The 113825-nt window shown below is 63.6% G+C and carries 100 protein-coding genes, 2 pseudogenes and 1 riboswitch (2 of these 103 cut by a window edge); of the genes and pseudogenes, 40 read left to right on the top strand and 62 right to left on the bottom strand.

Annotated features, from left to right (window positions below):
• Together ACYG9Y_RS22745 and ACYG9Y_RS22750 are read right to left on the bottom strand one after the other, a co-directional pair.
• Window positions 1-807, bottom strand: the 5' portion of a protein-coding gene (locus ACYG9Y_RS22745) for an ABC transporter substrate-binding protein (protein ID WP_023711281.1). Its footprint begins 453 nt before the window's first position; the window shows 807 of its 1260 coding nt (coding positions 1-807); it begins with the start codon at window positions 805-807; the stop codon falls past the left edge of the window.
• Window position 808: 1 nt separating this feature from the next.
• Window positions 809-1765, bottom strand: a complete 957-nt coding sequence (locus tag ACYG9Y_RS22750; protein WP_023696935.1) for an N-acetylmuramic acid 6-phosphate etherase — start codon at window positions 1763-1765, stop codon at window positions 809-811.
• Window positions 1766-1962: 197 nt separating this feature from the next.
• Between ACYG9Y_RS22750 and ACYG9Y_RS22755 the strand changes: the two genes are divergently transcribed.
• The 6 genes from ACYG9Y_RS22755 to ACYG9Y_RS22780 all read left to right on the top strand — a co-directional run bounded on the left by ACYG9Y_RS22755 (window position 1963) and on the right by ACYG9Y_RS22780 (window position 9066).
• Window positions 1963-2841 (top strand): glucosamine kinase nucleotide-binding domain-containing protein, encoded by an 879-nt coding sequence (locus ACYG9Y_RS22755; RefSeq protein WP_023668846.1) that lies wholly within the window; start codon window positions 1963-1965, stop codon window positions 2839-2841.
• Window positions 2838-3620 (top strand): GntR family transcriptional regulator, encoded by a 783-nt coding sequence (locus ACYG9Y_RS22760; protein WP_023668847.1) that lies wholly within the window; start codon window positions 2838-2840, stop codon window positions 3618-3620. The genes ACYG9Y_RS22755 and ACYG9Y_RS22760 overlap by 4 nt, the downstream gene beginning before the upstream one ends.
• A complete protein-coding gene (locus tag ACYG9Y_RS22765; RefSeq protein ID WP_023684262.1) occupies window positions 3617-4648 on the top strand; it encodes an SIS domain-containing protein in 1032 nt (343 codons plus the stop codon). Before ACYG9Y_RS22760 ends, ACYG9Y_RS22765 begins: the two co-directional genes overlap by 4 nt.
• On the top strand, window positions 4645-5820 hold the full coding sequence (nagA, locus tag ACYG9Y_RS22770) for an N-acetylglucosamine-6-phosphate deacetylase (protein WP_023684263.1): 1176 nt from the start codon (window positions 4645-4647) through the stop codon (window positions 5818-5820). Before ACYG9Y_RS22765 ends, nagA begins: the two co-directional genes overlap by 4 nt.
• 9 nt (window positions 5821-5829) lie before the next feature.
• On the top strand, window positions 5830-6942 hold the full coding sequence (locus ACYG9Y_RS22775) for an NAD(P)/FAD-dependent oxidoreductase (protein WP_352609095.1): 1113 nt from the start codon (window positions 5830-5832) through the stop codon (window positions 6940-6942).
• Between the two features lie 72 nt (window positions 6943-7014).
• A complete protein-coding gene (locus ACYG9Y_RS22780; RefSeq protein WP_023738063.1) occupies window positions 7015-9066 on the top strand; it encodes an ABC transporter ATP-binding protein/permease in 2052 nt (683 codons plus the stop codon).
• Window positions 9067-9140: 74 nt separating this feature from the next.
• Here ACYG9Y_RS22780 and ACYG9Y_RS22785 read toward each other — a convergent pair whose 3' ends face one another.
• From ACYG9Y_RS22785 to ACYG9Y_RS22805, 5 genes are all read right to left on the bottom strand, one after another.
• The gene (locus ACYG9Y_RS22785; protein WP_031204152.1) at window positions 9141-10652 is read right to left on the bottom strand and encodes a malonate--CoA ligase; all 1512 of its coding nucleotides are present in this window, start codon (window positions 10650-10652) and stop codon (window positions 9141-9143) included.
• Window positions 10653-10882: 230 nt separating this feature from the next.
• Complete coding sequence (locus tag ACYG9Y_RS22790; protein ID WP_023668851.1) at window positions 10883-11620, bottom strand: GntR family transcriptional regulator; 738 nt, start codon at window positions 11618-11620, stop codon at window positions 10883-10885.
• A gap of 494 nt (window positions 11621-12114) precedes the next feature.
• Entirely contained in the window at window positions 12115-12792 is a 678-nt protein-coding gene (gene rpe, locus ACYG9Y_RS22795; protein ID WP_023684266.1) for a ribulose-phosphate 3-epimerase, read from the bottom strand.
• 375 nt (window positions 12793-13167) lie between these two features.
• On the bottom strand, window positions 13168-17040 hold the full coding sequence (locus ACYG9Y_RS22800; protein WP_023738062.1) for a DUF7929 domain-containing protein: 3873 nt from the start codon (window positions 17038-17040) through the stop codon (window positions 13168-13170).
• A 10-nt stretch (window positions 17041-17050) separates the two neighbouring features.
• A complete protein-coding gene (locus tag ACYG9Y_RS22805) occupies window positions 17051-19003 on the bottom strand; it encodes an NHL repeat-containing protein (RefSeq protein WP_245260403.1) in 1953 nt (650 codons plus the stop codon).
• 501 nt (window positions 19004-19504) lie between these two features.
• On the opposite strand from ACYG9Y_RS22805, the gene ACYG9Y_RS22810 reads away from it, so the two are divergent.
• Together ACYG9Y_RS22810 and ACYG9Y_RS22815 are read left to right on the top strand one after the other, a co-directional pair.
• Window positions 19505-21097 carry an ABC transporter substrate-binding protein gene (locus tag ACYG9Y_RS22810; RefSeq protein ID WP_023738060.1) on the top strand — a complete coding sequence of 531 codons (1593 nt, stop codon included), beginning with the start codon at window positions 19505-19507 and terminating at the stop codon, window positions 21095-21097.
• Window positions 21098-21103: 6 nt separating this feature from the next.
• Window positions 21104-21967: a hypothetical protein gene (locus ACYG9Y_RS22815; RefSeq protein WP_023696925.1), complete on the top strand. Its 864-nt coding sequence runs from the start codon at window positions 21104-21106 to the stop codon at window positions 21965-21967.
• Window positions 21968-21973: 6 nt separating this feature from the next.
• On the opposite strand, the gene ACYG9Y_RS22820 is transcribed toward ACYG9Y_RS22815, so the two are convergent.
• The 7 genes from ACYG9Y_RS22820 to ACYG9Y_RS22850 all read right to left on the bottom strand — a co-directional run bounded on the left by ACYG9Y_RS22820 (window position 21974) and on the right by ACYG9Y_RS22850 (window position 29717).
• On the bottom strand, window positions 21974-22909 hold the full coding sequence (locus tag ACYG9Y_RS22820; RefSeq protein ID WP_023668857.1) for an alpha/beta hydrolase: 936 nt from the start codon (window positions 22907-22909) through the stop codon (window positions 21974-21976).
• A 123-nt stretch (window positions 22910-23032) separates the two neighbouring features.
• Window positions 23033-23815, bottom strand: coding sequence for a carnitinyl-CoA dehydratase (locus ACYG9Y_RS22825; protein ID WP_023696923.1), 783 nt, complete (start codon window positions 23813-23815; stop codon window positions 23033-23035).
• Entirely contained in the window at window positions 23808-25886 is a 2079-nt protein-coding gene (locus ACYG9Y_RS22830) for an acetate--CoA ligase family protein (protein ID WP_023738059.1), read from the bottom strand. Before ACYG9Y_RS22830 ends, ACYG9Y_RS22825 begins: the two co-directional genes overlap by 8 nt.
• A gap of 3 nt (window positions 25887-25889) precedes the next feature.
• Window positions 25890-27053 (bottom strand): acyl-CoA dehydrogenase family protein, encoded by a 1164-nt coding sequence (locus ACYG9Y_RS22835; protein WP_023668860.1) that lies wholly within the window; start codon window positions 27051-27053, stop codon window positions 25890-25892.
• A 5-nt stretch (window positions 27054-27058) separates the two neighbouring features.
• Complete coding sequence (locus ACYG9Y_RS22840; RefSeq protein ID WP_023738058.1) at window positions 27059-28153, bottom strand: carnitine 3-dehydrogenase; 1095 nt, start codon at window positions 28151-28153, stop codon at window positions 27059-27061.
• Between the two features lie 2 nt (window positions 28154-28155).
• Window positions 28156-28779 carry an HD domain-containing protein gene (locus ACYG9Y_RS22845; protein ID WP_023738057.1) on the bottom strand — a complete coding sequence of 208 codons (624 nt, stop codon included), beginning with the start codon at window positions 28777-28779 and terminating at the stop codon, window positions 28156-28158.
• Between the two features lie 14 nt (window positions 28780-28793).
• Window positions 28794-29717: a beta-keto acid cleavage family enzyme gene (locus ACYG9Y_RS22850; RefSeq protein WP_023738056.1), complete on the bottom strand. Its 924-nt coding sequence runs from the start codon at window positions 29715-29717 to the stop codon at window positions 28794-28796.
• A 76-nt stretch (window positions 29718-29793) separates the two neighbouring features.
• On the opposite strand from ACYG9Y_RS22850, the gene ACYG9Y_RS22855 reads away from it, so the two are divergent.
• Window positions 29794-30774 (top strand): GlxA family transcriptional regulator, encoded by a 981-nt coding sequence (locus tag ACYG9Y_RS22855; RefSeq protein WP_023736239.1) that lies wholly within the window; start codon window positions 29794-29796, stop codon window positions 30772-30774.
• Window positions 30775-30835: 61 nt separating this feature from the next.
• Here ACYG9Y_RS22855 and ACYG9Y_RS22860 read toward each other — a convergent pair whose 3' ends face one another.
• Window positions 30836-31039, bottom strand: coding sequence for a hypothetical protein (locus tag ACYG9Y_RS22860; RefSeq protein ID WP_023668865.1), 204 nt, complete (start codon window positions 31037-31039; stop codon window positions 30836-30838).
• A gap of 205 nt (window positions 31040-31244) precedes the next feature.
• Window positions 31245-32570 (bottom strand): xylose isomerase, encoded by a 1326-nt coding sequence (xylA, locus tag ACYG9Y_RS22865; protein WP_023738055.1) that lies wholly within the window; start codon window positions 32568-32570, stop codon window positions 31245-31247.
• Window positions 32571-32683: 113 nt separating this feature from the next.
• On the opposite strand from xylA, the gene ACYG9Y_RS22870 reads away from it, so the two are divergent.
• Window positions 32684-33046: a nuclear transport factor 2 family protein gene (locus ACYG9Y_RS22870; protein WP_023689938.1), complete on the top strand. Its 363-nt coding sequence runs from the start codon at window positions 32684-32686 to the stop codon at window positions 33044-33046.
• A gap of 191 nt (window positions 33047-33237) precedes the next feature.
• On the opposite strand, the gene xylB is transcribed toward ACYG9Y_RS22870, so the two are convergent.
• The 3 genes from xylB to ACYG9Y_RS22885 all read right to left on the bottom strand — a co-directional run bounded on the left by xylB (window position 33238) and on the right by ACYG9Y_RS22885 (window position 36747).
• Complete coding sequence (gene xylB, locus ACYG9Y_RS22875) at window positions 33238-34692, bottom strand: xylulokinase (protein ID WP_023738054.1); 1455 nt, start codon at window positions 34690-34692, stop codon at window positions 33238-33240.
• 81 nt (window positions 34693-34773) lie between these two features.
• Window positions 34774-36099: a tetratricopeptide repeat protein gene (locus ACYG9Y_RS22880; RefSeq protein WP_023738053.1), complete on the bottom strand. Its 1326-nt coding sequence runs from the start codon at window positions 36097-36099 to the stop codon at window positions 34774-34776.
• A gap of 24 nt (window positions 36100-36123) precedes the next feature.
• Window positions 36124-36747, bottom strand: a complete 624-nt coding sequence (locus ACYG9Y_RS22885) for a LysE family translocator (RefSeq protein WP_023738052.1) — start codon at window positions 36745-36747, stop codon at window positions 36124-36126.
• A 227-nt stretch (window positions 36748-36974) separates the two neighbouring features.
• Between ACYG9Y_RS22885 and ACYG9Y_RS22890 the strand changes: the two genes are divergently transcribed.
• From ACYG9Y_RS22890 to ACYG9Y_RS22915, 6 genes and pseudogenes are all read left to right on the top strand, one after another.
• Window positions 36975-37742, top strand: a complete 768-nt coding sequence (locus ACYG9Y_RS22890) for a L,D-transpeptidase (RefSeq protein ID WP_023738051.1) — start codon at window positions 36975-36977, stop codon at window positions 37740-37742.
• 99 nt (window positions 37743-37841) lie between these two features.
• Window positions 37842-39008, top strand: a complete 1167-nt coding sequence (locus ACYG9Y_RS22895; protein ID WP_023738050.1) for a diphosphate--fructose-6-phosphate 1-phosphotransferase — start codon at window positions 37842-37844, stop codon at window positions 39006-39008.
• On the top strand, window positions 39008-39772 hold the full coding sequence (locus ACYG9Y_RS22900; RefSeq protein WP_050593106.1) for an MBL fold metallo-hydrolase: 765 nt from the start codon (window positions 39008-39010) through the stop codon (window positions 39770-39772). Before ACYG9Y_RS22895 ends, ACYG9Y_RS22900 begins: the two co-directional genes overlap by 1 nt.
• Before the next feature lie 24 nt (window positions 39773-39796).
• Window positions 39797-40018: pseudogene (locus tag ACYG9Y_RS22905) on the top strand (PDZ domain-containing protein); the annotation flags it as partial.
• Between the two features lie 134 nt (window positions 40019-40152).
• Window positions 40153-40764: a sulfite oxidase-like oxidoreductase gene (locus ACYG9Y_RS22910; protein ID WP_023684287.1), complete on the top strand. Its 612-nt coding sequence runs from the start codon at window positions 40153-40155 to the stop codon at window positions 40762-40764.
• On the top strand, window positions 40761-41501 hold the full coding sequence (locus ACYG9Y_RS22915; protein WP_023738047.1) for an FAD-binding oxidoreductase: 741 nt from the start codon (window positions 40761-40763) through the stop codon (window positions 41499-41501). Before ACYG9Y_RS22910 ends, ACYG9Y_RS22915 begins: the two co-directional genes overlap by 4 nt.
• A gap of 45 nt (window positions 41502-41546) precedes the next feature.
• On the opposite strand, the gene ACYG9Y_RS22920 is transcribed toward ACYG9Y_RS22915, so the two are convergent.
• The 8 genes from ACYG9Y_RS22920 to ACYG9Y_RS22955 form a co-directional block, all read right to left on the bottom strand.
• Window positions 41547-43016, bottom strand: coding sequence for a nucleotidyltransferase family protein (locus ACYG9Y_RS22920; protein ID WP_023738046.1), 1470 nt, complete (start codon window positions 43014-43016; stop codon window positions 41547-41549).
• Window positions 43016-43708, bottom strand: a complete 693-nt coding sequence (locus tag ACYG9Y_RS22925) for a glycosyltransferase family 2 protein (RefSeq protein WP_245260381.1) — start codon at window positions 43706-43708, stop codon at window positions 43016-43018. Before ACYG9Y_RS22925 ends, ACYG9Y_RS22920 begins: the two co-directional genes overlap by 1 nt.
• Entirely contained in the window at window positions 43693-44445 is a 753-nt protein-coding gene (locus tag ACYG9Y_RS22930; RefSeq protein ID WP_023684291.1) for a glycosyltransferase family 2 protein, read from the bottom strand. Before ACYG9Y_RS22930 ends, ACYG9Y_RS22925 begins: the two co-directional genes overlap by 16 nt.
• 33 nt (window positions 44446-44478) lie before the next feature.
• Window positions 44479-45222, bottom strand: a complete 744-nt coding sequence (locus tag ACYG9Y_RS22935) for a glycosyltransferase family 2 protein (RefSeq protein WP_023738044.1) — start codon at window positions 45220-45222, stop codon at window positions 44479-44481.
• The gene (locus tag ACYG9Y_RS22940; protein WP_023738043.1) at window positions 45219-46268 is read right to left on the bottom strand and encodes a hypothetical protein; all 1050 of its coding nucleotides are present in this window, start codon (window positions 46266-46268) and stop codon (window positions 45219-45221) included. The genes ACYG9Y_RS22935 and ACYG9Y_RS22940 overlap by 4 nt, the downstream gene beginning before the upstream one ends.
• Before the next feature lie 151 nt (window positions 46269-46419).
• Window positions 46420-46842, bottom strand: coding sequence for a PqqD family protein (locus tag ACYG9Y_RS22945; protein ID WP_023668882.1), 423 nt, complete (start codon window positions 46840-46842; stop codon window positions 46420-46422).
• Between the two features lie 162 nt (window positions 46843-47004).
• Window positions 47005-48105, bottom strand: a complete 1101-nt coding sequence (locus tag ACYG9Y_RS22950; RefSeq protein WP_023738042.1) for an FAD-binding oxidoreductase — start codon at window positions 48103-48105, stop codon at window positions 47005-47007.
• A 37-nt stretch (window positions 48106-48142) separates the two neighbouring features.
• A complete protein-coding gene (locus tag ACYG9Y_RS22955) occupies window positions 48143-49390 on the bottom strand; it encodes an aromatic ring-hydroxylating oxygenase subunit alpha (RefSeq protein ID WP_023738041.1) in 1248 nt (415 codons plus the stop codon).
• A gap of 117 nt (window positions 49391-49507) precedes the next feature.
• Window positions 49508-49709, bottom strand: a riboswitch (cobalamin riboswitch).
• A 499-nt stretch (window positions 49710-50208) separates the two neighbouring features.
• Between ACYG9Y_RS22955 and ACYG9Y_RS22960 the strand changes: the two genes are divergently transcribed.
• The 3 genes from ACYG9Y_RS22960 to ACYG9Y_RS22970 all read left to right on the top strand — a co-directional run bounded on the left by ACYG9Y_RS22960 (window position 50209) and on the right by ACYG9Y_RS22970 (window position 50990).
• On the top strand, window positions 50209-50415 hold the full coding sequence (locus ACYG9Y_RS22960) for a DUF680 domain-containing protein (protein ID WP_023668885.1): 207 nt from the start codon (window positions 50209-50211) through the stop codon (window positions 50413-50415).
• 66 nt (window positions 50416-50481) lie between these two features.
• Window positions 50482-50685, top strand: a complete 204-nt coding sequence (locus tag ACYG9Y_RS22965; protein WP_023668886.1) for a DUF680 domain-containing protein — start codon at window positions 50482-50484, stop codon at window positions 50683-50685.
• A gap of 71 nt (window positions 50686-50756) precedes the next feature.
• Window positions 50757-50990, top strand: coding sequence for a DUF680 domain-containing protein (locus ACYG9Y_RS22970; RefSeq protein WP_023738040.1), 234 nt, complete (start codon window positions 50757-50759; stop codon window positions 50988-50990).
• Between the two features lie 73 nt (window positions 50991-51063).
• Here ACYG9Y_RS22970 and ACYG9Y_RS22975 read toward each other — a convergent pair whose 3' ends face one another.
• From ACYG9Y_RS22975 to ACYG9Y_RS22995, 5 genes are all read right to left on the bottom strand, one after another.
• Window positions 51064-52176 (bottom strand): ABC transporter ATP-binding protein, encoded by a 1113-nt coding sequence (locus tag ACYG9Y_RS22975; RefSeq protein ID WP_023668888.1) that lies wholly within the window; start codon window positions 52174-52176, stop codon window positions 51064-51066.
• 66 nt (window positions 52177-52242) lie between these two features.
• Window positions 52243-53907, bottom strand: coding sequence for a beta-galactosidase BglA (gene bglA, locus ACYG9Y_RS22980; RefSeq protein ID WP_031242456.1), 1665 nt, complete (start codon window positions 53905-53907; stop codon window positions 52243-52245).
• A gap of 5 nt (window positions 53908-53912) precedes the next feature.
• Entirely contained in the window at window positions 53913-55067 is a 1155-nt protein-coding gene (locus tag ACYG9Y_RS22985) for a carbohydrate ABC transporter permease (RefSeq protein WP_023738038.1), read from the bottom strand.
• A gap of 1 nt (window position 55068) precedes the next feature.
• Window positions 55069-56082: a carbohydrate ABC transporter permease gene (locus ACYG9Y_RS22990; protein WP_023668891.1), complete on the bottom strand. Its 1014-nt coding sequence runs from the start codon at window positions 56080-56082 to the stop codon at window positions 55069-55071.
• Window positions 56083-56317: 235 nt separating this feature from the next.
• Window positions 56318-57673 carry an ABC transporter substrate-binding protein gene (locus tag ACYG9Y_RS22995; protein ID WP_023738037.1) on the bottom strand — a complete coding sequence of 452 codons (1356 nt, stop codon included), beginning with the start codon at window positions 57671-57673 and terminating at the stop codon, window positions 56318-56320.
• Window positions 57674-58036: 363 nt separating this feature from the next.
• On the opposite strand from ACYG9Y_RS22995, the gene ACYG9Y_RS23000 reads away from it, so the two are divergent.
• Both ACYG9Y_RS23000 and ACYG9Y_RS23005 read left to right on the top strand, forming a co-directional pair.
• Entirely contained in the window at window positions 58037-59059 is a 1023-nt protein-coding gene (locus ACYG9Y_RS23000; RefSeq protein ID WP_023738036.1) for a substrate-binding domain-containing protein, read from the top strand.
• A gap of 166 nt (window positions 59060-59225) precedes the next feature.
• Window positions 59226-60572, top strand: coding sequence for an NAD(P)/FAD-dependent oxidoreductase (locus ACYG9Y_RS23005; RefSeq protein WP_023738035.1), 1347 nt, complete (start codon window positions 59226-59228; stop codon window positions 60570-60572).
• 26 nt (window positions 60573-60598) lie between these two features.
• On the opposite strand, the gene ACYG9Y_RS23010 is transcribed toward ACYG9Y_RS23005, so the two are convergent.
• The 10 genes from ACYG9Y_RS23010 to ACYG9Y_RS23055 all read right to left on the bottom strand — a co-directional run bounded on the left by ACYG9Y_RS23010 (window position 60599) and on the right by ACYG9Y_RS23055 (window position 72966).
• Window positions 60599-62011: a S8 family serine peptidase gene (locus ACYG9Y_RS23010; RefSeq protein ID WP_023738034.1), complete on the bottom strand. Its 1413-nt coding sequence runs from the start codon at window positions 62009-62011 to the stop codon at window positions 60599-60601.
• Complete coding sequence (locus tag ACYG9Y_RS23015; protein ID WP_023738033.1) at window positions 62001-62669, bottom strand: hypothetical protein; 669 nt, start codon at window positions 62667-62669, stop codon at window positions 62001-62003. Before ACYG9Y_RS23015 ends, ACYG9Y_RS23010 begins: the two co-directional genes overlap by 11 nt.
• A gap of 14 nt (window positions 62670-62683) precedes the next feature.
• Window positions 62684-63250: a sigma-70 family RNA polymerase sigma factor gene (locus ACYG9Y_RS23020; protein WP_023683483.1), complete on the bottom strand. Its 567-nt coding sequence runs from the start codon at window positions 63248-63250 to the stop codon at window positions 62684-62686.
• A gap of 179 nt (window positions 63251-63429) precedes the next feature.
• Entirely contained in the window at window positions 63430-64620 is a 1191-nt protein-coding gene (locus ACYG9Y_RS23025; RefSeq protein ID WP_023826017.1) for an integrase core domain-containing protein, read from the bottom strand.
• A 250-nt stretch (window positions 64621-64870) separates the two neighbouring features.
• Complete coding sequence (locus ACYG9Y_RS23030) at window positions 64871-65710, bottom strand: alkaline phosphatase family protein (protein WP_023739637.1); 840 nt, start codon at window positions 65708-65710, stop codon at window positions 64871-64873.
• Between the two features lie 64 nt (window positions 65711-65774).
• Complete coding sequence (locus tag ACYG9Y_RS23035) at window positions 65775-67430, bottom strand: ABC transporter ATP-binding protein (RefSeq protein WP_023739638.1); 1656 nt, start codon at window positions 67428-67430, stop codon at window positions 65775-65777.
• Window positions 67430-68257: an ABC transporter permease gene (locus tag ACYG9Y_RS23040; RefSeq protein WP_023703637.1), complete on the bottom strand. Its 828-nt coding sequence runs from the start codon at window positions 68255-68257 to the stop codon at window positions 67430-67432. The genes ACYG9Y_RS23035 and ACYG9Y_RS23040 overlap by 1 nt, the downstream gene beginning before the upstream one ends.
• A gap of 9 nt (window positions 68258-68266) precedes the next feature.
• Window positions 68267-69226, bottom strand: coding sequence for an ABC transporter permease (locus tag ACYG9Y_RS23045; RefSeq protein ID WP_023739639.1), 960 nt, complete (start codon window positions 69224-69226; stop codon window positions 68267-68269).
• A gap of 16 nt (window positions 69227-69242) precedes the next feature.
• Window positions 69243-70829: an ABC transporter substrate-binding protein gene (locus ACYG9Y_RS23050; RefSeq protein WP_023739640.1), complete on the bottom strand. Its 1587-nt coding sequence runs from the start codon at window positions 70827-70829 to the stop codon at window positions 69243-69245.
• Window positions 70830-70983: 154 nt separating this feature from the next.
• Window positions 70984-72966 (bottom strand): CocE/NonD family hydrolase, encoded by a 1983-nt coding sequence (locus ACYG9Y_RS23055; RefSeq protein WP_023739641.1) that lies wholly within the window; start codon window positions 72964-72966, stop codon window positions 70984-70986.
• Window positions 72967-73146: 180 nt separating this feature from the next.
• Between ACYG9Y_RS23055 and ACYG9Y_RS23060 the strand changes: the two are divergent.
• Both ACYG9Y_RS23060 and ACYG9Y_RS23065 read left to right on the top strand, forming a co-directional pair.
• Window positions 73147-73400 (top strand): annotated as a pseudogene (locus tag ACYG9Y_RS23060) (BrnT family toxin).
• Window positions 73387-73698, top strand: a complete 312-nt coding sequence (locus ACYG9Y_RS23065) for a BrnA antitoxin family protein (RefSeq protein ID WP_023671384.1) — start codon at window positions 73387-73389, stop codon at window positions 73696-73698. Before ACYG9Y_RS23060 ends, ACYG9Y_RS23065 begins: the two are co-directional and overlap by 14 nt.
• A 10-nt stretch (window positions 73699-73708) precedes the next feature.
• Here ACYG9Y_RS23065 and ACYG9Y_RS23070 read toward each other — a convergent pair whose 3' ends face one another.
• Genes ACYG9Y_RS23070 through puuE form a run of 4 tightly spaced genes read right to left on the bottom strand, consistent with a single transcriptional unit; the run spans window position 73709 to window position 77111 of the window.
• On the bottom strand, window positions 73709-74302 hold the full coding sequence (locus ACYG9Y_RS23070; protein ID WP_023671383.1) for a nucleoside deaminase: 594 nt from the start codon (window positions 74300-74302) through the stop codon (window positions 73709-73711).
• Between the two features lie 3 nt (window positions 74303-74305).
• Complete coding sequence (locus tag ACYG9Y_RS23075) at window positions 74306-74806, bottom strand: ureidoglycolate lyase (RefSeq protein ID WP_023694737.1); 501 nt, start codon at window positions 74804-74806, stop codon at window positions 74306-74308.
• Entirely contained in the window at window positions 74803-75660 is an 858-nt protein-coding gene (locus ACYG9Y_RS23080) for a bifunctional allantoicase/(S)-ureidoglycine aminohydrolase (protein WP_444849050.1), read from the bottom strand. Before ACYG9Y_RS23080 ends, ACYG9Y_RS23075 begins: the two co-directional genes overlap by 4 nt.
• 32 nt (window positions 75661-75692) lie before the next feature.
• Window positions 75693-77111 carry an allantoinase PuuE gene (gene puuE, locus ACYG9Y_RS23085; protein WP_023739642.1) on the bottom strand — a complete coding sequence of 473 codons (1419 nt, stop codon included), beginning with the start codon at window positions 77109-77111 and terminating at the stop codon, window positions 75693-75695.
• A gap of 184 nt (window positions 77112-77295) precedes the next feature.
• Here puuE and uraH point away from each other — a divergent pair, with 184 nt between their 5' ends.
• The 4 genes from uraH to xdhC all read left to right on the top strand — a co-directional run bounded on the left by uraH (window position 77296) and on the right by xdhC (window position 82615).
• Window positions 77296-77670, top strand: a complete 375-nt coding sequence (uraH, locus tag ACYG9Y_RS23090) for a hydroxyisourate hydrolase (protein WP_023694734.1) — start codon at window positions 77296-77298, stop codon at window positions 77668-77670.
• Between the two features lie 3 nt (window positions 77671-77673).
• A complete protein-coding gene (gene xdhA / locus ACYG9Y_RS23095) occupies window positions 77674-79155 on the top strand; it encodes a xanthine dehydrogenase small subunit (protein WP_023694733.1) in 1482 nt (493 codons plus the stop codon).
• A complete protein-coding gene (gene xdhB / locus ACYG9Y_RS23100; protein WP_023700409.1) occupies window positions 79155-81521 on the top strand; it encodes a xanthine dehydrogenase molybdopterin binding subunit in 2367 nt (788 codons plus the stop codon). Before xdhA ends, xdhB begins: the two co-directional genes overlap by 1 nt.
• 74 nt (window positions 81522-81595) lie before the next feature.
• The gene (gene xdhC, locus ACYG9Y_RS23105; RefSeq protein WP_352609094.1) at window positions 81596-82615 is read left to right on the top strand and encodes a xanthine dehydrogenase accessory protein XdhC; all 1020 of its coding nucleotides are present in this window, start codon (window positions 81596-81598) and stop codon (window positions 82613-82615) included.
• A 12-nt stretch (window positions 82616-82627) separates the two neighbouring features.
• On the opposite strand, the gene ACYG9Y_RS23110 is transcribed toward xdhC, so the two are convergent.
• The 3 genes from ACYG9Y_RS23110 to ACYG9Y_RS23120 form a co-directional block, all read right to left on the bottom strand.
• Entirely contained in the window at window positions 82628-83878 is a 1251-nt protein-coding gene (locus ACYG9Y_RS23110) for an LLM class flavin-dependent oxidoreductase (protein ID WP_023739644.1), read from the bottom strand.
• Window positions 83875-84816 (bottom strand): LLM class flavin-dependent oxidoreductase, encoded by a 942-nt coding sequence (locus ACYG9Y_RS23115; protein WP_023739645.1) that lies wholly within the window; start codon window positions 84814-84816, stop codon window positions 83875-83877. The genes ACYG9Y_RS23110 and ACYG9Y_RS23115 overlap by 4 nt, the downstream gene beginning before the upstream one ends.
• 107 nt (window positions 84817-84923) lie before the next feature.
• Entirely contained in the window at window positions 84924-85844 is a 921-nt protein-coding gene (locus ACYG9Y_RS23120) for a LysR family transcriptional regulator (protein WP_023671373.1), read from the bottom strand.
• A gap of 134 nt (window positions 85845-85978) precedes the next feature.
• Between ACYG9Y_RS23120 and ACYG9Y_RS23125 the strand changes: the two genes are divergently transcribed.
• The 4 genes from ACYG9Y_RS23125 to ACYG9Y_RS23140 all read left to right on the top strand — a co-directional run bounded on the left by ACYG9Y_RS23125 (window position 85979) and on the right by ACYG9Y_RS23140 (window position 90790).
• A complete protein-coding gene (locus ACYG9Y_RS23125) occupies window positions 85979-87196 on the top strand; it encodes a urate hydroxylase PuuD (protein WP_023683499.1) in 1218 nt (405 codons plus the stop codon).
• A gap of 2 nt (window positions 87197-87198) precedes the next feature.
• Window positions 87199-88515, top strand: a complete 1317-nt coding sequence (gene guaD, locus ACYG9Y_RS23130) for a guanine deaminase (protein WP_023683500.1) — start codon at window positions 87199-87201, stop codon at window positions 88513-88515.
• Between the two features lie 312 nt (window positions 88516-88827).
• Entirely contained in the window at window positions 88828-89334 is a 507-nt protein-coding gene (locus ACYG9Y_RS23135) for a heme-degrading domain-containing protein (protein ID WP_023683501.1), read from the top strand.
• 175 nt (window positions 89335-89509) lie between these two features.
• Complete coding sequence (locus ACYG9Y_RS23140) at window positions 89510-90790, top strand: glycerate kinase type-2 family protein (RefSeq protein ID WP_023714575.1); 1281 nt, start codon at window positions 89510-89512, stop codon at window positions 90788-90790.
• A gap of 276 nt (window positions 90791-91066) precedes the next feature.
• On the opposite strand, the gene ACYG9Y_RS23145 is transcribed toward ACYG9Y_RS23140, so the two are convergent.
• From ACYG9Y_RS23145 to ACYG9Y_RS23160, 4 genes are all read right to left on the bottom strand, one after another.
• Window positions 91067-92536: a UdgX family uracil-DNA binding protein gene (locus ACYG9Y_RS23145; RefSeq protein WP_023714573.1), complete on the bottom strand. Its 1470-nt coding sequence runs from the start codon at window positions 92534-92536 to the stop codon at window positions 91067-91069.
• A gap of 2 nt (window positions 92537-92538) precedes the next feature.
• A complete protein-coding gene (locus ACYG9Y_RS23150) occupies window positions 92539-93774 on the bottom strand; it encodes a putative DNA modification/repair radical SAM protein (protein WP_023714572.1) in 1236 nt (411 codons plus the stop codon).
• A gap of 119 nt (window positions 93775-93893) precedes the next feature.
• Window positions 93894-95279: a glutamine synthetase family protein gene (locus ACYG9Y_RS23155; RefSeq protein WP_023714571.1), complete on the bottom strand. Its 1386-nt coding sequence runs from the start codon at window positions 95277-95279 to the stop codon at window positions 93894-93896.
• 35 nt (window positions 95280-95314) lie between these two features.
• Window positions 95315-96682, bottom strand: a complete 1368-nt coding sequence (locus ACYG9Y_RS23160; protein ID WP_023739646.1) for an aspartate aminotransferase family protein — start codon at window positions 96680-96682, stop codon at window positions 95315-95317.
• 155 nt (window positions 96683-96837) lie between these two features.
• On the opposite strand from ACYG9Y_RS23160, the gene ACYG9Y_RS23165 reads away from it, so the two are divergent.
• The gene (locus ACYG9Y_RS23165; protein ID WP_023714569.1) at window positions 96838-97290 is read left to right on the top strand and encodes a hypothetical protein; all 453 of its coding nucleotides are present in this window, start codon (window positions 96838-96840) and stop codon (window positions 97288-97290) included.
• A 1-nt stretch (window position 97291) separates the two neighbouring features.
• Here ACYG9Y_RS23165 and ACYG9Y_RS23170 read toward each other — a convergent pair whose 3' ends face one another.
• Together ACYG9Y_RS23170 and ACYG9Y_RS23175 are read right to left on the bottom strand one after the other, a co-directional pair.
• A complete protein-coding gene (locus ACYG9Y_RS23170; protein WP_023714568.1) occupies window positions 97292-98266 on the bottom strand; it encodes a WD40 repeat domain-containing protein in 975 nt (324 codons plus the stop codon).
• A 125-nt stretch (window positions 98267-98391) separates the two neighbouring features.
• Window positions 98392-99447, bottom strand: a complete 1056-nt coding sequence (locus tag ACYG9Y_RS23175) for a CobW family GTP-binding protein (protein WP_023739647.1) — start codon at window positions 99445-99447, stop codon at window positions 98392-98394.
• Between the two features lie 421 nt (window positions 99448-99868).
• Here ACYG9Y_RS23175 and ACYG9Y_RS23180 point away from each other — a divergent pair, with 421 nt between their 5' ends.
• The gene (locus tag ACYG9Y_RS23180) at window positions 99869-100339 is read left to right on the top strand and encodes a MarR family winged helix-turn-helix transcriptional regulator (protein ID WP_023671361.1); all 471 of its coding nucleotides are present in this window, start codon (window positions 99869-99871) and stop codon (window positions 100337-100339) included.
• A 10-nt stretch (window positions 100340-100349) separates the two neighbouring features.
• Here the strand turns inward: ACYG9Y_RS23180 and ACYG9Y_RS23185 are convergent, their stop codons facing one another.
• Entirely contained in the window at window positions 100350-101213 is an 864-nt protein-coding gene (locus ACYG9Y_RS23185; RefSeq protein WP_023711333.1) for an AraC family transcriptional regulator, read from the bottom strand.
• 46 nt (window positions 101214-101259) lie between these two features.
• Between ACYG9Y_RS23185 and ACYG9Y_RS23190 the strand changes: the two genes are divergently transcribed.
• The gene (locus ACYG9Y_RS23190) at window positions 101260-101667 is read left to right on the top strand and encodes a DUF2000 family protein (protein ID WP_023739648.1); all 408 of its coding nucleotides are present in this window, start codon (window positions 101260-101262) and stop codon (window positions 101665-101667) included.
• Here ACYG9Y_RS23190 and ACYG9Y_RS23195 read toward each other — a convergent pair.
• On the bottom strand, window positions 101664-102452 hold the full coding sequence (locus ACYG9Y_RS23195; protein WP_023739649.1) for an alpha/beta fold hydrolase: 789 nt from the start codon (window positions 102450-102452) through the stop codon (window positions 101664-101666). The two genes, ACYG9Y_RS23190 and ACYG9Y_RS23195, sit on opposite strands and share 4 nt — an antisense overlap.
• A gap of 128 nt (window positions 102453-102580) precedes the next feature.
• On the opposite strand from ACYG9Y_RS23195, the gene ACYG9Y_RS23200 reads away from it, so the two are divergent.
• From ACYG9Y_RS23200 to ACYG9Y_RS23220, 5 genes are all read left to right on the top strand, one after another.
• Window positions 102581-103522 (top strand): LysR family transcriptional regulator, encoded by a 942-nt coding sequence (locus tag ACYG9Y_RS23200; protein WP_023739650.1) that lies wholly within the window; start codon window positions 102581-102583, stop codon window positions 103520-103522.
• A 193-nt stretch (window positions 103523-103715) separates the two neighbouring features.
• Window positions 103716-104600 (top strand): DMT family transporter, encoded by an 885-nt coding sequence (locus ACYG9Y_RS23205; RefSeq protein WP_032923956.1) that lies wholly within the window; start codon window positions 103716-103718, stop codon window positions 104598-104600.
• 64 nt (window positions 104601-104664) lie between these two features.
• Window positions 104665-105687 (top strand): LacI family DNA-binding transcriptional regulator, encoded by a 1023-nt coding sequence (locus tag ACYG9Y_RS23210; protein ID WP_023671355.1) that lies wholly within the window; start codon window positions 104665-104667, stop codon window positions 105685-105687.
• Entirely contained in the window at window positions 105684-106664 is a 981-nt protein-coding gene (locus ACYG9Y_RS23215; protein WP_023739652.1) for a 2-hydroxyacid dehydrogenase, read from the top strand. Before ACYG9Y_RS23210 ends, ACYG9Y_RS23215 begins: the two co-directional genes overlap by 4 nt.
• A gap of 82 nt (window positions 106665-106746) precedes the next feature.
• On the top strand, window positions 106747-107157 hold the full coding sequence (locus ACYG9Y_RS23220; protein ID WP_023739653.1) for a hypothetical protein: 411 nt from the start codon (window positions 106747-106749) through the stop codon (window positions 107155-107157).
• Between the two features lie 10 nt (window positions 107158-107167).
• On the opposite strand, the gene ACYG9Y_RS23225 is transcribed toward ACYG9Y_RS23220, so the two are convergent.
• Window positions 107168-107941 carry a gamma-glutamyl-gamma-aminobutyrate hydrolase family protein gene (locus tag ACYG9Y_RS23225; RefSeq protein WP_023739654.1) on the bottom strand — a complete coding sequence of 258 codons (774 nt, stop codon included), beginning with the start codon at window positions 107939-107941 and terminating at the stop codon, window positions 107168-107170.
• A gap of 295 nt (window positions 107942-108236) precedes the next feature.
• On the opposite strand from ACYG9Y_RS23225, the gene ACYG9Y_RS23230 reads away from it, so the two are divergent.
• The gene (locus ACYG9Y_RS23230; RefSeq protein ID WP_023725935.1) at window positions 108237-109346 is read left to right on the top strand and encodes a TRAP transporter substrate-binding protein; all 1110 of its coding nucleotides are present in this window, start codon (window positions 108237-108239) and stop codon (window positions 109344-109346) included.
• A gap of 251 nt (window positions 109347-109597) precedes the next feature.
• Here the strand turns inward: ACYG9Y_RS23230 and ACYG9Y_RS23235 are convergent, their stop codons facing one another.
• The 4 genes from ACYG9Y_RS23235 to ACYG9Y_RS23250 all read right to left on the bottom strand — a co-directional run.
• Window positions 109598-110626, bottom strand: coding sequence for a zinc-dependent alcohol dehydrogenase family protein (locus tag ACYG9Y_RS23235; RefSeq protein WP_023739655.1), 1029 nt, complete (start codon window positions 110624-110626; stop codon window positions 109598-109600).
• A gap of 33 nt (window positions 110627-110659) precedes the next feature.
• The gene (locus ACYG9Y_RS23240) at window positions 110660-112438 is read right to left on the bottom strand and encodes a TRAP transporter large permease (RefSeq protein ID WP_023739656.1); all 1779 of its coding nucleotides are present in this window, start codon (window positions 112436-112438) and stop codon (window positions 110660-110662) included.
• The gene (locus ACYG9Y_RS23245) at window positions 112435-113040 is read right to left on the bottom strand and encodes a TRAP transporter small permease subunit (protein WP_023683517.1); all 606 of its coding nucleotides are present in this window, start codon (window positions 113038-113040) and stop codon (window positions 112435-112437) included. The genes ACYG9Y_RS23240 and ACYG9Y_RS23245 overlap by 4 nt, the downstream gene beginning before the upstream one ends.
• 197 nt (window positions 113041-113237) lie before the next feature.
• A protein-coding gene (locus ACYG9Y_RS23250) for a branched-chain amino acid ABC transporter permease (protein ID WP_023671347.1) crosses the window boundary here: on the bottom strand, window positions 113238-113825 show its 3' portion. Its footprint extends 318 nt past the window's final position; 588 of the gene's 906 nt are visible here — the last part of the coding sequence; its start codon lies beyond the right edge, outside the window; the stop codon is at window positions 113238-113240.

Genomic DNA, 113825 nt, shown 5'->3' on the forward strand with positions numbered 1-113825 from the left:
GATCTCCCACGATCCCGCCGGGTAGATGGCGGCGCGGCCAAGCGTGAACAGGTTCTGGCTGTCCGGATAGGTCTGGGCCTCGAAGCCGTCGCCGAGATAAGGCTTCCACTTGGCCAGTTCCTCATAGGGAGCAACCCAGTCCTTGTCGGTCAGCTTCTGGTCGCCCTTGATCAGCGCTGCGCGGCCCTCTTCGCCCTTCCAGTAGTTCGGACCGATGTTCTGATAGCCCATGGTCGCGGCTTCCCATAGGTCCTTGGTGCCCATGGCCATCGGGATGTAGGTGCCGTCGGCCTTGATCTTGTCGAGCGCGGCGAAGAACTCGTCACGCGTCGTCGGCACCTTGAGGCCGAGCTTGTCGAAGGCGTCCTTGTTGTAGATGAAGCCGTGAATGACCGAGGCCATCGGGACGCAGAAGCTCGCCTTGCCGTCGTCGGTCTGCCATGCCGCCTTGGCGACCGGTGAGAAGTTCTCCATGCCGGGCAGCGAAGACAGATCGGCAAGGTTGCCCTTCTTGAACAGTTCGAGCGATTTGTCGAACGGGCGGCAGGTGATCAGGTCGCCAGCCGAGCCGGCGGCGAGCTTGGCGCCGAGTGCGGCGTCATACTCGGTCGGCGCCGACGGTGCGAACACCACTTTGATGCCCGGGTTCTTGGCCTCAAAAGCCGGGATCAGCTTGTCCTTCCAGATGGCAAGGTCGTCGCCGCGCCAGCTTTCGATATTGAGCGTTACGTCATCGGCGTGAGCCAACCCGGCGGTGCCGAGAATGCTGGTGCCGAGAAGCAGTGCCGTCAGTAATTTCGTTGTCATGCTAGTCTCCCTGTTGACCTTTTTCAGGTTCGGTTTTGAGAACAGGGGCCTTCGCGCCCTTGTTCCCCTCGATCGCGGAAAGGGCCGGCCGCAGCTTCTGGCCGGTCCCTTCCAGTATCTTCTCGGCCGCAACGGCGTTGGCAGCGCCGGCGGCGAGCAGAATGGCTGTCTTGACGACGCCGCCGCTCGCTTCGAGCAGCCGCACGGCGTCTTGCCGGTCGCGGCCGCTGATAGCGGCGACGATGCGAGCCGCGCGGTCGCGCAGCTTGATGTTGTCGGCGGTGAGATTGACCATGTAGCCGTCATGGACATGGCCGAGATGAATGGCGGTAAGCGTCGACAGCATGTTGAGCGCGATCTTCTGGGCAGTGCCGGCGCCCATGCGCGTCGAGCCGGCAATCACCTCCGGTGGCGTCTCGAGCAGGATGGCGACGTCGGCCAGCCTGAGCAGGGGCGTGTCCTTGTTGTTGGCAATGGCGATGGTTGCCGCGCCCCGGCTGCGCGCATCCTTCAGCGCCTGCACCGCATAGGGCGTCGAGCCGCTGGCCGAAATCGCGATCAGGCAGTCGCCCTTGCCGATGCCGGCGCCGGCAATTGCCGTCGAGGCTTCGTCGGTGTCGTCTTCCGGTCCGCCGGCCAGGGTCTTGAAAGCGTCGTCGCCACCGGCGATGAGGATGGCGATGCGTTCGCGCTTGATGCCGAAGGTGCCGGGCAACTCCAGCGCGTCGGCCAGCGCCATCAGGCCGGAGCTGCCGGCCGCAGCATAGGCGAGCTTGCCGCCGCCGTTCAGCCGCCCGGCGATGATTTCGGCTGCGGCGGCGATGGCGGGAATGGCGTCGCGCACAGCCTTGGCGGCCTCGATCTGCGCATTGACCAAAGAAGAAAGGATGGCGTCCGGGGCCTGGATGTCCAGTCCCTCGGCATTGCTGTGAAGCGCTTCGGTGCGCGGTTCGGCCATCCCTGTCCCTCCGATGGACGAACAATACCAAAAAAATACCACTTGTCCACACGCATTAACGAAATTGCGAACTGGAAAGCGTTGAGCCGGCGAAATTCCGGGTTTTTCAACCTGATACGCCTTAATCTTTTTGAAACGGAAATTAATCCCTTGGCTATTGGTATTTTATTGGTATTATCGCCCGGAGGAGACATCGCGTGAAATTCGTGCTCGGTATCGACGGCGGCGGCACCAGCTGCAGGGCAGCCCTTGCGACAGGCGATGGCGTTGTCATTGGCCGTGCCAAAAGCGGCGCCGCCAACATCCGCACCGATCTCACCGGCGCTCGCACCCACATCGTCGAGGCTGCTCGTCAGGCCTTCATCGCCGCCGGGCAAGATCCGGACCTGATCCCGCAGACACCAGCCATTCTCGGCCTTGCCGGCGCCAATGTCGGCACCTACCGCCAGCAGCTTGAAGCAATCCTGCCGTTCAGCATCAGCCGCGTCGAGACGGACGCCGAGATCGCGCTCGAAGGGGCAGTCGGCTCTGGTGACGGCGCCATGGCCATCCTCGGCACCGGCACCGCCTATATGGCGCGCAAGGGCGGCACGTCGCGCGCCATCGGCGGCTGGGGCTTTCAGGTCGGTGATCAAGGCAGCGGCGCCCGGATCGGCCGCGACCTGCTGGAGCAGACGCTGCTCGCCCATGACGGCGTCCGGCCGCGCTCAGCCCTGACCGACAGCATGATGGCCATTTTCCGCAACAATCCCGAAGACGTGGTCGAGTTCACCACCAATGCCAAGCCCGGCGATTTCGGCGGCTTCGCGCCCAAGGTTTTCGAGCATGCCGAGAAGGGCGACAGCGTCGCCAACTGGATCGTGGACAAGTCGGTTGCCGATGTCGAGGCGTCGCTCCACGCGCTCGACCTCTCTGATGACGCCCCGCTCTGCCTGCTCGGCGGGCTGGCGCCGCTCTATGGGCCGCGCCTTTCCCAGCGCTACCAGGCGCTGCTGAAAGCGCCGCTCGACGATGCGCTGGGCGGCGCCGTGCAGATGGCGGCCCGCATCTTCGTCAAAGCGGAGGCGACGCGATGAGCGATGCCGCCGACCAGATCTTCGCCACGCTGAGGCAGTCGTCGCAGAGCGGCGCCCCGCTCTACCTGCAGCTCAGGAAAAGCATCGAGGACGCCGTCAATCGCGGCCTGATCGGGCCGGGCGATGCGCTGCCTTCCGAGCGCGACATCGCCACCAAGGCCGACATTTCGCGCGTCACCGTCCGCAAGGCGGTGCAGGACCTAGTCAAGGGCGGCATCCTCGTGCAGCGCCACGGCTCCGGCACCTTCGTGGCGCCGCGCATGGAGCGCGTCGAGCAGTCGCTGTCCAGGCTCACTTCATTCACCGAGGACATGGCAAGGCGCGGCATGGCGGTGCGTTCAGCCTGGCTCGACCGCGACCTCTACCCGCCCTCGCCCGACGAGATGATGGTGCTCGGCCTGTCCTCGAACGAGCTGGTGGCGCGCGTGGCGCGCCTGCGCATCGCAAACGACACGCCGCTGGCCATCGAGCGCGCCTCGTTGTCGGCCAGCGTGCTGCCGGATCCGGCCGGGATAGGCTCGTCACTCTATGCGGCGCTGCAACTGACCGGCAACCGGCCGGTGCGGGCGGTGCAGCGCATTTCCGCCGCCAATCTCGGCGACGCCGATGCGCGTCTGCTCGAAGTGCCATCCGGCATTGCCGGCCTGCACATCGAACGCATTTCCTATCTCGCGAGCGGCAAGGTGATCGAGTTCACCCGCTCCATCTACCGCGGCGACGCCTATGATTTCGTCGCCGAACTGCGCCTGACAGGGCCGAGCGAAGAGGGCCGACCATGATCCCCAAGACCACCCATATGCGGCGCGAGATCGACGAAATTCCGCAAGCCGTCGCGCGTCTGCTCGATGGCTCGGCGGCGGTGCTGACCGAGGCCGGACGCGGCATTCGCGAGCGCGATCCGAGCTTCGTCGTTACCGTCGCGCGCGGTTCGTCCGACCATGCCGCCACCTTCATGAAATATGCCGTCGAACTGACCGCCGGCCTGGCCGTCGCTTCGGTCGGTCCATCGGTCGCCTCGATCTACGGCGCCAAGCTCAAGCTCGCCGGTTCGGCTTGCCTCGCCATCTCGCAATCCGGCAAAAGCCCTGATATCGTCGCCATGGCCGAGACGGCACGAGCCGGCGGTGCGCTCACCGTCGCCATCACCAACACCGCCGATTCGCCGCTGGCGCGGGCTTCGGATTTTGCCATCGACATTCTGGCCGGCCCCGAGCGCAGCGTCGCGGCGACCAAGACATTCGTCAATTCGGCGGTCGCCGGCCTGGCGCTGATGGCGCATTGCACCGGCGACGACAGACTGCTGGCCGCCCTCGCCCGCCTGCCCGAGCATTTCAGCAAGGCGATCGCCTGCGACTGGATGGCGCTGGCCGGCGCATTGGAGACGCCGCAATCGCTGTTCATCCTGGGACGTGGCCCGTCGGCGGCGATGGCCAACGAGGCGGCGCTGAAATTCAAGGAGACCTGCGGCATGCATGCAGAGGCCTATAGCGCCGCCGAAGTCATGCACGGCCCGCTGGCCCTGGTCGGGCCAGGCTTCCCGGTGCTGGCGCTCGCCGCCCGCGATGCCTCCGAGCCGTCCGTGGCAGAGGCTGCCGACAACCTTGCCGGCAAGGGTGCAGCCGTTTTTGTAACCTCGGACAAAGCCAAGAGCGCGGCGCGGCTGCCGCATGTCGCCACCGGTCATCCCTTGACCGACCCGCTGACGCTGATCGTCTCCTTCTACGGCTTCGTCGAAGCCTTCGCCCGCCATCGCGGCCTCGATCCGGATGTACCGCGCAATCTGCGCAAGGTGACGGAAACCGTATGAGCGACCGTTTTGCCCTGACTGGCGCCCGAATTTTCGATGGCGACGACTGGCATGACAACGCCGCCCTTGTCGTGCACGGCGATGTGGTCGAAGGCATTCATCCCGTCGGCGCCATTCCGTCGGGCGTTGCCCGCATCGACGCCGGGGGCGGCATGCTGGTGCCGGGTTTTGTCGACCTGCAGGTCAATGGCGGCGGCGGCGTCATGCTCAACGACCATCCCGATGTCGCCTCGCTGGCAACAATCTGCCGGGCGCATGCGCCGTTCGGCACGACCGCACTGCTGCCGACGCTGATCACAGATACGCCTGACATCACCGCCGCGGCCATTGCCGCCGGCACCGGGGCGGCACGGCAAAAACTGCCGGGATTTCTCGGCCTGCATCTCGAAGGGCCGCATCTCTCCGTCGCCCGCAAGGGCGCGCATGAACCGGCGCTGATCCGGCCGATGACGGATGCGGATGAAGCGGCGCTGGTCGCGGCACGCAAAAACCTGCCGGTGCTGCTGACGACGATAGCGCCTGAATCCGTCGAGCCTGCCCGCGTTGCGGCCTTGGCCAAGGCCGGTGTGATTGTCAGCCTCGGCCATTCCGACACCGGCTACGCCACGGCCAGAGCCTTTGCCGATGCCGGCGCCAGCGTGGTCACACATCTGTTCAACGCCATGAGCCAGATCGGCAACCGTGAGCCGGGGCTGGCGGGTGCGGCCATCGACATAGGCAGTCTGTCGGCCGGGATCATCGCCGACGGCATCCATGTCGATCCCGCCACCATGGCAATCGCGCTGCGCGCCAAGCAGGGGCCGGGCAGGATCGTGCTGGTCACCGACGCCATGGCGACGATCGGCACCGCCATGACGTCGTTCACCCTCAACGGCCGCATCATCTATCGCAAGGATGGCAGTCTGCGGCTGGCCGACGGCACGCTGGCCGGCGCCGATCTCGATATGATCTCGGCCGTCCGCTACATGCACAGGATCGTCGGGCTGGACCTGTCGGAAGCGTTGCGCATGGCCTCGCTCTATCCGGCGCAGGCGGTCGGCCAGGCCCACCGGCTCGGCCGCTTCGCCAATGGCACGGCTGCCGATATCGTCGCTCTGTCGGACGCCCTCGACGTCAACGGCGTCTGGATCGGCGGCGACAAGGTTTTTGCAGGCGCGGACAGTCCGCGCTAAAGTCCACCCATGCATGATGTCGACTGCGTTGTCGCCGGAGCCGGTGTTGTCGGCCTCGCCATTGCCCGCGCGCTGGCGCTGTCGGGCCGCGAGGTGCTGGTGGTCGAGAAGGCCGCAGCCATCGGCACGGGCACCAGTTCGCGCAATTCGGAAGTCATCCATGCCGGGCTTCATTATACGCCGGGCAGCCTGAAGGCCCGTCTCTGCGTCAACGGCCGCGAGCGTCTCTATGCCTATTGCCGCGAGCACGACGTCGCCCATCATCGCACCGGCAAACTGATCGTTGCCGTCGAACCCGACCAGTTGGACAAACTGCAGGCGATCCAGATCGACGCGGCGCAATGCGGAGTCGGTGACCTCAAGCTTTTGACGCGCGCAGAGGCCGAAAGCCTGGAACCGGCGCTGAGCTGCGCCGGCGCGCTGCTGTCGCCGTCAACCGGCATCGTCGACAGCCAGGCGCTGATGCTGTCATTGCGTGGAGACGCGGAAGCGGCCGGCGCATCTTTCGCCTTGCTCACCGTTGTCTCAGGCGCGAGCATCGAAGCCGACGGCATCCGGATCGACACGCGCGACGCCGATGGCGAGGGTTTCACCTTGAAGACCGGCGCCTTCATCAACGCCGCCGGCCTCGACGCGCAGGCGCTCGCCGGCCGCATCGAAGGCCTCCCGCAAGACCGTGTTCCGCCGCTGTGGCTGGCGCGCGGCAATTATTTCGCGCTTTCCGGCCGCTCGCCCTTTTCGCGGCTGATCTATCCGGTGCCGGTCCATGGCGGCCTCGGCGTGCATCTGACCCTCGACATGTCGGGGAGCGCGCGCTTTGGCCCGGATGTCGAATGGATCGATCGCGTCGACTATACCGTCGATCCCGCACGAGGCGCTGCCTTCTACGACGAAATCAGGCGCTACTGGTCCGGCCTGGCGGACGGCGCCCTGCAACCGGCCTATGCCGGCGTCAGGCCGAAACTGTCGGGTCCGGGACAGCCGGCCGCCGACTTCGTCATCCAGGGACCGGCTGACCACGGGGGCGGTCAGATCGTCAATCTGTTCGGCATCGAGAGCCCTGGCCTTACCGCCAGCCTCGCCATCGCAGAACATGTCGTTGGGCTTTTATATCCGCAATGACGGGCGTTTCCTGAAACGTCGGGCAGGCGCATACCATGAAACCTTTTGATATGGAGGTCGTTGTCGGGGCATATGTCCGAGGCAAAACCCAAATCGAAACCGGCCGACGGCATCGAAGCGCGCGATGCCACGAAGTCGCGTCGGGAAAAGCCGTCACGGCAAACGCGCGGAGATGGACCGCGCGAGGACACGCCGCGCGAGAAAAAAGCATCGGCCGCCGAAGCCGCGTCCGAGCCCGTTGGCGAGGCTGCGCCGCCGCCGGATGCCGTCGAACCCGATCCCAAGCTGACGCCCGAGCAGGCCGAGCAGGCGCGCAAGAAATATCTGCTGCGGCGTTTCTGGATCAGCGGGCGCGGCTATTGGGGGAGGCATGGCGACAAGCTCGCCTGGCCTTTGACGATCGGAGTGCTGCTGCTGATCTGCATCAACATCGGTTTCCAGTATGGCATCAACGTCTGGAACCGCTCGATGTTCGATGCCCTCGAGCAGCGCAACGCCCGCACGGTCTATCTCCTCAGCGCCGTATTCGTGCCGCTGGTGATCTGCAGCGGCAGCCTTGTCGTCGCGCAGGTCTATCTGCGCATGACGATCCAGCGCCGCTGGCGTTCCTGGCTGACCACCGGGGTCGTCGCGCGCTGGCTGGCAAACGGCCGCTACTACCAGCTGAACCTCGTGGGCGGCGACCACCAGAACCCCGAGGCCCGCATGACCGAGGATCTGCGCATCGCCACCGAGTCGCCGGTCGATTTCACCGCCGGCGTCCTCAACGCGTTCCTGTCGGCCTCGACCTTTATCGTCGTGCTGTGGACCATCGGCGGCGCGCTCACCCTGCCGATCGGCGGCGAGAGCATCACCATTCCCGGCTTTCTGGTCATCACCGCGATCATCTATGCCGCCATCACCTCGACCTCGATGGTGGTCATCGGCCGCGACTTCGTCCAGCTCTCCGAGCGGAAGAACCAGGCGGAGGCCGAACTGCGCTACACGCTGACGCGCGTGCGCGAAAACGGCGAGAGCATCGCCTTGCTGGGAGGCGAGGACGAGGAGCGCAGCGGGATCGACAGGAATTTCGGCCATGTGCTGAGGCAATGGGCGCTGCTGACCGGACAGCACATGCGCACGGCCGCGGTGTCGCAGGGATCGAGCCTGTTTGCGCCGGTCGTGCCGATCCTTTTGTGCGCGCCAAAATTCCTCGAAGGCTCGATGACGCTTGGCGAGGTGATGCAGGCGGCGTCTGCCTTTGGCATCGTGCAAGGCGCGTTCGGCTGGCTGGTCGACAACTATCCGCGCCTCGCCGACTGGAACGCCTCCGCGCGGCGCATTGCCTCGCTGATGATGTCGCTCGATGGGCTCGAGCGCGCCGAGCAGAGCGATGCGCTCGGACGCATCAACCGGGGCGAAGCGGAAGACGGCGCCATCCTCAGCCTCGACAATCTTTCCGTGACACTCGACGACGGCACCTCCGTAGTCAAGGAAACCGAGGTCGTGATCGAGCCGGGCGAGCGGGTGCTGGTTTCAGGCGAATCCGGTTCAGGCAAGTCGACGCTGGTGCGGGCCGTCGCGGGCCTGTGGCCATGGGGCGGCGGCAGCGTCAATTTCCACACCGACAGGCGCCTGTTCATGCTGCCGCAACGCCCCTACATCCCTTCCGGAACGCTTCGCCGCGCGGTCGCCTATCCCGCGGCGGCGGACAAGTGGACCATCAAGCAAATCAAGGCTGCCCTCGACAAGGTGGGGCTTGGCTATCTCACCGGCAGGATCAAGGAAGAGGCGCCATGGGACCAGACGCTGTCGGGCGGCGAAAAGCAACGCCTCGCCTTCGCGCGCCTGCTGCTGCATCGCCCCGATATCGTGGTGCTGGATGAAGCGACTTCGGCGCTCGACGAGAAGAGCCAGGACACGATGATGTTGACGGTGATCCGCGAACTGCCTGACGTCACCATCGTCAGCGTGGCGCATCGTGCGGAGCTCGAAGCCTTCCACAGCCGCAAGATCACCCTGGAGCGGCGGGAGGGCGGCGCCAAGCTCGTCAGCGACGTCGACCTCATCCCGCGCAAGCGCAAACGCAGCCTGCTGAACCGCGCTTTGTGGGGTTCCAGCACTCGGGTGAAAAAGCCCAGGTAAAAGGCGCCACTGCCGAACCGCGAACAGAGATGTCCAGGCGAAGCGCTTGGGCAAAGACATTAGCCGGCTATGGATTAGCCGTAGAGACCCTTGTAGGTCTCGCGCAGCAGGTTCTTCTGCACCTTGCCCATCGTGTTGCGCGGCAGCTCATCGACGAAGATCACCTGCTTCGGGTGCTTGTATTTGGCCAGCTGGCCGGCAATGGCGCCAACGATCTCGGCCCCGGTGATCCGCGATGCCGGCGCCCGCACCACGACAGCGGTGACGCCTTCGCCGAAATCGGGATGGGCAATTCCGATGACGGCACTTTCCAAGACGCCGGCAACGGCGTCGATCTCGCTCTCGATCTCCTTGGGATAGATGTTGTAGCCGCCGGAGATAATGAGATCCTTGCCGCGGCCGACGATGTGGACGTAGCCGTCCGCGTCGATGATGCCGAGGTCGCCGGTGATGAAGAAGCCGTCCTTGCGAAACTCCGCCTTGGTTTTTTCCGGCATGCGCCAATAGCCGGAAAAGACATTCGGACCTTTGACCTCGATCATGCCGACTTCACCCTGGCCAAGCGCATCGCCGCTGTCAGGGTCGGCGATGCGCAGCGAAACGCCGGGCAGCGGGAAGCCGACCGTGCCGGCCCGACGCTCGCCCTCATAGGGGTTCGACGTGTTCATGTTGGTCTCGGTCATGCCGTAGCGCTCGAGAATGGCGTGGCCGGTGCGCTCGCGCCAGGCCTTGTGCGTTTCGGCGAGCAGCGGCGCCGAGCCGGAAACGAACAGGCGGATGTTCTTCGCCGCCTGGGCATCCAGCCCGTCCTGCTGCAGGAGCCTGGTATAGAAGGTCGGCACCCCCATCATCACTGTCGCGCGGGGCAAGAGCGAGACGATGCGGCCGGCGTCGAATTTCCGCTCGAACAGCATCGAGGCGCCGGCCATCAGGGTGACGTTGGTGGCGACGAACAAGCCGTGCGTATGGAAGATCGGCAACGCGTGGATCAGCACGTCATCCCCGGTGAAACGCCATTGCTCGACCAGCACGCGCGCATTGGAGGCCAGGTTTTCATGGCTGAGCATGGCGCCCTTGGAGCGTCCGGTGGTGCCGGATGTGTAAAGGATTGCGGCCAGATCGTCCGGCCCGCGCGCCACGGCGTCGAAATCCGTGGGCTGTTGTGCCGCCAGTGCGGTCAGCGAGCCCTCACCATTGCTGCCAAGCGTGACGGTGGCAGCACCCGACGCCTGCGCCAACGGCGCGATAGCGCCGGCGCGGGCCGGGTCGCAGACGACCAGCCGCGGCTCGGCATCCCCGAAGAAATAGCCGAGTTCGGCCAGCGTGTAGGCGGTGTTGAGCGGCAGGAAGACCGCGCCGGCGCGCAGGCAGGCGAGGTAGAGGAAAATGCATTCGGGGCTTTTTTCGACCTGCACGGCAACGCGGTCGCCCGGCTCGACGCCAAAATGCCTCAGCGCATGTGCCAGCTGTGCCGATTGCGCCAACATGTCGCCATAGGCGATCGCGCGTCCGTCATCGGTCGCCATCAGGATGCGCTCGGAGGCTGAAATCCGGCCGCGGAACGCGTCGAACAGGTGATTGGTCATGCGCATTCCCTAGAGATGATGCCGAAAAGTGTGAAGCGGTTTTCGGAGGACATCATGCTCTATCCCTTTGATTTAGAGCCGGATGGCCTTGGAACAAAGGAAACGATTTCGCCTCCGTCCGGCAAAAACGTGAAATCGGGTTTGCCGCCGATCAGATGAAGGCAAGCGGACTTGGATAACGGGCGATTTTGGATAGCGGGCGGATTTTGGATAGCGGACCGGAAGCGCTTCTATCTGCGGCTGCGCAGCGCCTTGGTGGCGCTCACGCGTGGATCGCCGCTGTCGTTGAAGCGCTCCATGCACATGGCTGCCGTCAGACGGTAGTGGCTGAGGAGGGCTTCAACGGCGCCATCGGCATCGCCATCCACCGTGCGCTCCGCAATCAGCCGATGTTCACTGATTTCGTCGCGCTCGCTGCCGTCCTGGGAGATCAGCCGGTAACGGGAGGCCTGATCCGAAAGCTGGTCGCAAAAGCCGGTCAGCCAATGCGAGCGGCAGCCTGCGATCAGTGCCCGATGGAAGGCGCGGTGCAGCTTTTCCCATTCCGGATTGTTCGAGGACGGATCCTCCGGCAAGCGGCGCGGGGCACGCGCCAGGCGATGCAAGGCCAGCACGAGCTGCTCTTCCCATTCGCCGGTGCGGTTGGCAATGGATTCACGCAGCGCCCGCTCTTCCAGCCAGCAGCGGGTGCGCGTCAATTCCTCGAGTTCCGGGGCACTGACCGGCATGATGAAGAAACCGCGCTGGTCGTGGCGGCCGAGCAGGCCTTCCGAAGCAAGTCGGTTGAGGGCCTCGCGAACCGGTGAGGCGCCGGCGCCGTAACGGGAAACCACCCATTCGACACGAAGCTTGCTTTCACTTTCAAACACGCCGCGCAGGAGATCGTCGCGAAGCTGTTGATAGACCGTACTAGCGAGTGTGCTCTTGGGTCCCGCGCCTTCGCTCACATCGGCAGATCCGTAGGTCAATACGACTCCTGTAGCTCTCCCATGCTCCGCTAGCCCGTTCGCGAAGCAAACGATTTCCCGTGTGAATCTACTGTAGCTCCTAAGGCATCCGCCCCTCAAGCGAAAGATCACGATATTCGACTTAAAGAGGAAGGTTGACCGCATCTTATCCGCCGGAAGTAACTAAAATCGTGAAAAACTTGTTGTTCTGAAGAAAGTTTGTCTCCCAGCATGGCAGGTGCCCTCGAGAAACAGCTTCGAGATCCCGAATACGGATAATTTTGTCTTAACGCGCGTCATGCCGCCGGATTGACCTCTCCCCGCATGCAGATCCCTTCGGCAGTTATCCACTAGGTTTATGGGCCAAAACTAGTGCCGGATGCCGCGATCCTGTCGCTTGCCGCGATGCCCTTGCGGCTGCCACCCGTTGACGGCTTCTTGGGAGATTGAAGGATCAGGCAGGGAGATCAGGCCGAGGAGAACCGACCAGCCGGGAACTTGCCCTGGAACTGATGTCAGCCGGCAGCCCGGTCGGCCGCGGTTCGGATGGCTTCTATATTGGCCCGGTAGGCTTCGACGCTGCCGCCCTTGAAGATGGCGGCGCCTGCCACCAGCACATCGGCGCCGGCTGATGTGACAAGGGGGGCGGTTTCCGGCGACACGCCGCCGTCGATCTCGATGCGAATCGGCCGGTTTCCGATCAGCGCTTTCACCCGCTTGACCTTGTCGACCATGGCCGGGATGAAGGCCTGCCCGCCAAAGCCCGGATTGACGGTCATGATCAGGATCAGGTCAAGCCGGTCGAGCACATATTCGATCGCACTTTCCGGCGTCGCCGGATTAAGCGATACGCCGGCCTTCTTGCCGAGACCCTTGATGGTCTGAAGCGAGCGGTCGAGATGCGGTCCGGCCTCGGCATGCACGGTCATGCCGTCGCAGCCGGCATCGGCAAAGGCGGCCAGATAAGGATCGGCCGGCGCAATCATCAGATGGCAGTCGAAGAAGGCCTTGGTGCGGTTGCGGATGGCCTTGATCACCGGCGGGCCGAAGGTGATGTTGGGCACGAAATGCCCGTCCATCACGTCGAGATGGATCCAGTCGGCGCCGGCCGCCGCCACCGCCTCGACCTCGTCGCCGAGCTTCGAGAAATCCGACGCCAGCACCGATGGCGCGATCAGGGTCTTCCTGCTCATGATGCGGCCCCTTTGGGCGCCCTGTTTGCGGGCGCGATCCAAACGTCTGCCTAGACCATGATCCCGAAAAGGGAAAGTCGGTATTTGTTGTGCTAGGAGCGGCCCGGCTGATGCCTTACCTGCTCGGCCTCGCTTCCGGTTATGGCCCAATTGGCGAAAACAGAAAGGAGAGCTCAGAGGGAAAGACCGTCTCTTCCATGCTGACGTCGCTGGACGGCTTTATCGAGGGACCGTCGGGCGACAGCGGCTTGCTGGCGTCCGAGGAAGATTGCACCGGCATTTCAACGACGAGATGCGGCGGACCCCGATCGCGCTGACGAAAAAAACCCGCCGAATCGCTCCGGCGGGGTTCTGAATTTTGACTCGTGTCAGATCCTATGGCTTGAAGTTGGCCGCCGGATCCCTTTGCGGCTGTACCTGCGTCTGCGGCGTGCGCTTCGGTATGAACTGCTGAAGGACACCTGGATTGAGCAACAGGGTCGGGTCGAGCGACGGCTGCTGCCGGATGGCTCTGCAGTTCGGGAACCGACCAACGGTGCCTTCGGGGCAGCGCCGCCTGATGATCGGCACGCACTGGCCGCCGACCATCTGCGAGCCCGGGGCGCAGTCTCCCACCTGCGGCCTCGGCTTGCGGCATGCGCCGTCGATCACCTGGGTGCCGCGCGGGCAAACACACTCGCCGCGCTTGTTGTGCACCTGGCCGCGTATGTCGCACTGTTCCAGCACAGGCTTCTTCTGCCGGCAGGCATTGCCTTGCACCTCGGTACCCCGCGGGCAGACACAATTGCCATTGGCGTCGTGGACCTGGCCGCGGATCGAGCACTGCTCGGGCTTCGGCCGGATCGGCCGGCAGACCTTGCCCCTGACTTCTGTGCCGTCCGGGCAGACGCAATCGCCATTGGCGTTTTGGATCTGACCACGGATCGAGCACTGTTCAGGCTTTGGCCGGATCGGCCGGCAGGCTCCATTGCGCACCTCTGTCCCACGCGGGCAGACACAATCGCCATCGGCATCATGAACCTGGCCGCGTATGCTGCACTCCTGAGGCTTCTGCTTGTCGCGCACGCAGGCATTTGCCTGTCGGTCGAGATGCGTACCTTCCGGGCAGTAGCAGCCATTGCCGTCCGACGTCGGGACCGAACCGGGGATGGCGCAGCCAGGCTTGTCGGTCTTGACGCAAGCGCCGTTCTCAAGCTCGGTTCCGCGCGGGCAGACACAGCGTCCATCCTCGGTGCGAATCTGGCCCTTGAGCAGCACGCAGGGCCTCGGATCCTTCGGCTGGATGATGACGCCGCCGTCGGGCGAGCACTGGCCGTTGCGGAACGTCGTGCCTTCCGGACACACGCACCGGCCGGCATCGTTCATGACGAAGCCTGGCGAGCATTCCTTCTTCACCTCGCGCTTGATGGTGAAGGGATGGCAGGCATAGGCCCTGCCGCGATCGCCCTGGACGTTGGTCAGGTCGCCGGGCAGTACGTCGCCGCCGCCTTGCACCCTGGTGTCGGGAGACAAGACGCCGACGCAGTTCTGGCCGCTGACGTTGCCCCGCAGATTGACCAGGGGAGCGTCGGGAAGGACCACGGTGACCTTGTGCACATGGCTTTCCCCGGCGCCGAGCGTCAGGTTGGCAATGCAGGTCAACGGCAAGGTCGTCGGTTCGGGCGAGCAGCCAAAGGGCGGTTCGATCGAGGTGATCGCGACGCCTTGCAGCCGCCCCAGCCCGTCCACCCCGATCGCATCGCCGATGCGGACCGGACCGGAGAAGGCGGTCTGGCCATCATTGGTGATGGTGATCTCGAACGAGCAGGGTTGCCCCGGCTGGCACTCGGCATCGCCGGTCTTCTTGACGCTAATGGTGGACGTGCCGCCGCCCTTGGCGCAGGCCTGGCCGATCGGGTAGACGACGTCGTCTCCAGGGGCCGGGCCGTATGAGCCGCGTGCGCAGTTCTCGAACGCGCCATTGGCCAAGACCGTCACGTCGAAGTGCCTGGAGGTTCCGGGCGTCATCGCGGCGCCGGGTATCTGGCATGACAGCGCATTGGCCGGAACCGCTCCGCAGGCCCATTCCCCGCCGTCGGGTGTGACGGTCTGGATCTGGACCGGCGCGCCACCCGATATCAGCGTGGCAGCATCGTTGACCCGCACCGGACCGGTGGGGGCAGAGGTGCCAAGGCTGATGACGGTGATGCGGCAGGAAACCACCGCCGCACCGGCGAGCGAGCCATTGCAGACCTTGGTGATGCGTAGGGTCGGCTTGCCGCCATTGGGATGACGGAAGCGTTCCTTGGCGCAGGCCTTGTTGTTGGTGAGGTCGACCTCACCGGGGACGGGCTTCAGCGCCGCGCAGTTCTCGACCGAATCCGACTGGTAGCCGGCCGGCATGACCGCCCTGACGACGATCGGCGTCGAGGCGCCCGGCATCAGCACGATGCCTGCATTGTCGCAGCGGAACTGGCCGGGACCGTTCGGTCCGCATGTCCAGGGCGGAGACGGGCCGAAGGTCCAAGAGGCCGGCGCGCCGCCCGGGTAGTTATCGATAACCGTCAGCGGCCCATTATAGGGGACGCTGCCATTGTTGATGATGTCGATCACGAAGTAGCAGATGCCGTCGGGCGTGCAGACCGGGATGCGGGCACGCTTCTTCAGGATCAGGTCGACCTTCTTGTCGACCGGGGGCCGGCAATCGCGGTCGCGGTCGCCACGCCGGCAGATCGGGATCGAGGCACAGCCGCGATCGTTCTGCTGGCTGCCGAACAGCGGCTTGCCGCTGGCGCCGTAATTATAGGTGGCGCAGTTGCGCAACGCGCTGCCTTGCCAACCACCCGCCGGCTTGAAGCCGAGCTTGAGGTTGATGGAGGCCCCCGGATTGAGCGTGGTCACCGGATAGGTGCACGTCATCGGGGTCACGCCGGGCATGCATACCCAGGGCGGATTAGGCCCTGAATCCAGAGTCGAGCCGGCCGGCAGCGTCACCTCGTCGAGCACGATCTTGCCGTGATACGGCCCGTCGCCGACATTGGTGACCTTGATGGTGAAGTCGCAGCCGCCGCCCATCGTGCAACGCGTCACGTCGGCGCGTTTCTCGACCTTGAGGTCCGGTTCCTTGTCCTTGGGCGGACATCTCAAGTCACGCGGGATGACGATGTCGATGGTCTGCGTGCAGCATAGTCCCCAGCCCTCCTTCGGGCCGGCATAGGTCTCGATGCCGGTGACGATGAGGTGGATGACGTCGCCGGGCGACGCACCGACGATCTTCCAGTTCAGCACACCGCCGCCCGCCGGCACCAATTGCGTGTCGGGGATGATGGTGATGCCTGGGGTCGTCGTCGATACCTGCACCCATTTGCCGCCCATCTCCGGGCCGACAGGCATGTGGTAGATGAACGCGCCGCCGCCTTGCACGCAATCGACCGTGCCGCGCTCCACCTTGAAACATTCCCGGTCGGGAGGCGGAGGCCGCTTGTCACAGTTGGTGAGGTCGATCTTGATCGAGGTCTTGGCCCCGGTCTTGTAGTCGCCGTCGTCGGGCTTGCCCGGATCCTGCGACGGGATGATGGCCCCCGTGCCGACGCCCGGCGTCACCTTGATCATGCCCTGGTTGTCGACGATGGTCGGCGAAGGAAACGCCGCATGGTCGATCTTGGCGGTGATCTTGAAATTGATGACGCGTTCATTGCCAGCCCCAGCGCCGTCGAGATCGGTGGTGGAAATCCGGAAATCGGAAACCGTTGCCGTATCGTTCGGATTAGCCGAGGTGCTGATTGTCGCACCCGGCAGCGGTCCGCCAGACGCATCCGTGCCGTCGCCGGACACGTTGACGTTGACGATCGCAAGACCGTGCGGAAGCTGATCCTTGAAGTCGAGTTGGAGTTTCTTCAGCCTGGCCGAAAAGCTTGGGTCGGCAAAGCCTTGCGAGTCGCCGCGCAGGCCAAAGCTCAGGGAGTAGACGACGTAGTCGCAGCTCCTCTGTGTGCCTGTTTTGGTGAAGAACGGCACGATCCGTTCCGGCCTCGGATTGACGATTTTTGAATTGTCGAGGTCGAGCCGCAGTTCCGGAGTGATCGGGACTGCATCTTCGGCGTGGCTTGCGACAGGTGTGAACATGGCGACCGCGATACCGGCCGCCATCAGCCAGCGCGCGCCGCGCCTGGCATATGACAGGGGTTTCATGATGGTCTCCATGACGGTTGGCTGCTTGCCGGTGGATTGACTGCTGTTCGCGGTCGGGGAAAGTGCGAGATTTTTCATCTTCCCCTCCTCAACGTTCGCAGCTGACGGCTGGGGTTCTGAGCGGCAAAGTCATCTTGCAGCAAGGGTAGTAGCCACCCTTGTCCTTGTCGGACTGCCTGTAGAAGCAAAGTCCAACATCGACTCTGTCGCCCGGAGAATGGCCGGTGATGTCGACCGTGTAAGGCTTACCGGGAGCATGCGACTGGGGTGATGTCACCCCGACGCCTGGTGTCATGGACTGGACCTTGATCGAATCGCCGCCAAAGCCGGCATGGTCATGGAGATAGAGGTCGGCCTGGAGGCCGCGAGGCGTGCAGTAGAACTGAACATCCTCGACATCGATGCACGGAGGCAGATCGCCGGGCGGTGGGAAGCCCGGCGGATAGAACGGCGGCAGATAACCGCCTGGGATCTCTTCATAATAGCCGGCACGGCCGTCGCAGGGGTGCCAGACCTCGACGTCGCCGACATGGCCTTCCACTTCTGGGTCTTCGAAATAGCCGTCGAAGTCGACGAACCACGAGCCGAAAGGCGGCACGTTGGCCGGCTTGACCAACGGCGTCGGCGTGATCTGCACGCCGTGCACGGCAAGCGGCCCGCCGGCGGCGAGCTGGTCGGCAAGTGTCGGGTTGTCGCGCAGCTTGTCGCCGGTGTTGACCAGCGTGTCGGTGCACACGCCGGTGTCGAGATTGCCGTCGGCGTCATAGCCATATTGCAGGTCGAGCCCACCGGCCGACTGCCGGTTGCCTTGCGGGAAGCCGACCGCATATTCCTGCGGCTCTTCCACCCAGACCGATTCCGTCGCCGGATCGTCCGGGTTTTCGCGCCAGTAGCGGATGACCTCGCCCTTGCCGGAATCGGCGAACTGGCTGTAATCGTAGCGATTCTCGACCGGGCCGCGCTGCGCCAGATACATGAAGCCCTGGTTGTCGAAGGCGATGTCGGTGACGGCGTAGTCCTTGTCGGCCTTGACCGTCAGCTCCCAGCGCGGATCACCGGCAAAGCTGCCATCGCGGGCAATGCCAACCGACCAGATCTCGGCCTTTTCGCCGACCGAATAATAGATCCGGCCGCCATGATAGGCGACGGACCAGACGCGGCGTTCGTCCTGCGTGTAGCCCCATGTGTCGGGGTCTTCCGAGTCGAAGGCAGCACCCTGTATGTCCATCACCGCACCGTCATCGGCGACGGGAGCCAGCCCATGCGCCGGCCGCCCGGCAACGCCGTGATCGAATGTGTCGATCAGCGTGCCGTTGGCGTCGAGGCGGTGGATGAAGCCGGTGTCGAGGTCGCTGGCGAAGAACTCGCGGTGATTGCTGTCGAAGCTGATGTCGCCGATGCCGGAACCGCTGTTGGTGTCAATGTCGGCGAATTTGGAGACCGCGCCGGTGATGCCGTCGATCTTCCAGATCGTGCCCGGACCGCCACCGCTTTCGGTGCCGAACTGGCCGTCCATGAAGACGGCGCCCGCGGTTCCGCGGCGCTGTCGCTCGGGCCGACCGTCGGCATCTTCGTCCGGGGTGACGATACGGATGCCGTGCAGCGAGGTCGCGCCGGCATAGAGGTTGGGGACGCCCGTGGGAACGCCGTCGCGCACACCGTCATCATAGGTAATGGCGAACACCTGGCCGATCTGTTCGGCCGTCACCTCGAAAGGCGGCGGCGTGTAGACGAGCTGGCCGGAAGCCGGTCCGCCGAGCGCCGAAACGTCGAAGACGCGCAAGGTGGCGCGCGTCGTGTCGATGAAGGTTTCGTCGACCGGGTCGACGCCGGGCGGCAGCCCCCCCCTTTCGGAATCGGCAGAGTCGAAATTGGGAATGACGGTGCCGGAAAATCCGGTGACCGCCATCCAGCCGGGATAGACGATCTGGGTTTCCTGCGCTTGGGCGGCTGTGCCCAACCAGAGCGTGGCGCTCAGCGCCAGGGCAAGCAAACCGCCGCCCAGATCGAGCGAACGGCGGAAACCGCTTGGAAACGACATGGACGCGCCGCGATCGCAGGACATAAAACTCCCCCCGAAGTTTTCGGGAGGAACATCCGGTGCGGCCGCGCGAAACAGGGCAAGGCGCGGCGTTCCGGCACGTTCGTCCCTGATCGAATTGTCTGCTTTCCTCATCTTCACGATACGCCTGCTCCTGCGCAGGGTCAACGGAATCAGCCGAAAGCCCAGCGCATCGACTCCATCCCGAAGGCGGTGGTCGCGCTGAGCTTGCGTTGGTCCCGGAGACCGTGGAGCCTCTGGGGTCCTGGTCATGGGGCATCCTTTCCGGCCCGCACCATGCGGCGCCTGGTCGTCAGTCGCAGGCTGGAGCAGAAAGGTTCATGCAAAACGGCGGCCGGGTCTGTCCGCCATTTCACAGAGGCGCGGCCAATTCCTTGTGTCAACTCAAGGTGGAAAACAGTCTTGGCGCGCGAAAGACCGGCCGGCTTACTTACCGTCAGTGCCGGCTTCTGCTAGCGTCTTCCCAACCCTGGGGGGATCATGACACGCAGGCACTTCGTTCTCTTGCTGGCGGCGCTTTTTCCATGTGCGTTGCCGGTCCATCAATCCGTAGCCAAGACCTTGGTCTACTGCACCGAGGTTAGCCCCGATACGTTCGATCCCGCACTCGCCTCCGGATCCCGCGACGCCTCGGCCACCGCTCTCTACAACCGCATGGTCGAGTTCGAGCCCGGCACCACCAAGGTGCGCCCCGGCCTTGCCGAAAGCTGGGAGATTTCCGACGACGGCCTCACCTACACATTCCACCTGCGGCACGGCGTGAAGTTCCACAGCCTCGAGGGTTTTACGCCGAGCCGCGACTTCAACGCCGATGATGTGCTGTTTACCTTCGACCGGCAGGCCAACGCGCAGAACCCGTTCAACAATTACGCCAGACGCCAGTACATTTACTTCGACGGCATCGGCATGCCGGATCTTGTCGCCGGTTGGCGCAAGCTTGACGACCATACTGTGGTGATGACGCTGAAGGCGCCGCATTCGCCGATGCTTGCCGACCTGGCGATGGATTTCGCTTCGCTCGTTTCCAAGGAATATGCCGACAAGCTCGTCGCAGAGAAGCGGCTTCTCGATCTGGCGCTGAAGCCGGTCGGGACGGGTCCGTTCCAGCTTGTCGACTACCAGCAGGATGCAGTCATCCGCTACAAGGCCAATCCGGACTACTGGCGCGGCAAGCCGAAGATCGACGATCTCGTCTTCGCCATTGCCACCGATGCCAGCATTCGCATGGAAAAGCTGCGCGCCGGCGAATGCGATCTCATGCCCTATCCAAATCCGGCCGACCTGGAGGCGATCAAGGCGACGCCCGGAATCAAGGTCATGCGGCAGGAGGGCCTCAATACGGGATACCTCGCCTTCAACACCTTGCAGAAGCCCTTCGACGATCCAAGGGTGAGGAAGGCGATCGCCATTGCCATCGACACGCAGGCGCTGGTCGACGTCGTGTTCCGCGGCACCGGCGAAGTCGCACGCAATCCGCTGCCGCCAACCTCCTGGGCCTATGACAAGACGAGCCCCGATCATGTCTTCGACCCCGCTGCCGCCAGGCAGGGGCTCGCCGATGCCGGCGTAAAAGACCTGCACATGAAGATCTGGGCGATGCCGGTGCAGCGTCCGTATAACCCGAATGCGCAGCGTATGGCCGAAATGATCCAGTCCGACCTGGCAAAGATCGGTGTCACCGTGGAAGTCGTGACGTATGAGTGGACTGAATACCTTGCCCGCTCAAAGTCACGCGACCGCGACGGCGCCATGCTGTTCGGCTTCACCGGCGACAATGGCGACCCCGACAACTTCCTGTCGGTGCCGCTTGGCTGTGCCGGCGTCGGCACCACCAATCGTGCCAACTGGTGTTTTCCGGCCTTCGACGATCTGCTCAAGCAGGCAGCCGGGATCGTCGATCCCGCTGCCCGCGCAAAACTCTATTCGCAGGCGCAAACGATCTTCAGGGAGCAGATGCCGTGGGTCGCTATCGCCCACTCCGTGGTCTCGATCCCGATGCGCGAACAGGTGACGGGCTATGTCATGGACCCCTTTGATCACCACGATTTCTCGGGCGTCGATATCAAGGAATAGCGTTCGGTGTCTGCCGCAGATCTCGATGTCTATGTAGAGAGCCTGCGCAATTTCCGACTGGTGCGGAGCTATTGCATCGCGCAGTTGCTGCCTTACCTGGAACAGGCTGGATTGAAAGTGCGCCTGCTCGACCGGCCGGCCGGCCGAGATCGGGCGCCGGTGGCCTTTCTGCATGTCGACCTGACAATCGTGCCGCCAACGTACCGCGGTCTCGGCCACCTCTACGACCGCACCATCAATGGCCGCGCGCTGTCCATCCACCGGCACCTTTATTCGACACTGAAGCTGGAGGCCGGCGACAGCCACAAGGGGCCGGTTGTCGTCAAGACGGTCCTCAACTCCAGGGGCCGACCAGAGCAGCGCTGGTGGCAGCATCGCAACGGCCTGACCAGGAGCGCGCATGCCATCCGCAAGCTCTTCGAACCCGGCTACAAGGACCGCCTGTGCCCGCCCTATAAGGTCTACCAGACGATCGGCGAGGTTCCGCGGGATGTATGGCGCAACAATCGCCTGATGGTGGAAAAGTTCGCTTTCGATACGCTCGACCTGCCCATCGTCAAGCACCGCTACATGTTCCTGCTCGGTGCCGAGGTCAACATGCGGCAGGTCTACGACGATGTGTTGTGCGCCGGCTCAAAAATCCTGAGCAATGAGGTGGGCGGCGCCGTGCCACCGGAAGTGCTGGCGGTGCGGCAGCGGCTCAACCTGGACTTCGGCGCCATCGACTATTTCATTGTCGATGGCAAAGGCGTTGTCGTGGATGCCAACAAGACCGTCGGCTCAAACCCTGAATGGCTGAAGAAAAACCGCTTTCGTCGGGAATTCAACGATCGCATGGCTGAGGAACTGATCGCCTTTGTCCGCGGTTGAGCCGGATCACCAGATCCAGTCGCCCTTGCCCAGCACCGACACCGCTTCGACGATACGGTTGAAGCTGGCGCGGGCCCGGCCGACCGTGTGCCTGGCCCGGAGATAGCCGTGCACCAGTCCCGGCTCCTCGAACCAGGCGGCATGGCCGCCGGCAGCGAGGACGCGATCGCGATAGGCCTCGCCGTCCGACGACAGCGGGTCGCATTGCGCGGTGATCAGCACTGTCGGTGGCAGGCCGATGAAATCTGCGTCGGCCAGTGGATACAAAGTGATGTCGCCGGTCCCATCGAGGCCGCCGGTGCGGACATCCCTGTAGAAGTCGAGATCGCGCACCGTCAGCATCGGCGCTTCCGCATGCGTCAAATAGGAGCCTTGCGAACGGTCGCCGCCGAGGCCGGGATAGATCAGCACCTGGCCGATCGACTTTTTGGCATGGCTGCGCGTCGCGTGGGCGAGAGCCGCGCAGAGATTGCCGCCGGCGCTGTCGCCGCAGAGCAAAATAGGGCAGTCGTAGTTTGAGGCCGCCCATTCGAAGGCATGCAGCGCATCGTCGAAGGCGGCCGGGTGCAGATGCTCCGGCGCCAGCCGGTAGTCGATGGAGACCACTTCGAAGCCGGTCCGGGCGCACAGCTCGGCGCAGACATCGTCATGGCTGTCCAGCCCACCGAGGATGAAGCCGCCGCCATGGATGTAAAGCACCATCGCGGCATGGCCCGGTGTCGTGCTGCGATAAATGCGGATCGGGATGTCGTGGGCGGCAATGATTGTCGTTTCCGCCGTCACGCCATCGGGATAGCCGGCAAAAAACTCGCGGCACATCCTGTCATAGATCGCACGCTGCTGGGCGATGGTGTAGTCGATCGTGTCGGGAGGATAGTAGGAGTTGGTCTTCTCGATGAAGGCCCAGGTTTCCGCGTCGATGAGGGTTTTGTAGTCGGTCATGCAGCTCCTTTACCTCCCCCTTGATGGGGGAGGTCGCCGCGAAGCGGCGGGTGGGGGTGGTGGCGCATCACCCCACCCCGGACCTTCGGTCCGACCCTCCCCATCGAGGGGAGGGTAAAGAGGCTACTTCCCCTTCCACACCGGGTCGCGCTTCTCCGCAAACGCCCGGAACCCTTCCATACCGTCCTCGGAGCCATAAAGCGCATCGACCGTCGCCAGTTGCCGGCGCGTCACGCGGTTCATGGCATCCTGGAAGGTCAGCGCCTCGGCCACCCGCGCCGTCTCCTTGATCGCGGCAAACACCAGCGGCGGGCCGCTGGCCAGTAGCCTTGCGACCTCCCAGACGCGGTCTTCAAGCTTTTCCTTGGGCAACACTTCGTTGACCAGGCCCCAGCGATGCGCTTCCGCTACATCCATCCAGCGGCCGGTGAGCAAGAGGTCCATGGCGACGTGATAGGGAATGCGCTTCGGCAACTTGATCGTCGCGGCATCCGCCAGCGTGCCGGCGCGGATTTCGGGCAGCGCGAAGGAGGAATGATCCGAGGCGAAGATGAGGTCGCAGGACAGCGCCAGCTCGAAGCCGCCGCCCACCGCCATGCCGTTGACGCAGGCGATCACCGGCTTGTTCATGTCGCGCAGCTCCTGCAGGCCGGCAAAGCCGCCGACGCCATAGTCGCCGTCGACCGCATCGCCACCGGCTGCTGCCTTCAAATCCCAGCCGGCGCAGAAGAACTTGTCGCCGGCGGTCTTGACGATGGCGACGCGCAGTTCCGGATCGTCGCGGAACGCCTTGAAGGTCTCGCCCATCAGCCGCGACGTTTTCAGGTCGATGGCGTTGGCCTTGGGCCGGTCGAGCGTGACCTCGAGGATGGTGCCCTCGCGGCGAGTCGAAATGACGTCAGACATTCTTCTTGTCTCCCAGCACCAGCAGCGCGTCGGCGATCCAGGCGCCCTTGCCCTCGGCGCAGACGATCAGCGGGTTGATGTCGAGTTCCTCGATCTCTCCGGCATTCGTCTGCACGAAGCCGGCAATGCCCGCGATGGCGTCGATGGCAGCGCCGATATCGGCCTTGGGCCGGCCACGATAGCCGTCGAGCAGCGGAAACAGTTTGAGGCCACGCAGGGCGGCCTCGATGTCGTCGCGCGTCGCCGGCAGCATGAGCGTAACGCTGTCGCGCAACAGTTCGACCAACACGCCGCCGGTGCCCAGTGTCATGACCGCGCCGAACATCGGATCGCGGGTGAAGCCGACGATCAACTCGGCAACGCCGTCGCGCACCATGCGTTCGACATAGAGGCCGGTGCCGAGCGGCAGCAGATCATGCGCGGCCGTGCTGACCGATTCGGCGTCTTTCAGATTGAGCCGCACCGCGCCGACTTCCGACTTATGGGTGACGCCGAGCGCCTTCAGCGCCACCGGGAAGCCGAGCGCCATGGATGAGATGACGGCCTCGACAGCGTTAGCGGCACGTTCTGCCTTCGGCACCGGCAAGCCGGCCTTGATCAGCCGCGCCTTGGCTTCGGCCTCGTCAGGGGTGGCATGATCGCCACCGGCAGCACCGGCAGCCGATGTGTCGATCGGCTGCGCCTGCGGCTCGGCCCAGGCCCAGCCGATGAAGGCCGCCGCGCCTGCGGCATCCATGGCCTCGGAAATACCGAACAACGGCACCATGCCGCGCGCCATCAGCTCGGCGGTGTATTCCTCCGGCAGGTTCTCCGGCAGCGAGGAGACGATCGCACCATGCGCCTTGTTGGTCTTCAGCGCCGATTCGAAGGCGCGCAGCGTCGCCCACCAGTCGGTGACCGAGCAGCGGTCGGGGCGCGGGAAATCGAGCACCAGCATGTTGAGGTCGAAACCACCCGACACCATGGCGGTGAAGGTGGCGGTCATCGCCGGCTCGTTGTTCCAGATGAAGGTGTGATAGTCCAACGGGTTGGCGACGGCGACCAGCGGCCCGAGCGTCGATTTGACATGGGCGCGGTGCTTGCTGGTGAGCTCCGGGAAATTGACCCAGCGCCCTTCGGCGCTGTCGGCCATGACGGAGGCTTCGCCGCCGGAGCAGCTCATCGAGGACAGGCGGTAGCCGGGCAGCGGCCCGGTGACATGTAGAAGCTTCAACGCCTCGATGAAGGCGGGGATAGAATCGACGCGCGCAATGCCGAGCCGCCGCAGGAAGGCGCCCGAGGCAGCGTCCGAACCGGCCAGCGATGCCGTGTGCGAGACCGTCGCCTGCCGCGCCTGTTCGGAGCGACCGACCTTCATGGCGATGATCGGCTTCTTCAATTCGCGCGCGCGCGCCGCCAGCTTCTCGAAGCCGGCTACCGAATCGAAGGCTTCGATGTGCAGGCCGAGCGAGGTGACGCGCTCATCCTCGATCAGGCCGAGCGCCATTTCCGACAGGCCGGTCTGCGCCTGGTTGCCGGCGGTCATCAGGAAGGCGATCGGCAGGCCGCGCTTCTGCATCGTCATGTTGATGGCGATGTTGGAGGACTGGGTGATGATGGCGACGCCCTTGGCGCCTTCGGGCAGCCTGATGCCGCCATGCTGGTCGGGCCATAGCAGCGCGCCATCGGCATAGTTGATCAGGCCGTAGCAGTTCGGGCCGATGATCGGCATCTGGCCCGCGGCAGCCACCAGTTCGGCCTGCAGCCGCTCGCCGTCATCGTCATAGGCCTCGGTCTCGAGAAAGCCCGCGGCAAAACAGACGGCGCCGCCGGCGCCGCGCTCAGCCAGCGCCTTGATTACCTCGATGGTGAGATGCCGGTTGACGCCGACAAAGGCAGCGTCCGGCGCGTCGGGAAGGTCGGCGACCGAGCGATAGGCCTTGCGGCCGGCGACCTCGTCCTTGTTCGGATGCACCGGCCAGATTTCGCCGGCAAAGCCCATCTTGATCGATTGCGCGACGACGGCAGCGGCCTGCGCCCCGCCGAACACGGCGATGGATTTTGGACGCAGGAGACGTTCAAGCTTATGCATGGTTTATGCCCCGAACGGGCGCAGCAGCGCCCGCGAAATGATGTGGCGCTGGATTTCCGACGTCCCTTCCCAGATGCGCTCGACGCGGGCGTCGCGCCAGATGCGTTCCAGCGGCAGGTCGTCCATCAGCCCCATGCCACCATGGATCTGGATGGCTTCGTCGGCAACGAAGGCGAGCATTTCGGTAGCCTTCAGCTTCGCCATGGCCATGTCCTGGTCGGTGACGGTGCCCTGATCGTACTTCCAGCCGGCTTCGAACACCATCAGGTCCGCCGCCTTCAGTTCCGTCGCCATGTCGGCGAGCTTGAACGACACGCCCTGGAACTTGCCGATCTGCTGGCCGAACTGCTGGCGTTGCGCCGAATATTCGATGGCGTGGCCGAGTGCCCGCTCGGCGCGGCCGAGACAGGTGGCGCCGACCTGCAGGCGCGTGGCGCCGAGCCAGGAATTGGCGACGTCGAAGCCCTTGTGGACCTCACCCAGCACCTGGCTTGCCGGCAGGCGGCAATCGTCGAATTCGAGGATGGCGTTGGTGTAGCCGCGATGCGAGACGTTGCGGTAGCCGTCGCGCACGGTGAACCCCTTGGTGCCCTTGTCGACGAAGAAGGCGGTGATCTTCTTGCGCTTGCCGCGCGGCGTTTCTTCCTCGCCCGAAGCCATGAAACTAATTGCGAAATCGGCAAGATCGGCGTGGCTGATGAAATGCTTGGTGCCATTGAGCACCCAGTCGTCGCCGTCCTGCACGGCTGACGCCTTCATGCCGCGCAAATCGGAGCCGGCGCCGGGCTCGGTCATCGCCAGGCAGTCCCACTTCTCGCCGCGGATGCACGGGAACAGGTACTTTTCGCGCTGCTCGGGCGTGCCGGCGAGCAGGATGTTGGAGGGGCGCGCGACGCAGGTCCAGTGCAGCGCATAGTTGGCGCGGCCGAGTTCCTTCTCGTAGAGCAGCCAAGTCACCGTATCGAGGCCGGCGCCACCGACATCGGCCGGCATGTTGGCCGCATAGAGCCCGGCTTCGATTGCCTTGACCTTGATCTCCTCGATCAACTCGCGGCGCAGCACGCCGGTGCGCTCGACCTCGCGTTCATGCGGGTAAAGCTCATTCTCGACGAAAGCGCGCGTCGTCTCGACAATGAGCTTCTGTTCCTCCGACAGCCCGAAATCCATGGTCTTCAGCCCTTCTTCTTTTTCTTCGGTTTTTCCGCCTTCTTCACCGGCTTGGATGCCTTGGACTTCTCGGCGGCCCTGGATGCGGCCGGCTTCTTCGCCGCCAGGTTGGCCAATTGCCTGGTATAGTCCTTGTGCAAGGCGCCGGCGCCCCAGCCCTTGCCTTTGTTCTGTTTCGACAGAGCATCCATGATCGCGACCAGATTGTCGTCGCGGATCTTTTCCAGTTCGCGGATCGACAGGCCGTGCGCCTGGTCGTCCGACTGGGTGGCAATAAGATCGACCAGCTCGTCGTTGAACTCCGGCACGTCCATAAGCTTGGTCCACGGCCATTTCAGGCACGGCCCGAACTGCGCCATGAAGTGGCGCATGCCGGCTTCGCCGCCGGCGACGCGATAGACCTGGAACATGCCCATCTGCGCCCAGCGCAGGCCGAAGCCATAGCGCATGATGTCGTCGAGTTCCTCAACGGTGCAGATACCGTCCTTGATCAGCCACAGCGCCTCGCGCCAGGCCGCTTCGAGCAGGCGGTCGCCGACAAAGGCCTCGATCTCCTTGCGGATCACCACCGGCTTCATGCCGATCGAGGCATAGATTTCCTTGGCAACCTCGATCGCTTCGGGGAACGTCTGCTCGCCGCCGACGATCTCGACCAGCGGCAGCAGGTAGACCGGGTTGAAGGGATGTCCGACAACCAGCCGCTCAGGATGCTTCTTCATCGCGACCTGCATGTCGGTCGGCTTGATGCCGGAGGTAGACGAGCCGACTATGGCGTTCGCCGGCGCATAAAGGTCGATCTCGGCCAGCACGCGGTGTTTGAGGTCGAGCCGCTCCGGCACGCTCTCCTGGATGAAATCGGCATCGGCCACCGCCTCGGCGATGGTCTTGGCAAAGGTCAGTCTGCCTTCCCTGGGCAGGCCGCCGGGAACCATCTGCCTGTAGGCGCGGCGCGCGCCCTTCATCACTTCCGAGACCTTGCGCGACGCTTCCGGGTCCGGATCGAAGATCGACACATCGATGCCGTTGAGCAGCAACCGCGCCACCCAACCGGCGCCGATGACACCGCCGCCAATGGCGGCTGCCTTGTTGATGATGCTCATGGTCAGGCTCCGGTTCTTGTCGTGGCGGTTTCGGGGTCGATGAGAGGCACGCGCTCGCCGACGCGGATCACGGAGGGGTCGTAGGCCTTGCGGGCGAAGACTTCGAGCACGAACTGGCGGAAGAATGCGATCGGCAGCGTGTCGTAGTCCGGGTCGAAGCTCGACTGGTCCCAGCGTTCGCAAAACTGGTCGCAATCGTCGAAATAGGCATGGCCGGCGAAGCGGTCGCGAGCATGGCGGTTGCCGCCGAGATGATGCGCGTAATAGAGCCGCTGGAAGTCGCCATGCTTTTCCACCACCCAGGTGCATTGCTCGCGCACGAAAGGTTTCAGGATCGAGGCGGCGTATTCGTCGTGATTGTACGGTGCGTAGATGTCGCCGATGTCGTGCAGCAGCGCGCAGGCGATCCAGTCGGTGTCGGCGCCGTCACGCCAGGCCCGCGTCGCCGCCTGCAGCGAATGGCCGAGCCTGGTGATCTTGTAGCCCGACAGGCCTTCGTCGAGTTGCACCAGTGCGTCGAGCAGCCGCTCGCCGGTCCTGGCGGCATAGTCGATCTCATGGGCGGTCAGGAACTCATAGTCTTGCCTGTCGCCATCCTTCATCGCAGTGAATTTGACGGTAGCCATGATCCGCTCCCGTCTTAAGCAGCCGCTGCGATCGGCGCCCGCTTGGTGAGGTTGAGCTTCCTGCGCACTTCCTCCGGCCCCAAAATCCTGGCGCCGAGATTGGTGACGATGCTGGCGGCGCGCTCGACCAGCTGCGCATTGGTGGCCAGCACGCCCTTGTCGAGCCAGAGATTGTCTTCGAGACCGACGCGGACATTGCCGCCGGCGAGCACTGCAGCGGCTGCATAGGCCATCTGGTTGCGGCCGATGGCGAAGGCCGACCAGTTCCAGGTCGACGGCACGTTGTTAACCATGGCCATGAAGGTGTTGAGGTCGTCCGGCGCCCCCCACGGCACACCCATGCAGAGCTGCACCAGCGCGTCGGGATTCAAGACCTTTTCTTCGACCAGCTGCTTGGCGAACCAGAGGTGGCCGGTATCGAAGGCTTCGATCTCCGGCTTGACGCCGAGCGCCGTCATCATGCCGCCCATGGCGCGCAGCATGCCGGGCGTGTTGGTCATGACATAATCGGCCTCGGCGAAGTTCATGGTGCCGCAATCCAGCGTGCAGATTTCCGGCAGGCACTGGCGCACATGTTCCATGCGGTTGGTGGCGCCGCCCATGTCGGTGCCGTTTTCATTGAGCGGCAGCGGCGCTTCCGGTGAGCCGAACACCATGTCGCCGCCCATCCCGGCGGTCAGGTTCAGGATCACATCGACTTCTGCCGCGCGGATGCGGTCCGTCACTTCGCGGTAGAGATGGATATCGCGGCGCGGCTTGCCGGTTTCGGGGTCGCGGACATGGCAGTGGACGATGGCGGCACCGGCCTTGGCCGCATCGATCGCCGAATCGGCGATCTGCTTGGGCGAGCGTGGCACATGCGGGGAGCGGTCCTGCGAGCCGCCGGACCCGGTCACGGCACAGGTAATGAAAACCTCACGGTTCATCGCGAGCGGCATGGACATCTCCTCCCATAGAAACAGACCCAACAATGCCCGACTTGCCGGAAACTGTTTTGCGATTTACGAAGCTCTCATGATCAAAAGCGAAAAACCGACCATCTTTCGCGCCGAGCGATCGCCGCTCAAGGTGACGCTGCTGGTGTTTTCAGGCTCGTCCATCATGTGCGTGGCGTCGGCCGTCGACCCGCTGCGCGCCGCCAATCGCATTTCCGGCGAGACGCTGTTCGATTTCAAACTGGTCTCGGTCACCGGCGAGGCGCCGGTCACCACATGCGGCCTGCCGGTGGCGGTCAGGGGCCGCTTCGATGCGGCCGAGCCGACCGACGTGCTTGTCGTCGTCGCCGGCTTCGGCACCCAGAATTACGCGACATCGGCTCTGCTTTCCGGATTACGGCGAGCGGCCCGCGCGGCTCGCGCCTGCGGCGGCGTCGAGGCCGGCACATGGCTGGTGGCGCGCGCCGGCCTCCTCGAAGGCCGCAGCGCCACCACCCATTGGGAAGACATGGAGGATTTTTCCTCCGCCTTTCCCGGCGTCGACGTGCGTCCGGACCGCTACGTCATCGACGGACCGGTCTTCACCTCGGGCGGGGCGTCGCCGACCTTCGACCTGATGCTGCATCTGATCCGCACCCGGCTCGGCATGGCCGTCGCGCTCGATGTCGCCAGCGTCTTCATCTACGACCAGGCGCGCGCCGCGACCGACGCGCAGCCGCTGGTCTCGCTCGGCCGGCTCGACGGCTACGACCCGCGTCTGGCGCAGGCTATCCGGCTGATGGAATCGCATGTCGACCAGCCGCTGACCATCGACGCGGTGGCAAAACGCGCCGGGGTGACGGCGCGGACATTGGAGAGCATTTTTCGCAAGTCGATCGGCGAGACGCCGGGCGCATATTATCTCAGGCTGCGGCTGGGCGCGGCGCGGCGGCTGGTGGTCGACACGCGGATCGCCATGGCGGATATTGCCGGGCGGACGGGGTTCTCGTCCGCCGCGGCATTTTCCAGAGCGTTTTCAAGAGCGTTCGGCGAAGCCCCGGTCAGGCTGCGCCGAGGTTGATGCATGTCGCCCAAAAGTGTGTCGCGGTTTTGGGATTACGACATGCACAGACAAAGGGAGATCAGGCTGCGTTCTGTCGATCGCTGCCGGCGTCCATCTGCGAGCGCATCTGCCTCGCCAGACGGACTTCAAATCGGCTGCTGACAGCACGATCCCATTCGTTTTTCACGCTGTCGGTCGGCCGCGGCAGCGCCATCAGCCGGTCGATGATCGATCCGGTCTCGCCGGATGAGAGCAGGGCGTCGATTTCGCGTTCATGCTGCATATCGGTTCGCCTCCTTCCTTTTCACCCGCCACAACCGCATCCTTATACGAGATACGTGACGGCAGTTTGAAGGCAAGAGCGAGGTCATTGAGGGGCGCCAAAGGGCAAACCCTTGTCGTCGGATAGGGTCTTGCGCAAACCCCATTCCGGGGCGGCCGGAATGTTATCCAGCCACCCTTGAGCACAACGAATCGGCTTTCCGCCCTCAGACGTAGCGGTTGACGATGTTTTCCAGCAACTCCTGGCGGCCGGAGCGTGGCTGCGGCTCGATCTTCTTCTTCACCACGCGCTCGGCGATGTCTTCCAGCGAGCGCTTGCCCGACAGCATCGCCTTGCCCTCGGCCGTGTTCCAACCGGCATAGCGCTCGGCCAGCGGACCCGACAGCGCCTTGTCCTCGACCATCTTGGCGGCTGCCTTGAGGCCTCGTGCGCAGGAATCCATGCCGCCGATATGGCCGATCAGCAGGTCCTGCGGGTCGAGCGACTGGCGGCGCAGCTTGGCGTCGAAATTGGTGCCGCCGGTCTTGAAGCCGCCGGCCTGCAACACCTGGTAATAGGCCAGCGCCATCTCGGGCACATTGTTGGGGAACTGGTCGGTGTCCCAGCCCGACTGGTAGTCGTTGCGGTTCATGTCGATCGAGCCGAAGACGCCGAGCGCATTGGCCAGCGCCAGCTCGTGCTCGAAGGAATGGCCGGCAAGAATCGCGTGGCCCTGCTCGATGTTCAGCTTCACTTCCTTCTCCAGCCCGAAGCGCTTGAGGAAGCCGTAGACCGTGGCAACGTCGTAGTCGTACTGATGCTTGGTCGGCTCCTGCGGCTTCGGCTCGATCAGGATCGTGCCTTTGAAGCCAATCTTGTGCTTGTAGTCGACGACGAGACTGAGGAAGCGCCCAGCCTGCTCCTGCTCGCGGGCAAGATCGGTGTTGAGCAGCGTTTCATAGCCCTCGCGCCCGCCCCACAGTACATAATTCTCGCCCTTCAGCCGCTTGGTGACGTCGATGCAGCTTTTCACCGTCGCCGCCGCATAGGCGAAGACATCCGGATCGGGATTGGTGGCGGCGCCCGACATGAAGCGGCGGTTGGAGAACAGGTTGGCCGTGCCCCAGAGCAGTTTGACGCCGGTCTTCTTCATCTTGGCGGCAAGATAGTCGGCGATCTCGTCGAGCCGCGCGGCACTTTCGGAGAAATCCTTGCCTTCCGGCCGCACGTCGGCGTCGTGGAAGCAGAAATAGGGGGCGCCGAGCAGCGAGAACATCTCGAAGGCGACGTCGGCTTTCAGCTTGGCCAGTTCCATCGTGTCGACGCCGCCAGCCTTGGGAAACCAGGGCCGGTCGAAGGTCTGGCCGCCAAAGGGATCGCCGCCCGGCCAGGCGAAAGAATGCCAGTAGGCGACGGCGAAGCGCAGATGGTCTTCCAGCCGTTTGCCGGCCACCACCTCGTCGGGATTGTAGAAGCGGTAGGCCAGCGGATTGGTCGAATCCGGCCCCTCATACTTGATCGCTTTGATGTCGCCGAAAAATCCGCTGCTCATGATTTCTGTCCTCTCTCGAATAGTTCACCCTGATTACCTCAGGCGTAATTGGTTTCGCTCTCGCTTGGGGTGAAAAGCCTCGTGTCAAAGCCACTCAACGAAGGAGACAGACCATGACCGACCTCAACACGATCGCCCAGAACTACATCACCGCCTGGAACGAGGCCGATGCGGATCGCCGTGCCGAACTGCTCAAGGCCACCTTCACCGAAGACGTCAGCTACCGCGATCCGCTCATGCAGGGCGACGGCCACGCCGGCGTTGCTGGGCTGATCGACGGCGTACAGCAGCGCTTCGCCGGCTTCCGGTTCTCGCTGAAGGGTACGCCGGACGGGTTTGGCGACCGCATCCGCTTCTCGTGGAATCTTGGGCCGGAAGGCGTGCCGTCGGTTATCGAAGGCACCGATATCGGTGTTATCGAAAATGGGCGCCTGAAGAGCGTCACCGGGTTTCTGGACAAGGTGCCGGCGCAGTGATCGATTAAGGGTGGCGCGAGACACCCCCCTCTGCCCTGCCGGGCATCTCCCCCGCAAGGGGGGAGATTGGCTGGCATCCACGCCTTCGCTAATCACCCACCTTACAAGACTGGCATACCCGCCGACGCTGCCGATCTCCCCCCTTGCGGGGGAGATGCCCGGCAGGGCAGAGGGGGGTGCCTCGCGCCGACTCACGCGGTCACGCCCTTGATCGCCGGATACAGCGCCCGGTAGCGCTGATAGGCATCGGCATACGCCCCGCCAAGCGGGACATCCGGTTCGATCGTCGCATCCGTCCTCGGCGCCGTGCACACCGCCAGCGGATCAGCCCCTGTCGCCGCGATCAGACCAAGCCTCGCCGCGCCAAAGGCAGCACCGAAATCGCCGTCGGCCGGAATGTCCACGGGCACCTGCAGCGCCGTAGCGATCGCCTTCAGCCAGTAGCGCGAGCGCGAGCCGCCGCCGATCGCGGTTACCCGCGTCAAATCCGTGCCGGCGGTCTTCAAGGCTTCGAGACTGTCGCGGAATGCGAAGGCGACGCCTTCAAGCACGGCCTGCGTCAGCACCGCGCGGCTCGACTCATGCGCCAGTCCGGTGAAGGACCCACGAATGGCGGAATCATTATGCGGCGTGCGCTCGCCCGAGAGATAGGGCAGGAACGACACCCCGCTCGGCGCTCTCAGCACATCGCCAAGTTCGGCGGTCAATTCGCCGGCCTTCTTGCCTGAAATCTCCGACAGCCAGTTCAGCGAATCGGTCGCAGACAGGATGACCCCCATCTGGTGCCAGGTGTTGGGCAGGGCATGGCAGAAGGTGTGCACCGCGCTTGCCGGATTGGGCAGGTAGGAAGCGTTGGCGGCAAACAGCACGCCAGATGTGCCCAGCGACACAAAAGCGTGGCCGGCGCCGACCGTGCCCATGCCGCAGGCCGAAGCAGCATTGTCGCCGGCGCCGCCGGCAACCGGGGTGCCCGATGCTATGCCCCAGCTGACGGCCAGTTCGGCGCGCAAGGCTCCGGCCTTCTCCGTGCCTTCGACCAGCGACGGCATCTGCCTTTCGTCGAGCGATGTCGCCGCAAGCAACTCGGGGGACCAGCGCCGTTTGCCGACATCGAGCCAGGAGGTGCCGGCCGAGTCGGACATTTCTGAGATATGCTCGCCGGTCAGCCACAGCCGCAGGAAATCCTTCGGCAAAAGCACCTTCGCCACTTTGGCGAAGACGGAGGGCTCATTGTTCTTCACCCAGGCGAGTTTCGGCGCCGTGAAGCCGGGGAAGACGATATTCCCGGTGAGTTGGCGAAAGCGCGGGTCGGCATCGAGCGCGGCGGCCTCGGCGTGGCTGCGCGTATCGTTCCACAGAATGCAGGGGCGGAGCACCTGGTCGCCGGCATCTAGCAAGGTGGCGCCATGCATATGGCCGGAAAGGCCGATGCCCTTGACCGCGGCAAGCTCTTTTGGGTGCGAGGCTTTCAGCTCGGCAATGGCCGTCTCGCAGGCGCGGATCCAGTCGGCGGGGTTTTGTTCGGACCAGCCGGGATGCGGCCGCGATACGTCAAGCGAAGCATGGCCGGAGCCGATGATCTTCTGCCCGGCATCGATCAACAGCGCCTTGACGCCCGACGTGCCGAGATCGAGGCCGAGATACATGCATTCCTCCCATTGCCATTAATTTTTTCGGGTCTCGAAAAAATCTGGCTTGCCAGTTTTTAAAACAAGATCCGCCGCGGGTCAATTCTCTGACAAATTGGCGGCGCGTTGCGAAAACAGCGCCGAAAGCGGACTGTCCGGCCGGGCCAGTGCGCGCTCGGCCGTCAACGCCCGGGCAAGCGCTGGGTCACCGGCGCGCAACGCCGCCTCGATCAGCGTGAGATCAATCACATCGCGCTGGGCGTGGCTGCCGCCAAAGCGATGGGCAATGGCGCGGATCGGTCGGATCAAGCGCACCGCTTCGCTGTAATTTCCCTCGCCGAATGCCTTGATGCCTTCCGTCAGTGGCTGGCCGACATCCCGGGTAAAGGCGACATTGTCGTCGCTGCCGCGCATCGCCTCGTGCTGGGCTTCGAGCAAGATCTTGGCCGGCGCTACGAGCCCGGCGCCGACGAATGCCATCATCGCATGCGCATCGTTGAAGGCGTAGTTGCCGGCTCCAGCCTTCGGCGCCCAATTGGCGGCGAGCGCTGCCCAGCGGTCGCCGACATCGACACCGCCGAGATAAAGCCGCCACAGGATCGCCGAGGCGTCGACCATGTTGAGCGCCAGGGCAGAGCGGGCACCATAGATCGGGCCGTCATAAAGCTTGAGCACTTCGTCGGTTTCGCCGAGGTCGTAGTGGAACAGCGCCAGATGCCACCAATTGTGCACCTGCAGGAAGCTCTCTTTGGTCCACGCCTCGGGATTGGCGCGCATCCAGGCGATACCGTCCCGTTGCCGGCTCTGCATCTCCATGACATGGGCGACCGCATGCTGCGCCCAGCCGTCTCGCGGCTCGATCTCGATCGCCTGTCGGCCGAAATTTTCGGCTCTGATATAGTCGCCCATCTCCTCGAGACCGAAGGCCTGCATACCGAGAATGGCGTGGTAACCTGGCATGCCGCTCTGCCAGGACGGCAGCGCGCGGCTGATACGGTCGCGCAGCATGCGGGCATTGCCGGTGAAGAAGTCGATCTGGTGGCCGACCTGCAACGCCACCGCGTCGAGCGGGTTGTCGATGGCGATATCTTCGAGCAGGCGCGCGGCGTCATGCCAGCGTCCCTCGGCAAGGTGGCCAAGGGCCGCCACATGCGCCTGTTCGCGCGGCGTCGCGGCAAGCGGCAGTGCCGCAGCATGGCACGCCTGGGCGACCGCCGTTGCCTCGCGTTCGGTGGCGAGGCCGAACAGATACCCCTTGAAGACATGCGCCATGACGAAACCGGGATCCGCGGATATGGCGCGGTCAACGGAGCCGACCGGGTCGCCGACGAAGCATTGCAATTCATGAACGGCCTGGCAGTAGGGTGAAAACCCGGCTTCGGTCGCGCCCGAAAACATTAGGCCGAATGGATCTCTTACTGCCATGTCGGCCCTGATGCTCCGCAGTTCCTAATTGCCCGAGCGCATCGCCACCGTGGCGATTCCGGCGCCGACCAGCAGCGTGCCGCCGGTGCGGTTGAAGATGCGGATTGCCTTGGGGTTGCGTACGACGTTGCGGGCGCGCGCCGCGATCAGCGCGTAGCCGAAGGCATTGGCGAAGGCGAGCGCCAGGAAGGTCGTTTCGAAGATCAGCATCTGTGTCCAGAAATCGGCTTCCCGATTGAGGAACTGCGGCAGGAAGGCGACGAAGAAGGTGATGCTCTTCGGGTTGAGTGCGGTGACCAGCCAGGCGTGCGCCATCATCTTGGCGGCCGAGACGGCATCTGTGCGTGGTTCGGCTTTGAGCGCGCCGCCGGCGCGAAACAGTTTTACCCCGAGATAGATCAGATAGCAGGCGCCGATCAGCTTCAGAATGGTGAACACGGTCGCCGACGCCGCCAGCAGCGCGCCGATGCCCAGCATCGACAGGGTCATGGCGGTGAAGTCGCCCAGCGCCACGCCGACGGCCATCGGCAAGGCGGTGCGCCAGCCCTGGCCCAGCGCATAGGACACGACCAGAAGAATGGTCGGGCCCGGAATGATGAGCAGCACGGCGGAGGCGGCGGCGAAGGCGGCCCAGTTTTCGAACGACATCTTTGTCTCCTTGAGGGCAAAGAAAAGGATAAATCCTCGTGTGCGGAGGAATGTAAAGGGCCCTCTCCCAAAAATGCACGGCGGACCATTTCGCCCGACCGCTGCGGCTATTGGCGGCACAGGTTTAATGCCGGTCGTTGGGCCTTCACCCTTTTTCAACCATGTTTGGCGAAACTGCCTGCTATCCGGCCGGACCGTGTTTCCCGCCGACAGCGTAGGGTTTGGGTATGCGTGAGTTGCCGCAGAATGTGACGCCGCCAGCAAATGGCGACGCAAACGAGACCGAACATCTCTATTCCCGCCGCTTCGTCCTGTCAGGGGCCGGCGCCATGACGCTGCTCGGCATGGCCGGCTGCAGCACTTCGACGCTCGAGTTGCCGCAATTCCAGCTGGATGACACGGTCACCGGCTCGGTGCGGCCGATCCGTCCGGCGATCAGCGTCGACAAGAACATCACCGGCCCCGATGTCATGTACGCCTCACTCAACGATGGCGGCTTCGAAGTGCCGGCTGTGCCCTATCAGAAGGTCAAGCCGGAGTTCCGCCGCCAGATCGTCGTCAACGAGACCGGCGAGGCGCCCGGCACCATTGTCGTCCATCTGCAGGAGCGAAAGCTCTATCTGGTGCAGGAGGGCGGCGACGCCATTCGCTACGGCGTCGGCATCGGCAAGGACGGCTTCCGCTGGTCCGGCCGCGCCAACATCCAGTACGGCAAGGAATGGCCGACCTGGACGCCGCCGCCGGAGATGATCCAGCGCAAGCCGGAACTGGTGAAATGGCAAAACGGCCAGCCCGGTGGCCTCACCAACCCGCTCGGCGCACGCGCCCTCTACATCTACCAGGACGGCAAGGACACCGGCTACCGCATACACGGTTCGCCGGAATGGGCGAGCATTGGCCAGGCGATGTCGTCGGGCTGCGTGCGCCTGATCAACCAGGATATCATCGACCTCTACAGCCGCGTTTCCAAGAAGAACCCGGTCGTGGTCGTCTGATCCTGTGCGGCGGTTTGGCGCCGCTGGAAACTCCCGTTGCGCGATGCGGCAAGCTAGGCCAAGGTGCCTTGAAAATCACAGCGCCGGGAGAGATCGAGCATGGCTGGAACGTTTGTCATCGCACAGGGCGGCGGCCCGACCGCCGTCATCAACCAGACGGTTGTCGGGGCCACGCTGGAAGTCCGCAAGCGCCATCCCGGCGCCAAGGTGCTGGGCTCGCTCCACGGCGTGCGCGGCATTCGTGACGGCAACTATGTCGACCTCTCCGCCATCCCAGAGGACCGGCTGCGGCTGATCGCCGGCACGCCGAGTGCCGCGCTCGGCTCGACACGCGACAAGCCCGACGCTGCCTATTGCGAGGTCATCCTCAAGGGCCTGAAGAAGGCCGGCGCGGACGCCTTCATCTATATCGGCGGCAACGACACGTCGGGCACGCAGCAGATTCTGACCGACGCAGCCGGCGGCAGCATCGCTTTCGTCCATGCGCCAAAAACCATCGACAACGACCTCGAGGAAAACGACCACACGCCGGGCTTCATCTCGGCGGCCGAATTCGTCGCCGGCGCGTTCCTGTCCGTCGATCTCGATTTCCGCGCATTGCCCGGCATCTATGTCGGCATCGTAATGGGTCGGCATGCCGGCTTCCTCACCGCGGCGGCTGCAGCCTGGCAGCTCGATCCCGACAGCGGCCCGCATCTGGTCTACGTGCCGGAACGGCCGTTCTCCGCCGCCGGTTTCATCGACGACGTGCGCGCCACGCTCGACCGCCACAAGCGTTGCATCGTCGCCGTCTCCGAAGGAGTCAGCACCGCCGACGGCAAGGCGCTGGTCGAAAGCCTGGTGCCGCCGGACAAGCTCGAGCGCGACGCGCATGGCAACGTCAAACTGTCGGGCAGCGACCTGCCGTCAGCTCTGGAACGTGCGCTCGCCGAAGGCCTGTCGGGCAAGCGCGCCCGCGTCGATGCGCTTGGCTACATGCCGCGCGGCTATGTCGGCGCGATCAGCGCCGTCGACGCGCGGGAGGCTTTCGACGCCGGCGCCTTCGCGGTTGCCGTTGCCGGCGAAGGCGGTGGCTCGGTGGCGCTGCAATATGACGGCACGAAAACCGTGCTGAAGAAGGTGCCGCTGAAGAACGTCGCCGGCAAGACGCGCCATATGCCCGACGATTTCATGAAGCCCGATGTCAACCAGCTGTCGGAAGCGGGCATGGCTTACCTGAAGCGGCTGGTGCCGGAAAAATACAAGGTGGGAAAGCCCTTCGTCTGATGGGCGGCCGTTTTGGCGGCACCCGTTTTGGTGGCGAGCGCGTTGTCGGCGACTGGTTCGGCAAGACGATCATCGACGACCGCACGACGATGCTGACCGAGCCGTTCGTGCATGATTTCGTGCGCGCCAACATCTGGCATTTCAGGGGACGCGACGCCGACCTGCTGGTCGACACCGGCATGGGCATCTGCCCGCTGGCGCCTGAGATCGACACGCCCGAGGGCAAGCCGCTCATCGTTGTCGCCACCCACATCCATCTCGACCATGTCGGCTCGCTGCACGAGTTTCCGCTGCGCGCCGGGCCGCGGCACAGTGCCGAGCATTTCGAGACCATGAATGAGGCAGTGACCTACGCCTACATGTTTTGCAATCTCGACGGCGCCGTTTCGAAATTGCCGGCGCCGGGCTGGACGGCGGCCGACTACAAGATCCCGCCGGCGCCGCTGACGCGCACGCTGGACGAGGGCGACATCGTCGACCTCGGCGACCGGCAGTTCCGCGTCCTGCATCTGCCCGGACATTCGCCGGATTCGATCGCTTTGTTCGAAGAGACGGACGGGTTGTTCTTTGCCGGCGACGCCATCTACGATTCCATGCTGATCGACGACCTGCCGGATTCCTGCCGGCCTGATTATCGCCGTACCATGCAGCGGCTCCTTGACCTGCCTGTTCGCCTCGGCCATGGCGGCCATGGGCCGAGCTTCGACGGCGACCGGATGCGCGAGATCGCCACAGCCTATCTCAGGCGCAACGAAGGCCGCTGACGACATTGTGATTGGAACCAGCGTGGCGCCGTGGTCGAGCGCGTCAATCCGGACAAGGCAGCCGCCAATGCGGACCTGCAGCCGGGCGACGTCATCGTCGCCGTCGACCAGTCGCCGGTGCGGAATGCGCGGTAAGCCAACCAGGCGATCGCCGAGCCCGGCAGATCGGGCCGGAAGTCGGTGCTGCTTTTGGTCGACCGGGGCGACGCGCAAATCTTCGTCGCCGTACCCTTCGCCGCCGGTTGAGACATGATTCGGCGGGCTCGCTGAACGATCGGCAGGCCTGCCGCACGGCCCCGCCAAAATTCCCGTTGCCCGCCGCGACATCTTCGAGAACATTACGGCAGGCCGGCAATGGCCTGCTAAAAACGGACGGTTCGATGGTCACTCGCGGTTTTTCCTCCGGTCGAAAGCCTCCGACGGAGACCGATGCGCGCATTCCGCCCGGTCAGTATCTCGAACAGGGCTTTCCAGTGCTGTCGGCGGGGCCGACGCCGCGCGTGCGCACCGAGGACTGGTCGTTCACGCTCAAGCACGGGCCACGCCCGATCAAGAAATGGAACTGGGCCGAGTTCAACGCGCTGCCCTTGACCAAGATGACGCGCGACATCCATTGCGTTACCGCCTGGACCAAGTTCGATACCGCCTGGCAAGGCGTGCTGGTCGACGACATCCTTGCCGATGCCGGCATCGAAGCGCCGACCGGCTTCCTGCTGGCGCATGGCTATGACGGCTATACCACCAACGTGCCGGCCAAGGATCTCACCGCGGGGAAGGCGATGGTGGCGCTGCTTTATGAAGGCAAGCCAATCACTGCCGACCATGGCGGCCCGGCGCGGCTCCTGGTGCCGCATCTCTATTTCTGGAAATCGGCTAAATGGCTGAACGGGCTGCAGTTCACCGAGCGCGACGAGCCGGGCTTCTGGGAATTGCGCGGCTATCACATCTATGGCGACCCGTGGCGCGAGCAGCGCTATAGCGGCGATCCATGAGCGAAGCGCCGCAATCTCCCTGGCAGACGGCGAAAATCACCCGGATCGAAAAGCGGACGCCACGCGTCACCAGTTTCTTCTTCGCGCTGTCACGGCCATTCGCCTATCGCGCCGGACAGCATGTCGATGTCAGGCTGACTGCGCCTGACGGCTACCAGGCGCGCCGCTCCTATTCCATCGCCTCGGCGCCGGAGAGCGGCGCCACGATCGAGCTGGCGATCGAGCGGCTCGACGACGGTGAAGTCTCGCCCTTCTTCCACGACATCGCCGCGGTCGGTGACGAGATCGAACTGCGCGGGCCGCTCGGCGGCCATTTCGTCTGGTCCGATGGGGATGGCGGGCCGCTGCTTCTGGTCGGCGGCGGCTCCGGCGTGGTGCCGCTGATGGCGATGGTGCGGCATCGAGCCTTGCGCAAATCGGCGGTGCCGGTGGCGCTGATGTTTTCGGTGCGGGTCTGGGACGAGGTGATCTTCCGCGACGAGCTGATCGGCCTCGGCGACCGCGGCGACGGGTTCGAGCTGGTGCTGACGCTGACGCGCGAGGCGGCACGGCGCCCGTCCGACTATTCGAGGCGCATCGACACGGCAATGGTCATGCAGGCGCTCACGCGGCTGCCGCGGCCGCCGGCGCTCGCCTTCGTCTGCGGGTCGAACGCCTTCGTCTCGGCGGCTGCCCAGGCGCTGATCGATGCCGGCATATCAGCGGAAATCATCCGCACCGAGCGCTATGGCGTCTGAGAGGGCCACAGTGGTTCAATGTTTCATGGAAACAGCGACCCGCTCTCAGGCGGGTGAAAACCTTGCCGACAGCAATTGGAACGGCAGCGCGCCATAGGCGGCGACTTCGGCCTCATTGTCCCAGTTGCGGAACTGGCGCGATGGCCGTGCCTCGATCACCAGAGGCCGGCCGGTGTCGTCCACCGTTACCTTGCCGCGAAAGCGCAGCACACGTCCGCCGCCGGCGCGGCTGATCACCATGGAACGCAAGCGGGCGACGTGACCGCTGCCGGCATTGATTTCCATCTCGATGCGGCGGCGGACTGGCGGAACGACGATCCTGACGGTGACGTCCAGCATCATCTCTCCAGTCCTGTCCGGACGCGGCAGGGCCTGAGAAAGCGCGAACGGTTCCGGCGTCGCTCTTGCCTTGCGCAATGTCGGCCTGCCGCGCCAGACGGCAGCAGGCGTCGGATGCTGCAGTCGGCCCTTCTTGCGTTTCAGGCGCAACTGCTTGGCAAAGCCGCGCGACAGCCAGACGAGACCGCCGAAATCGGTGCGCGGCTTGGCCTGCAGCACCGAGGACCAGCGCGACAGGCCGGCGTGATCGGCGTTCGCAACCGTCCGTGCCAGTTCAGCCGGCGGCACTGCAATGCCGATTTCCAGGCTGAGGTAGGACAGCGCCACCGCCGCGGCTACGGCCAGGTGGCGCCTGGCGACGATATCGGCGAACACGTCCCAGTCGACCTCGTCGCCCTCGATGGCGACGGCGCAGTCGACCAGCCAGTCGCTGTGGGTGTGGGCATCGAGGCCGCCATGTGCGATGGCGAGCGCCATGCGGTCGGCCGGAGAGGGAACAAGCACGCGGACGCCATTGAAATCGGCTGACAGCGCCCGCTGCCAGATCGCCAGATCATCTTCCGCGCTTTGCTGCGACCCGTCATAAGCGAGCTGGTGCAGGTCGATGTCGCCGAAACTGCCCTTGAAAAAATTCATCGAACGCAAGGACGCCAGCCTGGTGCGCAGATATTGCGGACTGACGCCGGTGGCGATCTGCCAGTCGCGTTCGCTAAGCACATCGAAGGCGGCAATCATGGCCTGCGAGCGCACCAGTATGTCGATGTCATGCGCCACCCGGCCGCGCTGCGCCGACGCGTTGACGGCGATGCGGCTGGCGCCTTTGATAAGCATCACCGCGCAGCCGGCGTCGATCATGGCCTGTAGCGCCGGCTCGGCCTCGCGCGCAGCCAGTCGCGATTTGGTCCACAGCATCTTTTGCAGGCCGACAAGACGTGGATAGGCCGGATGCCCAGCCAGCTTGCGGCCGAACCTGTCGGAGATCGCGGCCAGCAGCCGATGCTCGCGGAAAGCAGCATGGTCGATATCGTTCTCGTCGAGCCAGCGCGCCGCGTAACGCCCTGCCGCTTCTTCATCGGGCAGCAATGCGGCCTTCAGCAGCTGGTCGAGTCCGCCAGTTGGCCATGACCAACCATAGTCCGGAAACCGACGGCCGATACGGCGCATGGCATTGGCCATCAGTCGGCGCTCGCCTTTTTCGCTGCTCGCCTTTGCATGGCCAGCCTTACGACTTCGACATAACCGCGGTCGCGCACGGGGTCGCGTCCATAGGACATGCTGTCGGGCCGGATGCGGCGCAAGGTCAGGACATCGTCGAGCATGGCAAGCGCAAAGCCCGCCTCGCGGGCACGGGCGATCCAGTCGACCATGTCGCCGCGACCGCCTTGCGGGTCGATGATCGGACCGACGGCCTCGGCTACCTCCCGGCGGATCATCATCGTCGTGCGCGACCAGCCCGCCACCGCCACGTCCTGTTGCACATCGGGCTTGTCATCGCGAAACGTCCGCCAGTGGGCAAAGACTCCTGCCGTCGCGGGAAACCGCTCGAAATGCTCCAGCTGCCTTTCGATCTTGGTCGGCAGCCACAGATCGTCCGCATCGAGCGTGGCGACGAAGGGCGTCGCCAGCGCGGCGATGCCCCTGGTGGTGGCGCTGCCTGGTCCGGCATTGTCCTGGCGCAACACCTGCACCGGCATGCCCAGCGCATTGACCACCGCGACCGTATCGTCGGTCGAGCCGTCATCGACGACGATTATGGCGTCGGGCTGGATCGTCTGGGCCGCGACCGATCGCAGCGTCTCGGCGATGGTGGCGGTCGCGTTGAAGGCCGGAATGACGACGCCGTAGCTGGCCATCACAGGAAACGCCAATTCGCAAGTTCCTTGAAATCGAAGATGCCGTCGACAGGGTGCAAGGAGCGGTCGGCCTCGCGCCGTTTCATCGACTTGTAGACGGCGCGCATGAATTCGCGAAAAGGAACATCGGCCTGCCTGGTCATGTTGCCGGGATGGCGCCGGTAATAGAGCGCAACAGTGTCGGGCATCGTGAATTTCGGCCCGCTTTCGAAAGTGCGCAGCAGATAGTCGGTGTCCTCGGCCTGGTGGAAATCCTCGTCGAAGCTGCCGATGCGTTCGACCAACCGCCGGACGAAGATAGCGGGAGACAGGTGAATGCCGCGAACCGTCACCGAGTGGCTGTCGGCTGTCGGCTCCAGCGTATCGTCATCTATGTCGTCGACCAGCGTCATGCGCGAATAGGTGAGCTCGAGGGTGGGGTCTGCGTCGAAACAGGCCAGATCCGCCTTGAAGCGGCCCGGCGGGGAAATGTCGTCGGAATCGAGAAACGATACCAGCCCGGTCTGCGGCAGCAATTGCCGCAAGCCCGCGTTGCGTGCCCGCGTCACCCCGGCATTCTGCTGCTGGAAAAGGCGAATGCACGGCGCCTCCGCGATCAGCGAGCGCACGACCGCCACCGAACTGTCGGTCGAACCGTCATCGATAACGATGATGTCGAGATCGGCGGCATCGCGCTGCCTCAGCAGCGAGCGCAGCGCCGAGCCGACATGGCGTTCGCGGTTGTAGACCGGCATGATCACGCTCAGCTTCACGCACGCATCCCAGGCTGTGATCTGTTCATTGTTTCACCACTCTGCCGGGCGCTTGATCTCGAAAAGCCCCTCGACCGGGCGCCGCGACGGATCGGCCTTGCGCCGCCGCAAGGATTTCTGAATTACACGTAGGTATTCGCGCACCGCCACATCCCTTTGCTTGGTCAAATTGCCGGGGTGGCGCCGGTAGTATACCGCGACGGTGTCGGGAAAAATGTGCTTCGGGCTGGTTTCGAAAATGCGCAGAAGATAGTCGGCGTCTTCCCCCTGCCGGAACTCCTCGTCGAAAGCACCAGCACGGTCGATGAGTGCCCTGCGGAATACCCCGGCGCTAAGGCTGACGCCGCGCACGGTGGGACCTGCGCCGCCCGGTGCCGGCTGCAGGGCTTCGTCGTCCATGAGATCGACGCGCGTCATCAGCGAGTAGGTCAGCTCGAGCGCAGGGTCGGCCGCGAACAGGGGTAGGTCAGCCTTGAATCGTCCAGCCGGCGAGACGTCGTCCGAATCCAGGAACGACACCAGTTCGGTTTGCGGCAGCAACTGCTTCAGCCCTGTGTTGCGCGCGTTGGCCACGCCCTGGTTGGCCTGCTGGAACAGGCGGATGCACGACGCTTCCCGCATGATGGCGCGGACGGCTTCAACGGAGCTGTCCGTCGAGCCGTCGTCGACAACGATGATATCGAGATCGGCATCGTCGCGTTGCCTGAGCAGGGACCGCAACGTCGAAACGACATAGATCTCCCGATTGTAGACCGGCACGATGACGCTCAACTTCATGCAGCGCCCCGAAGGACGAAATCCGCAATCGTGCTGGCGATCTCGCGCGGCTCGGTCCCCAGCAACAGCCGGTAGCATGGCAGATCGCGGGTAAGCTCGCCGAAAAAGCGAAAGCCCGCTTCCCGCTCGCCCGGCATCTGCACGATTCCTGACGGCGCCAAGGCGATCATGGCATCCTTGCGCGATATGGGCATGACCGAGCTTCTCGCACCTCCCCTGATATGGGGCACTATTAAAGCAATAATGTCCAGACTTGCAGGAGTTGGTCGAGGCGCGATCTCGTCGATGTGAAAGGCATGCTTGCCTTGCCAGTTCAGCGGTTGGTACGACTTTAGCCGCTCCTCCAGCTTCAGCCGCTTGAAGCCCTCCGGATCCTGCTTGAGCGTGGCAAACAGCGGATAGGCCGTCACCCCCCCGGTCCGGTCGATCAGCACATAGTCGTCGCCGACGCTATCGAGCCCATTGAGCAGGCCGGCGACGACCGTTCCCGATTTTCCGGCTCCCCCGGAGCCCGCCAGCAACACGCCCTTGCCATCGATGCCCAGCGTGCCGGCATGGGTAAGCCGCATGCCGCGCGCCGCATATTCCCAATGCAGGAAGGCGCGCAGCGGCGCCGCCTGTTCCCATGGCGGAAAGGCCTCGGCCGCCATCATCAGCTGCGCCCCGACATGGCGTTGCGGATCATGGAACTGCCAGAAATCGAGGTCATGATAGTAGCTGCCGCGCAATCCGGCCTCTTCCAGCCGGTTGGCAAAGGCATGATGGTTGTAATCGCCTCGGCCCCAGGTGGCCGGGGCGGGGACGCCATCGATGCCCCGGTGGGCGACGAAAATGCGGCAGCCGTCAGATGCAGACGGATTGCCCGGAGCCGGTATGAAGGCATGGCCGATGGTATCTGCCAGCGTGCCATGGTCGAGATGGACACTCAGGTCCAGCCCCGGCAACCGCACGCTGGCGGTAACGGGATAGAATGCGGCGGCGCTTTCCGCGGCCGCCAGCACATGGCGGGCATAATCCGGCAGGGTTTGCAGCGTGATCAAAGGCATGTGTTGGTTGTTCAGCGTCCAGAATTGCGCCGGGTCGCCTGATGCATGTCGCTCGGGGTGGCCCCGGTTTTGAGACGACGACATGCATAAAATCAAAGATCTAAGCGCGTCGCCTGAGTCCGTTCAAACGCGACGCGCTTTAGGGAAACGATTATGCCTGTTTCACCGCCGGCCAGCCGAGAGGTTCCTCGACCTCATGGATCGGGTCGACAATGATGAGATCGGCAAGGTCGTCATGGACATCGACCTTGAGCGGCTCATTGCTGGCAGCAAGCGCAGCCGACAGCTCGCCCGAAAGCGGTTGTGCCGGTGTTTCGGCTGGCGCAAGCAACCCGAAATCGAGCAGTCGGGCAACGAAGCTTTCGAGGTCGGCTAGGCTTATTTTTGCGGCGCCCGCGGCAGCTCCGACCAGCGCTTCAGTGGCGACGCCGGACGACAAAGCCTGCCAGACCCGGCTGCCGGAATCGGAAAAGCCAAAATACTTACCGTTCGAAAGATCGAGAACGACGGCTTCGCCATCGAATGATTCGAAAACGATGTCCTTGCTTGCGACCGCGTAGACCCGCTGTTGCATCGCTCTGTCCCCCGTTCCATGCGCCCATGAAGGGATGCGCCGGTTTCACGGTCTGCCCAGCCCTTCCTAAGTGCGTCTAAATCACTCGGCCTATGCTTGGCAAGACAAAGACCCGCGAACACAACGCCTGCGTCGGCGACCGTTGCGGCGAAGTCGACCGGCTCAAGCCTCGATTTCGAGCGCCGACAACGGTTTCGAGCAGCAGGCAAGGATGAAGCCGTCATCGATCTCGTGGTCGAGGATGCCGCCATTGTGGCTCATCTCGACTTCGCCGGAGACCTTCTTCACCTTGCAGGTGCCGCACAGGCCGAACTCGCAGGCGGCGGGAATCCGCACGCCCGAGCTGCGCGCGGTCTGCAGCACGGTCTGGCCGGCGACGCAGCCGGCATCGACCTCCGAAAGCGAGAAGCGGATCGGCGTCACGGCTTCGACAGGTGCAGCGATGCCGTCCTCGACCGGGGAGGCAAACGGCGCCGGAATTTCCTCCACCACAGGCGCGGCAAAGCTCTCCTGATGGTATTTCGTCATGTCGAAGCCGGCGGCATCCAGCATGCCGCGCACGGCGCGCATGAACGGATCGGGGCCGCAGCAGAAGATTTCGCGCTCGCGGAAATCCGGAGCCAGCAGGGGCAGCCGGATCGCGTCGATGCGCCCCATATGACCGTACCAGCCCTCGCGGCTGGAACGTTCCTCGATCATGAAGCCGAGCGACAGGCCGGGCATATGGCCGCCGAGCAGTTCGAGTTCCTTGCGGAAGATGATCTCTTCGGCACGCCGCGCGCAGTTGACGAAACCGACATCGGTCCATGGCGCGCAGTCGTTCAGCCAGCGCAGCATCGACATCATCGGCGTCACGCCGGAGCCGGCCGAAATGAACAGGTATTTGGCCGCCGGGTGGCTGTGCAACGAGAAGTCGCCCGCCGGTCCATAGGCCTTGACGTGCGAGCCGGGTGCCAGATGGTCGAACATCCAGCGCGTGCCGATGCTGCCGGCCTGCGCCTTGATCGTCACCGCGATCGAAAACGGCCGCGATGGCGACGACGACAGCGTGTAGGTGCGCATCAGCGGCCCGTCCGGTGTCGGCAGTTCCAGCGTCAGGAACTGGCCCGGCTTGTAGCGGAACCAGGTCTGGTTGTCGGAGCGGAAGGTGAAGGTCTTGACGTCGGGCGCCTCGTCGCTGACGCCGATCACTTCCAGCACCTGCAGCCTATCGTTCCACGGCGCCATCTGGTCGAGATGGCGATAGAGCCCAAGATCCGTCATCGCATTCATCCTCTGGTCCCTCTTCGCCTGCTCCAGCTCACGCGACGCTGCGCAGCGCCGGCCGGCCGCCTTCGGCAAGGCGCGGGCCGATGAAGGCCGCGTACCATTCGACGAACTGGATCACGCCGCCCTCGTGCAGCTCCGAATAGGGGCCGGGCTCATAGGCCGGAGACAGGATGCCAAAGGCGTTTTCCTCGACGATGCGGCGGTCCTGGTCGTTGGTCTCCGTCCAGACATGGGTGAGCTCCTCAAGGTTGTAGTCGACCCCCTCGACCGCATCCTTGTGCACCAGCCACTTGGTCGTCACCGCGGTTTCGGTGGCGCTGATCGGCAGCACCCGGAAGGTGACCGCATGGTCGATCAGTATGTGGTTCCAGGTCGCCGGATAGTGGTAATGCATCAAGGTGCCGATGCGGTCGGCGGCAACAGTGTCGGACAGGTTCTTCGTCACCGCGCGCTTTCCGGACATCGTGTAGCTGACGGCATCGCGCAGCAGCGGCGCGCGGGTGGCGCGGTATTGCCCGGCCGGATCGATGCGGAACTTGCTCGGCAGGCCCGCCGCCTCGCATTTCGCCCAGTGCGCCAGCATCTCCGGATCGCTGTCGGCGCCCTGCACGCCGGTCACCGTCGGCGCTTCGGGGAATGTCTTGCACAGCTCCGGATGATTGCCGGCGCAGTGATAGCATTCGCGGTTGTTTTCCCAGACCAGCTTCCAGTTGCCCTTCTCGATGATGGTGCTCTCGAAGGCGACCTTGGCTTCATTCAGCCGGTGCGGCTTGAGGTAGGGCTCTATCATGGCGCGCATCGGCGCAAAGTCGGCAGGTTCTTTCGCCAGGCAGATGAAGATGTAGCCGCCGACGCTCTCGCAGGCGACGGGCTTCAGGCCGAACTGGCTCTTGTCGAAACCGTCGGCCATCTGGCGGGCAAACAGCAGCCGGCCGTCAAGCTCGTAGGTCCACTGGTGATAGGGGCAGACAAGCTTTGCCGCCATGCCCTTCTCAGTGTTGCAGACACGGCTGCCGCGATGGCGGCAGGAATTGTGAAAGGCGTTGATGTTGCCCTTCTGGTCGCGGACCAGCACCACCGGATAATCGCCGATCTGCACGGTGATATAGCTGCCGGGCTTCGGCAGTTCGCAATCATGGCCGATGAACAGCCAGTCGCGATACCAGATGAGCTCCATGTCGAGCTTGAAATAGTCCGGGTCGGTGTAGAAGGGCTGTTCCAGCGAAAAGCCTTGCTTGCGGCCGTTCAGGAGCCTCAGCATGTCGTTGCGCGTATCCATAGTTCTGTCCTCGTGGTTTAAGGACTGAACTTGGTGGTGATGGAGGAAGGATCGGACTCAGGCCGGCGCGGCGCCGGACATGCACTATCCACCTCTTGACCGCCCACCGCGATCAGTCGAGTCTATGCATCTCGGGCTGGTTTCCGGGCTCTGGAGTTGTCCTTGCGGACCATCGCGACACCTTCCCAGGCTCTTGCCCAGTGGTCTCCCGTTGCGACTTCAACTCCACCACCGTTGCGGGGGCAGCGCCGGATTCTGACCGGCTTCCCAATTCTCCGCTGCGTCGTCACGAAGCGGCACCTGAGATGCGATCATCTAATCACGGCAGCGATCGCGACGTCGGCATGAAAGCGACATCATATCCATGCGGCGCGACACGCGCGGCATACGCCCCGCCGACCACCGAAGGGCTGAGATCCTGTCTTGCGGCGCTATCATCGCCGTTTCGAATCGCTGCGGATCCAGTTCCGATCGGGGGCAAAAAGGGCTCAACGGTATCGAAAAGTTACTATTAGCAATCTCTAATCGAACCGAACGGTTCGTTTCTGTTGACAATGCGTGCAGGACGGTGTGAACGACGGCCCGGAAACCGACGCCGGAGCGAACCACTCGGTTCGACATAAGCAACTGAAAACAATACGATAAATGACCATAGAAGAACTTCCTGGCACAATTTCAAGGTGCAGGACCGTGGTCCACACGGAACAACTTCGTGATTGGAAACCAGCCTATGGCTTTCCCACATCGGGGCTGTCCGAACGACGCGAATTCCTCCCAAGACACGCCGCTAGACGGACAGACAAACTGGAGTCCTAAAAATGAAAAAGATCATCCTCACTGCCGCAGCCGTTTTGGCGATCACCGGCAGCGCCTTCGCCGGTAGCGACAATTACGGTTCCAATGGTGCGAACCAGCCAGCCGTCTCGGTCGACAGCTCGTATACGGCTTCCATTCAGAAGCCGGCGCACGCTGACAAGCAGCCTGTCGTTCAGGGCGCCGACCGCGACCTCTACGGCAATCGCTGATCCCGACCAAAGAAGGGCGGCTAACCCGTCGCTCTCGGGATCCCAAAAAATTCAGGAGTATTTGAAATGAAAAAGATCATCCTTGCTGCCGCCGCCGTTTTGGCCATCTCCGGCAGCGCTTTCGCCGGTAGCGACAACTACGGTTCGAACGGCGCCAACCAGCCTGCGATTACGTCGACCGATAGTGGCCATACGGCTTCGGTTGAGAAGTCGGCTCCAGCCGAGCAGGCGCCTGCCCACGGTGCCGACCGTAACCTTTTCGGCCGCTAAAAGCCGGTTTCCAGCACGTGGCGGGCTTATCCGCTGCAGCTGGCGGCATCAGAAAAATTCAGGAGACTAAAATGAAGAAGATCGTTCTTGCCACCGCAGCCGTTCTGGCTGTTTCGAGCGCTGTCTTTGCCGGCAGCGACAATTATGGCTCCAATGGCGCCAACCAGCCGGCCGCTGCCGTCGACACCACCCGCACTTCGTCGACCGGCACCAACTCGGCGGTCTACAAGCTGCTGAACTCGTCGAACGACCAACAGAAGTTCGTTCCTCAGAGCAGCGACAGGGATCGGTTCGGCAACAACTAACAGCCGAAGCTTAAAAAAAGAGCGGCGGGCCTGGCCCGCCGCTCTTTTTTCATGCCTGTACGACGCAGCTATCTCAAGCCGCCTTCACTTCCACCGGCTTGAGCGAGAAGGAGTGCCCATCGGCGTCGAAGATGTGCAGGTCCCCGGCATCCGCGGTCAGTCGCAGCTTTGCCCCGCGCTTGACCTCGACATTGCCGGGCAGCTTGGTCACCAACGGCAGGTCGGCGCGGCCGATATCGACATAGACAAGCTGCACCTCGCCGAGTTGCTCGACATAGTCCACCACGCCCTCGAAAAGATATTCCGCGCCGGTGGCGGCCGACAGATCCTCCGGCCGCACGCCGAAGCTGACTGCCGCACCCTTTGCTGACGCCGGCGTTGCGATCGGCACCGTTGCCTTGCGGCCGCCGACATGGCTGACGATTGTCGGGTTGCCCGTCCTGTCGATTGTCGCCGGCAGGATGTTCATGGCCGGCGAGCCGATGAACTGGGCAACGAACAGATTGCCGGGCTTCTTGTAGAGGTCCATCGGCGTGCCGACCTGCTCGATATGGCCGTCCTTCAGCACGACGATGCGGTCGGCGAGCGTCATCGCTTCGACCTGATCGTGGGTGACGTAGATCATGGTCGTGGCAGGCATCGATTCCTTGAGCTTGGCGATCTCGATGCGGGTCGCGACGCGCAGCGCCGCGTCGAGATTCGACAGCGGCTCGTCGAACAGGAACACTTTCGGATTGCGCACGATGGCGCGACCGATGGCGACACGCTGGCGCTGGCCGCCCGACATCGCCTTGGGCAGGCGGTCGAGATATTTGGTCAGCTGCAGGATTTCGGCGGCCTGCCGCACCCGCTTGTCGATCTCGGCCTTGCTTTCCTTGCCGATCTTCATCGAGAAGGCCATGTTGTCGTAGACGGTCATGTGCGGATAGAGCGCATAGGACTGGAACACCATGGCAATGCCGCGCTTGGAAGGCGGCACGTCGTTCACCACCTCGCCGGCGATCTTCAGCTCGCCGGAGGTGATCTCCTCAAGCCCGGCGATGGACCGCAGCAAGGTCGACTTGCCGCAACCCGACGGGCCGACGAAGACGATGAACTCGCCCGACTTTATGTCGAGGTCGATGCCGTGGAGAATGTGCAGATTGCCGTATGATTTCTTCACCTGTCTCAGCGTGACATCGGCCATAATTTCCTCCCAGTGATTTCCCTAGAGAACCTGGATTTCCTCAAAAAATCCAGTTTCGTCAAAAACTCAGTCGATGCGCCCGAACCAGGCGCCGTAGCCGCCGAGGCGGATGGAACCTGTGCCGGATTGTCCCGAAAAACCGTGCCCGGCCAATGGCAGCAGCGCCTGACCACCGAGATCGACCTCGGCCGGCTTGCTGGCCAGATTGAAGACGCAGACGATCTGCTCATTGCCCTCACGGCGGGTGAAGGCGACGGTGTCGCCCTCGCTTTCGATGAACTCGATGTCGCCTTTGGCCAGGGCCGGATGCTGGCGGCGGAAACCGAGAAAGCGCCGGTAGTGCTCGAGCAGCGAGGCCGCGTCGCCCTGCTGAACATTGACCGCTTGCGACAAGTGCTTGCCCGGCACCGGCAGCCAGGGCTTGGCCGTCGAAAAGCCGGCATTGCTGGCGGTTGCATCCCACACCATCGGCGTGCGGCAGCCGTCGCGGCCCTTGAATTCGGGCCAGAAGCGAATGCCGTAGGGGTCCTGCAGATCCTCGAACTGCAACTCGGCTTCGCCCAGCCCAAGCTCCTCTCCCTGATAGAGGCAGACCGAACCGCGCAGCGACATCAGCAGCGCCGAGATAACCTTCAGATAGGCGGCCGGGTCGGCCTCGTCGGCGGCCCAGCGCGAGGCCGGACGCATCACGTCGTGGTTGGAAAAGGCCCAGCACGACCAGCCGTCGCTGGCGACCTTGCCGAAGGCTTCCAGCACCTGGCGCACCTTGGCGGCGCTGATCTTTTCCGGCGCCAGGAAATCGAAGGAATAGCACATGTGGACGCGTTTGCCGCCGGCGGTGTAGGCGGCGACCACTTCCAGCCCACGCTGCGAATCGCCGACTTCGCCGACTGCGGCGGCCGCCGGATATTCGTCGAGCAGCGCCCGGAACCGTTCGAGGAAGGCAAGGTTTTCCGGCCGGCTCTTGTCGTAGATATGGTCCTGGTAGTTGTAGGGATTGACCGCAGGTGCTGTCTGGTCGTTGCGCTCTTCGGGCGGCAGCGGCGGATTGTTCTCCAGCCCCTGGCTGTGGAAGTAGAAATTGATGGTGTCGAGGCGGAAGCCGTCGACGCCGCGCTCCAGCCAGAAGCGGGTGACGTCGAGCAGCGCGTCCTGGACTTCCAGATTGTGGAAGTTGAGGTCCGGCTGCTCGGACAGGAAATTATGCAGATAATATTGCTGGCGGCTGGTGTCCCACTGCCAGGCCGAGCCGCCGAAGATCGACAGCCAGTTGTTGGGCGGCGTGCCGTCCGGCCTGGCGTCGGCCCAGACATACCAGTCGGCCTTGGGATTGCTACGGCTGCCGCGGCTCTCCTTGAACCATGGATGGTTGTCGGCGGTGTGCGACAGCACCTCGTCGATCATCACCTTGAGGCCGAGGTGATGGGCTTCCGCCACCAGCGCGTCGAAATCGGCGAGCGTCCCGAACATCGGGTCGACGTCGCAATAGTCCGAGACGTCGTAGCCGAAATCCTTCATCGGCGACTTGAAGAAGGGCGAAATCCAGATGGCGTCGACGCCGAGCGAGGCGATGTAGGGCAGCCTGCGGATGATGCCCTTGAGGTCGCCGATGCCGTCGCCATTGGAGTCCTGATAGGAGCGCGGATAGATCTGGTAGATCACCGCGCCCCGCCACCAGTCGCGATCGACGGCGAGATCGGGCTTCGAGGTCGCCTTCAAAGCGGCTTGCATAAGTCTCAACCTCCTTTGACCGAGCCGGCCAGCAGCCCGCGGACGAAATAGCGCTGCAGCGAGAAGAACACGATCAGCGGCACGATAATGGTGACGAAGGCCGATGTCGTCAGGATTTCCCAGTCGCCGCCGCGCGAGCCGAGCAGCGCGTTGAGCTTCGCGGTCAGCACGATCTGGTCCCCTTCGGTACCGAGGAAAACCATTGCCACCAACAAATCGTTCCACACCCACAGGAACTGGAAGATTGCAAAGGACGCCAGCACCGGGAAGGACAGCGGCAGCACGATCTTGACGAAGATTTCGAAATCGCTGGCGCCATCTATGCGCGCCGATTCCATGATCTCGCGCGGCAGGCCGGCAATATAGCTGCGCAGGAGATAGATGGCGAAGGGCAGGCCGAAGCCGGTATGCGCCAGCCAGATGCCGAGATAGGTTTTCGACGGCACACCGAAGAAGATGCCGACGCCGTTGTAGATCTTCAAAAGCGGGATCAAGGACATCTGCAGCGGCACGACCAGCAGGCCGATGATTGTGGCGATCAGCAAGGCGCGGCCGGGAAAACGCATCCACGCCAATGCATAGGCGGCGAAGGCGGCGATCAGGATCGGGATGACCGTCGCCGGGATGGTGACGGTCAGCGAGTTTATGAACGAGCGGCCGATGCCCTCCGAAAACAGCACGGTCTTGTAATTGTCGGTGGTGAATTTCGGTGGCGCCGACGAGGCGTAATAGACGCGCTGGCCACGGTCGCCTTCGAAAGCCTTGGGCGAACTCATGACGAACGTTCCGTCGGCATTGAGCTGCAAGGTCACGCCGTCGCCGAGATCGGCAGTGGTGCCGGCCGGATATTGCGTCGGTGCCGCCGACTTGACGCCGAAGGCGCTGATGTTGCGCGCAGCACCGTCGCCGAAGATATTGCCGGCAAGCACGAACTTGCCGTCCTTCTCGACCTGCGCCGAGGCCGGGGGCATGCGGCCGGCTTCAGTCTGGCTGGAGCTGGAGAACGAGTTCCACCAGCCCGAGGCGATGATCTGGTCCTTGTCGCGCAGCGACGAGACCAGGATGCCGAGCGTCGGCACGGTCCAGACGGCGACGAAGACAAGCACGGCGATGTGGACGCCGAAGCGGCTGGCAAAGGACTTTCCGGTCGCGACGGCCATCTCAATGTCCTCCCGTCTCTTTGTTCGCCTGGCGGATGTTCCAGACCATGATCGGGATGACCGCGATCATGATGATGATGGCGATGGTGGCGCCGCGGCCGAAATCGCCGCCGCCGCGGAACATCCAGTCGAACATCAGATTGGCCAGCACCTGGCTGTTCCACTGGCCATTGGTCATGGTCAGCACGATGTCGAACACTTTCAGCACCAGGATGGTGATCGTCGTCCAGACCACGGCGATGGTGCCCCAGATCTGCGGCACCATGATCTTCCAGAAGATCTGGAACGGATTGGCGCCGTCGATGACCGCGGCTTCAAGCGTCTCTTCGGGGATGCCGCGCAACGCCGAAGACAGGATGACCATGGCAAAGCCGGTCTGGATCCAGATCAGGATGATCATCAGGAAGAAATTGTTCCAGAACGGCAGCGATATCCAGACCTGCGGCTGACCGCCGAAATACTGGATGATGGCGTTGAGCAGACCGATCTGCGTCTGGCCCTCGCCGCGATATTCGTAGATGAATTTCCAGATCACGCTGGCGCCGACGAAGGAGATCGCCAGCGGCAGGAAAATCAGGCTCTTGGCGATCGTGCCCCACCAGATCTTGTCAGTGAGCACGGCGATTATCAGCCCTAGAAAGGTGCAGGCGGCGGGCACCACCGCGAGCCAGATGATGTTATTCAGGATCGAGTTGCGGAACTCGCGGTCGCCGAACGCCCATTCATAGTTGGCGAAGCCGACAAAATGCTGGCCGCCGCGGTCGAGGAAGGACAGCCAGAGCGTCGCCACCACCGGATAGATCAGGTAGACGGTGAGGATGATCATCGCCGGGCCGACGAACAGCCACGGACGGACCAGTCCTTGCCGGCGCAGATTGTCGATGGCCGCAGCCCCGGCCACGCCGCGCGACGGGAATATCAGGTCGACCAGCTTGTTGGCGCCCCAGAAATAGGCGACGCAGCCGCCGACGCCGATGATGATGACAAAAATGGCCGATAAGATCTGAGCAGCCATGGGTCCCTCTTCCCTGCGCATGATCGGCCGGGCCTTGAACAGCCCTGGCGATGTGGCTCTGCGCCGATTTAAGTTATTCTGAAACGAACGAACGCAAATCGGTCCGGCGTAAGGCGCCGGTCGGATCCGGGCCATAGCGGCCCGGATCCAGTCTGTGGAGGAAGTCCTGAATTTGCCGCCAAAGCGGCTGAACACTTGGCAGTGGTTACTTGCCAGCTGACTGCTTGCCAGCTGACTACTTGATAGAGTCCCAGCTCTTCTGGATGTCGGTGGCGACATCCTGCGCCGACTTGCCGCCGACCAGATCGATCATGCCGGTCCAGAAGGCGCCGGCGCCGATCTTGCCCGGCATCAGGTCCGAACCGTCGAAGCGGAAGGTCGAGGCATTGGCGAGGATATCGCCCTGCTTCTTCAGCGCGTCGCTGGCATAGGCATCCTTGTTGACCGACTTGAGCGGCGTGACGAAGCCGCCCTGGGCCATCCAGATTTCATGTGCCAGCGGCATTTTCAGGAATTCGATGAACGCGCGTGCACCCTTCGAATCCTTGGTGATCATGGCCAGCGTGCCGGCGCCGAGCACAGGCGTGCCCAGCTCGGGCTTGGATGCATAGGGCGGGAAGTAGAAGAAGTCGGCGTCCTGTCCAACCTTTGTGCCTTCCGGGAAGAAGGTCGGGATGAACGATGCCTGATGGTGCAGGTAGCATTTCGGCGGCACCGAGAAGAGGCCCTTCGGGCTGTCGCGGAAGTCGGTCGCGGCAACCGCCTTGGCCCCACCGTCGACCATCTTGTCGTCGGTCGCGATCTTGCCGAAAATGTCGATGGCGTTGACCACCGCCGGATCGTTGAACGGGATCTCGTTCTTTACCCACTTGTCATACACGTCGGGCGCCTGGGTGCGCAGCATGATGTCTTCGACCCAGTCGGTCGCCGGCCAGCCGGTAGCGCCGCCTGAGCCGAGGCCGATGCACCACGGCGTGCCGCCGTCGGCGATGATCTTCTTCTCGAGGTCGGCGAGCTCTTCCTGGGTCTTGGGAACCTTGTAGCCGGCTTCCTCGAAATTGTCGGGCGAATACCAGACCAGCGATTTCACGTCGGCCTTGTAGGGGAAGGCGAAGAAGCCCGGCTTGCCGTCCTTGTCCTTGAAGGTGCCGAGATCGACCCATGACTGGCCGGCGCCGTAATTGTCCTTGATCCATTTGGCGGTGTCGTCGCCCAGCGGCGTCAAAAGGCCCTTGGACGCCAGATCCTGGATCAGGCCCGGCTGCGGCAGTACGGCGATATTGGGCGGGCTGCCGGCCTGGGTATCGATGACGATCTGCTGTTCGTAATTTTCCGACGAGGAGTACTTGATCTCGGCGCCGGTGGCTTCCTGAAAATATTCGAGAACAGTGCGGATGAGGCCTTCGTCCTCGCCGCGCCAGGGCCCGAAGATGGTCAGCGTCTCGCCCTTGAGATCGACCTTCTTCAGCTCTTCGTAATTGGCCCAGTTGAAGCGCTTGTCTTCCCCGGGCTTGAACTTCAGTTCGGCTTGCGCCGGCAGGGACAAGGCGAGCGTGGCAAACGCTGCGCCAAGCAGAAGCATCTTCTTCATCGGTATTCCTCCCAGTGTGGACACATACACCCGGACGGAACCTCCATTCCGCCCGCCGACGCTGCAGGACTGTGACTCGTTCAGAAAGGAACCGCAACCTTTCGAAGAGTCTTCCAAAGCGCTTTGGTCTTTTTGATCTCGCCATTGAATCGGCTGGAAGTCAAGAGGGCGGTGGGCTAATCGATTTAATTTCGAGCTGGAAGACTTGGTAAAGTGCACTGCAGCATAGTTTTACGGCGGTGCAGCAGCGTATTAAGCTTCAAACTGGCCGGACCAGTGCGTATGGTCGACCAGCTTGGCCGCGCCCGTTGTGGCGCCGCGTGGCTTCAAAATTAAAAGCGCTTTGAGGCTTGGAGGCCTCCAGTGAACCTGAAGCAGCTCTCTCATATGCTGGCCCTGTCGCAGACAACGGTAAGCCGTGCGCTCAACGGCTATCCGGAGGTCAACGAGGAAACCCGCCGGCGCGTGGTGGATGCCGCCAAGCGCCACGGCTACCGGCCCAATCCGAGCGCGCGCCGATTGGCGACCGGCAAGACGGGCATGATCGGCTATGTGCTGCCGACGGGCGCCTCCGTCGACATCGACCCGCATTTCGTCGAATTCCTCTCCGGCCTCGGCGACTATGCCCGCTCGCACGAGCTCGACCTGGTGCTGTCGCCGGCCGACGCCGACGACCAGGAAACCACCTATCGCCGCATCGTCGCCAACCGCCAGGTCGACGCCGTCTACATCTCCTCGCCGCGCCCGGCCGACCGGCGGGTGGCGCTGGTCAACACGCTCGGCATTCCCTTCATCGTCCATGGCCGCAGCGAAGGCTCCGATTTCGAGTACCCCTTCACCGACATCGACAATGAGGGCGGCTTCCACGACGCCGCCCGGCTGCTGGTTCAGCTCGGCCACCGCCGGCTGGCGCTGATCAATGGCGACGACCGCGAGACCTTCGCCATCCACCGCGAGCGCGGCATGCGCAGGGCGCTGGCCGCGAGCGGCCTGACGCTCGGCGAGCGCCATGTCTGTTCACTCACCATGACCGAGGAGAACGGCTACCGCGCCGCCAGGCGCCTGCTCGAACAGAGCGAGCGGCCGACGGCGATCGCCTGCTCCAGCCTGATCATGTCGCTCGGCGTCGTGCGCGCGGTGCGCGACCTTGGCCTGACCATTCCCGGCGACCTGTCGTTGATTGCCCATGACGACGTCTTTCCATGGCTGAAGCCGGAGAATTTTTCCGTGCCGCTGTCGACGACGCGCTCGTCGATCCGCCTCGCCGGCGCCCGCGTCGCCGAACGCCTGGCGGCGCGGATATCAGGCTTGGAAGAAGGGGCGCGAGGCGAGGTCTGGCCGGTCGACCTTGTGGTCAGGGGCTCGGTGGCAGGCGCGCCGGTGTAGGGATCAATCCAGTCACTTCGTGGGCCGAGTTCGAACCCTTGCGAACGTTGACTAGATTGATTGAAGTCTTGTGGGACAACGGTCTGCTTGCACCTGCCCTTGCTTTGGTTTCTGGAGGGTGGCAACCACCTAGCCAGCGCCATCGACCAGCCCACAGGTATGCCACTTGCCCCCATTCCCGTTTTCCGAAGCGGATACAATCCAACATTCTGGCCCACCCCCGAAGAGTTCGGAGGTGGTGATCGTTGGCGGCGGCGTTATCGGCGTGACGACAGCGCTTTTCCTGGCGCAGCGCAACATTCCGGTGACGCTGCTGGAAAAAGGGCGTGTAGCGGCTGAACAGTCGTCCCGGAATTGGGGCTGGATTCGAAAGCAAGGACGCGACGCCGACGAGTTGCCCATCGTCATCGAGGCTATTCGCCTGTGGCGGCAACTGGCTGAGGAATGCGGCGAAGACATCGGCCTGACCCAAACAGGTGTGACCTACCTGGCGAACACCGACAAGGACATGGCCGGCTTCGAAGCGTTCATGAAGATCGCCGCGATGCATGCGCTCGACACCCGTCTCCTGGACGGAAACGAAACCGCGACACTCATCAAAGGCATGTCGCGCAAATTCAAGGGCGCGATGACGACGCCCTCCGACATGCGTGCGGAGCCTTGGCTGGCGGTGCCTGCACTTGCCCGGCTCGCCGTGCGAAAAGGCGTCAAAATCGTGGAGAACTGCGCGGCGCGAACCCTCGAAATCTCGGCCGGCAAGGTCAAGGGCGTGTGGACCGAGGCGGGGTATATCGAGGCCTCCAGCGTATTGGTCGCCGGAGGCGCCTGGTCATCCCTGTTCCTGAGAAGACACGGCGTCTCCATCCCCCAGCTCAGTGTCAGGGTAACCGTCGCCGCAACCGAGCCCCTGGCTGAAATCTATGCAGGCGCGGCGACTGACGAACACATCGCTTTCCGGCGCCGGCAGGATGGCGGCTATACGCTCGCCGCGGGCGGCAGCCATCTGCATTACCTGGGACCTGATGCATTCCGGCACGCCTCCAAATACCTTCCTGCGCTGAGGGACAATCCGCTGGGGACACGCTACTTTCCGTTCGCGCCGTCAGGTTACCCCGATGCCTGGTCGACGCCGCGCGATTGGGCGCCGGATTCGCACAGCCCTTTCGAGAGAATGCGGGTGCTCGACCCGGCCCCGGAACCGGCCCGTCTGCGTTCGATAGAACGCAAGTTCAAGCACCTCTTTCCGCAGTTCGAGACGGTTCGCCTGAAGGCAAGCTGGGGTGGCATGATCGATGCCATGCCCGACGTCGTCCCCGTCGTGGATCGGGTAGAGGCAGTCGGCGGCCTTTTCGTCGCGACGGGGATGAGCGGTCACGGCTTCGGCATCGGGCCTGGCATAGGCCGCGTCGTTGCGGACATGATTCAGGGAAACGAGACCGGACACGACCTCAGCCGCTTCCGCCTGTCACGCTTCCATGATGGCAGCCCTGTCCGGCTGGGTCCGGCGCTCTGAATTCGGTGGCGCGAAATTCGCCCGGTTTACTTGTTCGCCGCCGCCTTCGTATCCAGCAGCCCATAACCGAAATCATTGTCCCGTCCCTTCGGACCGAGATCCCTGGCGGTGACGGCCAGCGCCTTTTCGATATCGTCGGCGGAGCGCTCGGGTGAGGCGTGGATCAGGTTGGCGATTGCGCCGGACACGATCGCGGCGGCAAACGAGGTGCCGGTGACGACGTCAGAGCCGGCGCCGCTCGGCGCCACCATCTCGACGCCGGGCGCCGAGATGAAGACATAAGCGCCGCGATTGGCCTGCTGCATCAGCCCGTCCTTGGCGTCGGTGGCGGTGACCGCGATGACGCCGTCATAGGCGGCGGGGTAGCCATAGGGCGCTTTTGGCCCGTTGTTGCCGGCAGCAGCGACCAGGATGATGCCGAGCCCGCGCGCATTGCGGCAGGCGGTGCCGAGCAGATCGTTCTTGGGGCCGACGAAACTCATATTGATGATGCTGACATTCTGGTCCGCCGCCCAGTCGAGCGCCGACAGGATGACGTCCATGGTCGACTTGCCGTCCTCGAAGGCGCGGGCGTGATAGATCCTGGCGCCGGGCGCCATGCCTTCGAGCGCGCCGACGCCGGCGATCAGCCCGTCGACCGAGGTACCGTGGTCACGCTTTTCGACCGGCACGTTGGGCATGGCGTCGAACTGGTCGGCAATGACGCCGGACAGCGCCGGATTGGTGTCGTCTATGCCGGTGTCGATGACGGCGATGCGCACGTTTTCGCCACTGGCTTGCTTGTTGTCGAGCTGAATGCGCTCGAAGGCATAGTTGACGATGCCGGCCGCCTGCTGCAGCGAATAGATATGGTTTGGCTCGCGCCGCAGGGTGCGGCCATCGGCGGCCAGCTGCGCCAGCACGGCGCCGACCGGGCGGCCGTCGGGAATGCCGAAGCGCACCAGTGTGGTGCCGAGCAGCCGCGACTGGCGCTGCGAGCGCACTTCAAGGCCGAAGGAGGCGGCGATCTGCTGGACGGCGCCGGCATCGCCGTCGACGGTCACCAGCACCTCGTCGGGCACGAACTCGCCGGCGATGGCACGGCGCGGCGCGGTCGCGACAAGATCGGTCGGCGAAACGATCGCCCCGCCGGCGGGTGGTCCGGCCTGCGTGCCGGCAGGCGGCGCTGACGGCCGTGGCGTCGGCACGGGCGCTACGGGAGCCGGTGGGTTGGGAAACAGGTCGACGATCAGGGCCGGAAGGGTAACTGCGCCTGGTTCGCCGCCGACGTTGGCCTCATTGCCGTCTTTCGGGCAGTCGGCAGCCGCCGCTCCGGCCGCGTCGGTGCAGTCGGCCCGGCCGGCATTGGGATCATTGGTCTGCGCCGACGCCGGCACGGCGACGATTGTCGTCGCCGCCACCAGGATCGCCGCAAATCGAATGACCGCCCTAGCTGCCATCAACCGGTTTCCTTCCCTCGATCACAGTCTCCGCGAACGGCTGGGCGGCAATAAGGCCGACGAGCCTGGTGTAGTCTGCTCCGGTCTTGACCGGGATGGCAATGCGGAAGACGCCCGAGGCGGCCGGCCCGCCGGCGATCTTCAGCGCGTTCTGGTCGAGGAAGACAGCGATGTCGGACATCTTCGCATCCGGCTTGAACTTGACCAGCGCGAACGGCAGTTTCGCCAGATCATCCTCGGCGCCGGCAATCTCGAAATCATGGCTCTTGCCGCCGGTCTGCACGTAGGACTGCACCACGACCAACGCCAGCAGCACCGCCGCTGCCGCCCAGGCGACACCGACCGGCACCGCCATGAAACGGCCGAGTGCCTGCGCCAGCCAGGAACGGCCCGCGGGAGCGCGGACCGGTCCGGCTTCGGCGTCGAGCGCCCTGGCAAAGCGGCTGAGCGCATCGGCCGGTGGCCGGATCGCCTCGTTGGCGGCGGTGGCGCCGGAGAATTCCGCCTCAGCCTCGCCAAGCGCCGCCGTCGCGGCCGGATCGGACGCCAGCCATTCCTCGACGGCTTCGAGGTCCGAGCCTTCCAGCGAGCCGTTCAGGTAGAACGGCAGCAGCGTTTCCATTTCGTCACGGCGTGACATTTTTCCAGCGGCGCTCATATCTTCAGGATTACTCATGGCCACCCCCTGTCGTAACCGGCGGCCTTGAGGGCTTCGCCGAGTTTCTTGCGGGCGTAGAACATTCGGGTCTTGACGGTGGCGACCGGGATGCCGAGCACCTCGCCGATCTCCGTCACCGACTGTCCATGGTAATAGGCAAGGTCGATCACCGAGCGGTGTTCCTCCGGCAAGGCATCGACGAAGCGCCGCAAAGCGGCGCCCTTGTCTTCCTTCATGGTGGCGACTTCCGGCGTGTCGGCGCCGTCGGGAACCTGCGCCGCATCATCGTCATCGATCCAGTCTTCTTTTTTCTTGCGAAGCATCGACAGCGCCTTGAACCGGGCGATGCCGAGCAGCCATGTCGAGACTTCCGAGCGCCCTTCGAAACCGGGCGCCTGGCGCCACAGCTCGAGAAAGACCTCGTTTGCGATATCGTCGGCCATCATTTCCGATCCCGTCTGGCGCACCACGAAGCGGTAGACCCGCGCGTGGTGACGCATGAACAGCAGCCGAACAGCGGCACGGTCGCCCTTCGCGACCCGGTCGACAAGCGCGCGATCAGTCTCGGTCGCTGCCGTCATGGCCGGTCGAGCCGCCTGGCTCCTGTCTGCTCTGTCGCCGATAGGTTCAAAAAGGTTCATCCTTCCGCCAAGGAATTTTGGCGAAGCTAACCGAAGAGAGGGAGTGTTGCCAGAGCGTCTGTCCAGCCGATAGATGGGTAACACTTTGAACCGGATACATAGGTGACACTTCTCTCCCCCTATGCGTCCGCCGCAGCGCCAAGCGGATTGGTTGGCGCGGCGCTGCGGCGGACAAGCTTCATGTGCCGTGTGTCGATGATGCCGAGCGGGTGGGCATGGAATGAGAGTGTCCATTGTCCGTCTTCGGTCTCCAACGCAGCGACCGGTTCGCCCGCCAGCGCTTGCGAGACATATATGAAGCCGCCATTCCATCGGATCTCGCCATTGTGGCGCACGCGGCGGACCGAGGCCTCGGCCGGATAGACGGGCTCGGGTGGTGTCCTGGGCATGGCGCGCTGTGAGGACCGGTAGTGCTGGGCGGGCGTATCCATGCCCAGCGCCTCATGGGGACGTTCCTCATTGTAGCTGTGGCGGAAGGTCTCGAAGGCCTGGCCCTGTGCCGTTCGGTCGGCTTCCGGTGCCTCGGCCATCGGCAGCATGGTCAGGTGAAAGCGCTCGTGACGTCCGTTCTGCTGTGGCCTGCCGGGTGCGATCCGCTCCAAGGTGATGCCGAGCTTGATGAAGCGCACGACAAGCGGCGTCAGCCCGGTGACGCCGGCCGATGCGAAGGGCGGGCCATTGTCGCTTCTGAAGCGATCCGGCAGGCCATGCTCTTCAAACAGCCGCTCAAACACCGGCCAGGCTTCGCTATCGGCCGTCGACCCCGTCGCTTCGAGCGCCAGAAGATAGCGGCTCGACGCATCCATCACCGTCAAGGGTTCGCAACGCCAGCCGTCGCGGGTCCGGAACCAGCCCTTGTGATCGCCAGTCCACACCGCGTTCGGTTCTTGCGGCTGTGGCCAGGGTCCATTGCCGCAGGCCCGCAGGCGGGGTCGCTTGCGGGCGCGGACAAGCCCATGCCGCGCAAGGATCGCGCCGACCGTCGAGGCTGAAGGCCACATGAACTCGGGAGCCGTGCGCCTGAGCCGTGCCACGATCTTCTTTGGACCCCAAAGCGGATGCAGCTCCTTGGCCGCCACAATCCGCTCAACCAGATCCTGAGCTGTCGCCCGGCCATGATTGAGCGGGGCTCGCGGCAGGTCGTGCAAACCCTCAGGCCCAAACGTCCGATAGCGTCCTAGCCATTTGTAGCCGTTCTTGCGTGAGATCCCGTAGGCCGCACAAAGCGCAACCATCGTCTCATCCCCAGAAAGACACTCCACAACAAACCGTAGCCGCTCGTCCATGATGCCAGTCTCTCGCCAAACCATCGCCGGTCCTCCGGCGGACAAGAAAACTGTCACCCATGCTATCGGTCCATTCTGTTACCTATCTATCCGGTTCGGACACGTCTCCCTTCTCCCCGTCACTATACGGGGAGAAGGTGCCGGCAGGCGGATGAGGGGCGGCGCCGGCGTTGGGGTATTTATTTTGATGTTAGCGCTGCCCCTCACCCTTACCCTCTCCCCGTATAGTGACGGGGAGAGGGGGTAGCGAACGGCGGCTCAGCGACGACCTCCGTCACCCCAAAAACGGCTTAGCCTTCATGGTCTCCGGCACCGGCACACCCAGCCGCTTCAGCACCGTCGGCGCCAGTTGCAGCTGATCAAGCAGCGTGTCCGGATCCGGCCCTTTGCCGGCTCCGAAATAATACAGCGCGAAATCCTGCATTTCATCGTCGCGGCCGCCATGATGGCCGCGGTCTGTCTGGCCGTGGTCGGCGGTTACGATCACCTCGTAACCGGCTTGCCGCCAGCCCGGCAGGAAGGCTGCCAGCATGCCGTCCATCCCATAGCAGGCATGGTCCATTTGGTGGCAGTCATGGCCGAAGCGATGGCCCATCGAATCGAGCGTGCAGGTGTGCAGGATCCCGTAGTCGATATCATGGCGCCGGGTCAGCATGGTCAGCGTCGCAAACAGGTCGACATCGCTCGGCGTCATCTGGTTGCGGGCATTATAGCCGGTCATGGTGTGGAAGCGGCCATGCGCGATCGGTCCGTTGGGCTCGTCATACTCCATGTCCTCGACCAGATCGAACGGATAGGAACGGAAGAATTCGGACCAGTAGGAATGCGTCACTGCGCCGGTCTTGCCGCCGGCCTTGCTGACCTCGGAGAAAATATCCGGCTTGTTGACGAGAAAACGGTTCTCGTTGGACAGGATGCCGTGCTCCTGCGGCGAAACCCCGGTGTGGATCGAGGCATAGCAGCAGGCCGAGGTCGACGGCAGCACCGAGCGCATCTTCCACACCTGCGCCTCGCCCGACTGCACCCAGCCCTCGAGATTGCCCATCAGCCGGCGCCAGTTCCGGTAGGGCACGCCATCGAGAATGATGAGCAGCAGTTTGGTCTTGAGCGCCATGGGCGGCTCCGGAAAGCTTTTGCCGTTGAAAGAAGTTTTCGCGACAAAGGCCGCGAATTCCCTACTAATTCCCCGCGCTCGCCATGCGCCGTCCCTTGATCGCCTTTTCCAGCCAGCCGATCTCCATCTCGGGAACGGACGACAGCAGCAGGTCGGTATAGGCGTCGAAGGGCGGCGTCAGCACCTTGCTCTTGGCGCCATAGCGCACCACCTCGCCGCGATACATCACCGCGATCGAATCGGCGATCGACTTCACCGTCGCGAGATCGTGGGTGATGAAGAGGTAGGCGACCTTCTCGTGCTGCTGCAGGTTGAGCAGCAGCTTGAGAATGCCGTTGGCCACCAGCGGGTCGAGCGCCGATGTCACCTCGTCGCAGATGATCAGCTTGGGCTTGGCGGCGAGCGAGCGGGCGATACAGACGCGCTGTTTCTGGCCGCCGGAGAGTTCGGCCGGATAACGATCGAGAAAGCCCTTGCCCATCTCGATCTCGTCGAGCAGTTCGGCGACGCGCTTGTCGCGCTCGCGACCGCGTATGCCGAAGTAGAATTCCAGCGGCCGGCCGATGATGGTGCCGACGGTCTGGCGCGGGTTCATCGCCACGTCGGCCATCTGGTAGATCATCTGCAATTGCCGCAGATCCTCCTTCGGCCGGTCGGCAAGCCTGTTGGCGAGCGGCCTGCCGTCGAAGGTGACGGTGCCTTCTTCCGGCGGCAACAGCCCGGTGATGGCGCGCGCCAGCGTCGACTTGCCGGAGCCGGATTCACCGACGACGGCCAGCGTCTGTCCCGGATAGATGTCGACCGAGACGTTCTTCAGCACCTTGACGTGGCTGCCGCCGTAAGCGGCGGTGACGTTCTTGACCGACAGGAACGGCGCGGCGCCGGGCTTCTGCTCGGCATGCTCGATCTCATGCACCGAGACCAGCGCATTGGTGTATTCCTGGCGCGGCTCCTTGATGATCTGGCGAGTGCCGCCCCATTCGACCAGCCTGCCATGGCGCAGCACCATGATCTCGTCCGAGACCTGGGCGACGACGGCAAGATCGTGGGTAATGTAGAGCGCAGCGACATGGGTGTCGCGGATGGCGTCCTTGATCGCCGCCAGCACGTCGATCTGCGTCGTCACGTCGAGTGCCGTGGTCGGCTCGTCGAAGACGATCAGGTCAGGTTCCGAACACAGCGCCATAGCCGTCATCACGCGCTGCAACTGGCCGCCTGAGACCTGGTGCGGGAAGCGTTCGCCGATGATTTCGGGGTTTGGCAGGCTGAGCTTCTTGAACAACGCCACGGCACGTTTCTCGGCCTCGGCGCGTGTCGCCGTGCCGTGCAGCAGCGTTGCTTCCACCACCTGGTCCATCAGCTTGTGCGCCGGGTTGAAGGCGGCGGCCGCCGACTGCGCGACATAGCAGACCTCGCGGCCGCGCAATTTGCGGAAACCTTCCTTGCCGCCCTTGAGAATATCGCGGCCGTTGAGCAGCACCTCTCCGCCGGTGATGCGCACGCCGCCACGGCCATAGCCCATCGACGACAGGCCGATGGTCGACTTGCCGGCGCCGGACTCGCCGATCAGGCCGAGCACCTTGCCCTTTTCCAGCGTCAGCGAGACATCGTGGACCAAAACGATGTTCTTCGGCGCCTCGCCGGGCGGAAACACTGTCGCTTCGATGCGCAGCTTGCGGATATCGAGCAGCAGGCCGGGCTTTGCTTTTGTGTCAGCCATCACCCGCGTCCTCCCTTCAGGCTTGTCGTGCGGTTGAGCACCCAGTCGGCGACCAGATTGACCGAAATCGCCAGTGCTGCGATCGCCGCGGCGGGAATGAGTGCCGCCCCGATACCGAAGACGATGCCGTCCTTGTTCTCCTTGACCATGCCGCCCCAGTCGGCATCCGGCGGTTGCACGCCAAGCCCGAGAAAGGAGAGCGTCGACAAGAACAGCACCGCGTAGATGAAGCGCAGGCCAAGTTCCGAGACCAGCGGCGAAAGCGCGTTGGGCAGGATCTCGCGGAAGATGATCCAGCCGCTGCCTTCGCCCCGCAGCTTGGCGGCCTCGACATAGTCCATGACGTTGATGTCGACGGCCACCGCGCGCGACAGCCGGTAGACGCGGGTCGAGTCGAGGACGCCCATCACCAGGATCAGCGTCACCAGATTGGTCGGCAGCACCGAAAGCACGACGAGCGCCATGATCAGGGTCGGGATCGACATCAGCAGATCGACAAGGCGCGACAGAAGCGTGTCGAACCAGCCGCCGAACACCGCCGCCGAAAAGCCGAGGATGGCGCCGAGCGAGAATGACAGCGCGGTTGCCAGCACCGCAATGAACAGCGTGATGCGAGCGCCGTAGATCATGCGCGACAGAAGATCACGGCCGAGATTGTCGGTGCCCAGCCAATGCGCTGCGGACATCGGTTCCCAAGGAACGTCGCTGACAATCTCGGCATTGCCGTGTGGTGCGATCCATGGCGCGAAGACAGCCGCCACGACGAACATCGTCGTCAGTACGATGCCAATCAGCGCGGGAATGGGGATGCGTTTGATATCGAGCATGCCCGCCGCCTATTTCGGATGTCTGAGGCGCGGATTGGCGACAATCGCCCCGATGTCCGCGATGATGTTGAGAGTGATGTAGACAGCGGCAAAGATCAGGCCGACGGCCTGCACCACCGGCACGTCGCGCTTGGTGACGTGGTCGACCAGATATTGCCCCATGCCGGGATAGACGAAGATCACCTCGACCACGACGACGCCGACGATGAGGTAGGCGAGGTTGAGCATGACGACATTGATGATCGGCGCGATGGCGTTGGGGAAAGCATGCTTGCGGATGACGTTGAAGGCCGACAGGCCTTTCAGTTCAGCCGTCTCGACATAGGCCGACTGCATGACGTTGAGGATGGCCGCGCGGGTCATGCGCATCATATGCGCCAGCACAACCAGCGTCAGCGCGGCGGCCGGCAACGCGATCGCCTGCATACGCTCGCCGAACGGCATGCCGTCATAGACCGTGGAAATGGCCGGGAACCATTGATACTTCACGGCAAAGAAGTAGACGAGCACATAGCCGATGAAGAATTCCGGGAAGGAGGTCGAGGCGAGCGCCAGGCCGGAGATCAGCTTGTCGACCCAACCGTTGCGGTAACGCACGGCGATCAGGCCGAGGATGATCGCCAGCGGCACGGCCACGACCGCCGCCCAGAAGGCGAGAAACAGCGTGTTCCACAGCCGCCCCTTGATCGAGGTCGCGATATCCTGGCCGCTCGACATCGCCGTGCCGAGGTCGCCGGTGAGTGCACCGCCGAGCCAATGGAAATACCTGACGTAAGCCGGCTGATTGAGGCCGAGCTGCTCGCGCAAATTGGCGAGCGATTCCGGCGTCGCCGACTGTCCGAGAATGGCTTGCGCGACGTCGCCGGGCAGGATCTGGGTGCCGGCGAAGATCAGGACCGAAACGGCCAGCAAGAGGACGATGCCCAGCGCAACGCGCTGGGCCACAAGTTTCACGACGGGTGAGGACATATCCGCAAAGCCGGGCTCAGGCTTCGAGCCAGCACTTCGCCAGCGCGTAGCCGTTCATCAGCTCCTGATGCGGATCGTCTACCCAGCCGCCGACCTTGGCGCCTGTCGCATCGATGAACTGATTGAACATCGGCAGGATCAGGCCGCCCTCGTCGCGCACCAGCACGGCCATGTCGTGGTACATCTGCTTGCGCTTGGTCTCGTCGAGTTCGGCGCGTGCGGCTAGCACCAGCTTGTCGAAGTCCGGACGCTTGAAACGGGTGTCGTTCCAGTCGGCGGTCGACAGATAGGCGGTCGAGTACATCTGGTCCTGGGTCGAGCGGCCGCCCCAATAGGAGGCGCAGAAGGGCTGCTTGTTCCAGACCTCGTTCCAGTAGCCGTCGCCGGGCTCGCGCTTGAGCTCGATCTTGATGCCAGCCTTGGCCGCGCTCTGCTGGAAGAGCTGCGAGGCGTCGACCGCGCCCGGGAAGGCGACGTCGGAGGTGCGCAGCAGCACGGTGCCGTCATGGCCCGACTTCTTGTAGTGGAACTTGGCCTTGTCGGGATCATATTTGCGCTGCTCGATCTCGGAAAACAGCGGATAGGACGAATTGATCGGGAAGTCGTTGCCGAGCGAGCCGTAGCCGCGCAGCACCTTGTTCAGCATCTCCTCACGGTCGATCGCGAGCTTCAGCGCCATGCGCAGGTCGCTGTTGTCGAAGGGCGCGGTGTTGCAATGCATGATGAAGACATAGTGGCCGGGGCCGGCATGGTTGCGGATGGTGACGCCCGGTACACGCTTGATCAGGTCGACGATCTTCGGCTCGACGCGGTTGATCATGTTGACCTGGCCGCCCTGCAGGGCCGCCGTGCGCGCGGTCGCGTCGTTGATAACGATGATCTCGATCTGGTCGGCATGGCCCATCTTGTCGGCCTGCCAGTAATTGGCGAAGCGCTCGCCGCCATGGCGCACGCCGGGCTCGTTGGTGGTGACCTTGTAGGGTCCTGCCGAGATGCCGGCATCCGCCTTGTCCTTGCCGCCGTTGGGCTGGACGATGAGGTGGTAGTCGCTGAGGAGATAGGGAAGGTCGGCGTTGGCCTCCTTCAGCGTCAGGACGACTTCCTTGCCACTGGCTTTGATGCTGTCGATGCCCTTCATGTAGCCCAGCGCGCCGGACTTCGACTTTTCATCAGAATGGCGCTCGAGCGTTGCCGCCACATCCTCAGCGGTCACCGTCTTGCCGTTGTGGAATTCGACGCCGTCGCGGATTTTCAGCGTCCACACCTTGGCGTCGTCCGACGAGCCGATCTCTTCGGCGATGCGGTTCTCGAGTTTGCCTTCCGGAGACAGCTCGACGATCAGTTCGCCCCACATCTTGCCAAAGGCGAACGGCACTTGCGTCATGAACAAAGCCGGGTCCAGGCTGTTCGTGGATTCGCCGCCGACGAGGCCGGCCTTCAGCGTGCCGCCCTTGACCGGGCCTTCCGCGCGAGCCGCACTGGAAAGCAGCATATTGGCGAAGGGCGCTGTGACGCCGAGTGCTGCGGCGCGGCCGAGGAAATCACGACGGCTCAGCTTGCGGGACGCAACGCGCCGGCTCAGATATTCGAGTTCGTTGGACATTTGAGTTCCTCACTCTGTTGGTTCGACCTTATGGTCGTTTTTTGCTTGTTGTTACCAAAGGGATATTGACCGGAAGGCAAAGCCGTAAGCAAGACGGAATGCGACATGCCGTGGCGTAAATCGTGCGTCGCAACTGGACCAGTCGGGTCGACGCTCAGAGCAGGTCGCGCGGGATCGTCTCTTCGAAATCGCGTTCGAAAACCAGCGTTTCGCCCTCATAGGCTTCGATTCTGGCGCTGACGATGAAGTTTTGCGCATCGCAGCGCATTTCAGCCGACGTCTCGGTGCGCACCGACCATCCGTTTCGCGACAAGGTCTGCGTCCATTGCGTGCGACCCGAGGCAGACAGCGGGTCGTCGGGGTGGATCGTCCAGCTCTCGCGGGCAATGCTGCCATTGGCCAGTCCATGCGCGAGATCGCGCACTTCTCCGAAATCATCCGTGATCGACAGCGTGACGATGCCGGTCTTCTCATCGCGATCGACGTGACGCTCGGAATTCGCTGCACGAACTGTCGCGGTTGCCCAGGGTGTTGCGCCTTCGGGAGACTGGAACGAGGTCTCGTCGGCTTTTGCGAGCGGGCGCAGCGGCAGCCTCAGCGTCGCCGCTGAAAGGTCGAGCCGCACCGGCTCCGGCGACGGCCAGATCATCGGCCAGTAAGCATTGGAAACCGCGATGCGCAGCCGGTGTCCGGCCGGCACGCGGTAGGCGCACTGGTCGAGAATAACGCGCGCCGAAACCGTTTCGCCCGGCACCAGCGCTTGCGGCTGTTCGTGCGAAGAACGATGCGTCAGGTTAAGCACGCCGTAGGAGATCAGTTCCGAGGCGCCGTCGGGGTGCACGTCGCACAGTCGAACCGCGATGTTCGCCTGCGGGCGATCGGACGACACCCGGATGAGAAGCTCCGGCGCGCCGACGATGTCGAGTGTCTCGGCAAGCACAGGCTGATCGAAGCAGACGGACAGCGCATCGTCCGGGCGCTGGTCGCCCGGCAGTTCCGGGCCAAAGGTGAAGGGAAAATATTCGCCGCCGGCGAGCCCGCAGCTTTGCGGGGTCGCCACGATCGCCGGCCTGACGCCGTCAGCAATGAGTTCGATCGCCCCGACCTTGATGTTGGGAGACGGCCATTCCTGTTCGGCCACCCAACGGCCCGGCCGCTCCGGGTGCCAGCGCGCCGGCCGCACACTGTCCATGACATAGGCGCGGTAGTCCGGGTCGGCCTCGACGCCGGTGTCGACGCCCTTCAACCAGCTGTCCCACCAGCGCAACGCCTCCTGCAGGAAGCCGATGGCGGGTTTGGGTTCGGCATAATGCGGGTATTTGTGGATCCATGGCCCGACAATGCCCTTCACCGGCGCCTGGATGTTGGTGACCAGATGCGAAATCGTGTTGCGGTAGCCGTCATGCCAGCCGCCGATCGACAGCACGGCGGCTTTGACCGCGGAGAAATCCTCGCAGATCGAACCGCGTTTCCAATAGGCGTCGCGATGCTGATGGCTGAGCCAGAGCGGCAGAAGGAAAGACTGGTTCTCCAGCCGCGTCAGCCAGAGGTCGCGCCAGCGGTTGCCCGCAATCAGCGGATCCGGCGGTCGCGACGAATAGGACAACATGGTCGAGGCCCAGCCGAAATTTTCCGTCAAAAGGCAGCCGCCCTTGTAGTGGATGTCATCGGCGTAGCGGTCGACGGTCGAGCACAGGCTGATCACCGCCTTCAGCGCCGGCGGCTGCTTGGCCGCCACCTGCAGGCAGTTGAAGCCACCCCAGGAAATGCCCATCATGCCGACACTGCCGTTGCACCAGGGCTGTGCTGCCGCCCAGGCAATCACATCGCAGGCGTCCTGCAATTCCTGCTCGGAATATTCGTCGTCCATCAGACCTTCGGAATCGCCATTGCCGCGCATGTCGACGCGGATCGAGGCGTAGCCGTGGCCGGCAAAATAGGGATGCGTCAGCTGATCGCGAAAGATGGTGCCGTCGCGCTTGCGGTAGGGCAGGTGCTCGAGGATCGCCGGCACCGGATCGCTGCTGGCGTCCTCCGGCATCCAAACCCGCGCCGACAGCCGGCAACCATCCGGCATGACGATGCCCATATCGGGGAATTCGACGACCTTGCGGGGAAATTCGGTGATGGTTTTCATGCGATGCTCCAGGATGTCAGTGACGCATGAAGCGGGCATGTCATGAAGTCAAACGGGCGACGGCCGGTGTCGCCGCGACGACGCCACGATATGTAGCCCGATTGTTTTGCCCTGATGTTGCAGGATATAATTAATGATTACATTTATTAACTGAACCCAACGTGATGAGGATGGTTTCGCCTGAAAATCGTTTGGGATGAGCCAAAGCGCGTGACGAACCTGGACAGCCGGGGTCCCGATTTTGCCGAACTCGATATTGAGTTTTTTGCGACTTCAACCGTCCTTCCAGCCAAGGCCGACCGGTTCAAGGCGATTGGCGAATTCGGAGAGATCATCCTGGCCGTGATTTTCAAGCCGCTTGGTTCGGAGGCGATTCGGTGATCTCGATGCGCCGTGCCAGCCGAAAGGAAAGGTCAGTATATGAACAATCCTAAATCGCGTGTTCGACCGCTTACCGATGCGGAGGAAGTGGAAATTCAAAGACAAATTGTTGATGATCCCGACGATGCGGAGACGACAGACGAACAGTTGGCGCAAGCCAGGCCTTTCGCGGAAGTGTTTCCAGAACTTTTCGAGAGCATAAGGCGTGCTCGTGGCCGGCCAGCCGTGGAGAAGCCTAAGCAAGTCGTGTCCATCCGTCTGGATCAGGATGTCATCAGTAAATTCAAGGCGACCGGCAAGGGCTGGCAGGCCAGGATCAACGAGGTGCTGAAAAACGCGAAGGTAGGCTAGGCAATCCGCGTCAGTTCAGCGGAATGTCGTTTTCGGACTTGCGCGCCTGATAAGCGCCGGACAGTTCGTCGTAGCGGGTGGAAATATTGCCGATCCTTGCCTCAAGCCGGCCGCGCTCGGCCTCGGGCAGCGCCCGCACCAGCCTGCGAATGGAAAAACTCTTCCAATAAGCGTTCTCGGCATTGTAGCCGCCGGGATCGAGAGTGAAGACCTCTTTCAGGATTTTCAGATCGTGCGGGATCGCAAAGCTGTCGCGTGAATCCTCGTGGCTGAAGAGGTAGTAGAAATTGTCGAAGCCGGTCCAGGTGATCGCCGACAGGCAGAGTGAACAGGGCTCGTGCGTGGCGATGAAGATGGCGTCCTTGGTGTCGACGCGCTCGGCTTTCGGCATTTCATAGAAACGCTTCAGGCAGTGCACCTCGCCATGCCAGAGCGGATTTTCCATCTCGTTGTTGGTTTCGGCCAGCACCAGCGAGCGGTCGCCCTTCCGCAGGATGGCGGCGCCGAACAGCTTGTTCCCATGGGCCACGCCCTCTGCCGTTTTCGGCACGATGTCGTGCTCGATGACATCGAGCAGGCGGTCGATCAGCGATATGTCGGTCATGTCTCAGGTCTCGTTGGGGAGATGGATTTCGTAGGGGTGCGAGAAATGGAACTCTTCGAGGTTGGAGCCGTCACCGCCGCGGTCGACGATGACGAAATCCTGCGCTTCGCCGAGCGGCGTCAGCACGCCGTGCCAGAGATTGCGCGGATAGTTGACGCCTTGCCCGGGTGCGGTGATGAAGGCGTGCGGCTCGCCCGGACCGTCCTTGCCGTCATGGCAGACGACGACCAGGAAAGGCCGCGGCGACAGCGGGATGAACGCCTGGCTGCCTAAGGGATGGCGCTCGACCATGGTCAGCTTCAGCGGCAGGTCGTAAGGCGTGCCGCGCGCCATCGAGATCAGCACGCAGGCATTCGGTCCCGCGGCTTCAGCGGTGGCGAGATTGTGGTAGCGCTCGGTCTTGCCGCCATTGATCGGGTAGTGATTGCCGCCGCCCATGTCGATGACATCGCCGAAGCCGGCAAAGCTTTCGCGGGTCAGCGGCCGCGCTGTGATGCGGGTCACCGCGCGCGACCGCCAATGCCCGCCCCGCCGAGCTTGGCGTGCCGGTTGACGTCCTTGTAAAGGAGATAGCGGAATTTGCCTGGGCCGCCCGCGTAGCAGGCCTGCGGGCAGAAGGCGCGCAGCCACATAAAGTCGCCGGCCTCGACCTCGACCCAGTCCTGGTTGAGGCGGTAGACCGCCTTGCCTTCCAAGACATAGAGCCCGTGCTCCATGACATGCGTCTCGGCAAACGGGATGACGGCGCCGGGCTCGAGCGTGACGATGGTGACATGCATGTCGTGGCGCATGTCGGCCGGATCGACGAAACGGGTGGTCGCCCAGCGACCCTCGGTGCCGGGCATCGGCGTCGGCGCCACTTGCTGGTCACTGCTGAACAGGGCTTCCGGCGCGCCGATGCCGTCGACGGCCTCATAGGCCTTCCTGATCCAGTGGAAGCGTACGGCGTCGCGACTTTCGTTGCGCACCGTCCAGCCGCTGGCCGGCGGCAGGAAGGCAAAACCGCCGGCTTGAAGCACGTGCTTCTTGCCGGCCAGCGAAACGGTCAACTCGCCCTCGACCACGAACAGCACGCCCTCGGCGCCGGCGTCCGGCTCGGGCCGGTCGCTGCCGCCGCCAGGCAGGATCTCGACGATGTACTGCGAAAATGTCTCAGCAAAGCCCGACAGCGGCCTCGCGATGATCCAGGCCCTGGTCTCGTCCCAGAACGGCAGTGGGCTGGTGACGATGTCTTGCATCACCCCCTTGGGGATGACGGCATACGCTTCGGTGAAGACGGCGCGGCCGGTCAAAAGCTCATTTTGGCCGGGATGGCCGCCATGCGGTGCATAATAGGTTTTCTGGTCAGTCTTGATCATATCCATTGGGTCCTGACCCCTCAGTCATTTCATTAGAGCGGGAGCATGTCTTTCAGGCGGAGCAGCGCGATGCGCTCGACCTGTTTGCAGGCGGTATCGAGTTCTACGCCACGGCTGTTGCCGATGCGCGCCTCGAACTCGGCGAGGATCTCCTCCTTGGTCTTGCCCCGCACCGCGATGATGAAGGGAAAGCCGAAGGTGGTGACGTAAGCGGCGTTGAGCTTGGAAAACAGCTCGCGCTCCTTGTCGGTCAGCGCGTCGAGGCCGGCGGAGGCCTGCTCGCGTGTGGATTCCGCAGTGAGGCGTCTCGCTTCGGCCAGTTTGCCAGCGAGATCGGGATGGGCGTTGAGGACGCCGATCCGCTCGGTTTCGCTGGCGGCGCGGAAGACGCGGCAGAGCGCATTGTGCAGGCCGCCGGCGCTGTCATGCGCCGGCCCAAGCTCCAGCTCATAGGCACGTTCGGCGATCCAGGGCGAATGTTCGAACACGCCGCCGAAAGTGTCGACGAAGGTTTCGAACTCCATCTTCGACGGCTTGAGCGCCGCCGGCTGGTAGGGGTGGTTCTTCTGCCAGTGCCTGGCGATATCGATCCGCCGCGCCAGCCAGACCTTGTCGTGCGATTTCACATAGTCGACGAAGCGCTTCAGCGCCGCCACCCGACCAGGACGTCCGACGAGGCGGCAATGCAGGCCGATGTTCATCATCCGCGGCCGGCCCGCTTTGCCCTCGGCAAAGAGCGTGTCGAAACTGTCCTTCAAATAGGCGAAGAACTGGTCGCCGGAATTGAATCCCTGCGGCGTGGCGAAACGCATGTCGTTGGCATCGAGCGTGTAGGGGATGACGAGTTGCGCGCCGCCGCTGTGCTCGAACCAGTAGGGCAGTTCGTCGTCATAAGTGTCCGACACATAGTCGAAGCCGCCCTCTTCGGCCACCAACCCCACCGTATTGACCGAGGTGCGGCCGGTGTACCAGCCGGTCGGCCGTTGGCCCGTCACCTCGTAGTGCAGCTTGATCGCCGCTTCGAGGTCGCGGCGCTCGTCCTCGGCGCTGTGGTCGCGGTAGTCGATCCATTTCAGGCCGTGCGAGGCCATTTCCCAGCCGGCCTCCTGCATCGCCGCCACCTGGTCGGGCGACCGGGCTAATGCTGAGGCGACCCCATAGCAGGTCACCGGCACTTGCGCCTCGCTGAACAGGCGCAGCAGCCGCCAGAAGCCTGCCCGCGCGCCATATTCGTAGATCGATTCCATGTTCCAGTGGCGCAGGCCGACCCAGGGCGCGGCGCCGACGATTTCCGACAGGAAGGCTTCCGAGGCCTTGTCGCCGTGCAGCACGCAGTTCTCGCCGCCTTCCTCGTAGTTGACGACGAATTGGACGGCCACATGCGCACCGCCCGGCCATTTCGGATCCGGCGGATTGGCTCCGTAGCCGCGCATGTCTCTAGAGTAACGCATTGCCCCTCCCCGCCGGACGCTGCCGGAAGTTGTGATCAGGATAGTCGAAAGGGTTGCTCGCGCATTCCCCCGAAATTTTTGAAAGTGTTTTTGTGCCACTCCGCTCGACCGGGACTTATGCATCGCCTTTAATTGGCGCACAATTCACTGCTTTGTTCGGCTGTATCGGAAATGGGAGGCGCCAGTGGCAGAAACGTCGAAAGCCGATGGCGGACGTCTGACGACGCATGTGCTCGACACCGCGACCGGCAAGCCGGCGGCGGGCCTGTCGATCGCGCTTTATCATCTTGAGAGCGACGCGCGGATACATTTGAAGACCGTCGTCACAAATGCCGACGGCCGCTGCGATGCGCCGCTGCTGGCAGGAGCGGAATTCCGCCTCGGCGAATACGAACTGGTGTTCGCCGCCGGTGACTATCTACGCGGCCAGGGCACCAAACTGCCGGAACCGGCCTTCCTCGACAGTGTGCCGATCCGCTTCGGCATGGCGGAATCCGTGCATTATCATGTGCCGTTGCTTATCTCTCCTTATGGCTACTCGACCTACAGGGGGAGCTGACGCATGGCCAAGATCACAATACGCAACGAGATCCGCTTCATCCTCAATGGCAGGGATGTCGCGCTGTCGTCGGTGGCGCCCGACGCGACCTTGCTCGACTGGCTGCGGCTCGACCGCTCGCTGCGCGGCACCAAGGAAGGCTGCGCCGAGGGCGATTGCGGCGCCTGCACGGTCCTGGTCGGAAAATTGTCCGCCGGCAAGCTGGTTTATGAAAGCGTCAACGCCTGCATCCGTTTCCTCGGTTCGCTCGACGGCACCCATGTCGTCACCGTCGAGCATCTGCGCGGCGCGCCTGGCCAATTGCATCCGGTGCAGCAGGCGATGGTCGATTTCCACGCTTCGCAATGCGGCTTCTGCACGCCGGGCTTCGTCATGTCGCTCTACGGCTTGTGGATGAAGTCGCCGGACCCGTCGAATGCGGCGATCGAGAAGGCCTTGCAAGGCAATCTTTGCCGCTGCACCGGCTATGAGGCAATCATGCGCGCCGCGCGTGCCATCTCCAGCTACGGCAAGGCGGCGAAGGATCCGCTGGCGGCCGAGCGCAAGGCGATCACCGCCAGGCTCGAGGCTATGCATGACGGTGCCCGCGTCGAAATCGGCGCCGGCAAGCTGAGGTTGGTCGTCCCGGCCAACGCCGATGATTTCGCCGCTGTACTGGATAAGGAACCCGACGCCACTGTTGTCGCCGGCTCGACCGACGTCGGCCTGTGGGTCACCAAGCACATGCGCGACATCTCACCGGTAGTCTTCATCGGCAATCTCGAGGGGCTGTGCGCGATCTCCGAAGACAATGACGTCATCACCATCGGAGCCGGCGTTACCTACACCGACGCCTTCGCGACACTGGCCAAGCGCATCCCCGCGCTCGGGCCATTGTTCGACCGCATCGGCGGCGAACAGGTACGAAACATGGGCACCATCGGCGGCAACATCGCCAATGGCTCGCCGATCGGCGACACGCCGCCGCCCCTGATCGCGCTTGGTGCGCAACTGACGCTGCGCCGCGGCAAGAAGCGGCGCACCATCGCGCTCGAGGATTTCTTCATCGCCTATGGCAAGCAGGACCGGCAGCCAGGCGAATTCGTCGAGGCCGTGCACGTTCCCGTGCCGGCCAAGGGCACGAAGTTTGCCGTCTACAAGATCACCAAGCGCCGCGACGAGGACATCACCGCAGCCCTTGGCGCCTTTTTCCTCGACCTGGCCAAGGATGGCACGGTGGCCGATGTCTGCATCGCCTATGGCGGCATGGCGGCGACCCCAAAGCGGGCTTTCGGTGTCGAAAAAGCGCTGCTCGGCAAGCCGTGGACGGAGACGACGGTGGAAGCGGCCATGGCTGAATATGCCGGCGATTTCACCCCGCTGACCGATATGCGGGCATCGGCCGAATACCGGGCGCTGGCGGCCAGGAACCTGCTGCTGCGCTTTTTTGCCGAAACCAGCGGCAGCAAGGCGCCGTTCCAGGTGTCACGCAACGAGGCGGCCTGATGAACAAGCACGCCTCTCCAGATCTCAAGGCGCAGAAGATTTCCGGTGGCGTCGCCGCCGACCAGCGCCACGATTCCGCGCACAAGCATGTCAGCGGCAGCGCGGTCTATATCGACGATATGCCGGAACCGGCGGGCATGCTGCATGGCTGCCTCGGCCTGTCCACGGCGACGCATGCGACGATCAGCAAAATGGATCTGTCGGCGGTGCGCGCGGCGCCGGGCGTCGTCGATGTGCTGACGGCCAAGGACGTTCCGGGCGAAAATGACATTTCGCCGACCGGCCGCCACGACGAGCCGGTGCTGGCCGACGACAAGGTGCAGTTTTATGGTCAGCCGATCTTCTGCGTCATTGCCAAGACGCGCGAACAGGCGCGCCGCGCCACCCGGCTGGCCAAGGTCGAATACAGTCCATTGCCTTTCGTCACCGACATTGGCGACCTCGACCCCCGCAAGGACAAGCTGGTCACGCCGCCGCTCACGCTGAAGCGTGGCGATGCCGCTGCCGCGATCAAGGCGGCACCGCGCCGGCTGAAGGGCAAGATGCGCATCGGCGGCCAGGAGCATTTCTATCTGGAAGGCCATATCGCCGTGGCCATTCCCGGCGAGGACCAGGACGTCACCATCTATTCCTCGACCCAGCATCCGAGCGAAGTGCAGCATATGGTCAGCCATGCGCTGGGCGTGCCGAGCAATGCCATCACGGTGGAAATCCGCCGTATGGGCGGTGGCTTCGGCGGGAAGGAGACGCAAGGCAACCAGTTTGCGGCATTGGCGGCGATCGCCGCCAAGAAACACCATCGCGCGGTCAAGATCCGGCCCGACCGTGACGACGACATGATTGCCACCGGCAAGCGCCATGACTTCCTCGTCGACTACGAAGTAGGTTTCGACGACGCCGGCAACATTCTTGGCGTCGACTTCATGTTCGCGGCGCGTTGCGGCTTTTCATCGGACCTGTCCGGCCCGGTCACCGACCGCGCGCTGTTCCATTGCGACAACACCTATTTCTGGCCGGCGGTGCATGCGCAATCGGCGCCGCTTTACACCAACACCGTGTCGAACACGGCGTTTCGCGGCTTCGGCGGCCCGCAAGGCATGGTCGGCGCCGAACGCGTCATCGACGAGGTTGCCTTTGCCGTCGGCAAGGACCCGCTCGAAATCCGCAAGCAGAATTTTTATGGCACCAGTGGTGATAAAGACGGGGGCCGCAACGTCACCCCGTATCACCAGACGGTCGAGGACAACATCATCCACCGCATCGTCGCCGAGCTGGAGGCGAGCGCCGACTATGCGGGGCGCCGCCGCATCATCCAGGCCTTCAACGCCAACAGCCGCTTCATCAAGCGCGGCCTGGCGCTGACGCCGGTCAAATTCGGCATCTCTTTCACGGCCACCCACTACAACCAGGCCGGCGCGCTGGTGCATGTCTACACCGACGGTTCGGTGCATCTGAATCACGGCGGCACCGAGATGGGGCAAGGCCTCTACGTCAAGGTGGCGCAGGTGGTGGCGGAAGAGTTCCAGATCGACCTCGACCAGGTCAAGATCACCGCGACGACCACCGGCAAGGTGCCCAACACTTCGGCCACCGCGGCGTCGTCCGGCACCGACCTCAACGGCATGGCGGCGCAGAACGGCGCCCGCCAGATCAAGGAACGGCTGACCGACTTCGCCGCCGAAAAATACCAGGTGCCGCGCGAGCAGGTGCTTTTCCTGCCCAACCGGGTGCGCATCGGCAACCAGGAGATCGCCTTCACCGACCTTGTCAAGCAGGCCTATATGGCCCGCATCCAACTGTCGGCGGCGGGTTTTTACAAGACGCCGAAAATCCACTGGAACCGTGACAAGGGCGAGGGCCGTCCGTTCTATTATTTCGCCTATGGCGCCTCGTGCTCGGAAGTCTCGGTCGACACGCTGACCGGCGAATATGTCGTCGAGCGCACCGACATATTGCATGAAACCGGCCGCTCGCTGAACCGCGCCATCGATCTCGGCCAGATCGAGGGCGGCTTCATCCAGGGCATGGGCTGGCTGACGACGGAGGAGCTGTGGTGGGACGACAAGGGCCGGCTGCGCACGCATGCGCCGTCGACCTATAAGATCCCGCTCGCGTCCGACCGGCCGAAGATATTCAACGTCACGCTGGCCGACTGGCCGGAGGCCAACGAGCCGACGGTGCACCGTTCCAAGGCGGTCGGCGAACCGCCCTTCCCGCTCGGCATGTCTGTGCTGCATGCGCTGTCGGACGCGGTGGCAAGTGTGGCCGATCATAAGGTCTGTCCGCGTCTCGACGCTCCTGCAACACCAGAACGGGTGCTGATGGCGATCGAACGGTTGAAGGGTGAAGCCGAGAATAGCGCCTGACTCTGACCTGGATTCTGGCAAAACGTGCAATTCAGACTGAAAAACTCTATATTTCCCGTACGGGAATGCGAAATATGAACTCGAAAGTGCAAAGCCTCAGAGCTTTTCTCGCCAGCGCCGGCCGGCTTGCTCTGGTCGAAGTGGCCGGCACCAAAGGCTCGACTCCGCGCGAGAAGGGCGCCTTCATGCTCGTATCGCAGGCGGCGATTTTTGGCACGATCGGCGGCGGTCAGCTCGAGTACATGGCGATCGACAAGGCGAGGCAGATGGTGGGGTCTTCACCCTCCCCCTTGTGGGGAGGGTCGGCCGGCGAAGCCGGCCGGGGTGGGGGTGCGGACGATCGTGCCAAGCCACCCCGTTTCGCGGACGCCGCCACGCGGCGTCCGCTCACCGACCCTCCCCACAAGGGGGAGGGTAAAGAAGCCCGCATCGGCTTCGACGAAGTCTGCGCCACGCTTGACGTGCCGCTAGGTCCCGAGATCGGCCAGTGCTGCGGCGGGCGCGTCGAAGTCTTGATCCGTATCGTCGATGCCGCGCTTGCTGCCGAGCTGATTGCGGCCGCAGAAGCCGAGGAAGCCCACCTGCCGCATGTCTATATGTTCGGCGGCGGCCATGTCGGCCAGGCGCTGGCCGCGACGGTAGCACTTCTTCCCGTGCATGGCGTCGTCATTGAGACGCGGGCCGAAGCGCTGGAAGACATGCCGGAGACGGTCGAGAGGCGGCTGACGCCGATGCCCGAGGCCGAGGTGCGAAACGCTCCCGCCGGCACCGCCTTCGCCATCCTCACCCACGACCATGCGCTGGATTTCCTCATCGTCGCCGAGGCGCTGAAGCGCGACGACGCGGCCTATGTCGGCATGATCGGCTCGAAAACCAAGAGAGCGACGTTCAGGAACTGGTTCCTGAAATCGGCGGATGGCACGGAGGCTGAGTTGGCCCGCCTCGTCTCCCCGATCGGCGGCGACGCCGTCAGGGACAAGCGCCCGCCGGTGATCGCGGCGCTCGCGGCAGCCGAGATCATGACGGCACTGGTCGTTCACAACACCGCGCCGAATGCCGACCATGAAGTCCAGCACAAGATGATGGCCGGCTAAGCTTCGGCGCGGCTAAGCAGGCCGCTTCAGGCCAAGATGATCTCGCAAGGTGCTGCCTTCGTATTCCCGACGGAACAGTCCGCGCCGCTGCAGTTCCGGCACCACGAGTTCGCAAAAGGCATCGAGCTCGCCGGGGAAGTATGACGGCATGACGTTGAAGCCGTCCGCGCCGCCGCCCTCGAACCGCGCCTGCAATTCGTCAGCGATCTGCACCGGCGTGCCGACGATACGCCAGTGGCCACGTGCGCCGGCGAAATGGCGCGCAAGCTGGCGGATCGACAGGCCGTCGCGGCGCGATTGTTCGATGACCAGCGCCTGGCGGCTTTTCATGCCCTCGGTCTCCGGCAGTTCGGGCAGCGGTCCGTCGATCGGATAGCTCCCGAGATCGGAGATGCTGAGATAGCTGGACAGCAGCGCCACGCCGACATCGTCCGGGATCAGCGCCTGCAATTCCTCCTGTTTCTCCCGCGCTTCGGCCTCGGTGTCTGCCACCACCGGGGAGACGCCGGGCATGATCTTGATGTCGTCGGGTTCTCGCCCATAGGCCGCCATACGGCCCCTGAGGTCGTCGTAAAAGGCCTTGGCTTCCTCGAGGGTCTGCGCCGCCGTGAACACGACGTCGGCCGTGCGTGCGGCAAGGTCGCGGCCGACATCCGAGGCGCCGGCCTGCACCATCACCGGCGCGCCCTGCGGCGAGCGCGGCAGGTCGAGCGGGTCGCGCACCGAAAAGCTCTGGCCGTTGTGGCCGTGAAAGCCACTGCCTTGCCAAAGTCCTGATACCACCTCGGCGAATTCGCGCGCCCGCTCGTAGCGGTCGGCATGCGGTTTCAGGCCCGTCGCGCCGAAATTGGCGGCTTCGATGGGGCTGGCCGACGTCACCAGGTTCCAGCCAGCCCGGCCACCACTCAGATGATCGATCGAGAGAAAGGTGCGCGCCAGACCGTAGGGCTCGTTGTAGCTGGTCGAGGCCGTCGAAACGAGGCCGATGCGGCTGGTCTGGACGGCGAGCGCGGACAGCAGGCTGATCGGCTCGAAGCCGATCGAGCGTGAGGTCTGGCTGGCGATGCCGACATTGGCTTCGCGCAGGCCGGCGGCGTCCTCGCAGAACACCATGTCGAACTTCGCCGCTTCCGCCGTGCGCGCCAGCCGGATGTAATGATCGATGTCGATGCCTGCCGTGACATGCGCCTTGGGGTGACGCCAGGCGGCGATGTGGTGGCCCGTCGCCCACAGGAAGGCGCCAAGCTTCATCTGGCGGGTCATTGCGCTCCTCCGGCAAGTCTGAGATGCGAGCGCAAGGTGGTGCCGGGATAATCCGGGCGGACGAGGCCGCGGCGCTGCAATTCCGGCAGCACGCGGCCGATGAAACCGTCAATCGCCGCAGGCGGTATTGCGATGTTGAACCCGTCGCAGCTTTGCGAGCTGAACCATGTTTCGAGCGCGTTGGCAGCGACATCTGCGCCAACGTTCAGCAGCAGCTTGACCGCACCCGGATCGCGTCCGCAGGCCACAACGCGGCGCTTGAGATCGTCATGGCGCGCCTTGGGGTCCTTTGTGGGTCTGTCCAGCAGGACGACATCGGCAGTGCGGGCGGCGATATCCAGGTCGGCCTCGGACAGGCCGGACAGCACCAGCACCGGCGTATCCTGCGGCGAGCGCGCGACGTTCAGCGGCCCGCGCACGGAGAAAAATTCGCCCTTGTGGTCGAGCAGGTGCATTTTTTCGGGATCGTGGAAGCGGCCGCCGATCTTGTCGAACAGCAGCGCGTCGGCATCCCAGCCCTGCCACAGGCGCTGAACGATGCCGATGTATTCCTGCGTGCGGCGGCGGAACACATCGTCGGAAAATCCATCCGGCCGGCTGAAATTGGCGGCTTCCCGTGGCGCCTGCGCCATGGTCGCGTGCCAGCCGGCGCGGCCATGGCTGATGATGTCGAGCGAAGCAAAACGGCGCGCCAGATTGTACGGCTGGTGAGCCACCGTCGAGGCTGCAGCGACAAGGCCGATCCGACTTGTCACCGTCGCCAGCGCCGCCAGCAAGGTCGTCGCTTCGAAAGAACTCGACCCGGCGCTGTTCGGCGCGGAATCATCGAGGACAATCATGTCCAGCCCCGCCGCTTCCGCTTGCTTGGCAAAGCCGGCCAGGTCGCTAAACCCGAGCGGCTGCCCGGAAGTAATGTTGAGCGAAACGGCAAGATGCATTGTGGCTTGCTGGTCAGTCGGCATGGGACCATCGATCATAGGGCGGCGTATTCGAACCTAAGGTCACCTGCTTGTAAGACAACCCTGGCGACTGGGCCAACAGCCCCTCACTTGCCGGCCAGCAAATCCTTGATCAGCCGCTGGCAACGCTCGGCCATGAAGTCGAGCAACAGCCGCACCTTTGGATCCTGCAGCTTCTTGTGCGGATAGACGGCGGCGAACTGCACCGGCGTTGGCGGCGTGCTGGCCAGGATGACCTGCAGCCGCCGGTCGCGGATGAAGGGTTCGACCTCGAAGCGCGGCTTGTTGATGATGCCGCGGCCCGACAGCGCCCAGCCGGTCAGCACATCGCCATCGTCGGTGTCGTAGGGGCCGTGCACCTCGAATTTCTGCGGGCCGGACGGCGTCTGCAGCGTCCAGACATATTCGCGCGCCCCGGAATAGCGCAGCATCAGGCAGTCGTGCTTCTTGCCGATCAGCTCCTGTGGCTCCACCGGCTCGCCGCGCGCTTCGAGATATTTCGGTGCCGCCACCAGCACGCGTTCACATTCCATGATGCCGCGCATCCGCAGGCTGGAATCCTCGATGATGCCGAGCTTGAAGGCGACGTCGATGCCTTCCTTCATGATGTCGATATTGTGGTCGGAGAGCCTCAGCCGCACCTCGATATCGGGGTATTTGTCGTGGAAATCCGGAATGCCCGACGCCACCAGCCGCCGTCCGAGGCCGAGCGGTGCGGTCACCTTGATGGTGCCGCGCGGTTGGCCGGAAAGCGCCGAAACCGCGGCTTCCGCCTCGGTGATAGCCTCCAGCACCTGCTTGGCGCCGGAGTAGAACACCGTGCCATGCTCCGTCGGCATCAATTGCCGTGTGGTGCGGTTGAACAGCCGCACGCCGAGGTGTTTTTCCAGCTCCTTGATGCGGTTGGAGGCGACCGCCGGCGAAATGCGCATGTCGCGGCCCGCCGCCGAGAGATTGCCAAGCTCGACGACGCGGACGAAGACGGCGATGTTGTCGAGATAGGCCATTCGTGGCTCTTTATGTGGCGGCGTACGTGGTCAGCCTAGTATTTTCCATTTTTTTTTGAAAGTCATCGTACACCTCGCCTCTTTTCGTTTGCGCCCCACACCGTAAAGTCAGCCGATCGGCAGGACGATTTCACATGATGGATTTCGCGATTTTCTGGGACTGGCTGAGTTTCGCCGTGCGCTGGCTGCACGTCGTCACCGGCATCGCCTGGATCGGCTCGTCCTTCTATTTCGTCGCGCTCGACCTTGGCCTGCGCCAGCGCCCCGGCATGCCGGTCGGCGCATTCGGCGAGGAATGGCAGGTGCATGGCGGCGGCTTCTACCACGTCCAGAAATATCTGGTGGCGCCGGCCGAAATGCCGGAACACCTGACCTGGTTCAAGTGGGAATCCTACGCCACCTGGCTGTCCGGCTTCGCCATGCTGTGCGTGGTCTACTATGCCGGCGCCGATTTGTTCCTGATCGACCCCAATGTGCTGCCGATGTCGGTGCCGGTCGGCATCCTTTTGTCGATGGCCACCATCGGCGTCGGCTGGGTAGTCTACGATCTGCTCTGCCGCTCGCCGCTCGGCAAAAGTGACACCGGACTGATGCTGGTGCTCTACGGCGTGCTGGTGTTCATCGCATGGGGTCTGACGCATCTGTTCACCGGCCGCGCCGCTTTCCTGCATCTCGGCGCCATCACCGCCACGATCATGTCGGCCAATGTCTTCATGGTGATCATTCCAAACCAGAAGATCGTCGTCGCCGACCTGATTGCCGGCCGCAAGCCCGACCCGAAATACGGCAAGATCGCCAAGCAGCGCTCGCTGCACAACAATTACCTGACGCTGCCCGTGCTGTTCCTGATGCTGTCGAACCACTATCCGCTGGCGTTTGCGACGGAGTTCAACTGGGTCATCGCCTCGCTGGTGTTCATCATCGGCGTCTTGATCCGGCACTATTTCAACACCGTGCATAAGCGTGCCGGCAACCCCCACTGGACCTGGATGGCGGCTGCGGTGCTATTCGTCATCATCATGTGGCTGTCGACAGCGCCGAAAATACTGACCGGCGAGCCCAAGGCATCCGCCGCGGCCGAAGTCTATATCGCCTCGTCGCATTTCCCGGCGGTGCGCGACACCGTGCTTGGCCGCTGCTCGATGTGCCATACGGCCGAGCCGGTCTATGAAGGCATCTACCATGCGCCGAAGGGCGTGATGCTCGACACCGACGCCAGCATTGCCGAGCATGCGCGTGAAATCTATTTGCAGGCCGGGCGCAGCCACGCCATGCCGCCCGCCAACGTCACCCAGATCAGCGACAAGGAAAGGGCGCTGCTGGTCGCCTGGTTCGAAGGCGCAGGGAAATAAGCATGACTTCGACACTTCTGCGCGGCCGCACGCTGAGCTTTTTGCGCTTGCCCGAAGCCATCACCGACCATGCCGCCTGGCGCTATGAGGAGGATGGCGGCCTGCTGATCCGCGATGGCCGAATCGTTGCCGCCGGCGCCTACGCTGATGTGGAAAGGCAGGCTGGCGACGGTGCGAAAAAGATCGATCATCGGCCGCATCTGTTGCTGCCAGGCTTCATCGACGCGCACGCGCATTTTCCGCAGATGCAGGTCATCGCCTCCTATGGCGCCGAACTGCTCGACTGGCTGAACACCTACACCTTTCCCGAAGAGACCAAATTCGCAAATGCCCAGCACGGCCGCCGCATCGCGCGGCTGTTTTTGGATGAAATGGTGCGCCACGGCACGACGACGATCGCCGCGTATTGCTCGGTGCACAAGGCCTCGGCCGAGGCGTTCTTTGCCGAATCGCACGCGCGCGGCATGCTCAACATTGCCGGCAAGGTGATGATGGACCGCAACGCGCCGGCAGGCGTGCTCGACACACCGCAATCGGGCTATGACGACACCAAGGCGCTGATTGCGGAATGGCACGGCAAGGGCCGCCAGCTTTATGCGATCACGCCGCGCTTCGCCATCACCTCTTCGCCCGAACAGTTGGAGATGGCCGGCGCGCTCTGCCGCGAGCATCCCGATCTGCATATGCAGACGCATCTGTCGGAAAACCACGCCGAAATCGCCTTCACGCAAAAACTCTATCCGCAGGCGCGCGACTACACCGATGTCTACGAGCAGTATGGCCTGCTGGGGCCAAAGAGCCTGTTCGGCCACTGCATCCATCTCTCGGAACGCGAGGCCGATGCGCTGTCGGACAGCGGCTCGGTGGCGGTGTTCTGCCCGACCTCGAACCTGTTCCTCGGCTCCGGCCTGTTCGATTACCAGCGCTTTCGGCGCCGCGACAAGCCGCTGCGCATCGCCGCGGCCAGCGATGTCGGCGGCGGCACCAACTATTCGATGCTGCGCACCATGGACGAGGGCTACAAGGTGATTGCGCTGAATGGCGAAAAGCTGAACCCGTTCCAGTCCTTCTGGCAATTAACACGTGGCAATGCCGAGGCGCTGTCTGTGGCGGACAAGGTCGGCACGCTGGATGAAGGCACCGACGCGGACATCACCGTGCTCGACGCCCGCGCCACGCCGGCGATGCGGCTGAGGATGGAGACTGTGGAGACGCTGGCGGAGGAGCTGTTCCTGCTGCAGACATTGGGCGACGACCGCGCGGTGCGCGAGGTCTATGTTGCGGGGCGGCCGGCCAAGATCGATATGATCGTGGGGTAGGACCCATCATCCGCGCGGGACAAGATGATGATTCCGCCTGGTTGCCAAGTGGTTCCCCCACTCCGTCGCCGCTTCGCGGCGCCAACTCTCCCCCCTCCGGAGGGAGAGGAAGGGAGCCTTTGCTTCGGAGGACGGGCGCCGGTTCGGACAGCTTGGCGCCCTTCCTCTACCCCGTCGATCGGGGGAGAGGTGTCGAGAGAAGCTCGACGGAGTGGGGGGCGACCCTGGCGGGGCAAGACCACCACCGCGACGAGACCTTGACCGGGCGGAGCTTGTCGTACACACGATTTGTGACTGACTTCGGAGAACAAAATGGCCGCTGCCGACGACATCGCTCTGATCCAGAAACAGGAAGAGACACTGGTCTTCCCGGCCTTCGACGAGGCCGTCGCGTTCAAGATCGGCGCGGCGATCCGAGAGCGGGCGCTGGCCGAAAAGCTGCCCATCATTGTCGATATCAGGCTGTGGGATCGGCCGCTGTTCTATGCCGCGCTGCCGGGTTCGAACGCCTCCAACCCCGATTGGGCTCGACGCAAGATCAATGTGGTCAAGCGCTACCTCAGGAGCACCTATCGCCTGGTGCTGGAACAGCAGCGACCGGACCGCACCTTCAAGGTCGGCGAGGGGCTGGATATTGCTGATTACGTACTGGCCGGCGGCGGGTTTCCGGTGACTGTAAAGGGGGCTGGCGTGATCGGCGTCATCGCCGTCTCCGGCCTGCCGGAACGCCAGGACCACGGCGTCGTCGTCGATGCACTGTGCGATCATCTCGGCGTTGATCGGACACAATTGGCGCTGCCGCCGGAAGATAAATCGTGACGCTAGCGCTGCCCCTCATCCGCCTGCCGGCACCTTCTCCCCGTATAGTGACGGGGAGAAGAGAAGCACCCCAACGCCGGCGAACCCCTCTCCCCGTCTCTATACGGGGAGAGGGTAAGGGTGAGGGGCGGCGCCGGCTTTTCGGAAGCTCGCAAACCGCGGATGGCGGCCAATTATGACCGTGCTCGACCCAAAATCCTTTCTCATCTCGATCTTCAATGCCGCTGTTGCCGCTGCCGATCCGGAACGAACGATCAGGGATCACCTTCCGGCCAAGCCGAAGGGCCGCACCATCGTCATCGGCGCCGGCAAGGGCTCGGCGCAGATGGCGGCCGCGTTCGAGAAGGTGTGGGATGGCCCAATCGAAGGGCTGGTCGTCACCCGCTACGGCTATGGCGCCAGATGCGAGCGCATCGAAATCATCGAGGCGGCACATCCGGTACCGGACGCTGCCGGTCTTGAGGCGTCGCGGCGCCTGCTCGAAAAGGTGCAAGGGCTGACTGCGGACGACCTGGTAGTAGCGCTGATATCGGGCGGAGGATCGGCGCTGCTGCCGTCGCCTGCCGCCGGCCTGACGCTCGCCGACGAAATCGCCGTCAACGAGGCGCTGCTCGCCTCCGGCGCGCCGATCGCGGCCATGAACACCATCCGCAAGCATGTCTCAACCATCAAGGGCGGCCGGCTGGCAGCTGCCGCCTGGCCGGCCAAACTGGTATCACTGGTTGTCTCTGACATTCCCGGCGACAACCCGGCCCTGGTGGCCTCCGGCCCGACCGTGCCCGACTCCGGCAACCGCGCCGATGCGCTGGCCTCGATAGCGGCCTATGGCATGAAGCTGCCCGACGCCGTCATGGCGCACATCAACTCGCCAGAGGCCGATGCGTCAGATCCGGATGACCAGCGCTTTTCACGCAATGAAGTGCACCTGATCGCCTCGGCTGGCGTATCGCTGGAAGCGGCAGCCGCTGAGGCAAAACGGCAAAGCATCGAAGCCGTCATCCTCTCCGATTCCATCGAGGGCGAGGCGCGCGAGGTCGGTGGCGTGCATGCAGCCATTGCGCGCGAAGTGGCGAGGCGCAACCGGCCGTTCCAAAAGCCGGTGCTGATCCTGTCCGGCGGCGAGACGACCGTGACTTTGCGGGCCCCTGTTGACGGAAAAAGGGGCAAGGGCGGCCGCAACTCCGAATTCCTGCTCGCCTTTGCCATCGGCATCAGCGGCGCGGAAGGTATTCATGCACTGGCCGCCGATACCGACGGCATCGATGGCTCGGAAGACAATGCCGGCGCCTTTGCCGATGGCTCAACTGTCTCGCGCATGCGTGCCGCCGGCATCGACACCAAGGCGATGCTGGCCGGCAACAATGCCTGGACGGCGTTCAACGCGATCGGCGATCTGTTCGTGCCGGGGCCGACGGGTACGAATGTGAATGATCTGAGGGCAATCCTAATCAGTTAATTCGGCCGTGGCGGCCGAAGTTTCCAACGTTGGATTCACGACCGTAGGTGATTGGCTGAAGCCACTCAGCTTCGTCATCCGTGGGCGAAGCAGGAGCGAAGCTCCGTCGCGAAGCCCCGGGTCCATTCCGTGATGTTAGCCGTCGAGCGCAGCGGAGCAGAATTCTGCACCGTAGCAGCGTCCAAACGTCGCGGCATGAATCCTCGGGTCTGCGCTGCGTCGCTTCCCTCCTTGCTCCGCCCGTGGATGACGATGTCGCTGAGGCTTTCGCTCATCTCACGACCCCATAAGCCGCTTCACCTCTCTCATATCGCTGAGAAACCGCTCGCGCTCTGCCTCCTTGTCCGCCGGCTCATGAATACGCAGGATGAAGGAAGGATGGATGGTGATGAACACGCGCAAACCGTCCTCGCGCTCGATCACCTGGCCGCGCATTTTCGTCACAGCAATGGCCTTGCCCAGCAGCGACAACGCCGCCGTTGCCCCAAGCGCCACGGCGAGGTCCGGCTTGATCAGCTCAAGCTCCCGGCCGATCCACCAGCGGCAGGCCTGGACTTCGCCGGTATTTGGCTTCGAGTGGATGCGGCGCTTGCCGCGCGGCTCGAACTTGAAGTGCTTGACGGCGTTGGTGACGTAGACTTTTTGCCGGTCGACGCCTGCGTCATCGAGAATTGCATCGAACACTTTGCCCGCTGGCCCGATAAAAGGTTTGCCGGCGAGATCTTCCTGATCGCCAGGTTGTTCGCCGACGAAGACCACTTTGGCGTCATCCGGCCCCTCGCCGAACACGGTCTGTGTCGCGTCGCGCCAGAGCGGGCAGCGACGACAACCCTTTGCAGCCTCGCGCAAATCGGAAATCGTCTTGGCATCGTCTTCATCCGGCGCCTCGGCCGGCTCGGGCTTCGGCCAATGTCTTGCCTGCAGCTTGGCGTGGTGCGGCGCCGGCGTTGTCGGCAGTCTGGCAATCATATCCCTGGCGGCCTCGTCCGCTCCTGCGATCAGATCTGGAATGAGCGAGGCCTCGGGAAGGTTCCGCCAATATTTCTTCGGCATCTCCTTCTGCATCGCCTTCACCTTGAGCCGCGCCGGGTTGAAGATGTTTTCGAAATAGGTCAGCCACAACGCCTCGGTGTCGTCCTGATCGGGTGCATCGCCCTTGGCCGCACCCGGCCCGATCGCCAGCCTTTCGCCGTTCCAGTCGGCGGAGGCATAGGGCGTCAGGATGGTCCAGCGCATGCCGGTGAACCGCCGGACGAAGAAATCCGCGTTGCGCTCGACAATGAAATGCTCCGGCTCGAACCAGGCGACGTAGCGCTCGTTCTCGCCGTCGCCGATCTTCCGGAAGCGTACGAAGGCATGCATCTTATGGCTGTCGCGCCGCACCGCCTTTTCCATGGCTTCGAGCCGCCTGGTGTCGGGATCGGATACGATCGCCAGCAGTTTCGGCTCGGTGCGCAGGCGCCAAAGCATCCAGTAGAGAAAGGCAAACCGGCCGGGGTCGGAGTGGCAGAAGGCGGTTTCGGCATGGGCGATGAACTCGCGCGGGACGGTAAGCTGCGCGCCCTCTGGCACCGCCGGCAAGGCATCTTGAGGATCATTGGCGTCGGACCCGACACCCCAACTAATATCCTCAGGCCGGACCTCACTCAGCGCCAGACGCCGTGCCGCATCGCGCCAACCGGCGAAATCGGTCTGGCTCGCTAGCCGGACAGTGTATCGGGCAAGGTCGAGCTGAGCCGGCTGCATGGTCAAAACAGCGACAGTTGTTCGCAGGACTTTACGATCGTGTCGCGCAGGCCTGTCTTGTCGGTGAGTCCGCCCGGCGACCAGCCTTCGGCGATGATGAAGGGCCTCAGCTTGGCGATCGAATGGCAGATCCGTCCGACATCTTCCAGCCGCATGCGTCGGTGGCGGCGGGTTTCAAGGATCTTCGCCACCACCTTGGTGCCCAGACCCGGAACCCGCAGCAGCGCTTCCCGATCGGCGCGGTTGATGTCGACGGGAAACCTCGCCCGATTGCGCAAAGCCCAGGCGAGCTTGGGGTCAATGGCGAGATCGAGCATGCCGTCGCTGCTGCCGGCGAGGATTTCCGGCTGCGAAAAGCCGTAGAAGCGCATCAGCCAGTCGGCCTGATAGAGCCGGTGCTCGCGCATCAGCGGCGGTTTCTGCAGCGGCAGCGACGATGACGAATCCGGGATCGGGCTGAAGGCGGAGTAATAGACGCGCCGCAGATGGTAGCTGCCATAGAGCCGCGCACTGGTGTGCAAGATGCCGTCGTCGGATGTCTTGTCGGCGCCGACGATCATCTGCGTCGACTGACCTCCGGGCGCAAAGCGTTCGCGCTTCTTGGTCCTCAGCGTCGGCTCGGCTTTTTCCTCCATCTTCCGGCGCAGGTTCGCCATGGAAAGGCGGATCGTTTCCGGCTTCTTCTCCGGCGCCAGTTTCTTGACGCCCTCATCGGTCGGCAGTTCGACGTTGATAGACAGCCGGTCGGCGTAGAGCCCGGCCTGCTCGACCAGTTCGGCCGAGCTTTCCGGAATGGTCTTCAGATGAATATAGCCGGAGAATTTTTCGTCCAGCCGCAGCCGCCGCGCCACCTCCACCATCTCGGCCATGGTCTCGTCCGGGGAGCGGATGACTCCTGAGGACAGGAAGAGGCCCTCGATGTAGTTGCGCCGGTAGAAATCCATGGTCAGCTTCACCACCTCCTCGATGCTGAAGCGGGCGCGGCGCACATTCGATGACGAGCGGTTGATGCAGTAGCTGCAATCGTAAATGCAGAAATTGGTCAGCAGGATTTTCAGGAGCGAAATGCAGCGGCCATCCGGCGCGTAGGAATGGCAGATGCCCATGCCTTCTGTGGAGCCGATACCGCCGGATTGGAGCGAATCCTTCTTCGCCGACCCAGACGAGGCGCAAGAAGCATCGTATTTGGCGGCGTCTGACAGGATCGCCAGCTTTTCACGGACGGTGCGTGCGCTCATCCGTTCATGTTATGTTCTAGACGGCTGCAGCGCCACCTCATTTGATGCAGGCGGCGAAAAAGTGATCGCCGCCTGATCGTCGGGCTAGCAGGACGACTGCCCGTGTTCCAGGCGGTCTCTCAGACCTCATGGAGGTAGAGGTGGTAATCCAGCTCGCTGACGGTGCGGGCGACGCGCAGATACTCCGACTGCTTGATCGCCACGAAGGTGCGATGCAGATCCTCGCCAAGCGCCTCTTTCAGGAAGCTCGAGGCCCGCGCCGCCTCGATCGCGGCGCGCCAGTCGACCGGCATGGTCGTGCGCGTGACGGCGGCTTCATAGCCATTCCCAGTGGTTTCGGGGCCGGGGTCGAGGCCTTCGTCCAGACCCTTGATGATGCCGGCCAGCACCGTTGCCGCGATCAGGTAGGGATTGGCGTCGACGCCCGACGGCCGGTGCTCGATGCGCCGATTCTTAGCGTCGCCGGCCGGCACGCGCAGCGCCACCGAACGGTTGTTGACGCCCCAGGTCGGCGCCACCGGCGCATAGGACTGCGAGACGAAGCGCCGCCAGGAATTGGCGTGCGGCGCAAACACCAGCATCGATTCGGCCATGGTCTGGATCAGCCCGCCGAGCCCCTGAAGCAGCGGCAGCGACCAGCTTTCGCCGCCGGCTTCGGCAAAAATGTTGCGGCCGTTCTTGTCCTGCAGCGAAACATGGAAATGCATGCCGGAGCCGGCATATTTTTCGATCGGCTTGGCCATGAAGCAGGCGGTAACACCATGGCGGCGCGCCTGCGCCCGCACCAGCCGCTTCAACATGACGAGGTCGTCGGCCGCCCGCATGACATCCTTGCGATAGTTCAGCGTCAGCTCGTACTGGCCGGGCGCGTATTCGGAAATCACCGTTTCGGCCGGAATGCCTTGCGCCTTGGCCGCGGCATAGATGTCGGAAAACAGCGGCTCCATGCCGTGCAGATGGTCGACGGAATAGACTTCCGTCTTGGCCGAGCGGCGGCCGTCGAGCACGGCGTCCGCCGGCTTTACCTTGCCGTCGGCGTCACGCTCATTGGCAAGCAGGAAAAATTCGAGTTCGAAGGCGCCGGCGGGATAGAGGCCCTTGGCCGCCAAGATGCCGACCTGCCTGGCCAGCGCCAGCCGTGGGTCCGACGACATAGGCTGTCCCTCGAGATGGTACATCGCCATCAGCAACTGGCCGCGCGGCGGGTTCGTGCCGTAAAGCGACACCAGCGTGCCGGGGATCGGCCATGCCCTGAGATCGCCGTCTCCAGTCGTCCAGATCAGCCCGGTTTCGTGCACATCCTCGCCGGTGATGTCGAGGCCGAGGATCGAGATCGGCATGTGGCGGCCGCCCTCGAAGATGCTTTTCAGCTCATGCCGGCGCACGATCTTGCCGCGGCCGACCCCGTTGGCGTCGGTCAAGACGATATCAAAGGCTTCGATTTCGGGATGGGCGTCGAGAAAGGCTTGCGCCTCGGCGGGCGTCGAGCCCGAAGGTGAAGTCATGATTAGTGTACTCGAGTTTGGCTTGGCAGCTTGTCTCATGCCGTCAGCCTTGCCGCAACCGTGGCGAAGGCGGTGATCAGCCGGTTGACCTGGGCGCCGGTGGTGGCCGGTGAGATCAGCATCATGTTGTGAAAGGGAGCGATCAGCACGCCCTGGTTGACCAGCGCGACATGGATAGCCGCCTCAAGCTCCGGCGCATGGGCAGTCTCGGCTTCGGCGCCGTTCCTGAGCGGGCCAGGGGCGCAGATGAACTCGACGCGGGCGCCGACGCGGGCGACATGCCAGGGCAGATTGTAGCGATCGATGACGCCGGTCAGCCCGGCATCGAGCCGCAGGGCGAGGCGATCCATCCGGGCATAATTCTCCTGCGTCATCACCTCTTCGAGCGTTGCGCGCATGGCTGCGAACTGCAGCGGGTTCGCCGACAGCGTCGTGCCCATGCCGGAATAGCCCGGCTCCTTGGTTCGATTGTAGTCGGCATAGCGCGAGGCGACCTCGTCGCTCATGCCCCACACGCTTGCCGGCACGCCGCCGGCGATCGGCTTGCCCAGCACGAACAGGTCGGGCTGTAGTCCGAATTTCCTGGTGTAGCCGCCGGGTCCAGTCGAAATCGTGTGCGTCTCGTCTATCAGAAGCAGCGTTCCGGCCGCGCGCGTCAGTTTGCGCAAGGCGTCGTGAAAACCCGGATCGGGCAGCACCATGCAGGAATTGGTCAGCACCGGCTCAGCAATGACGCAGGCGACATCCTTGTCCTTGAGCGCTGCTTGCAGCGCGGCGACATCGTTGAATTCAATGACCTTCGCCGTCTTGGTCAGGTCGCGAAACTCACCCGCCAGCCCCGGCCGATTCACGGGCTTGCCGTCGACCATCCGGACCATCGTCTCGTCGACCGAGCCGTGATAGCAGCCGTTGAAGACCAGTATCTTTTCGCGGCCGGTGACGGCGCGGGCGACGCGCAGCGCGAAGCGGTTGGCGTCGGTGGCGGTGGTGGCGATCTGCCAGAACGGCAGACCGAAACGCTGTGGGAGCAGCGGCCCGATGGCCAGCGCATCTTCCGAAGGCAGCATATAGGTCAGGCCGCGCCCGGCCTGGCGGCGGATGGCGCGCGCCACCGGCGGCGGCGAATGGCCGAACATCGAGCCGGTGTCACCGAGGCAGAAATCGTCCAGCCTGTTGCCGTCGATATCCGTGATGGCGGCGCCCTTGGCGCTTTCGACCAGGATCGGGAATGGCGTCGGCCAGTCGTTCATCCAGTGCATCGGCACACCGCCGAAGAAGCCTGGCAGGCCGTTACCGACCTTGGCCTGCGATTTCGGCCGCGCCTCGCTTGTCCGCAATGCAGCGATGCGGTCACGGCTGATACCGCCGATGGACGCCTTTGAATAACTGTTCGTGCTGTGCATGAAATCCCTCTCGGCCGGCACACTACCCAATTGGCGACGGCAACCGCAATTGGCCGTGTTGGTGCGCTGCATTGGGTCAGCAGCAAGTTCGGCAGACTTGACCTTCCGGCGCAGTCGGGCGCCAATGCGATCGGGTCTGTGGTTTGGGGAGAAAAATGCGGACGATCATCTGCGCTATTGCGCTACTCTTGTCGGCCGCTGCGGCTTCCGCATCGGGCGGCGTCTGGTGTTCCGTCGATGACAAAGCGGTGCAATTCGAGGTCGGCGCCGGGGTCACCAGAGGTATGGGCGGCCCGACCTTCAATTTTCGCGGCGATCTCGAGATACTTGGCCGGCCGGAAGGCGACAGTCTACGCAAGACCGTCTTCGAGGATTCCGACCTCACCCAGTACTGGCTGGACGACAAGGAGTTGCGGCTGAACATCTACCACGAGCATCAGCTCGGCGATAAATTCAACTCTGTCGAACTGACGATCCTGACCAAGACCAGTGACGAGGGCGTCTATGGCGGCCGGTACACGCTTGCCGTCTACGACAACGCCGCCGACACGGAACAGGACGGCAAGCCGAAAGAATTGACCGGCAAGGTGTCGTGCGGAGCCGAATAGGTCACGCCGAGATATCGATGACGCCGCAGTCGCCGGCGGCACTGCCGAAGGCGACCCGGCGCTCTTCCTTGTCCCACATCATCGCGGTGATGGCGCCCATGCCCGGGCGGCGCAACAGCACCTCTTTGGCATCGGCAAAGCGCACCGCCATGACCATGCCGTCATCATAGCCGACGGCGACGACATCCTGGCTCGGATGGCAGGCAACCGATGTCACCATGGCGTTGCCGCGCGTGCCGAGCTCCAGCGGCGCCTTGCCCATCGGGCCGTCCTTGCCCGAAAACGGCCAGACGATCGCCGCCGGCGCGCCGGAACTCGCCAGCCACTTGCCCTTCACGCTCCACGACAGGCTTTTGACCTTGCCGGGATAGCCGGTCATGCGCATGTGCTTGCCGTCGGCGAGCTTCCAGCCATGCAGCGCGTTTTCCTGCATGGTGGTGACGAGGAAGGCGCCATCCGGCGAGAAGGTCACGCCGGTATGGGCGCCGGCCCATTCCAGCTCCACCGGTCTGCCCTCGGCGGCCGGGAAATGCAGCGTCGCGCCATTGTAGCGGGCGACGCCGAAGCGCATGCCCTTGGGGGAGAAGGCCAGCGCCTCGACCGAACGTGGATGGGCAAACTCTTTGGTCTTGCCGTCGGCAAAGCGCACGAAGGCAGTCTTGCCTGTGGCATAGGCGATAGCGCCTTGCGGCCCGGCGGCAACGCTGGTGATCCACTTCTTGCCGGCGCTGGCGAGTTCGCTGACATTGCCGCCGGCGGCAACGGCAAAAATCTTGCCGTCCTCGCCGCCGGTGATCAGGCGGTCGTTGGCGGCGTCATGGAACGTGGAGAGCAGGCCGTCATTGGCCTGAATTGTCTTGTGGCCGTTGTCGAGCCTATGAACTGTCCCATCGGCCAGCGCAAAATGCGGCACGTTGTCGAGGAAGACGGCGGCAAGGCAGTGACCTTCCAGGTCGAGGGGAGCAACTGTGGGCATCAGGACCATTCCAATGAAGCTGTCACCACTCCCGGGAAGCCATTGAGGCGGCCAGGCCTGGCGTCAACCTTCCCCTTTGTGGGAGAAGGAAGAGCAGGCAGCGCTAGCGCCATAGAGTCCGGAAATCAAGCCGCCTGGCAGGCGTCAAAGCTCTTCTTCAGCCGCTCGGCGTCAAGCTCGCGGCCGATGAACACCAGCCGGCTCTCATGCTTTTCGCCGTCTTTCCAGGCGCGCTGGTGGTCGCCTTCGATGATCATGTGCACGCCTTGGATGACATAGCGCTCGTCGTCGCCCTTGAGCGCGATGATGCCTTTCAGCCGCAGGATGTTGGGACCTTCCATCTGGGTGATCTTCTCGATCCACGGGAAGAATTTCTTCGGGTCCATCTCGCCGCCGCGCAGCGACACCGACTGCACGGTCACGTCATGGATGTCGGAGGGATGCGCGTGATCGTGATGATGATGGTCGTGATCATGGTCGTGGTGATCGTGCCCGTCATGGTCATGATGGTCGTGATCATGATCGTGCGCCTCGAGGAAATGCGGGTCGTTTTCCAATGCGCGCGACAGGTCGAAGGCGCCGCGGTCGAGCACTTCGGACAGCGCCACGCCGGCGCGCGTGGTGCGGTGGATCCTGGCCGCCGGGTTGATGGCGCGGATGGTCGCTTCGACCTTGGCCAGCTCTTCGGGCGTCACCAGGTCGGTCTTGTTGAGCACGACGACATCGGCGAAGGCGATCTGGTCCTCGGCTTCCTTGGAATCCTTCAACCTGAGCGGCAGGTGCTTGGCGTCGACCAGGGCCACGACAGCGTCGAGCTTGGTCTTGGAGCGCACGTCGTCATCCATGAAGAAGGTCTGCGCCACCGGCACCGGATCGGCGAGGCCGGTGGTCTCGACGACGATGGCGTCGAAGCGGCCGGGACGGCGCATCAGGCCTTCGACGACGCGGATCAGGTCGCCGCGCACCGTGCAGCAGACGCAGCCATTGTTCATTTCGTAGATTTCCTCGTCGGATTCCACGATCAAATCATTGTCGATGCCGATCTCGCCGAATTCATTGACGATGACGGCATAACGCTTGCCATGGTTTTCCGACAGGATGCGGTTGAGCAGCGTCGTCTTGCCGGCGCCGAGATAGCCGGTGAGAACGGTCACGGGGATTTGCGTCTGTGCTTCGCTCATATCTTGCCTCGAAATGGCTGGGCCACGGAATTGCGGGCCGCAAGAAGGGATTGTTGGCCTGATATAGGATGTGTGCCGGCCTTTTGCACGAGGCAAACCGCCTGGGTGTTTGACCCAGGATTGACGAAGCGGATGGGTAGACCCGAGAGGCCGAGTGCGAGGGATGCCGACCATCAACGTGTCGCTGGAAACGCCTCTTCGTTGATCTGTGCTAAGCCGCGCCGCGTCAAACCGTTGCAATCGCCTTGGCGGAAACTCGTTTGTCATCTAACTGAAATAAACATCTGGCATCACCATTTCGAGCACCACAAATGCTTGCCGGCAAAGCTGTTTCGAAAGCCGGAATCTTTTTGATCGTCGATTGCCAACCGGCCGGCTGCGTCTATGCTGCACGCACCGGTACGGCCGAAGAGGGATCACCATGGCCAAGGCGGACAAGACTGCAACGATGAGCCGGCTGCATTCGGCGGCAAGGCTGGCAAGGACCGCGCTGGCGGCGCGGCTTCTGGCGCACGGCTTCTATGCCGGCCAGGACCAGATCATGCTGACGCTCGACCGCGAGGACGGCCAGACGCCCGGCAATCTCGCCGGCCGCCTCGGCGTTCGCCCGCCGACCATCACCAAGACCATCAACCGGCTGCAGGCCCAGGGCTTTTTGGAAAAGCGCGCCTCTTCCGCGGATGCACGCCAGGCGCATATCTTTCTCACCGACACCGGCCGCGAGATCATCCACGCCATCGAGAAGTCGGTGAAGAAGACCGAGAAGCAGGCGTTGAAGGGCCTCGACAAGAAAGAACAGAAGACGCTGTTCAAGCTGCTCGCCCGCATCGAGGCCAATTTGTCGAACGAGGAGCTGGTGCTTGTCGACGACGATGGCGACATCGACGATTGATCTTCCTGGCCTAGGCGGCTACCGAAGGCCCGCGCACCAGGGTCGACCAGCGGCCGGGCGTCAAGCCGAATGCTTTCTTGAAATGCCTGTTGAAATGGCTCTGGTCGCTGAAGCCGGCGCCAACGGCAATCTCGGCCAGCGGCTCGCCCACCTCGATCATCCGTCTTGCCTTTTGCAGCCGGCGCATCAGCAGGAACCGATGCGGGCTGGTGGAATAGGTCGCGCGAAAATGGCGTGACAGCGCATAGCGGTCGAGCCCGGTGACGGCTTCCAGCTCATCGGAACGAACGGACCGCTCGGCATTCTCCTCGAGATAGCCGCGCGCCAGCGCTGCCGCACGCGAGGCCGACTTCCCCATCGGCTTTGCTTTCTGTCCCGCATGACGCCCCAGATGCTGCGCCAGCTCCGCAACGAAATCGGCGACGAACAGCTCGTCCAGTTCCTCATCGAGCGGCGCCAGAGCCGAAAGCAGCGTGCCACGCAAGGCAGGATCGCTGACCACAGCATCCCTGACGAAAGGCAGCGGCGCGCCGTCGAGGCAGTCGAGCAGCAGTGACGGTTCCAGATAGAGGATCCGGTAGCGCAGACCATCCTCGGTCCCGGCGCCGCCATCGTGCACTTCGTCGGGATGCAGCACGATAACCTGGCCGGGCAGGCTGTGGTTGACAGTCCCCCTGTAGTGGAAGCGCTGCACACCGGAAAGCGTCACGCCGACGGCAAGCGTATCATGACGGTGCAGGTCGAAGGCGTTGCCATGGAAATGCGCCTCGATGCGCTCGATGCCAGCGGTAACAGGCGCCGACACGATCCGGTCTTCATCCGCGCACGAACGTTCAAGACCCTGCGTCGCCTCACCTTCTAGATCGTGCGTCATCACCTATCCCTGCCCTTCATCGGCGTGCTCCGGAGTCCTCATCTTGGTGTTCGATACGAAATTTGCAATCGTGCTGCGGGACGATCTCGCCGTCTGGCAAAAGCTCAACGTCGCCGCCTTCCTGACCAGCGGCATCGTCGCGCAATTCCCCGCCATTATAGGCGAACCCTACCGCGACCGCGCCGGCAACCTTTACAATCCTCTGTCGATCCAGCCGGTCATCGTACTTTCGGCCGATGGGCCGACGCTCAACTCCATCCACCGGAAGGCGCTGGAGCGGGGCGTGACGGGGTCAGCCTATGTCGAGGAGATGTTTGCCACCGGCTTCGATGCGGCCAACCGCGCGGTCTTCGCCGAGTTCGGGCCTGAGGACGCCAAGATCGTCGGCATCGCGCTGCATGCCGACAAGAAACTCGTCGACAAGATCACCAAGGGCGCCCGCATGCACGCCTAATTCAGCAGGAAGCGTGTGACGGCGCTCATGAATTCAGTCGGCCGCTCGACGTTCAGCATATGGACGCCCGGAAGCAGTGTAAGCGTGGCGCCGGGGATGCTGGCTGCGATCGCCTCGCTGTGGCTTGCAAGCGTTACCTTGTCGTCTTCTCCACCGATCACCAGGGTGGGCGCGGTAATGAGGGAGACAGTCCGGCGCAGATCGCAATCGCGTACGGCGGCGAAGCATCCCGCGAGACCTTGGGGCGGCGTCGCCAGGACCATCGCGCGGAACGCGTCGACGGTTTCGTTTGGGCCGGCAAGCATCGAGGCGGGAAACCAGTTGTGCATGAACATGTCCGCGGTGGCCGACATGTTGCTCGCTGCAAGGACAGTACCGATCTGCTCATCAAAGTAAGACGCCGGCCCGAGATGCGGCGAGGTGTTGGAAAGGATGAGACGCTCGATGCGGTTCGGGGCATGGATACCCAGCCACTGCCCTACGAAGCCGCCCAGCGACAGCCCGCAGAAATGCACGCGGGCGATCTGAAGCGCATCCAGCAGCTCAAGGACGTCGCGGCCCAGCCGATCGAGCGAATAGGCTCCGGCCGGAGCATCGGAACTGCCGTGGCCGCGCAGATCATAGCGCAGCACCCGGAAAGATCCGGCAAATTCCGCAAGCTGCCGGTCCCACATATGCAGGTTCGTCGCAATGGAATTCGAGAGCACAAGCACAGGGCCGGCCCCCGCCAGCTGATAGGCGATCCGGCAGCCGTCGCCCGTCGTAAAATAAAGCGTGTCAGTCATCTGGTCCTCATCTCACCCTGGCGAAAGGAGTTCGATGCTCCCGCCGCCCTTTGAATGAGCCACCCTAGGCCTCGTAATTATCCAGGAAAATTACTATGATTGGACAATCTCAGTAGGTTTTGACGATAATGAATGGTCTGAAACTCCACGACCTACGGTGCTTTGACGCCGTGGCAAGCGAGGGCAGCTTCCAGGCGGCCGCCCTTGCCTTGAACCGATCGCATCCATCCGTCTTCGCCGCTGTCGCACGCCTCGAGCAGTTGCTCGGGCTCACACTTCTCGACCGCAGCGGATATCGGGTGGGGCTGACGGAGGCGGGCCGCGAGTTTCACGCGCGAGCGCAGCTGACATTGCGCGAGCTCGACCATCTGCGAACCTATGCGGGCCAGTTGGCGAGCGGCGAGGAGACGGTCCTGCGTGTCGTCATGGGTGATCTGTGCCCGCGACCGCAAATCCTGCCTATGCTCAGCGGCTTCTTTGCCGAATGCACCAGGACACGCCTGCGTCTGGAGTATGAGGCGATCGGCGGTCCGCTCGAACGGTTGATGGAAGGCGAGGCTGACCTCGTCTTCCATCGCGCGGATCCTTCCGATCCGCATCTCGAGCGGATCGATCTCTGCGCGGTGACCCTCGTGCCGGTGGTGGCGCCTGGGTTCCTGCCCTTCGCGCCTGGCCGGGAGATTGCGCCGGAGCAGATGCGGCCCTTCACCCAGTGCGTGATCCGCGACACGGCGCGGCGGCCGTCGCCGGAGAGCTATTTCCTCGTCGACGGTGCGCATCAGTGCTCGGCGCCGGATCATCTGATGAAGAAGGAACTGATCCTTCACGGATTGGCCTGGGGCCATCTGCCGGGATGGCTGATCGAGGATGAACTGCGGGATAGGAGGCTGATCTCGATCGCTGGTGCACATCTGCCCGGCCGGACGGAGACCTTGGCGGCGGTGCGCCGGCGCGACCGACCGCATGGACCCGTCGCCCAGGCGTTGTGGCTTCATCTCCAGGCGCAAATGGCATCCGACGGCAAAGCACCGGGATGTCAGAACGTCGCAGCGGAACGCAAGGCGCCTTAGCTGGCATCGGATTGGGCATCGGATTGGCCTGCGCTGAACCTGTCTCAGACGCCTGTTGTGCCAGTCGCTTTTGGCTTGCCGGGCGCAGGCGATTGCCGCAAAGGTTAAGCGTTGCTCCTCCCTGCCCGGCCTGACATTGAACGTTCCCGCAAAATCAGACGAAAGCGCAACGCCGCCCGCGGCGATGCTGTTCATGCTTTCCACCTATGTCTTTTTCACCTTTCTCGACACATCGAGCAAATATCTGGTCCTGGCCGGCGTCTCGGCGCTGATCGTCGCCTGGGCCCGCTTCACCGTCCATGTCCTGCTTGTCGGCGTCTTCCTGCGCGGCTGGCGCGAGCCGTCGCGCTTCCGCGCCAACAATTTGCCGGCCCACATCCTGCGCGGCGGTCTGTTGTTCGGCTCGACGATGTGCAACGTCATGGCGCTCAAAACGCTTCAACTGGCCGAGACCACCTCGATCTACTTCTTCGGCCCGATGGTGATCACCGCACTTGCCGGTCCGCTGCTCGGCGAATGGGCGGGCTGGCGGCGCTGGCTGGCGATCCTAACGGGTTTTGTCGGCGTGCTGGTCATCACAAGGCCTGGCGTCGGCGTGTTCGGTGTCGGCCACCTCTTCGCGCTCGGCTCCATGCTGTCGAACTGTTTTTACGTCATCATGACGCGCCGCATGTCGGCCAGCGAAAGCTCGGAAAGCCTGATCCTTTTTTCGGCGCTGGCGCCGGCCGTGCTCCTTTTGCCGATGCTGCCGTTCTCGCATCAGCTGCCGCAGGATGGCTGGCATTGGGTCATCCTGGTGATGCTGGGCGTGTTCGGCGCCGGCGGCCACTGGCTTCTGGTGCAGGCCTATCGCCTGGCAACCACCACGGCGCTGGCGCCGTACCCCTATTCGCAGATGGTCTGGATGATCCTGTCCGGCTGGATCATCTTCCACCAGTTCCCCGACCGCTGGACGCTGGTAGGTGCAGCCATCATCGTCGCCAGCGGCCTTTACATCATCCATCGCGAGCACCGTTTGCGGCTGCACAATCGCACGACCGTCGATGCCGAGGCGGAGGCGCTGGCGAAAAAACTTTGATTTGCTCCGAATCCGATGGCATAACGCCGCATTTAAAAAATTTAAAAACTCGGGGAGCGAAGGGCTGGCACAAAAGATCAAGCTTTCGACGATCGCGGATGCGCTTGGCGTGTCCACGGCCACGGTCTCTCTCGCCTTGCGCGACAGCCCGCTGGTCGCAGGCGCCACGCGTGACCGTATCAAGGAGCACGCGCGGGCCATCGGCTATATCTACAACCGTCGCGCCGCCTCATTGCGCACCTCGCGCTCGGGCATTGTCGGCGTCGTCGTGCATGACATCATGAACCCGTTCTTCGCCGAGATCCTGCGCTCGATCGAGAGCGAACTCGACCGCAGCCGGCAGACCTTCATCCTGTCCAATCACTACGACCAGCTGGAAAAGCAACGCACCTTCATCGATACGCTGCTGCAGCTCGGCGCCGACGGCGTCATCATGTCCCCGGCCATCGGCACGCCGGCTTCCGACATCGTCATGGCCGAGGAAAACGGCCTGCCGGCGGTGCTGATCGCACGCAGCGTGGAAGGCGCCGACGTGCCGGTGTTTCGCGGCGACGATGCCTATGGCACGGCACTTGCCACCAATCATCTGATCTCGCTCGGGCACAAGCGCATCGCCATGATCGGCGGCACCGACCAGACCTCGACCGGGCGCGACCGCTACCAGGGCTATCTCAACGCCATGGAGGCCGCCGGGCTTGAGGTCAGGCCGTCCTGGCGCATCGCCGGGCCGCGCACCAAGCAGGGCGGATTCGAGGCGGCTGGACAGTTTCTGGCGCTTAAAGACAAGCCAACCGCCGCTTGCTGCTGGAATGATCTGGTCGCCATCGGCCTGATGAACGGCATTGCCCGCGCCGGCCTGGTGCCGGGCGCCGACATCTCGGTGACCGGCTATGACGATCTCGAGGAGGCGGCAATCGCGACACCGGCGCTCACCACAGTCTGGAATGGCCAGCGAGAGGTCGGCCGCCGTGCCGCCAGCGCGCTGCTCGACAAGCTGAACGGACAGGCGGTACGGCCGTCACAGGAACTGATCAAGCCGGAACTGCATGTGCGCCAGTCGACCGGCAAGCCGGTGGAGCGTGCATGACCAAGACTGATGCGTTGCAGACCGTCGCCGTTCTGGTGCCAGGACATTTCAACGACCATGCGGTCGAGCGCATCGACCGCACCTTCAAGCGGGTCAAGATAGAGCGCGCCGATCCCGCCCTGGTCACCGACGAGATGCGCCATGACGTGCGCGCCATTGCGTCCTTCGCCGGCGTCAATGCGGCATTGATGGATGCATTGCCCAACCTCGAACTCATCGCCTCCTTCGGCGTCGGCTATGATTCGGTCGATGCCGGCCATGCGGCCAAGAAAAACATCATGGTCACCAACACCCCCGATGTTTTGACCGAGGAGGTCGCCGACACCACGATCGGCCTTTTGCTCAACACCGTGCGTGAACTTTACAAGGCCGAGAAATGGCTGCGCGACGGCAGTTGGGTGAAGAAGGGCAACTATCCCCTGAGCCGGCTGACCTTGCGCGGTCGGCATGTCGGCATTTACGGCATGGGCCGCATCGGCCTTGCCATTGCGCGCCGGCTGGAAGCGTTCGGGCTGCCGGTGGCCTACCACAACAGGCGCAAGGTCGAAGGTCTGGCTTATGAATACCACCCGACGCTGAAGGGCCTTGCCGAAGCGGTCGATACGCTGATTTCCGTAGTGCCGGGCGGCGCTTCCACGGAGAAGGCGGTCAATGCCGAAATCCTGGCGGCGCTTGGCGCCAACGGCGTTTTCGTCAACATCGGCCGTGGCAGCACGGTCGACGAGGCAGACCTCGCCGCAGCGCTTGCCAACGGCACCATCGCCGCGGCCGGGCTCGATGTTTTCGCCGATGAACCGAATGTGCCCAAGTCTTTGCTGGAGTCGCCAACCTCGCTTTTGCCCCATGTCGGCTCGGCCTCGCACCATACGCGCCGCGCCATGGCGGATCTGTGCGTCGACAATCTGGTATCCTGGTTCAGCGAGCGCCGGCCACTGACCCCGGTGCCTGAGACGGCGCAAGTCAAGCCACGAAGCTGAGCGGCTCTCTGCCACACTCGTTAACGTTGACTTAACGCTTTGGAATCATTCTGCATCTGCGCCGGGGGGCGCGGAGTGCAAGATGACGAAACTTCCGGCATCGATTGCGGCAGCGGCACTTTTCGCCGGCTTTCAGCTGTTTCACGGCGGCAGCAGTGAAAGTTCGGCCAATGAAGCAAGGCCGGCAACCACCTTCAGGCTGGTCGCCAATGGCGACGAAGGCGACTGCGCGGTTAGCCGCGGCGCCGCGATTGACGATGGCCTGTCGCTGTTGACCGTGGCGCCGAATTGCCGCGGGCTGCTGCCCGGCATCGAGCGGGCAAAATTCTGGCGAGAGGGCGTGGACGGCACGATCGCGTTCAGCGCCGACGGCACCGACCCGATCGTCACCTTCTCGGTTGCGGATGGCGACGGCTACGAATCCTACGCTCCGGCCACGCCGCTGCTGTCGCTGGCGACAACCGGCGAACGGGATCAATCCGCCGGCAATTGATCGTCGGGATTTATTCCGCCGCCGCCCGTGCACCGGCCTTCGCCGCCGCATGCAGCCGCACCGCATCGCCGAAGGCGCGGAAGATCTTGGCCGAGTTGCCGTCCGACTTGACCCAGTATTCGGGGTGCCATTGCACGCCGACGGCGAAGGCGCGGGCGTCCTTCACCGAAACCGCCTCCACCGTGCCGTCGCCGGCAACCGCCTCGACCTGCAGCTTCGAGCCGAGCCGGTCGATGCCTTGGCGGTGCAGCGAGTTGACCTTGATGTCGCTGGCGCCGAATACACCGGCCAGGCAGCCGCCCGGCTTGATCGAAATGGTCTGGTGAATGGCGAAACGTTCGTCCTGGTTGTCGCTCACGGGCGCGCGATGGTCCAGCGAACCTTCGCGCTCCTGGATCTCGGTGCCAAGCGTGCCGCCCAGCGCCACGTTCAACTCCTGGATGCCGCGGCAGATGGCAAGCAGCGGCACGCCGCGCTCGATCGCCTTGCGGATCAGCGGCAGCGTGGTGGAATCGCGCGCCGGGTCATAGGGGCCGTTGGCTTCGCTGGCGTCGCCGCCATAGAGTGATGGATGCACGTTGGACTTGGAGCCGGTGACCATGACACCGTCGACCGAAGACAACAGCTCGTCGAAATCGAGCCGGTCGCCGAAGGACGGCACCAAAAGCGGGAACACGCCGGCGCCGGAAAGTGCTGCCTCGATATATTGCTGCGGGACGGCATGCCAGGTGTAGTTGTCGAACTGACGGACGTCGGTCGATATGGCGACGAGCGGCTGGTGCATTTTGGGTCCGGATTCCATTTGGAGCGAAGCGAATAATCTATTGTGCCTGCAAAATAGGCGATCCGAAGGCGCTTTTCCATGGCAAGTTTCGCCATCTCGCATGGGCCACGCGGCGAACGTTAGACTATAGTTGCAGGCTGGCTGGCCGGCCCGCGGATTTGTCGCCAGCGCCGCCGTCAAATCCCGCTGCCATGCTGGACTCGACCCCTTGCCCGTGTATTGTTTCGGCAAATCGATACCGGGCGCGAGGAGATGTCCCTGATGTCGGTTTGTTGGTCCAAAAGGGAGGTTCTGCATGGATCGTCGTTCATTCATCCGCAAGGCCGGGGTCACCGGCGTGGGCGCTGCGGCGGCTGCCGCGACGCTAGCCGCACCGGCAATCGCCCAGTCCAATCCGAAAGTGACGTGGCGGTTGGCGTCATCCTTCCCCAAGTCACTCGATACGATCTATGGCGGCGCGGAAGTCTTCTCCAAGATGCTGTCTGAGGCGACGGACGGCAATTTCCAGGTCCAGGTCTTCGCCTCCGGCGAACTCGTGCCCGGCCTGCAGGCGGCCGACGCCACCACGGCCGGCACCGTCGAGGCCTGCCACACGGTGTCATACTATTACTGGGGCAAGGACCCGACATGGGCGCTGGGTGCGGCAGTGCCGTTCTCGCTCAACGCGCGCGGCATGAATGCCTGGCACTATCATGGCGGCGGAATCGACCTGTTCAACGAGTTTCTTGCCACGCAAGGCCTGTTCGGCCTGCCGGGCGGCAACACCGGCGTGCAGATGGGCGGCTGGTTCCGCAAGGAGATCAACACCGTCGCCGACCTCTCCGGCCTCAAGATGCGCATAGGCGGCTTTGCCGGCAAAGTGGTCTCGAAGCTCGGTGTCGTGCCGCAGCAGATCGCCGGTGGCGACATCTATCCGGCGCTGGAAAAGGGCACCATCGACGCCGCCGAATGGGTCGGCCCCTATGATGACGAGAAGCTCGGCTTCTACAAGGTCGCGCCCTACTACTACTATCCCGGCTGGTGGGAAGGCGGTCCGACCGTCCATCTCCTGTTCAACAAGGCGAAGTACGAAGAGCTTTCGCCGGCCTACAAGTCGCTGGTGCACACGGCCGCGCACGCGGCAGACGCCAACATGCTGCAGAAATACGACTATCTCAATCCTGCAGCGGTGAAGCGGCTGGTGGCCGGCGGCGCGAAATTGCGCCCGTTCAGCCAGGACATCATGGCCGCCTGTTTCGAGAAGGCCAATGAGGTCTACACCGAAATGGAAGCCACCAACGCGCCGTTTAAGAAGATCTGGGACTCGATCAAGGGCTTCCGCAAGGAGCACTATCTGTGGGCCCAGGTGGCCGAGTACAATTACGATACCTTCATGATGGTCCAGCAGCGCAACGGCAAACTGTAGGCTGGGATCTGTCCCTTCTCCCCGTCACTATACGGGGAGAAGGTCCCGGCAGGTGGATGAGGGGCGGCGCAAACTTCGGCGATTGATCGCCTTGGGCTTGGTAGCCGCCCCGAAATTATAGCTTATCTTTCCAAGCGTTGACGCTGCCCCTCACCTGCCTGCCGGCATCCTCTCCCCGTATAGTGACGGGGAGAGGGACGCGGTCATCGTCGTTTCGCCAATCGCCAACGTCGCAGGATTGAGGCTGCCCTTCATTCCCTGCCCGGCACCACCAACACCTTGACCTCGCCGGGGGCGGCCGGGTTGGAGATAACCGAGGGGGCTCCGTCCAGGCCGACCTGTCTGGAGATGAGCTTGTCGATCTCGATTGCCCCGGACGCGACAAGGTCCGCCGCCCGCCTGTGGGTGAAGGGGTTGATGAACGAGCCGAGAACCTTCAGTTCGCGAAACAGGATGTCGAACGGTTCGAAGGGCACTTTCACGCCTTGCGGCATCACGCCGACGATCACCACCGTGCCGCCGGACTTCGCCAGCCGCATCGATTGTTCGACGGTATCGGGGACACCGGCGCATTCGAGCACCACGTCGGCCCCGCCGGGCACAAGGCCGGTTGGGCCGGCGATCGCCTCGATCGGGTCGACCGCGTTTGGGTCGACCGTCGCCGTTGCACCGAGCTCTTCGGCGAGCGCACGGCGGGAGGCCTGCCGCGTCGACAGGATGATGGTCGCCGCTCCTGCGAGCCTCGCCAATTGCACGGTAAGCAGGCCGATGACGCCGCCACCAAGCACCACCACGGCAGCGCCGGGTCTGATTCCGGCGAGGTCGACAGCGTGCAGGCAGCAGGCCAGCGGCTCGCAGAAGGCGCCATGCGTTGGCTCGAGGTTCGCAGGCAGAAGAAAGGCCTGGCTCTGCGGCATCACGACATAGTCGGCGAAGCCGCCGTCGCGATGGATGCCGATGGCCCTGAGATTGCTGCACAAATTGACCCGGCCGGCCCGACAATGACTGCAGCGTCCGCAGAAGATGTTGGGATCGCCGGTAACACGGTCACCGATGGCGATGCCGGAAACCGCATCGCCGACAGCCTCGACGATGCCGCAGAATTCGTGACCAAGCGTCACCGGCGGGCTCGAAGGGAATTCGCCGTGGAGGAGGTGACGGTCGGTGCCGCAAACGCCGCAGGCTTCGACGCGCACCAGAACGTCCTGCGGTCCCGCAACAGGCTTGTCGACCTCCCGTAGCGCAATGCTGCCCACGGCTTCCAGGCGCACGGCTCTCATGACATCCTCACTCAGGTTCTCAGTGTTCACACATCAGTTGAAGTTCGGCGGCTGCGACAGGTCGGTCGCCGGCGCCGCCGGCTTGGCGGGCGGCGTCTCGCCGAAATTCGGCGGCTGCGAGAGATCGTTCGACGGTGGCGCCGCGGGTGATGGGCCACCGTTGGCTGGTGGTGGTGTGCCGAGAGGCGCAAGGCTTGGCATATCAGGCAAGTTGATCTCGATCGTTCCCGGATCGACGGCCGCACCCTTGTAGCGCATGACCATTTGCGGGAAGGCGATGGTCAGCCCGATCATGATCACCTGGATGCAGACGAAGGGCACGGCGCCCCAATAGATCTGGCCGGTGGTCACCGGCGCGATCTGCTTGCCGGTGGGGCGATCGAGATAGGGCACGCGCGCGGCGACAGAGCGCAGGTAGAACAGCGCAAAGCCGAAAGGCGGGTGCATGAAGCTTGTCTGCATGTTGACGCCGAGCAGCACGCCGAACCAGATCAGGTCGATGCCGAGCTTGTCGGCAGCCGGCGCCAAGAGCGGTACGATGATGAAGGCGAGCTCGAAGAAGTCGAGGAAGAAGGCGAGCACGAAGACCAGGATGTTGACGCCGATCAGGAAGCCGACTTCGCCGCCCGGCAGCGACGTCAACAAATGCTCGACCCAGACGTGGCCGTTGACGCCGTAGAAGGTCAGCGAGAACACCCGCGCGCCGATCAGGATGAACAGCACGAAGGAGGAAAGCCTGGTGGTCGACGCGAGCGCCTGTTTGATGACATCCAGCGACAACCGCCCCTTCATTGCCGCCATCGCCAGGGCGCCAACCGCGCCCATGGCGCCGCCCTCTGTCGGGGTGGCGATGCCGAGGAAGATGGTGCCCAGCACCAGGAAGATCAGCGCCAGAGGCGGGATCAAAACGATGATCACCTGCTGCGCCAACCTGGACATCATGTTGATGTTCAGGCCCTTGTCGGCGATCGCCACGATATAGATCAGGATCACCCCGATGCTGGCGCCAAGGATATCGGCATTGTCGCCATGCGCCGGCGCAAGGTAGCGATAGGCCGCATAGGAAGCCGCGACTGCCACCAGCAGTGCCGCGAGCAGCGACAGCACGCCGTGGCCAAGCGTGCGGGCCGCCAGCGGCAACGCCGGCATCGAGTTCGGCCGGACGATCGACATGATCAGGATGTAGAGCGTGTAAAGGCCGGTCAGCACCAGGCCGGGGATCAGCGCGCCGGCATACATGTCGCCGACCGAACGGCCGAGCTGGTCGGCCAGAACGATCAGCACCAGCGACGGCGGGATGATCTGGGCGAGTGTGCCGGATGCCGCGATGACGCCCGACGCCAGTCGTCGGTCATAGCCGTAGCGCAGCATGATCGGCAGCGAGATCAGGCCCATGGCGATGACCGAAGCCGCGACCACGCCCGTGGTCGCGGCAAGCAGCGCACCGACGAAGATCACTGCATAGGCAAGGCCGCCGCGAACCGGGCCGAACAGCTGGCCGATCGTGTCGAGCAGGTCCTCGGCCATGCCCGATCGTTCCAGCACGATGCCCATGAAGGTGAAGAACGGGATTGCCAAGAGCGTGTCGTTCGACATCACCCGGCTGCCGTAGAAATTGTCGGGCAGCGCATGCAGCAGCGGCCACGCCAGGTTGATCGAGCCGCCCGAATAGGGCGACAGCACGACGCCGATGAAGAAGAACATCAGGCCGTTGGCGGCGAGCGAGAAAGCGACGGGGTAGCCGATCAGCAGGAAGATGATCAGCGAGGCGAACATGATCGGCGCCATGTTCTGGGCGATGAACTCGATCATGGGCGCGCCTCCTGGGCGAGCGCCTTGGCTTCTTCGGCAAGGGCTTTCGCCTCGAGCTCGGCCTGTTCGTGCACCGAGATGAACGGATTGGGATCGTCCATGTCGCCGCGCATGATGGCGATCTTCTTGATGATCTCGGAGATGCCCTGCAGCGCCAGCAGAAAGAAGCCGACGAGCAGGATCGCCTTGGCCGGCCAGATGATCAGGCCGCCGGAATTGTTCGACATTTCGCCGCTGCGGAACGACAGCGACACGTAGGGTACAAAATAGATCACCATCAGCGTCACAAACGGCATCAGGAAGAAGACATGGCCGAGCAGGTCGATCCAGTGCTGCACGCGGCGCGACCACATGCCGTAGACGATGTCGATGCGGATATGGTCGTTCTGTTTCAGCGTGTAGGCGGCGGCCAGCATGAAGGCGGCGCCGAACAGGTACCACTGCAGTTCCAGCCAGGCATTCGACGAGACGTCGAAGACCTTGCGGATGATGGCATTGGCGGCGCTGACCAGGATTGCCAGCAGGATCAGCCACGATATCCACCGGCCGATGAACTCGTTCATACGGTCGATCGTTCTGGATAGAGCGAGCAGCCCTGCCATGCATTTCCTCCCTGAGGTCGAAGGCGCGCCGGCTCCCCTATTTTCCGTCGCGCCGCTGTGGCCCAACGGTATGCCGTGCGTGGTTCGGCGGGTCAACATGGCATGGGCGCGATCAACGCCGTCGTGACGGGAGGCAGGGGATAAGTGCCGACCGGCTGCTGCGTCATGCAACCAAAGTCTGACAGCGGATGCGGCGATCAGGCGATCTTCTGCTGGTCGCGGCCAGGACCGATCAGCACAAGTGCCGCGACCAGGAACAGATACATCCAGCCATCGCGCCATTCGATCGGGAAATAGCCGGCCCATAGCGATTCGGCCATGCCGAAGGCGGCCGCACCGAGCGCGGCCCGAGGCGGCGAGAGATAGCCGCCCACCGCCGTCACGAACAGGATTTTCAGCCCGTAGACGAGGCCTGAGCCGAAGCTGACATTGCCGTAGTAAAGGGCGGCCATGATTCCGGCCAGCGCGGCGCAGAAACCGCCGAACAGCACCGCATGCCGGAACACTGCGCGCACGTCCACGCCGCACATGGCAGCCGCTTTGGGATCGTCGGAGACGGCGCGCCAACGGCGACCGAAGCCTGAGCGGGCAAACGCCCATGCAGCGAGCATGATTGCCGCCAGAACCACCGCGCAATCGATGAGCTGGATCAGCGTCAGCGTCGCCTGGAAGCCGGCATCCTGAGCGAAGACAATGGGTTGCGCCAGCATCGGCGGCAGCCACCAATCATGCGTGTCGGCGGCGATACGGCTTGCTTCCGACAGCACCAGCAGGATGCCGAGCGT

It is taken from the genome of Mesorhizobium sp. W050 (assembly GCF_054719535.1).

Bases quoted from the DNA above. Each gene is read 5' to 3' on its own strand.
- ACYG9Y_RS22750 (WP_023696935.1), bottom strand. From the start codon at position 1,765: ATGGCCGAACCGCGCACCGAAGCGCTTCACAGCAATGCCGAGGGACTG.
- ACYG9Y_RS22760 (WP_023668847.1), top strand. From the start codon at position 2,838: ATGAGCGATGCCGCCGACCAGATCTTCGCCACGCTGAGGCAGTCGTCG.
- ACYG9Y_RS22765 (WP_023684262.1), top strand. From the start codon at position 3,617: ATGATCCCCAAGACCACCCATATGCGGCGCGAGATCGACGAAATTCCG.
- nagA (WP_023684263.1), top strand. From the start codon at position 4,645: ATGAGCGACCGTTTTGCCCTGACTGGCGCCCGAATTTTCGATGGCGAC.
- ACYG9Y_RS22775 (WP_352609095.1), top strand. From the start codon at position 5,830: ATGCATGATGTCGACTGCGTTGTCGCCGGAGCCGGTGTTGTCGGCCTC.
- ACYG9Y_RS22780 (WP_023738063.1), top strand. From the start codon at position 7,015: ATGTCCGAGGCAAAACCCAAATCGAAACCGGCCGACGGCATCGAAGCG.
- ACYG9Y_RS22785 (WP_031204152.1), bottom strand. From the start codon at position 10,652: ATGACCAATCACCTGTTCGACGCGTTCCGCGGCCGGATTTCAGCCTCC.
- rpe (WP_023684266.1), bottom strand. From the start codon at position 12,792: ATGAGCAGGAAGACCCTGATCGCGCCATCGGTGCTGGCGTCGGATTTC.
- ACYG9Y_RS22800 (WP_023738062.1), bottom strand. From the start codon at position 17,040: ATGAAAAATCTCGCACTTTCCCCGACCGCGAACAGCAGTCAATCCACC.
- ACYG9Y_RS22805 (WP_245260403.1), bottom strand. From the start codon at position 19,003: ATGTCGTTTCCAAGCGGTTTCCGCCGTTCGCTCGATCTGGGCGGCGGT.
- ACYG9Y_RS22810 (WP_023738060.1), top strand. From the start codon at position 19,505: ATGACACGCAGGCACTTCGTTCTCTTGCTGGCGGCGCTTTTTCCATGT.
- ACYG9Y_RS22820 (WP_023668857.1), bottom strand. From the start codon at position 22,909: ATGACCGACTACAAAACCCTCATCGACGCGGAAACCTGGGCCTTCATC.
- ACYG9Y_RS22825 (WP_023696923.1), bottom strand. From the start codon at position 23,815: ATGTCTGACGTCATTTCGACTCGCCGCGAGGGCACCATCCTCGAGGTC.
- ACYG9Y_RS22830 (WP_023738059.1), bottom strand. From the start codon at position 25,886: ATGCATAAGCTTGAACGTCTCCTGCGTCCAAAATCCATCGCCGTGTTC.
- ACYG9Y_RS22835 (WP_023668860.1), bottom strand. From the start codon at position 27,053: ATGGATTTCGGGCTGTCGGAGGAACAGAAGCTCATTGTCGAGACGACG.
- ACYG9Y_RS22840 (WP_023738058.1), bottom strand. From the start codon at position 28,153: ATGAGCATCATCAACAAGGCAGCCGCCATTGGCGGCGGTGTCATCGGC.
- ACYG9Y_RS22845 (WP_023738057.1), bottom strand. From the start codon at position 28,779: ATGGCTACCGTCAAATTCACTGCGATGAAGGATGGCGACAGGCAAGAC.
- ACYG9Y_RS22850 (WP_023738056.1), bottom strand. From the start codon at position 29,717: ATGCCGCTCGCGATGAACCGTGAGGTTTTCATTACCTGTGCCGTGACC.
- ACYG9Y_RS22855 (WP_023736239.1), top strand. From the start codon at position 29,794: ATGATCAAAAGCGAAAAACCGACCATCTTTCGCGCCGAGCGATCGCCG.
- ACYG9Y_RS22860 (WP_023668865.1), bottom strand. From the start codon at position 31,039: ATGCAGCATGAACGCGAAATCGACGCCCTGCTCTCATCCGGCGAGACC.
- xylA (WP_023738055.1), bottom strand. From the start codon at position 32,570: ATGAGCAGCGGATTTTTCGGCGACATCAAAGCGATCAAGTATGAGGGG.
- ACYG9Y_RS22870 (WP_023689938.1), top strand. From the start codon at position 32,684: ATGACCGACCTCAACACGATCGCCCAGAACTACATCACCGCCTGGAAC.
- xylB (WP_023738054.1), bottom strand. From the start codon at position 34,692: ATGTATCTCGGCCTCGATCTCGGCACGTCGGGCGTCAAGGCGCTGTTG.
- ACYG9Y_RS22880 (WP_023738053.1), bottom strand. From the start codon at position 36,099: ATGGCAGTAAGAGATCCATTCGGCCTAATGTTTTCGGGCGCGACCGAA.
- ACYG9Y_RS22885 (WP_023738052.1), bottom strand. From the start codon at position 36,747: ATGTCGTTCGAAAACTGGGCCGCCTTCGCCGCCGCCTCCGCCGTGCTG.
- ACYG9Y_RS22890 (WP_023738051.1), top strand. From the start codon at position 36,975: ATGCGTGAGTTGCCGCAGAATGTGACGCCGCCAGCAAATGGCGACGCA.
- ACYG9Y_RS22895 (WP_023738050.1), top strand. From the start codon at position 37,842: ATGGCTGGAACGTTTGTCATCGCACAGGGCGGCGGCCCGACCGCCGTC.
- ACYG9Y_RS22900 (WP_050593106.1), top strand. From the start codon at position 39,008: ATGGGCGGCCGTTTTGGCGGCACCCGTTTTGGTGGCGAGCGCGTTGTC.
- ACYG9Y_RS22910 (WP_023684287.1), top strand. From the start codon at position 40,153: ATGGTCACTCGCGGTTTTTCCTCCGGTCGAAAGCCTCCGACGGAGACC.
- ACYG9Y_RS22915 (WP_023738047.1), top strand. From the start codon at position 40,761: ATGAGCGAAGCGCCGCAATCTCCCTGGCAGACGGCGAAAATCACCCGG.
- ACYG9Y_RS22920 (WP_023738046.1), bottom strand. From the start codon at position 43,016: ATGGCCAATGCCATGCGCCGTATCGGCCGTCGGTTTCCGGACTATGGT.
- ACYG9Y_RS22935 (WP_023738044.1), bottom strand. From the start codon at position 45,222: ATGAAGTTGAGCGTCATCGTGCCGGTCTACAATCGGGAGATCTATGTC.
- ACYG9Y_RS22940 (WP_023738043.1), bottom strand. From the start codon at position 46,268: ATGCCTTTGATCACGCTGCAAACCCTGCCGGATTATGCCCGCCATGTG.
- ACYG9Y_RS22945 (WP_023668882.1), bottom strand. From the start codon at position 46,842: ATGCAACAGCGGGTCTACGCGGTCGCAAGCAAGGACATCGTTTTCGAA.
- ACYG9Y_RS22950 (WP_023738042.1), bottom strand. From the start codon at position 48,105: ATGACGGATCTTGGGCTCTATCGCCATCTCGACCAGATGGCGCCGTGG.
- ACYG9Y_RS22955 (WP_023738041.1), bottom strand. From the start codon at position 49,390: ATGGATACGCGCAACGACATGCTGAGGCTCCTGAACGGCCGCAAGCAA.
- ACYG9Y_RS22960 (WP_023668885.1), top strand. From the start codon at position 50,209: ATGAAAAAGATCATCCTCACTGCCGCAGCCGTTTTGGCGATCACCGGC.
- ACYG9Y_RS22965 (WP_023668886.1), top strand. From the start codon at position 50,482: ATGAAAAAGATCATCCTTGCTGCCGCCGCCGTTTTGGCCATCTCCGGC.
- ACYG9Y_RS22970 (WP_023738040.1), top strand. From the start codon at position 50,757: ATGAAGAAGATCGTTCTTGCCACCGCAGCCGTTCTGGCTGTTTCGAGC.
- ACYG9Y_RS22975 (WP_023668888.1), bottom strand. From the start codon at position 52,176: ATGGCCGATGTCACGCTGAGACAGGTGAAGAAATCATACGGCAATCTG.
- bglA (WP_031242456.1), bottom strand. From the start codon at position 53,907: ATGCAAGCCGCTTTGAAGGCGACCTCGAAGCCCGATCTCGCCGTCGAT.
- ACYG9Y_RS22985 (WP_023738038.1), bottom strand. From the start codon at position 55,067: ATGGCCGTCGCGACCGGAAAGTCCTTTGCCAGCCGCTTCGGCGTCCAC.
- ACYG9Y_RS22990 (WP_023668891.1), bottom strand. From the start codon at position 56,082: ATGGCTGCTCAGATCTTATCGGCCATTTTTGTCATCATCATCGGCGTC.
- ACYG9Y_RS22995 (WP_023738037.1), bottom strand. From the start codon at position 57,673: ATGAAGAAGATGCTTCTGCTTGGCGCAGCGTTTGCCACGCTCGCCTTG.
- ACYG9Y_RS23010 (WP_023738034.1), bottom strand. From the start codon at position 62,011: ATGGCAGCTAGGGCGGTCATTCGATTTGCGGCGATCCTGGTGGCGGCG.
- ACYG9Y_RS23015 (WP_023738033.1), bottom strand. From the start codon at position 62,669: ATGAGCGCCGCTGGAAAAATGTCACGCCGTGACGAAATGGAAACGCTG.
- ACYG9Y_RS23020 (WP_023683483.1), bottom strand. From the start codon at position 63,250: ATGACGGCAGCGACCGAGACTGATCGCGCGCTTGTCGACCGGGTCGCG.
- ACYG9Y_RS23025 (WP_023826017.1), bottom strand. From the start codon at position 64,620: ATGGTTTGGCGAGAGACTGGCATCATGGACGAGCGGCTACGGTTTGTT.
- ACYG9Y_RS23030 (WP_023739637.1), bottom strand. From the start codon at position 65,710: ATGGCGCTCAAGACCAAACTGCTGCTCATCATTCTCGATGGCGTGCCC.
- ACYG9Y_RS23035 (WP_023739638.1), bottom strand. From the start codon at position 67,430: ATGGCTGACACAAAAGCAAAGCCCGGCCTGCTGCTCGATATCCGCAAG.
- ACYG9Y_RS23040 (WP_023703637.1), bottom strand. From the start codon at position 68,257: ATGCTCGATATCAAACGCATCCCCATTCCCGCGCTGATTGGCATCGTA.
- ACYG9Y_RS23045 (WP_023739639.1), bottom strand. From the start codon at position 69,226: ATGTCCTCACCCGTCGTGAAACTTGTGGCCCAGCGCGTTGCGCTGGGC.
- ACYG9Y_RS23050 (WP_023739640.1), bottom strand. From the start codon at position 70,829: ATGTCCAACGAACTCGAATATCTGAGCCGGCGCGTTGCGTCCCGCAAG.
- ACYG9Y_RS23055 (WP_023739641.1), bottom strand. From the start codon at position 72,966: ATGAAAACCATCACCGAATTTCCCCGCAAGGTCGTCGAATTCCCCGAT.
- ACYG9Y_RS23065 (WP_023671384.1), top strand. From the start codon at position 73,387: ATGAACAATCCTAAATCGCGTGTTCGACCGCTTACCGATGCGGAGGAA.
- ACYG9Y_RS23070 (WP_023671383.1), bottom strand. From the start codon at position 74,302: ATGACCGACATATCGCTGATCGACCGCCTGCTCGATGTCATCGAGCAC.
- ACYG9Y_RS23080 (WP_444849050.1), bottom strand. From the start codon at position 75,660: ATGATCAAGACTGACCAGAAAACCTATTATGCACCGCATGGCGGCCAT.
- puuE (WP_023739642.1), bottom strand. From the start codon at position 77,111: ATGCGTTACTCTAGAGACATGCGCGGCTACGGAGCCAATCCGCCGGAT.
- xdhA (WP_023694733.1), top strand. From the start codon at position 77,674: ATGGCCAAGATCACAATACGCAACGAGATCCGCTTCATCCTCAATGGC.
- xdhB (WP_023700409.1), top strand. From the start codon at position 79,155: ATGAACAAGCACGCCTCTCCAGATCTCAAGGCGCAGAAGATTTCCGGT.
- xdhC (WP_352609094.1), top strand. From the start codon at position 81,596: ATGAACTCGAAAGTGCAAAGCCTCAGAGCTTTTCTCGCCAGCGCCGGC.
- ACYG9Y_RS23110 (WP_023739644.1), bottom strand. From the start codon at position 83,878: ATGACCCGCCAGATGAAGCTTGGCGCCTTCCTGTGGGCGACGGGCCAC.
- ACYG9Y_RS23115 (WP_023739645.1), bottom strand. From the start codon at position 84,816: ATGCATCTTGCCGTTTCGCTCAACATTACTTCCGGGCAGCCGCTCGGG.
- ACYG9Y_RS23120 (WP_023671373.1), bottom strand. From the start codon at position 85,844: ATGGCCTATCTCGACAACATCGCCGTCTTCGTCCGCGTCGTCGAGCTT.
- ACYG9Y_RS23125 (WP_023683499.1), top strand. From the start codon at position 85,979: ATGATGGATTTCGCGATTTTCTGGGACTGGCTGAGTTTCGCCGTGCGC.
- guaD (WP_023683500.1), top strand. From the start codon at position 87,199: ATGACTTCGACACTTCTGCGCGGCCGCACGCTGAGCTTTTTGCGCTTG.
- ACYG9Y_RS23135 (WP_023683501.1), top strand. From the start codon at position 88,828: ATGGCCGCTGCCGACGACATCGCTCTGATCCAGAAACAGGAAGAGACA.
- ACYG9Y_RS23140 (WP_023714575.1), top strand. From the start codon at position 89,510: ATGACCGTGCTCGACCCAAAATCCTTTCTCATCTCGATCTTCAATGCC.
- ACYG9Y_RS23145 (WP_023714573.1), bottom strand. From the start codon at position 92,536: ATGCAGCCGGCTCAGCTCGACCTTGCCCGATACACTGTCCGGCTAGCG.
- ACYG9Y_RS23150 (WP_023714572.1), bottom strand. From the start codon at position 93,774: ATGAGCGCACGCACCGTCCGTGAAAAGCTGGCGATCCTGTCAGACGCC.
- ACYG9Y_RS23155 (WP_023714571.1), bottom strand. From the start codon at position 95,279: ATGACTTCACCTTCGGGCTCGACGCCCGCCGAGGCGCAAGCCTTTCTC.
- ACYG9Y_RS23160 (WP_023739646.1), bottom strand. From the start codon at position 96,682: ATGCACAGCACGAACAGTTATTCAAAGGCGTCCATCGGCGGTATCAGC.
- ACYG9Y_RS23165 (WP_023714569.1), top strand. From the start codon at position 96,838: ATGCGGACGATCATCTGCGCTATTGCGCTACTCTTGTCGGCCGCTGCG.
- ACYG9Y_RS23170 (WP_023714568.1), bottom strand. From the start codon at position 98,266: ATGCCCACAGTTGCTCCCCTCGACCTGGAAGGTCACTGCCTTGCCGCC.
- ACYG9Y_RS23175 (WP_023739647.1), bottom strand. From the start codon at position 99,447: ATGAGCGAAGCACAGACGCAAATCCCCGTGACCGTTCTCACCGGCTAT.
- ACYG9Y_RS23180 (WP_023671361.1), top strand. From the start codon at position 99,869: ATGGCCAAGGCGGACAAGACTGCAACGATGAGCCGGCTGCATTCGGCG.
- ACYG9Y_RS23185 (WP_023711333.1), bottom strand. From the start codon at position 101,213: ATGACGCACGATCTAGAAGGTGAGGCGACGCAGGGTCTTGAACGTTCG.
- ACYG9Y_RS23195 (WP_023739649.1), bottom strand. From the start codon at position 102,452: ATGACTGACACGCTTTATTTTACGACGGGCGACGGCTGCCGGATCGCC.
- ACYG9Y_RS23200 (WP_023739650.1), top strand. From the start codon at position 102,581: ATGAATGGTCTGAAACTCCACGACCTACGGTGCTTTGACGCCGTGGCA.
- ACYG9Y_RS23205 (WP_032923956.1), top strand. From the start codon at position 103,716: ATGCTTTCCACCTATGTCTTTTTCACCTTTCTCGACACATCGAGCAAA.
- ACYG9Y_RS23215 (WP_023739652.1), top strand. From the start codon at position 105,684: ATGACCAAGACTGATGCGTTGCAGACCGTCGCCGTTCTGGTGCCAGGA.
- ACYG9Y_RS23220 (WP_023739653.1), top strand. From the start codon at position 106,747: ATGACGAAACTTCCGGCATCGATTGCGGCAGCGGCACTTTTCGCCGGC.
- ACYG9Y_RS23225 (WP_023739654.1), bottom strand. From the start codon at position 107,941: ATGCACCAGCCGCTCGTCGCCATATCGACCGACGTCCGTCAGTTCGAC.
- ACYG9Y_RS23230 (WP_023725935.1), top strand. From the start codon at position 108,237: ATGGATCGTCGTTCATTCATCCGCAAGGCCGGGGTCACCGGCGTGGGC.
- ACYG9Y_RS23235 (WP_023739655.1), bottom strand. From the start codon at position 110,626: ATGAGAGCCGTGCGCCTGGAAGCCGTGGGCAGCATTGCGCTACGGGAG.
- ACYG9Y_RS23240 (WP_023739656.1), bottom strand. From the start codon at position 112,438: ATGATCGAGTTCATCGCCCAGAACATGGCGCCGATCATGTTCGCCTCG.
- ACYG9Y_RS23245 (WP_023683517.1), bottom strand. From the start codon at position 113,040: ATGGCAGGGCTGCTCGCTCTATCCAGAACGATCGACCGTATGAACGAG.